Genomic DNA, 115343 nt, shown 5'->3' with positions numbered 1-115343 from the left:
ATTTTTCGTTGAATATTTACTTGTATTACTTATTTCATCCATAAGAATATTGCATTTCATGTAAATACTATTTCAAATTACAGAATAACCATTCCCATTTCAGATAGAGATAAATATTAGTTTATTCCTATTTCAAATATAGGAAATCTGTGTTTGCTGTATAAAAAACTAATGAACTTATGAGATCATTTCTAAAGGAGCTTAATAAATTACTTTATAGTTTCTTGTGTAAAAGTTCAAGGAGAAATTCATTTTATACAAATTATCGTCTCTAATTGGTATTATCGTAATGTGCATTACGATAATAGTGGACTTGATGTAAAATGATAAGGTGTATTATGAAATTCTATAGTCGAAAAAAGAATTGGCAGTTTTAAAGAATATAGCAGAACAGTCTCAAGAAGAATCGTAAATGACGGTTTTAGGCGTATCGATAAGACCTCACTTTTATTGAAGCCAACGGATGGAAGACCGGCATTGTATTTTTTCATTTTACGAATTGGTAAAAATTGAACACAATAATGAACGGATAGATTGGGGAATATTGAAGAAAAAAGGAGAATATTTTCTCACAATCAACAAAGAATGGGAAAACTGCTCTGTTTCTTATAAAGGGCTTTTTTTGGAAGATATGTAATCTTGAAATAACACTTCCCCTGAAGTCTTTTGTAGGATTAAGAGAAGAAAAGCCACCCATTTCACAATGAGTGGCTTCTCAAAAACACTTTATTATGAAATTCCGGTATGTTCAACCGGATGAATCATCATAGTTGTCGCATTATTATTGTTGGGGTAATGCAGCTTGATTAGTCTGCACAGATAGCGCTTCTGTGTTATTTTTCCGTATAACATGTCCTTTGAGGTATTAATTCTGGTCGCTCGGAGAAAGCTGAGAATTATTCTCTATTTCAGAGAGAGGTAATTGGTAAAGGAACGGCCTGTCTTCTTGGTTATAACGGAACTTACCGGCAGAGAAGTGATTATTATTTTCTGCGCCCCAAGTTTCATCTGTACGATCTACAGGAATATTCAAACGACGATTATCAATATATTCCAAACCTTCACCCCAGAACTCTACACGTTTCTGATAAATGATTTCCTCTATCAGGTCAGCCTTATTCGTGAAAGTGTAATTATAATCGGGCTGGCGAGTCTTCATAAAGCTATTCAGTTCAGTCACTGCTTCTGCAGAACCCTTGTGAGCCAAAGCTTCCATTTTTATCATGTAAGCTTCTTCTGAACGCAGGTAAATATAATCTCCCAGTTCCCATCCGCTGAACACACCGGCCTTGATGTTATCACGACCTGTACCGATAAATTTTACAGCTTGGTATTCCACGGCAACTGGAGACTGAGTGTCACGAATCAATGTTATACGATTACCGGAAGCATCTGTTACACCTGTAGAACGGTCGCAGCAGAACCATTGCAGACGGATATCAGTATCCGCGATACGGTCTACTAATGGCTTAAAGGCAGCGCGCCATACACCGATGCCGGCATACCCATCACCATAAGTATCCATCTGCGAGAAGAAAGACATATAAGTCGTACTATTGTCTGCTGTAATATCACATCCGAATACTACATCCGGTAAGCTGATATTACTGAATCCCTGGAGTATCTGGTCTTCACTCTGCAATATGGGGAAATTATCAATCACCACTTGCGCATACTTTATCGCCTCATCCCATTCATGGATAACCATATTTGCACGAGCCAAATGCATAGCTACCACGCAGCCATCCATATCAGTGGGTGAGGAAGTACGCGTCATATCCAAATTCTTGAACAAATCGAAAGCAGTAGTAAGGTCACTCTTGATTTGTTCATAGATTTGGGCTACAGTAGCACGTGGCTGGTCACCTTCCGTATCCTCTGTAATAAGCGGTACACACGGAGACTGGGAGAAGTCATATTTCTCTCCACGGCCCCATTTCGTTCCATCCGCACCGGTATAGTAGGAATGCTGATATAAGTAAGTCAGTTGTAAGTAGGCATAGCCACGGAAACCAAGGGCAATGGCACGATATTTCAAATTGGCGGGATCTTCACTGCTGGGGTCAATCAGCTTGAGGATATTGTTGGCATTGGCTATGACGCGATAGTACTCTTTCCAACGGTTGTTGGTCGGAGTATAGTTCTGTTGCCAGTAATCCAGCAAATAATGATACATACTCATGGCGAAACGTCCGGTCATAATCATATCGTTGCCCATCAGCGATGTTAAGTAATCAAAACTCTTTTGACCGAAATAGTTGTGACTCATATTGACGTCAACATACTGTTGCATATCAGTATACATACCTGCCACAGCAGCTGAAAAAGCCTTATCAGGATCTTCCTGAGCCACATTGCCCAGTTGGTCTTCAGTCAAATAAGCGGTAACATCAGCATCTTCAATGCAAGATGTAAGCAGGCCCCCAGCAAGAAGCACCTGCATCATATATTTCATTATCTTCATATACAATTTTATTTTTTAGTTTAGAATGTAAGGTTGATACCTCCGGAAATCACACGCATCGGAGAATAGCCTCCATATTCATCATCAGAACCAGCCATTGCCACACGAGGGTCAAATCCCTGACGTTTGGACCACAAGCCGAGATTATCTGCCGTAGCATAGATACGCAGTTTCTCAACACCCAATTTCTGCGTCAGGTTCTTCGGCAATGTGTAGCCCAAAGTGATGTTACGGATGCTGAAGTAGCTGGCCTTTATCAGATTGAGGTCTGATTGCTGAGTGAAAGAGTTGGAAGCATTGTCAGCATTCCAAATAGGAAGTGAACCTTGACCGGTCTCAGGGTTGAATGTTTTCCACATATCCTTATTATGACCTACGTAGAATGAGGAGCTCATGCCGGACAGATAAGAATAGTCATAAGCATAGCCACCAATTTGGAAAGCCGTTGCTATAGAAAGGTCAATTCCCTTGTAAGAGAAAGTAGTGCTCAAACCACCGTTGAAATCGGGCAGTGCAGATTTTCCAATGAAGTAGCGGGTTGCGTCTGCATAAGTGGTGGTGGTAGTACGGCCTGTCACTTCCCCTTTCTCGTTTGTCTCATCCATGTACCACATGGCATTTCCTTTTTCGTCCATGCCGGCATACATATAAGTATAGTATTCAAAGCGGCTCTTACCTTCGCGCAGGTTGAACGGACCGGAAGTGATACCATTTTCACGGTTTTCTTCGGGCAGTGTCACGATGCGGTTCTTGTAGTGAGATCCCACGAGCGATACCGTCCACTTTAGGTCGGGCTGATTGAAAATATCCACATTCACTTCAAACTCTATACCAGTGTTTTTCATCGCACCCAGGTTTTCCCAATTATACGGACGTCCGGCTGTAGAGTAAGCTACAGGGCGCTTGAAGAGCATATCGTCTGTACGACGATAAAAATATTCGAATGAACCGTATACTCTGTCGAATAGACGGAAATCTACTCCCACGTCAAAAGTCTTCTGCTTTTCCCAAGTCAAGTCCGGATTACCGTAGAATTCCGGTGAATAACCCAACTCTGAACCATTCCAAGTAACTGTGTATTGGTCTTGATAAGGCGTGTACACATAGGCATAGTCATACTCCGAAAGGATGCTTTCATTACCTTGGGTACCATAAGACGCACGCAGTTTCAAGTCGTTCAACCAAGAGTTTGTACCCTCCATGAATGCTTCGTTGGAAATACGCCAAGCGGCACCTACCGACCAGAAATTACCCCAGCGGTCCAAGAAGCGGGAAGTACCGTCGCGACGGAAGGCTGCAGAAAGATAATATTTGTTGCTATAGTCGTAGTCTGCCATACCGAAATACCCCTCGATGTTATGGTTTGCCGTGTAGCTGTTAATGTATTGCATTTGTCCACCGTTGTCCAGTTCCGGATTGTTCGGATTAAAGAAATTGGTCTTCTGTCCTGCTAAATACTGATATTCATACTTATAGTACTCGTGACCTATCTTGGCCGACAAGTGGTGGTTATCGCCAAAAACATTGCTGTAGGCCAGAATCTGGTTGAAGTTGGTAGTCGTAGTGTTGTAGCTTCCTTTTGTACCACGACCACCGAAAGACTGTCCGTCACCGATGAGCGGAGTGTAGAATACTGTCTGGCTACTGTTCGTGAAATCATAACTGTAGTTTGCTGTAAACTTGAAATTCTTCAAGAACGAGATTTCCAGATACGAGCGTGAAGTCAGATTATTGTACACAGTTTCACGAATATCCTCTTTCATATTGGCTATCACATTCTGGTTAGTAGCCGTAGGACGTTTAGATGTACCGTCTGTCTCACCGTTTCCGGCATCATACATAGGACTTCCGTCCTCATAATATTTCATATTACCTTCTGCATCATAGGCATGAACCGGGAAGATGGGAGCCCAAGAACGTGCCACCTCAAAAGGATTGGAGGCAGCTCCGGCATTCTCTTGTACACCATTCTGAGTTGCTTTGGAATAGCCTACATTGGTACCTACCTTCAACCAGGATTTCAACTGAGAGTTAACGTTGGCACGAGCCGTAAAGCGCTCATAAGAAGAACCTAGCACATAAGAGTCATTGTCCAGAAAGCCCATAGATACATAGTAATCTGTGCGGTCATTACCACCCGATGCAGATACATTATACTCTTGACGGAAGGCATTGTCGAACAAGGCATCGGCAAACGAATCATTATAACGCAGACGTGCATTGGGGTTAAGTTTTCCATCTGGTGTTACCAGATACTCTCCTTGCGGGATGATATAAGCATTGTAATTACCCAGTTCGCCCAGCAAATCCTGACTGGCTGCTAAATTAGAGTCTTCAATGGATTTTCCAGCCGCCCAATAGGTGTTACGAAGACCATACCAAGACAAACGGTAGAACTCTCCCGGATCAGTAGCCATATCATAGTCCTTGTACGCACGCTGTGCCACACCCCAGGAGCCGTTAAAGTTGATGGCCACCTTGTCTTTGCGTCCGGTCTTGGTAGTAATCATGACCACACCACCTGCTGCACGGGAACCATACAAAGAGTTGGATACAGCATCTTTCGACACGTTCACTGAAGCAATGTCTGTAGGGTTGATGTCCGACAACTTGCCGTTGAAGGGCACACCATCTACTACAATCAGTGCATTGTTGCTGGCCGAAATAGAACCGATACCGCGTAATACGATATTGGCATCTTGTCCCGGCTGGCCGGAAGAACTTACAACTTGCAAACCAGCCACAGCTCCTTCTAATGCATTGGACACGGATGTAGCTTGTGAATTACTGATAATCTCATTCTTTACACTGCTGATAGAACCCACCAAATCTTGTTTACGTTTAGTGCCATAAGCCACTACTGTTACTTCATCAAGTATCTCTGTATCAGGCATCATAACCACTTTTACGCTCGGTTTGATTACCACTTCTTGAGTCTTCATACCGATGTACGAAATCACCAGAGTTTTCGCGGAACTACAATATGTGTATCTTGTTGGTAATAAAGGAGGTACAATAATTCAAGAAAGTTTCAAAAGGAAGTGTTCCCCTTTGGGAGATACTCTATACATGTTCACTATACATGACAATCTACTTATATGATACTATTTGTAATAGTAATGTGCTGATTTATAATAGTCTGATTCTGTACTAATATGTTATAATCATAACGTTAGGATTTCTTTTTTTTAAGAATGAATGCTTATGTCAACATCTATCGTTTAGTTGTTTTTTGTCAATTATTTACTTGTATTGTTTGTTACATCCATGAAAACGTAAAGCATTATATAAAATATTATTGAAATTATAAAGGTTACATAGATACCATCTTACCCATTTATCCATTTTATGCATAGAACACTATGCAATTGTCCTTATTTTAAATGGAGATATCCGTTTGTTTATTCCAAATACAAAAGTAATTGAAGTAAAGAACTCTGTAACTGCGAAAAACTACTATTGGAAGTATGTCAAAAATGTAAACCTGCCCTTTTCGGATGGAAAAACGATTGTTCAGTCAAGGTTTAGTTCTTTAATTCCCCAAAGATTTATGTAGTAAACAATGTTTTTGGTTTCTTGTTTGGGATTATATTTTTCTGATGAGGAATACCTATTATGAGAAAATATAGTCTACATGAAATTACGTCGCTTGGGTGGAGATATTTTTATCATAATCAGGAAATGCAGAATATGCTTTTGTGACCCACTCTAGCTCTCATATCGTGCGGGCAATCCAGGTTTGCTGCTTATTGAAGAAAGGATACTCCTATTGTTTCAGTTCTTCTCCATAAAGTTTACGCAGCATGATACGTGCAGGTACACTTTTAATTTCTCCATTGGGCAAGCCTTGTATAATGCATTCATTGCGCAATGCTTTTTCTTCAAGCATACGGCGTTCGGCTAATGCCAAACCGAAATGTAACTTTTCGCTCAGTTCTTTTCTTTCATTCTCTGACATAACTTTGTATTTTATTAAATCGTTCAATATGATGTATATGCATCTCCATCCCCCGTCCGCCTTCAGCAACAATAATACGGGGTGTCTCGCTATTATCTGCCAATAGCCAATAGTCCACACAGGGCATATAAATATTGAAAAAGTTATTGATACCTGCTTGATAACGCCGAATCACAACCTCTTTGGGAATGTCGTGCCCACCATTACGTACACGTTGGGCTACACGCTGAATAGCCAAGTCGGGCGAACTCAACCAGAAATATATTAAATTGACTTTATATCCTTGCTCTTGCGCACGATGGACAAGGCGGGTGTAAGTTCTTGTGGCAAGTGTGGTTTCTATAGAAAAGTTTTGTTGATTTCTCAGCAATTCATTAATCCTTTGTAACATCAACCGTCCGGCTTCAATAGCCATACTTTCGGGATTGAAAGGAGATAATCCACGAGCTATTTCATCTGCATTAACAAACTCCTTGCATTCCAGAACATCCGGTAGCACAGTGTAAGATGCCGTAGTCTTACCAGCACCATTACAACCACTAATGATGTAGAGCTGTTTTTTAGAATCCATATTCATGCATTTATCTAATTGCAAACATACGACATTTTTATAAGATTATGGATAATTGATAGTTATTGTTTTTTAAAAGTTGATTGTTCCGCAGGTATGAGAAGTACAGGACTCTTTTGAGAACTCCACATTTCTCACATATCATCTATCCTTATTTTCTTCTTGATGAAATATCTGTTTACCAAAGTACGTTTTACGAATTGAGGTGGAGCAAAGTACTTGCCTTTCCCACTTGCGCTATATAGATAGCCCTCCCCTCTAGTGATCATTGATGAATACCAAATGGCAGGCAAATATCCTGAGAATAGTGTGGAAACGCTTTTATTGTTCTCCTCTAATAACAGAGGGAATGCTTTATAGCATCCCCTCTCTCAAAAAACACTTTATTTATAGAATAATTCCGGTAGAATTATTTTCCTCCAAGATTCAACTCATCGTTGTAATCAGTTTCATTCAAAGGTACATCCCATGTCCATTTGTTGACACCGGAGGCAGGAATGGTTTTTGCAACGGAAATGTGAGCATTACCACCTTCGGCAAAACTGTGACGGACTATGTCGCGGTTCCATCTCTTGTAGTCGCTCCATGCAAAACCTTCACCCCAGAGTTCCAATTCGCGATAGTCCATAATTTCATTCCAAAGAGCTTCGCCACTCTTGTCGCAAGTGTATTCAGGATTACGTCCGGAAGTGGCATTCAGTTCTACCAGTGCGGCACGAGCAGCAGTCTCGTCATTCAAGAAATAATTAGCCTCTGCCTCTACCAATACCATTTCCGATGAACGGATGAAAGGCAGGTAGCTGACGCCCGGAGTGTCGAATACATAAAACTTCAGTTGTCCCCCCAGATACATATAACCAGCCTGATAAGGAGCTTCCAGGCCACTGACCGCCATTTTCTGGCAATAGGCAGCTGCTTCTTCCCAAAGAGCATCTGCTTTTTTCTCATCATCTCCCATTCCAAGAATGCCGTAGCCTAAATCCATGGCTGAACCGTCATTGAAGTTATAGCCGGGGAATTTGTCTTCGGTTAGGAACAGTGCCTTACGAGCATCGTTGTTGGGAATGCGATTAATCAGTTCACGACCGATAGAGCCTGCACCGTTTGCCGCCCCTGCCGCATTGGCATAATATCCGTTGCATGCATACTGAGTACCATAACTCCAATACCAGTTATTCTCTTGTGCACTACCAAAGCTTCCGAAAATCCATTCACTGGTTGGATTACAGAACCCTGCATGATATTCTGCATTGCTCATGAGTGGGTAGTTCTGGCGAGCCAGCTTAGCTTCAGTCAATGCTTTGGTATAATCTTGCTTGGTAAGAGCGGCACGGGCGTAGATGGCATGTGCCACATTGATGTTCGGCATCCATACTTGTGAGGCATTACGGTCCATACCGCTTTGCTCAAACAGCATGATGGCTTCGTCCAAATCTTTATAAATCTGTGCATACGTTTCAGCTAATGTGGCATAACCTTGTCCATCGGTAGATTCGTCCAAACGAAGTACTATCCCCTGCGAAGCGCCATTGTTGGAATCTTGCCAGCGCCAGCAATAGTAGTGTATCAGTTTCTCGAAAGCGTATGCACGGAAAGTCAGTGCAGATGCCTTGACAAAATTCCTTTCCGCTTCCGTACCTTCGGCATTGTCTATATTGGCAAGAATGGTGTTAGCATTACCTGCTATGGTATAATAGTAATACCATGCGTAAGCATCGTAAATGGAGTTGGTACGCGTATGGAACTCTTGATTGAAGATAGGAGACCATCCGGATGCATAATAATTGTAATTGTAATTTTCACTTGGGTAGCTTTCGTACTGAATCATTATGTTGTTCTCACCAGCAAATCCACCTCCAAAATAGGAGTGTTGTGTCGTCATGATTTTGGCGATACCGTTCAATGCCTTCATGGCATTGGCCGTGGTACCTACGGCATCGGTTGCTCCGGTTGAGTCAGTAGGTGCTGTATCCAGATAGTCACCGGCGCAAGAAGACACCAGCATCATACCTGCCAATAGGCTTCCTGCGAACAATTTATTGATAATCTTTTTCATTTCTAATACAAATTATATGGTTATACCTTTAGAATTTCACAGTCAGTCCGAAGTTATAAACACGGGCTGTCACATACGTATCGTCCGAACCTCCGTTGAAGGAATACTGCGGATTCAATCCTTTGCGTGAAGTCAATGTAAAAAGGTTCTCTACACCGGCAGTCAGCGAAAGGCCTTCTATACCTACACTTTTTAGCCAACGCTTGGGCAAGCTGTAGGAGAGATTCAGGTTCTTGAATACGAAGTAAGAAGAGCTTGTCAGCCAGCGGTCACTGGTGGCATTCAGGTCGGACGATTTGTAAAAGTCGGTGCGCGGAGTTCCATTCGGATCAATGCGATTGGCAGAAGTTTCTGTCATTCCCGCAGGAACTTCTTTCCAAGAATTCAGGATGTCCTTGTGGTAAGCGCTACCGGCAGCACCGGATTCAGACACCCCCATCAAGCTGGCATAGCTACCATCGTATGTTTTACCGCCTAAAGAATAAGTAAACAGCATGTTCAAATCCCAGTTTTTCCAAGAAAGAGCTGAGCTGATAGAACCGTAAACCGTAGGAAGTGCGCTGCCGGCCCAGTCACGTTTGGCGTATGAAGTCGCGGTAGCATAGTCCGTACCGTTGATGGTAGTCAATGCACCGGCTTCTTGGGCGGCGGCTTTCTTGTCCGGATCCAGTGTATAGAGAGAAGTACCGGTCATCTGGTCCACACCTTCGAAGTGGTAAGTGTACCATTCGTAGATGGAGTGTCCTTCGGAGTAGTTTTGCATACCATGCAAGATGTCCTTTCCATCGGGCAGTTTCACGATTTTATTCTTCAGGAAAGTAGCGTCTACGCCGATGTTCCATTTCCAGTCATTGTTGTTGATGACATCGGCATTCAAAGAGATTTCCCAGCCACGGTTGGACACGGTACCGATATTCTTGTATTGCGTCAGGTTCATCGGGGCAGTATCGGCAACCCAAGGATAAGAACCGGCAGAAAGCGGTAGGCGTACCTCAAACAGTAGGTCTTTGGAACGTTTGTCGAAATAGCCTATTTGGAAGTTCAGACGGTTGAACAGACGCCCCTCTACGGCAACATCCACCGTCTGTGTAGTTTCCCACTTGATGTCCGGTGCTGAAAGTGATTGTTTTACCAAAGCGGCTTCACCACCGTTCTTGTCAATGGTATAAAGAGCCATGTGACCATAAAGGCTTACGCCCATATTGTTACCGACTTCACCATAGGACGCGCGCAACTTCAAGGCATCCACCCAATCTACATCTTGCAAGAAAGCTTCTTGTTTCATGTTCCAGCTGGCACCAACAGAATAGAAGTTACCCCAGCGATTGTCCTTGTGGAAGCGTGAGGAACCGTCACGACGGAACGAACCTTCTACGAAATAACGGTTGTCATAATTATACTTTACGCGTGCCAGATAAGACTCCGTCTTGTCCTCATCATCACTTCCGGAAAAATAAGAGTTGTTAAGGAAATTGCCCATAGTAAGGTTTCCGTCTACAGCCATACCGGTGTTCATTCCGGAAGTGTACTTGCGCTCCCAACTATAGTTCTCGTGAGCCACCATAGCTTCCACGTTGTGTACCTGATTAAATTGATAGTTCCAGCTCAGAATTTCCTGCAAGGTTACAGTCTTGTATTGGTAGGCATAACTTGTCAAACGACCGCCATTCGTAGCACCGTCTCCAATTTCGGGATTGTCATATTTCTTATTGTTCGAAGTGCTGTTGTTCAGGTCACCTTTTACAGTTAATGAAAGTCCATACGGCAACGAGATGGTGGCAAAAGCTTGTCCGCCCAATACGTTGCGCACACTTTCCTGCTTATTATACAACATTTCGTAAGCGATGTTGCGGTTACTCAGATAAGATGAGGTGGTGTCATAAATTTTGTTACCATCGGCATCCAGTTGGTATGTACCGTCGGCATTGTGCATAAACAACGGATAGACCGGAGCCATATAACGAGTAATATAGAACGGATTGGCGTAATAGTTGCCACTGGCATTACTGTTATAGTCACGCTTGGTCCACGAGCCAGTCAGGTTCACGCCACCCTTGAACCACTTGTTAGGTGTATAAGTAGTGTTGATACGCCCGGAGAAACGTTCGTAACCTGTGGCTTTTACATATCCTTTCTCATTCAAGTAGCCTATGGAAGAATACACGTTGTATTTCTCTCCCGAAGTGGCGGCAGAAAGATTGTATTCCTGACGGTGTCCCGTGCGTTCGATGGCATTCTGCCAGTCCAAGTCGTCATAGCCAGCCAGGCGAGTGGCAATCAGTTTACCGTTATTGTCAAACAACTTATCACCAGCGGCATTGTAGATATTACGACCGATAGATTCACTAACCACGTGTCCCGTGGCATATGCGGCAGCATCGCTTGCCGACATGCCGGCATTGCTCATCATGGCATTCTTCTTGGCCATCCAGGTAGCTTCCATCCAGCGGTCTGCATCCAGACGGTCGTACTCGGGAATACCTCTGTTATACATACCTTGATTCATTTGCAGCGTAATACTCGGTTTGTGAGTGTTTCGTCCGCTCTTGGTTGTAATGATGACAACACCGTTGGCAGCACGGTTACCGTATAATGCAGCCGAAGCAGCATCTTTCAAGATGGACATGCTTTCAATATCATTAGAGTTTAGTTCGGCCATGTTTCCATCGAAAGGGACTCCGTCCACTACATACAGAGGATCTGAAGCACCTGAAACCAATGTACCAAAACCACGGATACGGATGCTGGGGGCAGAACCGGGTTCACCATATGTATTGTTCACTTGTACACCCGGTGCGGCACCTTCAAGTGCACCGGTTACGCTGGTTGTGATGCGCTTCTCTATTTTCTTATTGTCAACCACCGAGATAGAACCGGTCAACGATTCTTTTTTAGCAGTACCGTATGCCACTACCACAACCTCATCCAAAGCTTCTGCATTGCTTCTCATTGTCACTTTTACACTCGGCTTAATCGCCACTTCCTGCGTCTGCATACCAATATAAGAAATCACCAAAGTTTTCGCGGAACTACAATATATGTATATTGCTGAAAATTAATAATTTACAATCATTATAAAACAAGGCTTACTCTATTATATATTCTATATAAAGGTATATGGCGAAGGGAGGTAAGTGGTTTGAAGTACCCATTTCATACCATTTTGAATAATTAAAAGCTGATAATAAGCACGTTATTATTAAATTTCATTCTACCCTTTTAATTTGTGATGTACTAATTAACCCAACAAATGTTTTTTATTCAAGAATAACGATAAATTATATAGAGGAATTTATCTTGAAATATAGATTTTATCCATAAAAGTCCCAAAATTCTTTTTTGTTGAGAAATATTTAGTTTACATATATTATTTATAATGTATGAATGTGGAATATACATAGAAATATTCAATTATAATTGAAATATTTTATATCTTTGCATATAAACTAAATCATGTTTGAATATGAAAAATTATATCTCCCGTCCTTTATACATAAAGAGAATTGAACCGTTTATTGATAAAAGTATAATAAAAGTAATAACCGGCCAACGTAGGATAGGTAAAAGCTACATTCTTTTACAGATATCAGATATCATAAAGAAAAACATACCGGAAGCCAATATCATTTTTGTAGATAAAGAGCAACTTGCCTTCACGGAAATTAGGAACTACATGGATCTTTATCAATATGTTTTAAAGAAGGTTACTGGGTATAATCATAACTATCTTTTTGTAGATGAAATCCAAGAGATTGAAGAATTCCAATTGTGTCTGCGGAGTTTATTGAACGAAAATAAATGTGATATCTATTGCACCGGAAGTAATGCTAAAATGCTGTCCAGTGAACTTGCTACTCAATTGGCAGGAAGATATATAGAATTTCCCATTCACTCACTTAGCTATGGGGAATTCTTAACTTTCAATCAACGCCAAGACTCCACCGAAAGTCTAAAACTCTATCTTACATTCGGAGGTATGCCATACATTCATAATCTAACAATGGACAAGAATGTCATATTCGAGTATTTGAGAAACGTTTATTCTACTATCCTACTAAAAGATGTGGTTGCACGTGAATCAATCCGGAATGTATCTTTTTTGGAGAATCTCGTAGCTTATCTGATAGATAATACCGGCTCTCTTTTTTCTGCCCAGAATATTAGTAAATATTTAAAGTCGCAACACGTCAACATTCCCACGCAGACAATTCTGAACTATCTAAAGGCACTGTGCAATAGTTTCTTTATTTACAAAATTCAACGAGCTGAAATCCGAGGGATGAAAATCTTTGAGATTGGTGAGAAATATTATTTTGAAGATTTGGGATTACATAATTCCATACAGCATTTTGATTTTCGAAAAGACATCAACAAGTTAATGGAAAATGTTGTATGCATTGATTTATTAAGATATGGATATGAAGTATATGTCGGAAAGAGTGGCAATAAGGAAATTGATTTCATTGCTTCCAAGGACGACCATAAAGTCTATATCCAAGTAGCATATATGCTTCCCGATGATGCAACTGTTAGGCGAGAATTTGGCAATCTTTTGGAAATAGCAGACAATTACCCCAAATATGTAGTTACAATGGATGAAATGCAAAGCGGGGGAAATTACAAAGGAATTAAACAGATTTCACTGCGAAACTTTTTGTTGGCAGAGGATAAAGAAAGATTGTAAATCTATAATTTAATTTCCAATATGAGAAGAGTAAATCAACAGATTTCCTCTGACAGATTATATGAAACAAAGTTGGAGAATCGATACAAAAGCATTGTGATATTTGCATTATAATAAGATTATAATTTTTTTTGTATAAAGCATTCACTTTATGGAGAAGAATACCCTTTCATAACCAATGGATATATATCCGCTGAATATTTTTGTGACCGTGTAGCTGAAACCGGAACATTAACCCGTTATATCACAAATGGTAACAATGTAGCTTTAATATCTTCTCGTCGTTTAGGAAAGACGGGCTTAATAGAACATTGTTTTCATCAAAAAACATATCGAAAAGGAATATTATATTTTCTTGATTGATATATATGCGACTAAGAATCTTCAAGAGTTTGTTTTTGAGCTTGGCAAAGGAATTATGAATGGTCTGAAACCACGAGGTAGAAAAGCGTGGGATTTGTTTTTAAGTTGCTTGTCATCGCTTCGGGCGGGAATTTCATTTGATTTTGCAGGAAATCCCGGTTGGAATTTGGAGATGGGAGATATAAAAACTCCTTCTATTACTTTGGATGAAATTTTTTATTATTTGGAGAAGGCCGACAAGCCCTGCCTGGTGGCTATTGACGAATTTCAAGCTATTGCCAAATATCCGGAAAAAATATTGAAGCTGTATTGCGTACCCATATTCAGCATTGCGCAAATGCAAGATTTATTTATGCAGGTTCCCAACGGCATATGATGGGCGAAATATTCACAAGTCCAGCACGCCCTTTCTATCAAAGTACAGCCATCATGGAATTACATCCAATAGACATAGGAACTTACACAAAGTTTATTAGGAAACATTTCCTCATAGCCAATAAAGACATTACAGAAGAAACTGTTCAGAACGTATATGAACGTTTTGAGGGCATTACATGGTATATTCAATTCATCTCCAACTCATTGTATGCAATGACAGCTACAGGTGAAATTTGTACGGCAGACAAAGTGAGCATAGCGATCGAAAACATTTAGTCTCAGTTGAATTTTACTTATTCCTCTCTTCTTTATCAACTTCCTCCCAAACAAAAGGAGGTATTGTTTGCCATTTGCAAAGAAGGAAAAGCAAGGGAAATAACTTCTTCCAGATTCTTGAAAACCTATAAATTGACAGCCAGCTCAGTACAAGGAGCTATAAAAGGATTGTTGGACAAGGATTTTGTTACTTGTGAACTTGGAGAATACAAGGTTTACGATAAATTCTTTGAAATATGGTTATTGAAGCAGTCTAAATAAGATTGATATGTCAGTGCATCTGCAATGATTTGTGTTGCCCTCTTTATACAACAAGAACCAGATTTCGTTATATTAAAAAAGGAGAGTATTCTAAATTTAGATACTCTCCCTCTTTTATTCATCTGATTTGCACAATCTAATGTGGCACTTTATCATTTCTGCAAATTGGGATTATTCGTTACTTCACGCTCTGGAATTTCAAAGATCAATCTGGAGTCATCGTATGAGATTGTTTCACCAGTCAATGCGTAGTTGTTGTCACCACGTACCATTGATTTGTGGAAACGTTTCAAGGTAAGTAAACCTCGTCCTTCGGCCCACATTTCTACACGCCAGTTGTAGTATATGTTTTCCAGTAATTGATCAGCATTCATATTGTCCACTTCTGCAGCCGTGGCCTGATCCCGCTGTTCTAATAGAGCCTTCAATGCTGCTTTTGCCTCGGGCAGATGATTTGCCCGTGCATTGGCTTCAGCATTTATCAGGTACATCTCTTCAACTCGCATGTAAACAATATCATTTGTCCATGTACGGTCTCCCATTGCTTTTCTTCCGGCATCATAAAATTTATACCAGCTAATCAATACAGACGGATGAAACCACTGTTTACGAGTATCTGTTTCAGGTATTTCATTATACAGATTATGGTCTATCATTTTATAATCACCTGCAGAACAGTAGCTATAAGTGAAATAATCTACCTGTCCCCAGAATGTGGGCAAACCTCCGGTGTTATCTTTGGTAATATCAAATGCCCACATCCATGAACCGATATTGATACTCCGGAATCCAGATTCGATAATTTCAGTTTCACTCATCAAAGGATATCCTGAGTTATTGATAATATCGGAAGTTAATGCAGCAGCATTCTCATATTCACCTTTGGTCAAATAAACATAGGCAAGTATTCCTTTAGCTGTCCATTGGTCGATTTGGTCCTTAGTGCCGTTGGGACGACCAATACCTGCTGATTCCAACTCTTCCAAAATATTTATTGATTCCTTCAAGTCGATAATAACCCGTTCATACACTTCCTCCACTGTGGAGAGTCCTAATGTCTCTGCTGTGGTTTGAGAACGGTAAAGAGGTATGGCCTTAGCATTTTTATCAATATCGTAAGGTTTTGCATATAAATTCACCAAATTGAAATACGAATGAGCCCTCAAAGCTTTTGCTTGTGCATAATAATTTTGGTTATCCTCATTAGCCGGTACACTTTCATCTCCTCCTACAGTGTCAAATATTTCATTGCAGGCCTTGATGATGCGGTAATAATACCTCCACAGCATGTAGGTTCTATTTTTTGTGGTAGTATTACACTGCAATCTAGCTGCATCGCTAAACCAGCCGTAGGTTTCTCCGCTCATTGCCAGATCCCCACTCATTAAATCTGTGGCAATATCAATGGATTTTTGTCCGAAATCGTCGTGATTCGTCGTACCGCCTGTCTGCCAGGCAAATGTTGTGGAATACGTACCTAATGCCTGACCTAACATGATATTAGGATTCCACACTGCATTTTCTTTTATCTGGTCAGATGAAATATATCCATTTGGATCTTCCTCCAGAAAAGATTCTTTACAGCCAGAAAGCACCAAGGCTACTAATGCAGAACAAGCTGCTATTTTATATATTACATTTCTCATATTCAAATGATTTTATTGTTAGAACTGAATCTTAATACCTCCCATAATAGTACTCAATGGAGCATACTGACTTCTGTCAGAGCCTCCGGAATCCTCATTAGGATCTGTACTGACGGTATTTCCTGCCATTGAGACAAATCCCTTACGAGCCGAAATGAACATCAGGTTGTCACCGGAAACATAAACCGACAAGGAACCAATGTTCATTCTATTCATCCATTTTTTAGGGAATGTGTAGGATAATCTTACATTGGATAAATTCAAATAAGAACGACTGGTAATGAACCGAGTAGAAGATGCATTTGTATATTCGTCATATCCGGAAGTTAAACGTGGCACGTCTGTTATATCACCCGGCTTTTGCCAACGATTTTCAATGTCATTATGCCAGTTTCCACTACCAGGTGTATTGTTAGACATTAATGTAGCATATACACCGTCGTAAGCATATCCTCCTAAGCTATAGGAGAAAGTCGTATTTAATTCGAAACCTTTAACAGCTAAATCAAAACCGAATCCCCCTTGTAAAGTCGGAATACCTGATTTCCCGACATATTTCTTAGTTGCGTTGTTATAATCGGAGGTCTTTTCTACTTCCAAACGCTCTATCTTATTGTTTTGCTGGTAAGTTACCATATCTGTAATCAAGTCCTTGCTTCCATCGGCTTTTACATTATAGTATGAGTTGTATAATGCCATACCGGTTTCTGGATCTACACCGGCATATTCTCTTATATAGAAATCATACAGAGAATGTCCTTTCGACCATCCGTAAGCACCTTGTATCTCCAATGGCTTTTCTTTTCCTGTGGTATCATCCATAGGCATCTGGGTCATTTTATTCTTATAATGTCCACCATTAACACGTAAATCAAGACTTATATCATTCGTTTTCACAAGATGTGCCACCAAAGAAAATTCGAGACCCTTATTGACCATTTTACCGTCATTGACGGGGTATTGTGCATATCCCAGCGATGGAGATACTTGCTTTAGGAACAACATATCTTTGGTAGTCTTATTGTAGTATTCCACTTCACCTTCCAAAATATCGGCTATATTAAACTCGATACCAGTATTCCATGTTTCGCTGCGTTCCCATGTCAAATCAGGATTACCTTTATATTTAAAGCTAAAACTGATTTCATCATTCAGGTTACCGATCGTATACAAATCATTGTAAGGATAATAACCTGCAATGGTAGGATTGGTGATAAAGTCTTGGTTACCCAACACACCCCAACTTAACTTGTATTTCAAATTCTTCAACCAGCTCACGTCTTTCATGAAATTTTCGTTAGTGATGGCCCAGGCGGCGCCGATAGAACCGAATGTTCCCCATTTCTGCCCTTTGGCAAAACGTGATGAACCATCACGTCTTAATGTTCCATGAAAGAAATATTTATCGTTATAATCATATCTAATTTGTCCGAAGTAGCTTTCCATGTCAAACCCGTAGGTTTGAGAATCCATATAGTCCATAATTACAGCATTAGACCATTCTGTATTGTTAGGACGAACAATCTTTGATTTCTGGCCATAGTTGTCAGATGACTTGTAGAATGTAGATTCATGCGCAACGAATGCATCGAGATTGTGCACACCAAAACTTTTCTTCCATGACAATATCTGGTTTGACGTGAAGCTGAAGAATGTACTCATGTTTTTGAAAATACGTCCTAACCCCTCTGCATCACCATAATATGGATTTGTCAATTCATTGTTTTTTGTACCAAGATATTGCAATCCAAAGTTTACCGTTCCTTTGAAGTCTTTCAAGAAAGTTGCTTCAAACATGGCATTTCCGTTGAATGAATGAGACTGGTACTCATTCTTGTCCAATTGAATCGCTCCGGCTGGATTTACGCCTGAAGCGTAAGGACGTCCATAACCTTCAGCCATACCATAATCATACAGATATCCTCCGACCACATTATCCTTTATTTTATTGCCATCTGCATCACGTTGGAATACCGGAAATATGGAAGGCATAAAATTAATGAATTGGAAACCATTGTTCATGTTGTCACCTTGACCGGGCTTATTCAGTTCCATATAGCTATAAGCCATATTAACATTTGATTTCAACCATGAGGTGATGTCTTGAGACAGATTGGAACGGGCATTAAAACGTTCAAAATCCGAACCTATATAGTATCCTTCATCTTTCAAGTAACCGAAAGAGGTATAATGTGATAACTTGTCGCTACCTCCTGATATCTTAACATTGGCTTCTACTTTTTCTCCTGTACGGAAAATATAATCTTCCCATTTCTCCGGAGTAAATTTGCGGACTACACCTGCCTTCATTCTTCCAGTAACAGGATCTATCAGATTTTTACCTTCAGCCTTCCACATATTATATACGGGGGCAATACCGTAATCTGCATCAAAAAGGTCTTCGCTTGCATATTGTTTGGCAGTAGCTTCATCCTTAGGATTGTTCGCGCGGTACATATATTTGTTTTTAATACCTTCCCATGTCAGTTCAAGAAACCTTTCAGGATTTTCCATCGTGTCATAAAGAGGAATTATACGGGTGTTGATACCATATTTTACATTTGCCTCAACCTGCGTTTTTCCTTTTTTACCTCTTTTGGTGGTCAGCAAAATTACTCCATTGGCAGCTCTTGAACCATATAGAGCTGTTGCTGTTGCGTCCTTCAATACGGTAGTTGACTCTATGTCTGAAGGATCAATTCCACTTAAATCTGAACCAAAGGGGATTCCATCCACTACATACAGCGGAGCACGGCTTGAATTTACAGAACCTAAACCGCGAATTCTGATGCTTGCATTTGAGCCGGGTTGTCCACTAGTTGAAATAACTTGTACACCTGCTACTTCACCGGTTAGCGCTTTAGATAATTCGGACGGATTTTTGTTAGCAATACGGTCTCCTTTAATTTCAGTAGCGGAACCTGTGAAGGATCTTTTTGTAGCAGTACCATAGGCAACAACTACAACTTCATCCAAAAGTTCAGTATCACTCTGCATGACAACCCGTACATGCGGCTTAATTGTAACCTCTTGAGTCTGCATGCCGATGTACGAAATTACCAAAGTTTTCGCGGAACTACATTATGTCTATATTGTTGATAATAAGCAATATAAAATAAATAAAAAGAGCTCCTGAAATAAAGTATTCCTCTAGAGAAGATACTCTATACATATCCACTGTAAATGACAATCTACTTATATAATACTATTTGTAATGGTAATATCCTGATTTGAAGGTGTTTAATTCTGTACTGATGTGCTATAATCATAACGTCAGGATCTTTTTTCTCAAAAACTAGAAGGGCTTTGTCAATATCTATCATTTAGTTGCTTTTTGTCAATTATTTACTCGTGTTGTTTATTCCATCTATGAGAATGTAAACCCTTATGTAAAATACTATTGAATTTATAATGGTTACATAAACACTATCCTACCTATTTATCCATTTTATGCATAGAACACCATGTAATTGTCTCTATCTTATAAATGGAGATTATTCCAAATACAAAGTAATTGGAGTAAAGAATTCTATAGCTATGAAAAACTACTGTTTGGAGCATGTCAAAAACGTAATGAGGAGATTTTCTTGTAAGAGAATATAGTCTACATAGAATAACGAAGACTGAGTGGATATATTTTTTATTATAATTCAGGGGAATAAAGAATGTACTTTGTAATCCGCGCTGACTCTCGTGTCATGCAGACAATTCAGGTTTGCTGTTTATTGAAGAGAGGATATTTCTATCGTTTCAGCTCCTCTCCATAAAGTTTACGCAGTATGATACGTGCCGGTACACTTTTAATCTCTCCATTGGGCAAGCCTTGTATAATGCATTCATTGCGCAATGCTTTTTCTTCAAGCATACGACGTTCGGCTAATGCCAAACCGAAATGTAACTTTTCGCTTAGTTCTTTTCGTTCATTCTCTGACATAACTTTGTATTTTATTAAATCGTTCAATGTGATGTATATGCATTTTCATTCCTCGTCCACCTTCAGCAACAATTATACGGGGTGTTTCGCTATTATCTGCCAATAGCCAATAGTCCACACAAGGCATATAAATATTGAAAAAGTTATCAATACCTGCTTGATAACGCCGGAGCACAACCTCTTTTGGAATGTCGTGTCCACCATTACGTACACGTTGAGCTACACGCTGAATAGCCAAGTCGGGCGAACTTAGCCAGAAATATATTAAATTGACTTTATATCCTTGTTCTTGTGCACGATGGACAAGGCGAGTGTAAGATCTTGTGGCAAGTGTGGTTTCTATAGAAAAGTTTTGTTGATTTTTCAGCAATTCATTGATTCTTTGCAACATCAACCGTCCGGCTTCAATGGCCATACTTTCGGGATTAAAAGGAGATAATCCACGAGCTATTTCATCCGCATTGACAAACTCCTTGCATTCCAGAACATCCGGCAACACAGTATAAGATGCCGTAGTCTTACCAGCACCATTACAACCGCTAATGATGTAGAGTTGTTTTTTAGAATCCATATTCATGCATTTATCTAATTGCAAACATACAATATTTTTATAAGATTATGGATAATTGATAGTTATTGTTTTTTAAAAGTTGATTGTTGTTGCGAGAGTCTAGAATAAAAAATGAGGTTGTGCAGTTCACATTTTGACAACCTCTATCAAAAACACTTTATTTTCCAAACAACTCCGGTGGAATTATTCCCTTCCAAGGTTTAACTCATCGTTGTAATCTGTTTCATTCAGATGCTGTTCATAATTTAATTTGCAATTCCATATAAAAAATAGGTTCCTTTGTTACAAAACTTTCTATTGGCAATCGAAAGTTTCTCTATTTATATCATATTTTTTTGTATATTAGCAATATATATAAAGAGAGGAAGATTGTGTGGATAAAAGTCTATTACGCTAAGTTATTTATGAGCAGAGAAACGAGCAAGGTGTTTGTTGCCGGCAGTAATGCCAATCTACTTAGTAAAGAGTTGGGCACTTTTCTTACTGGCAGATATGTCACTATGGAACTTTATCCTTCTTCTTTCCATGAATTCCTGAAACTAGAGCAAGTAGCAATAAAACAAGATACATTTTATGCTGCAGAAGGCAAGGTGCTACTCCTTAGTGAAATACAAAAATACCTAGGAATAGGAAACTTTCCTCAATACATTCAGTCAGATAATGATAACTACTTGCTTTCACTCTATACCGACATCATTTATAAGGATGTAGTGGTGCGAAACAAGATAAGCAATGAAAGGCAGCTTGGAGAGATGATGTATTATTTGGCAAGTAACGCTACTCATCGCTTTGCGTACAATTCTGTAACTAAGGCTGTCGATGTTAAAAGTCCGGACACGATAAAATCATATATAGGATTTGTGGAAGATACTTACTTGGTACGACAACTATCAATTATCTAAAGGCATAATTATTACTTTGGAAGACGAGGAAGAAATAACCGTTAATCCCCGGCAGCAGATTTCTATACGTCCTATTTGGAAATGATTGTTGCAGAAATAAAGTGGAAAAGATAGAATAACAAAAGCCGCTTACTTCACAGTGAACGGCTTTTAAAACACTTTATTTAGAAAACACCCTATCAAATAGAGATGTTTTGAAAGTTCAGAAATCAGATATACTCCTTCTTACAGACTTATTTATAAGCAGGATTCTGATCATTATTTGTCAGTTCTCCATTAGCATCAATCTCTGCTTGCGGAATAGGTAATTCAAATCTATCAGAACCAGCAGGAAGGTCTAATTGACTGGTCCACAAATCGTGTCCGTCAACTCCAGTTCTTGTCAATGCTAAACCTCTACGTTTCATGTCGAATAGGCGATGTCCCTCTGCAAATAATTCACGCCTTCTTTCTTGTTGTATCTCATCTGCTAAACCGGCATCCGTTCCACTATATTTATCCAATCCACGAGCTATCCGAACAACATTTAATGCTTCTTTAGCCACATCATAATGCTGTTTGTCAGCAGCTAATTCAGCAATAATAAGATACATCTCAGAACCACGCAGCATATTGAAAGAGCCTTGTCCCATTTCATTATTACGACTATGAATCTTTGTTGTCAAGTATCCTGTTTCACTGATATAATCGTTTATTTCAGAATCTTTCGGGAACTGAGTTTTGCGTATATCTTTATCTTCCATTAGATTAATCAAAGCCTTTGAAACTCGTAATGAGCTATAACCAATAACAGCATCTTCATAATCATCTCCACACAAATACCAGAAAGAGGGTAATGAAAGATAGAATTGATTATCATCAGTTGGACATTCGAAAGCCCAAAGTGTTTCTGAGTTAACTTCACAGAAATCAGCTGTGTAAACTGCCGTATTCATCAAATTAACACCTTTCAATGCAGCATTGGCATGTTTGATACCATTTGTTTCATCACCTAAATCCAAATACAAACGTGCAAGAATTCCATGAGCAGCATTCGCACCGATATATGCCTTGGATGAAGAAGAATGTTGGTCCAACAATCCACATGCTTTTTCCATGTCAACGACAAGCTGATTATAAACATCTTTTACTGTAGCACGAGGAAGGTCTTCTGTTCCAGAAGAAATACGTAAAATTATGCTCGGATTATCCGGGTACTTGTTTACAGGTTTGGCATACATTCTTACTAAGAAATGATAAGTATAAGCTCTTAGAGATAGCGCTTCACCTTCAATTCTGTTACGCTCTGCACTTTCTGCCAGGTTTCCGATATTATCCAAAATGGCATTCGTATTATCTATGATACTGTAACATCCCTTCCACGGGTCATCAGTATAGGTACTTCCTGGAGAAACTGTATATTGATAAGGAGACACAAAACGTCCATAATTGTAGTTGGGGTCAGGTGTCACCAATGCGTCATCTCCCATAATGTCAGGCAAGAAGAAAATATATTGGTTGGTCATATGAGCCAACCAGCCATTGGTCAACCAGTCATAAGCACCGGTCAACACTTGCTGCGCACCGTCTATCGTAGTAAAGGTGTTAGAATCGGACATTTGGTCCGAAGAAGTAGTATCCAAAAAATCATCACCGCAATTTGCCAAGCTAAGACCTATTGCAAGTGCTATTATAGTTTGCTTTATTCTATTCATCGTAATCTCAATTTTAAATTAGAAACCAACATTTATACCAAATAAGATTGTACGAGGCAATGGAACCGTACCTGCACCGTCCAATACTCCGGTTACACCTCCCAATTCCACATCGTAACCTTTGAAACTACCATCCAAGTTCCATACACAGATATTCTCCAGACTTCCAAAGAAACGTACTGTCTCCAACTGTATCTTCTGTGTCCATTTTTTTGGTAGAGTATAACCTAAGTTGATATTTTTAAATTTAATGAAATCTGCATCGTGCAAATAGCGGCTTGATGTAGAATGAGAACTTGAAGTGTTATTGGGCAAGAATGCAGGATTCGGAGCGTTTGGATTCTCTTTTGTCCAATAATTCGCTTGATCTTTGATGGCTTGATAACCGTTGTTGTTACCATCATTCAGCAAATTGGCTTCGTACGCATCATATATCTTTCCTCCAAAACTATAAGTAAAGAGGAATGAAAGGTCTAATCCTTTAAATGTAAATGTATTATTCAAACCTCCAAATACATTGGGAAGTGCAGAACCAAGTTTGTATTTGTCTGCAGTAGAGTAAGTTGAAGTGGTAGTTCTTTCACCTGTCGGATTACCTTTATCATCTTTTACGTCTTTATACCAAAGTGGAGCACCGGTTTCTTTATCTACTCCGGCCCATTCTTGCATGTAAAATTCATAAAGGCTGTAGCCTACCGTACGAACTTTTGTACCAACAACTTCCTGTTCTTCGGGATAAGAAGTGATTTCATTCTTGTTAAAAGAGATATTGAAGTCGGTTCCCCAATTAAAGTCTCCGGCTTGAATATTCAGGGAATGCAAATCTACTTCTATACCAGAGTTGCGCATACCACCCAAATTAGACATAATTATGTCCAACCCCGTAGAACCGGCTAAAGGTTTTTCCAATAACAGTTCATCAGAGTTTTTGATATAATAGTCAATGGATCCATGTAGGCGACTGTTAAGTACTGCAAAATCTAACCCCACATTGAAGTTTTTGGATTTTTCCCATGACAAATCAGGATTTGCTAATTGAGAATGTCTGAAGCCAGACTCTCCGTTATAATTGGCTCCACCTTCATAGAAGGCTTGATAACCATATAAGTAATCAGATGTTTTGTTACCTGAAGTACCATAGCTGGCACGCAGTTTCAAGTCATCGAGCCAAGTAATATCTTTCATGAAGTTTTCTTCGCTGATACGCCAATTTAATCCGACACTCCAAAATGTACCATAACGATGTCCCGGTGCAAAACGTGAAGAACCATCGGAGCGGATACTGAATGAGGCAAAATATTTATTCTGATAATCATAATTTAATCGACCAAAATAAGAAAGCATGCGCTCTTTATCTGTTACAGAACCTACTTCTTGCGGAGTAGCAGCTACATTCAGCTCTGTCAAACCACCAATCGGAAATTTTGTTCCTTGTGCATAAGTGCGCTTGTACTCTTTATTATAGATTTCATAACCAGCCAATACCGAGAAGTGATGGTCTTCCTTTATGTTGAAATTATAATTTAATGTACTGGTCAATCCAAAAGTGTTGTTCCAAATGGCATATTTGTACAAGCGTCCTTGTGCAGCTTTACCATTACCATGTTCCGCATTATACCATTGCGTTTCATCCAAATTGATATAATCATATGAAAGACTTGTTTTCCAATGAACTCCATAAAAGTTGAAATCCACGTAGGGATTTACCAAAACACGGTATGTGTTAGTTGCATATTTGTCAGTTTGTGCAAATGATATAACATTCATATCCTGAAATATGGGATTCTTGAAGTTATAAAGAGGTTTGCCATTTTCATCATATTGCATTTGGAAATTTTCATCCAAATCATATACAGGAACAGCATTGGGTAGGAAAATACCATTAGTCAAAGGACTAGCACCGCCACCTCCACCTACAGGAGTGTTTTGTTTTGCCAAAGAGAAAGTGGAATTGATACCCATACTGAACCAAGGTTTAATTTCCGTTGAGACATTTGTACGACCTGAATATCGTTCAAAATCCGAACCAATCACAATACCCTCTTGATTCATATATCCCATAGAAATGAAGTATTTTGATTTCTCGTTTCCTCCATTTACACTGATATCGTATTCTTGTGACATCCCGGTTCTGAAGACTTCATCCAACCAATCGGTATCAATCATCAATTGAGCACCAGATGTCAAGTCGCCAGAAGCATCCAGAGGGTTAGCAACATTATATGGATTTCGCCCATACATGCTTTGTGTGGATTTGTTGGCTGCAGCGGAAGCTTCTTCTGAGGACATGCCTTTAGCAATATTATTATTATAGAAGCCTCCATAATACAGAGCATAATGTTCGGAGGCATTCATCAAATCATAACCACCAGAAGGGAGTTTGGAAGATGACATTTGAGCTTTAAAACTAACCTTGGCTTGTCCTTTTTTACCCTGCTTCGTTGTGATCAGAATAACACCATTGGCCGCACGTGATCCGTACAAAGAAGCAGCAGAAGCATCTTTTAAGATGGTAATAGACTCAATATCATTCGGATTTAAGTTTGAAAGTGGATTTGCACTTGTTCCATATTTACTGGTATTTGCAACTTCACTTAAGTTTGCAGCTTCAATAGCAACTCCATCTATAACATAAAGTGGGGTACTTGAGGCAGACATAGACCCGATACCACGAATACGTACCTGTGTAGACGAACCCGGTTGACCGGAGACACTTGCGATCTGCAGTCCAGGCGACAATCCTTGTAATGCTTTCTCAAATGAAGTAACTGGAAGCTTTTCCATATCACTGGATTTGATAGTAGCAACAGAACCTGTTAGTGAGTTCTTCTTTGCAGTACCATAAGCTATGACTGTTACTTCATCAAGAATTTCACTGTCGGACTTTAAGATGACTCTTAAAGAAGGTGCGACAGCCACCTCTTGCGTTTGCATACCAACATACGAAATTAGCAGAGTTTTCGCGGAACTACAACACTCTTATTTTATTAATAATCAAGCGATTATACCATGTAATAGAAATCACTATAGCGAAATTTCCTTTCTCACAAGGTGTATGTATAGGGGTACAATGTATAAAACCTTACTGCTGTGATACTATTTGTTGGATTAATGACTTGGTTATCATATGTATATCATAAAGTTAATACGTTGCTTAAAGATTTTAAATGATTCTTCCTCTTATATGAAGAATATCTTTTGTCAACATCTATCATCCTAGCTGCTTTCAATGAAGCATTTACTCTACATTGTCATTTTATTAGCGAAAGTACTAAAGTCTATGTAAAAGAATATTTCAATAGCTTCAAAAAACAGTAAACTCAAAACTTTGTGATTAGCTAAACAATCAAGACAACTGTTGTTTCTTCATAACAGTTTTCATCATTTTTGCTTCCACACTTCCACCCGCTCCTTGTATCCCTCTATTCATCGGCATTACAGACGCTGTGGAAGCAATGCAAAAGTGTGGAAGCAAAATTTGCTTCCACACCTCCAATCAGTCTTAAATATTGATAACACACCAATGTCAATCTTCTATTTACACTATACTATACTTAATTGATTCTCAGTAGTTTCTTACTGCAAAATTTTGCAAACCTATTGCAGCGATACTGCAAAGCTGTTGCAGTGGTACTGCAAACTAATATGCAGCGCGGCTGCAAGCAATATGCAGTGATACTGCAAACAATATGCAGTGGTACTGCAAAACGTATGCAGTAAGTTTGCAGCGAGCAAACTGAAACTGAATAGTGAATGAACAGACTTTAAAGGAGAAGTATATGACTAACGATATGAAAGTGTAGTATTGGCTATGCTAAGTTCGTGTTTTTTTAGGCAAAGGCATGAGTGCATGGTTCTTTTCTAAATCATGCACTATAGTCATATCCATTACATTTGTATACACTTGTGTGGTTTTAACACTTTTATGCCCCAATAATTTTTGCACCGTTGTAATGTTTACTCCATTATAAATCAATAGAGTTGCATTAGTATGGCGAGCAGTGTGAAATGAAATTTTTTTTGATAAACCAGCTAGGCGGGAAATCACAATTAAATCCTTGTTCACATTAGAGTTATCCCTTAAATGAAAGAAGCTTTGTAAGTCATCCCGATATTTGTCCAGAATAACAAGCCCTTTTCCTTCGAATAAGAGATAAAGAGGTAATCTGACTTCTGTACTCGTCTTTATGGATTTATAAATTAGCCAGGTTTCTTGACGAATCTCCACGATGTTATCGGGTGATAAACTGATAAAATCAGAATATCTCATTCCTGCATAGCAACAAAACAAGAATGCATCTAAAGTCTTTTGCAATTTAGTATATCTGCCAGCCAAGCTTAATTTCTCCAACTTCTCCAACTCTTCAGGAGATAAGTGCGTATGCTTGTTTTCTATAGTTTTAATCTTGTACTTTCGAAAAGCGTATTTTTGTATCTCCATATAATCCTTGTTGATGGCGACATTTATATGTCGCTTCAGATGCTTCATATGTTTGGCTATCGTATTTGTGTGATAACCTCTTGATTGCAAGAAATATTCAAAGGAGGATATGAATTCGAATGTTAAATCAGAAAAGGTTACATCCTTTTTGAACTGTTGTAATAATGAAAGAGTGGAGAGATGATTTCGTTTTGTACTTTCTTTTAGAGTAGAGTTTGCTATCTCTTGCCTAAAAAAAGGAATAAAAGAGGTTTTGTTTTCGCTTGTGCTCAAAACATCCTTTAGTAACTCTAATGAAATACGCCTTCCTTGCTGCCACAATTCCAACTCTTTTTTTTCTATCATAGCCATGAACTCATATATCAATCTATTCAGCGCATCTGCATTAGGATGATTCTTCACAATAAGCTTTTTATTGTCCCACTGTTCTGGCTTTAAATAAACTTTGGTTGAAAAATACTTTTTCTTTCTGTCCAAATAGGCTTCTACTTGTACCAATGCCATTCCTTTTTTATTCAGGCTTCTTTTTCTGTTGTACACTAGATTGTAAATAATCTTACTCATTTTACTTGATTTTAATTAATACCAATAACAAATAAGACGATATTCTGTGCTCGATGGGATTAGAATAAGAATTAATATCTCTAAAAAGTGTCTTTTTGTGTTTAGCTATTAATCGGTATTTAGCCTCCGGGAACTCTCAATTTGTTTCAAAATCAGGTCCGTTCTCTGTTTTAGCGGCTTATTTATTAACCATTTTGTTTTAAAATATGTGTATTTCTTGGAAAAATCATCCTAAAAGAGGGAATCATAGTGATAGTAAACATAAGCCAGTTTAGGTTTTTTAAGTGTGAAAAATCTGTTATTAAGCATAAAGTGGCATGTTTAATTAACAAATTGATAGATTTACAAGGTTTTTTCAATAAAATAGTTGTTCGTTTCAGTTTTATTAATATATTTGCACTTTGTTAGAGTAAAGAAACAATTAATGTAAAGTTAAACTTTAAGAGAGAATTTATGAAAAGAAAATTAATGCTGTTATTGGCCTGTCTTTTTGTCGGAATAGGCCTAGTAACTGCCCAAACCCAGAAGGTTACAGGTGTTGTAATTTCTGAAGAAGACGGGCAGCCAGTTATTGGAGCCTCTGTATTGGTAAAAGGTACACAAATTGGTGCTATTACCGGTGTAGATGGTGATTTTACATTACCAAACGTACCAAGTTCCGCGAAAACTCTGGTAATTTCGTATATTGGTATGCAGACCCAGGAGGTGGCAATAAAATCCAGCGTAAAAGTGGTGATGAAGTCTGATACTGAGATGCTTGATGAGGTAATGGTGGTTGCTTTCGGTACAGCAAAGAAGTCTGCATTTACGGGTTCGGCTAAGGTGGTTGGTACCGAAAAGCTGGAGCAGTCGCAAGTGACGAATGTTACCGATGCTTTGGCAGGTGCTGTGCCGGGTGTGACATTGACTTCCAATGACGGTGCTCCAGGTGCAAAATCATCCATCAAGATTCGTGGTTTTAGTTCTATCAATGCAAAGAATGACCCTCTGATTATTGTGGACGGCGCTCCTTATAGCGGTGATATTAATAATATCAATCCTAACGACGTTGAGTCAATGACAGTATTGAAGGATGCAGCTTCGAATGCACTTTACGGTGCTCGTGGTGCTAATGGTGTAATTATCATCACTACCAAAAGAGCCAATATGTCGGGAGAGGCTAAGGTGACTTTTGATGCTAAGTGGGGTGCTAACACTCGAGCGTTGCAGAAATATGAAGTGATTGACAATCCTGGCATGTACTACGAGATGCATTATCGTGCCATGAACAATTATTATAAGTCAACGGGAATGAATGACCAAGCTGCATGGCTTGAGGCAAACAAGAATCTGTTTGGCTCCAACGGTGGATTGGGATACAATGTATATACAGTTCCCGATGGGCAATTCCTCATCGGTCAGAACGGTAAACTTAATCCCAACGCCACATTGGGTAGAGTTGTGAATTATAAAGGACGTGACTATCTGCTGACTCCGGATGATTGGGAAGATGTGGGAATGCGTACCGGTCTGCGTCAGGAATACAACTTCTCGGTGAGCGCAGCCAATGAAAAGTCCTCTTTCTATGTTTCTTTAGGTTATCTTGGAAATGAGGGTATCACTGAAGGCTCTGACCTGAAACGTTTGACAGGCCGTTTGAAAGCCGACTATCAGGCAAAGAAGTGGTTGAAGATTGGTGGTAATATGGGATATGCACGTTTTGATTCTAACTCGTTGAGTAACAATGGTACCAGTTCGTCTACCGGTAATATATGGGCGTTTGTTACCCAAATGGCTCCCATCTATCCCGCCTACGTGCGCAATGCTGACGGCAGCATCATGGTGGATAATAATGGTATTGGAATGATGGACTACGGTAGTGGTATCAATGCAGGTATGCAGCGTCCTTTCATTGCTGATGCCAACCCTATTCTAGACAATAAACTAAATACCAGAAACTCTGAAGGAAATGCCATTAACGGCAACGCCTTTGTAGATATAACTCCTATAGAAGGCCTAAAGGTGACATTCAATGGTGCTTTCAACTTGGATGAGACACGTCATAGTTACGTTTACAATCCTTACTACGGGCAGTTCGACTCCACTGGCGGTACAGTGAGTAAGTATCATACACGTACTTACGATTACAACCTGCAACAACTTGTTTCTTATGCCCGTTCGTTTGGCGACAATAACTTCGATATTCTTTTAGGTCACGAATATTATGATTATCGCTACTATGAACTTGGGGCCAGCAAGTCGCAGATGTTCTCTCAAGGCAATAAGGAATTGGATGGTGCCATTATCGACGGACAAGGTGCTTCTTCCTATAAAGAGCGTCGTAACAATGAAGGTTTCTTCGGCCGTTTGCAATACAATTATGACGAACGCATCTTCGGCTCGGCTTCTTTGCGTCGTGATGCTTCCAGCCGTTTCCATCCGGACCATCGCTGGGGTACATTCTGGTCGGTAGGCGGTGCGTGGCTTATCAACAAAGAAAGCTGGTTTGATGCTTCATGGGTGCAGGAACTGAAGCTGAAGGCTTCTATTGGTTCACAAGGTAATGACAATATCGGTGACTTCCTCTATACGGATAGATTTAACATTATCAACTCTAACAACAGCCTTGGTACTTCATTTAAATCTAAGGGCACTAAAGACATCACTTGGGAAACCAACACTAACTTCAATATCGGTGCAGAGTTCCAGTTGTGGAACCGTGTAACCGGTAGCATCGAGTACTACAGACGTAAGACTTCGGATATGTTGTTCTCATTTACCGTGGCTCCATCATTGGGTTATGCTTCCTATATGGACAACGTTGGTAACATGGTCAATAGTGGTGTGGAAATGGACTTCAATGTGAATATCTTCGATACACGTAACTTTACGTGGGATGTGAATGTGAACATTTCAACCTTGAAGAACCGTATTACGATGCTTGATCCTGATAAGTTGATTACTACTGAGTATACAGCTGATGGAAAAGGATATAAGGGCTATTCTAACGGAAGCTTCTTCATTGGTGAGGATTTGTCTATGTTTACATGGCGCTTGAAGGAGTATGCCGGAGTGAATGAAAAGGGTGAGTCTTTGTTCTATAAGAATGTCAAGGACGAGGCCGGCAATATCACCGGACGTGAAACGACTACGAATCATGCTCAGGCTGACTATTACATCACAGAGGAAAGCTCAATACCTAAGGTGTATGGTGGTTTCGGTACCAAACTGAAAGTATATGGCGTGGACTTCGGCATAAACTTCACTTACCAGATTGGTGGTAAGCAATATGATGGTACGTATGCTTACTTTATGTCGTCACCTTATGGTACGGCTGGTTACAACTACCATAAGGATTTGCTGAACTCATGGACTCCTGAGAACACAAATACTAATATCCCTCGTTTCCAGATGAACGACCAATATTCAGGGGCAATGTCTACGCGCTTCTTGACAAATGCAAGCTTCTTGAATATCCAGAATATTAATGTGGGCTACACGTTACCTTCCAAGTGGACAAGAAAGTTGGCCATCAACTCATTGCGCGTGTATATGTCGGCAGAAAATGTTTTCTATTGGTCTAAACGTAAAGGGTTCGACCCACGTCAGTCATACGACGAGACAACCAATGCTACTTTCTATTCACCGATGCGTACCATCTCCGGTGGTGTGTCATTTGAGTTCTAAACCTAATATATAGATTACAATGATTATGAAGAAGAATATATTCAAACTATTTTCGGTTATGGTCGTATCGGCCACGGTATTGACCGGCTGTATAGAAGAGGTTTTTCCCGAAGATTCTACAGCGACCTCCGATCAGATTGGTGCATCGGCAACAGCGATTGAGGCTTCGCTTAATGGCTTGCCATCGCAAATGGTACAAGGCTATCTAGTGTACGGTAAGCAAACACATGAGACCGACCTTGCTTATCCCTCATTGATGTTGGCCCAGACAGAACTGCTGGGTGATGTCGTGGCTACGGATTACGGATATGACTGGTGGTGGCGCTTCAATGCCAATAATGGTATGAACGACACCGGCTATTATTCATATTTGCCTTACTTCACCCTATATAAGTTCGTTAAATCGGCCAATGACGTGATTGCGGCCGTTGATGTGACTGATCCCACAATTACCGATGAAATGCGTGGGCTTGGAAGTATAGCCCATGCTTTCCGTGCATTGGACTATTATACGCTGATGGTACTTTTCGAACCGGTAGAAAACATCTATACCGATTGTAGCAAGGTACTGGGGCTGACGGTGCCCATCGTGACTGAGGCAACAACTAACGACATTGCGAAGAGCAATCCGCGTGCAACCCACGAAGAATTGGTGAATTTCATTCTTGCCGACCTTGACAAGGCAGAGATAGGTCTGGAGTCTTATACACCTGTCAGTAAGAACTTCCCTGACTTGGCGGTCGTATATGGTCTGAAGGCCAAAGTATATATGTGGGATGGTCAGTTTGCTAAAGCTGCCGAGTATGCCCGCAAGGCTATTGATAAGTCGGGAGCAACACCTATGAGCGAATCACAGTGGCATAATCCCACTACCGGTTTCAATACGGCTACTTCTGCATGGATGTGGTACCTTCACCCCACGGCTTCCAATATGGGTAATCTTGCTAATTTCATTGGTCACATTTCCAATGAAGCGGATTGGGGATATGCTTCTTTGTCTAAGCTCCAGATGGCACGTTCACTTTATGACGCGATTCCTGCTACCGATTTCCGCAAATATTCTTACCTTGACCCGGACAGAAGTACTTACGCTTACCAGTCAGTGAGAGGCAATGCATGGCTGGATGAACAACCGGATTATATGTCATTGAAGTTCCGCCCCGTGGGTGGTGACTATAACACTTATTCTGTGGGTGCGGCTGCAGATATTCCCGTGATGCGTGTGGAAGAGATGTATCTCATAGAGGCTGAAGCAGTAGGTGCCAGCCAGAATGTGGCAGCAGGCGTACAGTTGTTGAATAACTTTATGAAGCAGTACCGCCAGAGCAATTACAATTTCAGTACGGGTGATTTGCGTAATTTCCAACTTGAGGTGTTGAAACAGATGCGTATCGAGTTCTGGGGTGAGGGAATCGCATTCCCCACGGCTAAACGTCTGAAACCGGATGTCATTCAGAATTATGAGGGTACCAACTTTATAGAAGATATCTTCAAGATAAACTGTAAAGGTGTGAAGCCCAACTGGACATTGATGATTCCTAAGACCGAGGTCGATTCAAATACTGCCCTTCAGGGAATGAACAATCCGGACCCGTCCGGTGCTATTGCTAAACGTCCTACTCCGATAGGGGAGTTTGCACCGGGTAACAATTAACCAATGAACTAACTTTTAATAGAATTTGTATATGAATAAGATATTCAATAAATTGTTTTTGGGCTTGGCCGTATGCGGTTTGGCTATGACGGCTTGTTCAGACGGTGTGGAGTGGGAGCCTTCTCCGGTTCCTACCGAGGGTGTACAAGCTTATATTTATGCTGATAACACTGATTTGACTTATTATCCGAATGATGAACAGGTTTTTGTGGTCAAAATCGGCCGTCAGAAAACGGATGCGGCTGCATCTATTCACTTGACTACAGATGCGGAGAGCGTAACAGTGCCGACAACGGTTGATTTTGCTGCCGGTGAAGCACTCAAAGAAGTAAAGATTGCGTTTGACATAGCTGTGGGTACTACTGCATCTTATACTATTGCCATTCCTGAAGAAGATTCCTATGTTTATGGTTCACCCAAGGTGACGGTCAATATAAAGCGTGACTATACTTGGCTCAATATAGGTACAGGCTACTATACATCTCAATTATTTGGAGAGGGTTGGGATCAACCTGTGCTGAAGGCTAAAGAGGCTAATATCTATAAGCTGGAAGATTGCATTACGAAAGGATATCCCATCATGTTTACGCTAAGCGATGACAATCAAGAACTGATAGGTTGGGATCCTCAACCTACTGGTTATGACAAGACGGACTATGGTATGCTATACTTTGCAGCAGCAGGTATGGAGCGTAAAGGAAACGTGTTGTCTTTCCCGATGCAGGGCTTGGTAGTACTTGACAGTGGTAAATGGGGAGTACTGTATCAGGGATTCACGGAAACGTTGGAGATGCCGGAAGGGTTCTGATTATTCTGGCAATTAGATAACATGTAATTTGAAATGGCATGTAAGATGAAGTTCGACTTCATTTTACATGCCATTTTTCTATTGTGTCTGTTTTTATTTTATTCCCCTTTTTAAGGCGCTTCCGCCAAAATTATTTATATTTGCTGCCCGAACCAACAATACGTATATATAATAAGGTATAGAAACTATGAAAGAATTTGTAATCTCCGAAGCGCAGGCAGAAACAGCGGTATTGGTAGGTCTTGTCACGAAGACTCAGGATGAGCGTAAGACCAATGAATACCTGGACGAGCTTGCATTCTTGGCTGAGACAGCCGGGGCGGAAGTAGTGAAGCGGTTTACCCAGAAGCTGGATGCAGCGCATTCCGTGACTTATGTCGGCAAGGGCAAGCTGGAAGAAATTAAAGAGTATATCCGGAATGAAGAAGAAGCCGAACGCGAAATCGGCATGGTGATTTTTGATGATGAACTCTCCGCCAAGCAGATACGCAATATAGAAGCTGAACTCAAAATCAAGATACTGGACCGTACGTCCCTGATTCTCGATATCTTTGCCATGCGTGCCCAGACTGCCAATGCAAAAACGCAGGTGGAGCTGGCGCAATACAAGTATATGCTTCCTCGTCTGCAACGTTTGTGGACCCACTTGGAACGCCAGGGTGGTGGCTCCGGTGCCGGTGGAGGTAAAGGTTCCGTGGGACTTCGCGGCCCGGGTGAAACGCAGCTGGAAATGGACCGCCGTATCATCTTGAACCGTATGTCATTGTTGAAGGAGCGCTTGGCTGAGATTGACAAGCAGAAGTCTACCCAGCGGAAGAACCGCGGACGCTTGATTCGTGTGGCATTGGTGGGATATACCAATGTAGGAAAATCCACATTGATGACTTTGCTTTCGAAAAGTGAAGTCTTTGCAGAGAATAAGCTGTTTGCCACGTTGGATACTACGGTGCGTAAGGTGATTATTGAGAACCTGCCGTTCCTGCTATCCGATACGGTGGGCTTTATCCGTAAATTGCCGACGGATTTGGTAGACTCCTTCAAGTCTACTCTGGATGAGGTACGCGAGGCGGACTTGCTGTTGCATATCGTAGACATCTCTCATCCGGATTTTGAAGAACAGATAGAAGTTGTGAACAAGACGTTGGCAGATATCGGTGCCGCCGGTAAGCCCATGATTCTTGTATTCAATAAGATAGACGCTTATACTTATATAGAGAAAGCGGCTGACGACCTTACCCCCAGAACCAAGGAAAACTTGACACTCGAAGAACTGATGAAGACGTGGATGGCTAAGATGGAGGATAACTGCCTCTTTATTTCTGCCCGCGAAAAAATCAATATGGAGGAACTGAAGAGTGTAGTTTATCAGCGTGTGAAGGAATTGCACGTGCAGAAGTACCCCTATAATGACTTTCTTTATCAGACCTACGAAGAAGAAGTTTAATTTTAGTTATGAGTTATAAGTTATGAGTTATTTGCTGGCAGCGGTTTGAATCGGTAGTGCCGGCAAAGGCAATAACTTATAACTCATAACTCATAACTCGTTATAAGGATGAATTACAGAAGACTGACCGAAGATGAAATTCTCCGGTTGAAGAGCCAGTCATGTCTGGCTGATGATTGGGGGAAAGTAACCGTTGCAGAAGAGTTCTCAACGGAATTTGTGCATCATACCCGTTTTTCGGGTGAGGTGTGTTTGGGAGTGTTCCATTCAGAATTTATGTTGCCGGGAGGAATCAGGAAGCATTCCGGTTTGCGGCATGTGACGCTGCATAATGTAACGGTGGGAGATAACTGTTGCATTGAGAATATCCAGAACTACATTGCCAATTATGAAATAGGGCATGACACCTTCATTGAGAATGTGGATATTATTCTGGTAGACGGTGTGTCGAAGTTCGGTAACGGGGTAGAAGTGTCTGTCCTGAATGAGACGGGAGGCCGTGAGGTGCTGATTAATGATAAACTCTCCGCACACCAAGCCTATATTCTGGCGCTTTACCGCCATCGCCCGGAGCTGATTGCACGGATGAAGGAAATCACGGATTTTTATTCCAACAAACATGCTTCTGCTGTAGGAAGCATCGGGAACCATGTAATGATATTGAACACCGGTTCCATAAAGAATGTGCGCATCGGTGATTATTGCCGCATCTGTGGTACATGCCGTCTGTATAACGGAAGCATCAACAGCAACGAGGTGGCGCCGGTACACATCGGGCATGGGGTGATTTGTGATGATTTCATCATCTCTACCGGGTCTCATGTAGATGACGGAGCTATGCTGAGCCGCTGCTTCGTGGGGCAGGCATGCAAGTTGGGACACAACTACTCTGCTTCGGATTCTTTGTTTTTCAGCAACTGCCAGGGAGAGAACGGGGAGGCGTGCGCTATTTTTGCCGGACCTTATACGGTGACACACCATAAATCCACGTTGCTGATTGCCGGTATGTTTTCCTTTATGAATGCCGGTTCGGGGTCCAATCAGAGCAACCATATGTATAAGTTAGGGCCTATCCATCAAGGCACTTTGGAGCGTGGTGCCAAGACGACTTCCGATTCGTACATCTTGTGGCCTGCAAGGGTGGGAGCGTTTTCCTTGGTAATGGGGCGCCATGTCAACCATTCTGATACTTCGAACCTGCCGTTCTCTTACTTGATAGAGCAGAATAATACCACCTACCTTGTACCCGGTGTCAACCTGCGTAGTGTGGGTACCATCCGTGATGCCCAGAAGTGGCCGAAACGTGACGGGCGTACCGACCCGAACAAACTGGATTACATCAACTATAATCTTCTCAGCCCCTACACGGTGCAGAAAATGTTCAAGGGACGGGAAACGTTGCAGAATCTGCGTCATGCCAGTGGCGAGCTTTCGGATATCTATTCTTTCCATAGTGCGAAGATACGTAACTCGGCTTTGGTGAAAGGTATCCGCTTCTATGAAATAGCCATTCATAAGTTCCTCGGAAACTCTGTCATCAAGCGCTTGGAAGGCATTGACTTCCGGAGCAATGAAGAAATACGTGCCCGTTTGAAGCCCGATACTGCCATTGGCAGCGGCGAATGGGTGGATATTTCCGGATTGATAGCCCCAAAGAGTGAGATAGATGCGCTGATAGACGGTATTGAGTCCAGCAAAGTCAATCGCTTGAAGTCTATCAATGCCGAGTTTGAGAAGATGCACAGCAACTACTATACCTACGAATGGACCTGGGCGTATGAGAAGTTGGAAGAGTTCTATGGTATCAAGCCGGAAGGTATGACGGCAGAAGACGTCATACATATTGTCGAAAAATGGAAAGAAGCAGTAGTTGGCCTCGACCGCATGGTGTATGAGGATGCTAAGAAAGAATTTTCACTGGCTTCCATGACGGGCTTTGGAGCTGATGGCTCACGCTTGGAAAAGGAACTCGATTTTGAGCAGGTACGCGGCGACTTTGAAAGCAATCCGTTTGTAATGGCTGTGCTGAAACACATTGAGGTGAAGACGGCGCTGGGCGATGAACTGATAGGGCGGATGCAGCGGGTGTCAGAAAATTAATTATGATTTGTTGCGTTTTTACTCTAATTAAAGAATTATTTCAATAATAGTTTTTACCTTTGCTCGGTAAAGGCGGTTTTGTGCTGCCTTTGCTACCCGAATCACTTTTAAACATTAAATATACGAGTAATTATGGCAACAACACCTCCGTTCAAGTATCAGCCCATGTTCGAGAAGGGGAAAGATACTACTGAGTATTATCTGCTTACAAAAGATTACGTGTCAGTAAGCGAGTTTGAAGGAAAACCTATCCTGAAGATTGAAAAAGAAGGTTTGACGGCAATGGCCAATGCGGCTTTCCGTGATGTATCGTTCATGTTGCGTCGTTCGCACAACGAGCAGGTTGCTAAGATTCTGAGTGACCCCGAAGCAAGCGATAACGATAAATACGTGGCACTCACCTTCCTGCGCAATGCAGAGGTAGCATCCAAGGGGGTACTTCCTTTCTGCCAGGATACGGGTACGGCAATCATCCACGGCGAAAAGGGACAACAAGTATGGACCGGCTACTGTGATGAAGAAGCTCTCTCACTGGGTGTTTACAAGACTTATACCGAAGAGAACCTGCGCTATTCGCAGAATGCTCCCCTCACCATGTACGATGAGGTGAATACGAAGTGCAACCTTCCCGCACAGATTGACATCGAAGCTACGGAAGGTATGGAGTACGAGTTCCTCTGCGTAACCAAGGGTGGTGGCTCTGCCAACAAGACTTATCTCTACCAGGAGACAAAGGCTATCCTCAACCCCGAAACATTGGTTCCCTTCCTTATCTCAAAAATCAAGACTTTGGGTACGGCAGCTTGTCCTCCCTATCACATCGCATTCGTTATCGGCGGTACCTCTGCCGAAAAGAACTTGCTGACTGTGAAACTGGCTTCCACCCACTTCTACGATAACCTACCCACTACCGGCAATGAGTTCGGCCGCGCTTTCCGCGATGTGGAACTGGAGAAGCTGGTACTGGAAGAAGCTCATAAGATTGGCCTCGGTGCCCAGTTCGGCGGCAAGTATCTGGCTCACGACATCCGCATCATCCGCCTGCCGCGTCACGGTGCGTCCTGTCCCGTGGGTCTGGGTGTTTCCTGCTCTGCCGACCGTAACATCAAGTGTAAAATCAATAAAGAAGGTATCTGGATTGAAAAGCTCGACAGCAATCCGGGTGAACTGATTCCCGAAGAACTCCGTAAGGCCGGTGAAGGCGACGTGGTGAAGATTGACTTGAACCAGCCGATGGCCGATATTCTGAAGGAACTGACCAAGTATCCGGTTTCCACCCGTTTGTCTCTGAATGGAACCATTATCGTAGGCCGTGACATCGCACACGCCAAGCTGAAAGAACGTCTGGACCGTGGCGAAGACCTGCCGCAGTACATCAAAGACCATCCCATCTACTACGCCGGTCCTGCCAAGACTCCTCAAGGCATGGCTTGCGGCTCCATGGGCCCGACTACTGCCGGACGTATGGACCCGTATGTAGACCTCTTCCAAAGCCACGGCGGCAGCATGATTATGCTTGCCAAAGGTAACCGCAGCCAGCAAGTGACAGATGCCTGCCAAAAGTATGGCGGTTTCTACTTGGGCTCTATCGGTGGTCCTGCCGCTATCTTGGCACAGAACAACATCAAGAGCATTGAGTGCGTGGAATATCCCGAACTCGGTATGGAAGCTATCTGGAAGATTGAGGTGGAGAACTTCCCTGCATTCATCTTGGTGGACGATAAGGGCAACGACTTCTTCAAGCAACTGAAGCCCTGGAATTGCAGCAAGTAAAACAGAAGCCTTTTAGAAAGGCATAATATAAGGAAAGCCGTAACGGAGAAAATCTTGTTACGGCTTTTTTGTTTTGTAGAGGAAAACAAAGTGTTTCGCGGCATAGAACACTCTGTTTCATCAAGCAAAACAAACTGTTCCTTTATGTTGAAACAAACTGTTCTTTCATGTTGGAACAAAGTGTTCTTCCCTATTGGAACACTCTGTTCCGCCTTGATAAAACAGATTGTTCTCTATAGGAGAATAAAACTGAAACTCGTTTGTTGTCGTATTTTTGTTACATTCTCCTTTTCATTTCTCGGTTAACTTCTTTATCTTTAGCCCTCCAAACAACCAATTTAATAAAACATGGAACTGACTCTTACACGACAAACTCCGGCACAACACATCGTATGGCTGGATGTGGTACGCCTTGTTGCAATGTTTACAGTAGTTTGCTGCCATTGCACAGACCCTTTTAACTTCTATCCGGGCACATCGCCCGACATTGTTGACATCAAGTTCTGGGGAGCTGTCTACGGTGCGGCGCTCCGTCCTTGCGTACCGCTTTTTGTAATGATTACCGGTGCATTGCTGTTGCCGGTACGGGGTGACGCCTCGGCATTCTACAAGAAACGTATCCCCCGCGTATTCTTTCCTTTCCTCATCTGGTCTGTGATTTACAATCTGTTCCCCTGGATAACGGGACTGCTGGGAGTGGAGCCGAAAGTGATTCTGGATTTCTTCCCTTATTCGGGTGAGGAAGTGATGCGCCAGTCTCTGGCAGTGAGCCTGGGATATATTGCAGAAATGCCTTTTAATTTCTCTCTATTGGATGTACACATGTGGTATATCTATCTGCTGATAGGGCTTTATCTCTATCTTCCGATATTCTCGGCATGGGTGGAGAAGGCCTCGGAACGTGCCAAACTATGGTTTCTTGCAGCATGGGGAGTGACACTGCTGCTGCCTTATTATACCGAGTTTGCCGCTCCGTACCTTTGGGGGACTTGCTCGTGGAACTCGTTCGGTATGCTGTATTACTTTGCCGGTTTTAACGGCTACCTATTGTTGGGCCATTATCTGAGGAACCATAACTGGACGGGCCGGCAACTCTGTGGCATCGGCATTCCCATGTTTGCCATTGGCTATGCCGTAACATTCCTTGGTTTCCGTCGTATGACCTCCTTGCCGGATTTTACGGATGAGATGCTCGAACTCTTCTTCACCTACTGTTCGCTGAATGTAGTAATGATGACCATCCCCGTGTTTATGCTTTGCAAGCGGGCCAATTTCCGTTCGGAGCGCATCAAGAAAGCATTGGCAAACTTGACGCTCTGTGGTTTTGGAGTCTATATGATACACTATTTCTTTACCGGACCGAGCGTAGTCCTGATGCGTGCTATCCATGTTCCTATCTATCTTCAGATACCTTGTGCCGCAGTCGTCGCTTTCTGTACTTCCTGGTTTCTGGTGGCAATGGCATACCGTTGTTTCGGGAAGCGGACCAAGTGGGTGCTGGGGTAGTTTGGATGAAAGATTGTTTATCTTTAAAGGAGGAGATTTAGGGCTTATTATCTTCTCCAGATTCTCCACATATAGTAAGCGCAGTGCGTGAATGCGAAAACAAACGAGATAATCAGCAGCACTTTGCTTTCTCCCCATCCCACAGTCTGTTGGTGCCACAGTCCGGTGATGACACAAAGAACGGCAAGGATAAGTCCAATCATGTTCAAGGTCACCTGCCCGTGGCGGGTGTCGCCTCCATGCTCCAGCTTACTGTGCTTCATGCCGTAGCCCACGTAGATGTCCAGACCGATGAGCATCCACAGCACCAGGCGTATCCATGTATCGGCAGGAAGGAACAACATCATGCAAAGGCAAGTAAGAATACCCAGTATGGGGATAAGTGGAACAAGTGGGGTTTTAAAGGAACGGGGCACGTCAGGCATGGTTCTGCGTACTACCAGTACAGCGGCACAGACCAGCGTGAAGGCCATCAGCGTGCCGATGCTTGTCATCTCTCCGGCCAGCCGTGCGGGTACAAAAGCTGCCAGCAGGCCCACAAGTACCATGAAGAGCAGGTTGCTGCGTGCCGGAGTACGGAACTTTTCGTTGATATGCGAGAAGAAAGGAGGCAGCAGCCCGTCGTGGCTCATGCTCAGGAATACGCGGCTCTGTCCCAGCAGCGTCACCATGATGACGGAGCAATATCCGAACAGAATGGACAGCACGATGGCACGGTTCAGCCAGGGATAGTCCGGCTGGATGATACCTGCCGCATCAGCCTGCCCCATGTGCTCTATGGCTATGGCAACGGGAGCAATGCCTTGCTGTCCGCTGAAGGCGGTGTAGTGTGCCACTCCCGTCATGACGTGGGCAAAAACCATATAGAGCACGGTGCATACCAGCAGGGAGACCAGAATGCCGATAGGCATGTTCCGCTTCGGGTTCTTCGTCTCTTGGGCAGCTGTGCTCACGGCGTCGAACCCGAGGAAGGCGAAGAATACGATGGCCGCCCCTCGCAGGATGCCGGAGAAGCCATATTCGCCCAGCACGCCCGTATTGGCAGGGATGTAAGGTGTATAGTTGTCGGTATTGATGTATTTCCAGCCGAGTATGACAAAAATCAGTATGACGGAAACCTTCAGGAATACAATGAAGCCGTTGAAGATGGAGCTGCCTTCCGTACCCCGTATCAGGAAGAGGCTCATCAGCACGACGATAAGGAAGGCGGGGATATTTACGACTCCGCCATCCCAGGGACAGGCGGTGAGGGCTTGCGGTAGATGTATGTCCAGTCCCTCGAGAAAGACGACCAGATAGCGGCTCCAACTGATGCTTACCGTGGTTGCGGCTACGGTGTATTCCAGTACCAGGTCCCACCCGATAATCCAGGCGATGAGTTCGCCCATCGTGGCATACGAGTAGGTGTATGCGCTGCCGGCTACGGGTATCATGGACGCAAATTCCGCATAACACAGTCCGGCGAAGCAGCATCCCAGTGCGGCAATGGCAAAGGACAGTGTGATGGCCGGTCCCGTATAGCCTGCCGCCACCGTTCCGGTGATGGAGAATAGACCCGCTCCGATGATGACTCCCACGCCCAGGGCAACAAGGCTCCACGGACCAAGTACACGTTTCAATGTTTTCTTTCCGGAGGCATTAGCCTCCGCTTGCAGTGCCTCGAATGGCTTTCTGATGAATAATCCCATTATGCTTCAATTCTGATAAATCGGGCGCAAAGGTACGGATTATATTGCTTATTCCATATAGCGCGCTACTTTTCCACTGATTTGCAGTAGGGAGATTTCACATAATTTGGTATCATATTCTGCGGAGAGAATACGTTCTTCTGCATCCAGCAGACTCTTTTGGGCTTCGCGCATCTCGATTCCCGAGAGGTTGCCCAGCATATATCGTTCCATGGCAATCTCGTGGTTCTCCTTGGCAGCCACAAGGTTCTGGCGTTCCAGGTTCAGCATTTGCAGGTTGTTTTGGTAGGCCTGCCATAGGTTGCTGAGGTCGGCGCGCAGGGCTTGCTCCAGTTGCTCCCGTTCCAGGCGAGCGTTCTGCACGGCAATGCGGGCATTCTTGCGTTCGCGGCGCCGGTTGCCGTCGAACAGATTGAAGCCGACCGTGACGCCGAAGTTCAGACCGAGGTTGCTGCGGCGGCTGTTGGCAGAGATGTCATACTTGTTGAGGGTGTAGCCGTATCCGCCGTTCATCTTCACGTATGGGTAGTCGCGCGAGCAGACTTTCTTGTAGTCCAGACGGGCCAGGGTATTGTTCTGTTCGGCACGTAGCAGTGAGGCGTTGATGGTGAGGGTGGCGTTCCACAGCTCCTCGAAGTTCAGGGAGGCGGTCACGTTGATGAGGCTGTCTTGTATGATAAACGGCTGGTCTACATCTTTGTTTGCCATGAGTTCGTTCAGCTGGATACGTGAGGTGTGCAGCAGTTCCTGCTGTTTCATGTATTGGGCACTGTCGGCATTGAAGTCCACTTTGGCCTGCTGGTAGTCCAGGCGCGAGAAGTTACCGATGTGGTAACGCTCTTCCACAATGCGCAGGCGCTCTTTGGATAGCGATACGGCATAACGGAAGTTCTTCAAGCGGATTTTTTGCTGAACATAGTTATAGTATTCGGCGGCTATGTTGGCTATCAGGTCCTCGATGGCGATGCGCGTATTGGTCTCGCCTTGGCGTTCCAGCTCCTTGAGCCGTTGGTAGTTGGCGGTAATGTTGAAACCGTCGAAGATGGTCCAGTTCAGGTTGATGCCTGCATCGAGAGTTTGGTCAAATACTCCGTTGTCCTTGGTTGTCTCTCCGGTGGCTCGGGCTTTGGTCTCGGTATTGTCTATGGTTCCCTTGTAGCCGGCGGAGAGGTCCAGTGTGGGCAGGTAGCCCGCATTGCCCAATGTGGCGTTGTTCTTGCTGACCTGCTCTTCATTGCGGACAATGCGCAGGGAGTAGTTGTTCAGCAATCCCTGCTCCAGGCAGGACTTCAAGGTGTAGGTAGGCGCAGGCTGTGCATAAAGGCCCAGCGCTGTGCAGGCAGTGGCTATGAAAATTAAAACAATGCGTTTCATTCGGTCTTCAGTTTACTTCGGTTCGTTGATACATAACTATATATGGCAGGCACGATGTACATCGTCAGCAGTGTGGAGATGAGCATGCCGCCTACGACGGCAGTACCCATGGCGATGCGCTGGTTGCAGCCTTCGCCGGTGGCGTAGGCAAGCGGTATCAATCCCAGGATGGTGGAGGCACTCGTCATCAGGATGGGGCGCAGACGTTGCAGGGAGGCGTCCTTGATGGCTCGCATCTTGTCTTCACCCGCTTCCTGCTTCTGATTGGCGAACTCCACAATCAGGATACCGTTCTTTGCTACCAGACCAATCAGCATGATGATGCCAATCTGGCTGAATATATTCATCGTGATGTCTCCGAAATACATGAATACCAGCGCGCCGGCAATGGCGAGAGGCACCGTCAGCATGATAATCAGCGGGTCTTTGAAGCTCTCGAACTGGGCGGCCAGAATCAGGTAAATCAGCACGATGGCAAGGATGAAGGCGAACATCAGACTGGAGGAGCTTTCGCGATACTCCTTGGAGTCTCCGGTCAGTGCGGTACGGAAGGTCTCGTCCAGTGTCTCCTTGGCAATCTTGTCCATTTCGTCCAGTCCTTGCCCGATGGTCTTCCCGTCGGCAAGCCCCGCGGAGATGGTGGCGGACACGAAACGGTTGTAACGGTACAGTTTCGGAGGGGCGATACCGCCGGTCAGCTCTATCAGGTTGTCCAGCTGCACCATGTTCCCGTTGTCGCTTCGGATATAGATACCTTTCAGGTCGGCGGGCTTGTTGCGTTGCTGGCGGTTGATTTCGCCCAATATCTCGTATTGCTTTCCGTTCATGTAGAAGTAGCCCATACGCTGTCCGCTCAAGCCGTATTGCAGAGTTTGGGCAATGTTCTTGGTGCTTACGCCCATGATACTCGCCTTGTCACGGTTGATGTTGATGCGCGCTTCAGGCTTGCTGAACTTCAGGTTTACGTCTGCCATCTGGAATACCGGATTTTCGTAGACCTTCGTCATGAACTTGGGGAGCACCTCCTGCAATTTCTCGATATTAGTTGCCTGCAATACATACTGCACGGGCATACCGCCGCGCCGTCCTCCGAATGAGGAGGACTGCTGTACGAAAGAGCGTGCCATGGTCTTTTTCTGCACTGCCTTCGACAACTTTTCGGCAACCTCCATCTGGGTATAGTCACGGTCTTTCATGTCTTTCAGTGTGATACGTACGTTACCGCTACCACTGGATACACGCGCTGTTACCGCTTCTGCATCCGGGATAATGGAGTCCACCAGATGATTGATGTCTTCGGTATAGTCGCGGATATATTCGTAAGTCACTCCTTCGGCACCCATTGTATTGATACTGATTTGCGAACGGTCCTCCAATGGCGCCATTTCAGCCGGGATAGTATTCCAAAGGACTCCGATAAGCAGGATGGTGACGATGGTGAAGGGCAGGGCAATCCAGCGCCGTTTCAGGAAGGCGGCCAGTGACTGGCTGTATACCCGGTTCATCCCTTCGAAGAAAGGTTCGGTCTTGCGATAGAACCAGCTCTGCTGTTCCCTTTTGATTAAAAGTTTGGTGGCAAGCATCGGCGTAAAAGTCAATGCGGCGAAGGAGGAGATAATCACCGAACCGGAGACCACGATACTGAATTCGCGGAACAGTCGTCCTGTCGTACCGTCCATGAATACAATAGGGAAGAATACCGCCACCAGCGTAATGGTAGTGGAGATGACGGCAAAGAAAATCTCCTTGGCTCCTTCTATGCCGGCTTCTTTCGGTGGCATCCCTTTCTCGATGCGGACATAAATGTTCTCCGTCATCACGATGGCGTCGTCCACCACCAAGCCCACGGCAAGCACCACGGCAAGCATGGAGAGCACATTGATGGAGAAACCGGCCAGATACATGACGAAGAAAGCTCCAATCAGCGAAACGGGGATTACAATACATGGCACAAGCGTCACACGCCAATCGCGCAAGAAGAGGAAAATGATGATGATAACCAGTACAAAGGCCTCATACACCGTCTGCTTCACCTCGTCGATAGAAGCGCGGATAAACTTGGTATTGTCAAAACCGTAGTTGTAATGAACATCTTCGGGAAGGTCTTTCTTCATCTTCTCCATGCGGTCATATACGGCGTTGGCTATTTCAATGTGGTTGGCACCCGGCTGCGGAATTACTACGACACCTACCATGGGCACACCGTTCATCTTCATATAACTTTTGATGTCGGCTGGTCCCAGTTCGGCACGTCCAATGTCGCTGAAGCGGACAATACGGTTACCGTCTTCCTTCAGGATAAGATTGTTGAACTCTTCGGCTGTATGCATCAGACCCAACGTACGGATGGTGAGCTCGGTAGTGTTTCCTTCGATACTTCCGGAAGGGAGCTCTACGTTTTCGTTGTCCACCGCATTCTTTACATCCAGAGGAGTGATTCCATAGCCGGACATCTTGATGGGGTCCAGCCAAAGCCGCATGGAATAGCGCTTTTCTCCCCAGATGCTTACACTACTTACATCTGAAATAGTCTGAAGCTGCTCCTTGACAGTCAGGTCGGCTATTTCACTGAGCTCCAGTAGGGAACGTTTGTCGCTTTGGAGGGCAACCATTAGGATAGGGGTGGCGTCCGCATCGGCTTTTGATACGGTAGGAGGGTCACAGTCACGAGGCAGATAGCGTTGTGCACGCGACACTTTATCACGTACGTCGTTGGCGGCGGTTTCCAGGTCAACGGAAAGCTCAAACTCTACTGTAATGCGTGATGAGCCTTGCTGGCTGACACTGGAGAGGGAGCGTATGCCGGGAATACCGTTGATGTTCTGCTCCAGAGGCTCCGTTATCTGGTTCTCGATGACATCGGCGTTGGCACCCGGATAGGAGCAGGATACTGATATGATGGGATTGTCTACAGATGGGTACTCGCGTACACCCAGATAATTGTAGCCGATGAAGCCAAACAGCAGGATTATCAGGGTAAGTACTGTCGAGAGTACCGGTCGCCGTATACTTAATTCGGATATATTCATTCTTTACAATTGATAATTAACGGTTGATAATTGACAGTTGTCAATTGATATTGTCCAGTGTTACCGGTAGTCCGGTACGGAGTTGCAGGGTTCCCGAGGTGATGATGGTATCTCCTGCCTGCAAGCCTTGCAATACTTGTACTTCCGCTTCCGTACGGATTCCCGTAGTAATCTCTACCGGCTGGGCTTTTCCCGACTTATAGAGGAATATCTTGTCTTTTCCCATTTCCGGTACAATGGCTTCGGACGGTACGGCAAGGGCGTCCTGAATTTCATCCTTGTTCAGCTTGATGCTGGCATAGCGGCCCGGAAGCACAGCTCCGTTGGCATTGGGATAAAGTGCACGGATTGTCAGGGTATGGGTAGTAGGGTCTATCTTTGATTCGCGTGCATAAACCGTGGCGTGGAAGGTTTTTAGCTTTCCTTCGAGAGTGAAGTCCAGTCCGGCGCCGGTCTTTACGTCATTGGCATACCGCTCGGGTACGGCAAATTCCACCTTCAACGGCGAAATCTTGGTGAGTTTGGCTACAATGGTTGTAGGGGAAGCGTAAGTACCCACACTGACTTGGCGCAGACCGATGACACCGTCGAAAGGAGCACGCAGCTCAGTTTGTGCGATGTTCGATTCTATCAGGTCAATGTCGGCATTCAGGGTGGCCAGCTCGGTCTTTACTTGTTCGTAGGCTTCTTTACTGACCGCATCTCTTTCCAGCAGGGCGTTCTGGCGAAACACGCGGTCTTCTGCCAACTTTAATTGGGAGACGAGGCGTTGCAATTGTGCTTGCAGCGGCCGGTCATTAACTTTGGCAAGTAATTGTCCTTTCTTGACGAAGCTGCCTTCTTCAAAATTTATCTCTATGATTTTGCCGGATGTCTCGAAAGAAAGATCCACTTCCTCATCCGGCAGCAGGCTGCCGCTGATTTGTATTTCATCCTTCAGCAGTTGCGGTTTGATTATTTTTGCGTTTACGTTTAGAATTTTCTTACCGCTACGTTGACCGGTCATCACCTTGTCTGCAGCGGCTAATTCTTCATTCTCTTTAGGTAATTGGGAGTAGATTCCTCCTCCAATCAGTCCGGCACCAATCACGATAATGATGCCCCATTTAACTCTCTTATTCATGTTGTAGTATTAGTAGTAATAAAATCAGCCTTAGATTAGACTACGGGAAAAGAGAATAGTTTAAAAGATAAAGAGTTAAAAAGTGTAAGAATATGGATTGGAAAGGTGATAAAATGACAAATCAGTAAGCAGCCCGGTATTTTCCCTCCTCCTTGTCCTCCAGCATGTTCAGATAAGAAGCGTAACGGGATTCGCTGATATAGTGCTTCTCGACAGCCTCGCGTACAGCGCATCCGGGTTCGTGGCGGTGGGTACAGTTGCCGTAACGGCAGTCGGCAGATACCTTGAATATTTCCGGGAAGTAGTGGCCTATCTCTTCTTCTTCCATATCGAATGTTCCGAAACCTTTGATGCCCGGAGTGTCAATGATATATCCGTTGCCCGGAACCGGGAACATTTCTGAGAAGGTAGTGGTGTGCATACCTTTATTATGATAGGTGGATATCTCTCCGGTTTTAATCTCTATATCGGGCAGTATTGCCTTGATGAGTGTCGATTTCCCTACTCCGGAATGTCCGGAAAAGAGGGTTATGCGTCCTTTGAGTTCTTTCTCGATAGTGTCGATGCCTTCCCCTTTTCTGGCAGAAACCTTGAAACAAGGATAGCCGATGGTGGTGTAAAGGTTGATCAGGCTGTCCAGATAGTGCAGTTCCTCTTCATCGTAGGCATCCACTTTGTTGAATATAATCTTGACGGGAACACGGTATGCCTCGGCAGAGGCGAGAAAACGGTCTATAAAGGTAGTGGAGGTCTCGGGATAGTTCACCGTCACTATGAGCATGCACTGGTCGAGGTTGGCAGCAAGAATGTGCGATTGCTTGGAAAGGTTGGAGGCGCGGCGGATGATGTAATTCTTCCGGTCCTCTATCTCGCTGATAAAGGCCGTACCTTCTTGGTTCAGTATGATGTTCACATAATCGCCTACAGCCACGGGATTAGTGCTTCGTATGCCTTTCAGCCGGAAGTTCCCTTTGATTTTACATTCAATCTCCCTTCCGTCGTCAGTCCGTACCAAGTACCAACTTCCGGTGTTTTTTATAACGAGTCCCCTCAAAATAATTGAAAGTTGAAAGTTGAAAGTTGAAAATGGAAGGTTGAAAGGCTTCTATACTTGGTATATCGGTTTATTTTCAACTTTCCATTTTCCGTTTTCAACTTAATTAAACGGTCATGATTTCTTTATCCTTTGCAGCCAGCATGTCATCAATCTGCTTGATGAACTTGTCGTGAATCTTCTGCAGCTTTTCTTCACCGCCTTTCTGGGCGTCTTCGGCCAGTCCGTCCTTTACGGATTTCTTCAAGGCGTCGATGGCATCACGGCGTGCATTACGTACACTTACCTTGGCAGTTTCTCCTTCTCCCTTACACTGTTTGGCAAGTTGTTTACGGCGTTCTTCCGTCAGTGGCGGGATGCCGATACGGATAATCTCACCATTGTTTTCGGGCATGATGCCGAGACTGGAGTCAATGATGGCCTTTTCAATGACGCGGAACATGCTCTTATCCCATGGCTTGATGGCAATGCTGCGTGCGTCCGGAGTGGTTACGGCTGCCACATTGTTGATAGGAACCATACTTCCATAAGAATCCACACGGATACCGTCCAGCAAACGGATATCGGCTTTTCCGGCGCGGATATGAGCCAGTGCCTCGTCCAGATACATGATGGCCATGTCCATACTTTCTTGCGCTTCGTCTAAGATGTCTTTTACGTCTCTCATATTATTTTCGTTTTGAAATAGCTTTGATTTGAAACTTTGCAAATATAATTATTAAATTGAAAATTGAGAATTAAGAATTAAATAACATTCATTTTTTATTCTCCATTTTCCATTCAATTGTGCACCAGTGTACCGATTTCTTCTCCTTGCATCACTTTTTTCAGATTACCCACTGTGTCCATGTCAAAAACGATGATGGGCAGGTTATTCTCTTTGCACATGCAGGTGGCAGTGAGGTCCATCACTTTCAGACCGCGCTTCAGCACTTCGTCGTAGGTGATGTCGTGGAACTTCGTGGCTGTCGGGTCCTTCTCCGGGTCGGCGGTGTAGATGCCGTCCACACGGGTACCTTTCAGCATGACATCCGCCTCAATCTCGATGCCGCGCAGACTGGAACCGGTATCGGTAGTGAAGAACGGATTGCCTGTACCGGCGGACATGATGACTACTTCGCCTGCTTCCATACATTCGATGGCACGCCATTTATTGTAGAATTCACCGATGGGTTCCATACGTACGGCAGTCAGCACGCGGGCCTTCACGCCGGCAGCTACCAGAGCCGAACTGAGTGCAAGGCTGTTGATGACGGTTGCCAGCATTCCCATCTGGTCGCCTTTCACACGGTCGAACCCTTTGTTGGCACCGCTCAATCCGCGGAAAATGTTTCCACCGCCTATCACGATGCCTATTTGTACTCCCAATTCGTGGATTTCTTTGATTTGAGCTGCGTACTCGGCAAGGCGTTTCTCGTCGATGCCGTATTGCTTTTCACCCATCAGGCTCTCGCCGCTGAGTTTCAATAAGATTCTTTTATAGGTTGCCATAATATATAGTTTTGTTACATTGCTTTGCAGCAAAGATAAAGAATTAAACTGAAAAGTGCAGCAGAATGTGGTAGGATAGTTGCCTAACGCACAGTCTTTAGGAACTCGTCCATGCTGTGATATAACGGAACGCCATAGCGGTTGCAAGTAATCCGCACATTGTCGTAGCGGTAGAAACCGGGTTCACAGATAACGTGCAGTTTACCCGAACGCATGTGCAGTCCCATCTCCAGCAGGGTGATGGGGGACTTGCTGCTTGCCAGGATATTCATGATTATCAGGTCGGCTTTTTCCAGATGTTCCAGTTCCCAGTTCACTTGATGTTCAAAGTCGGACATTTCGCCGCTGAGTCCCTTGTCCCTTCGGGGATTGTATAGGATGTATTTACCTTGGGGGCGTGCGCGGAACCAGTCGCAGGTTGCCTTTTGCCAGTCTATGCTTTTGCCCATGTCGATGGTGCCTGCCAGGAAAATTCTGGTGTATTCGGCTTCGTTCACTTCGGCTTTGCCTTCATCCGGGTGGAGTACTATAACCTCGGACTGAGCCTGCAGCCCGATAGGAAACAACAGCAGTAAAAGCAGGTAGAGACTTTTCTTCATGGTTGATGATGGTTTTATAGGATTAGTTTCTTTTTTTGCTTCTTATCGGGAGTCTTGGGAACAGTTTCCTGAAGCGGACCAGTTGGCTTGTAATATTGCCTCCTGCGATGACGAACGTTACGGCTACGATAATCATCACCAGTCCGAAGCTTTCTCTGACTGTCAGGCTTTCTCCAAAGACGGCTATTCCGAAGAAGATGGCTGTCACGGGCTCCAATGCGCCGAGAATGGCGGTCGGGGTGGAGCCGATATATTGGATGGCACCGGTAGTGCAGAGGAAGGATATGGCGGTGGGGAAGACAGCCAATGCAAGCAGATTGGCCCACAGATACCACTGGTCCGGTGTGTTCAGTACGCCGGAATAGAGCAGGCGTGCCACAAAAAGCGATAGGCCGAAGAGAAGGACATAGAAGGTGACTTTAAGCGTAGCCACATTTTTCAACGATGTCTGGTTGATGCCCACGATGTATATGGCATAGGAAAGGGAAGACGCGAAAACCAGCAGTGTCCCTATCAGGCTCAGTGTGCTGCCGTCCTCGCTCTTGTAGAGCAGTCCGATACCTCCCAGTGCAAGCAGCATGCAGACGATGGTTTGCAGTGCCAGCTTCTCTTTGAAAACCATGGCCATAATAAGCGCCACCATGATGGGATAGACGAACAGCAGTGTAGACGCTATGCCGGCGGCCATGTAGTTATAGCTCAGGAAAAGCGTCAGTGAGGAGAGGGCCACGAGCAATCCCATGATGATGAGCGGAAATGTTTCTTTCCGCTGTATCTTGAATGACCGCCCTCTCGCCTTTATCATAATGCCCAGCAACGGGATGGCGAAGAGGTATCTGAAAAAAAGTACCGAGTCCGGGTCCATGCCGGCCTTGTACAACGGGAGGGCAAACAGTGGATTCATGCCGTAGGAGGCTGCGGCGATGGAACCTAAAATATATCCTTTGGCTTTTGCGTTCATATCTTTATCTGTAAATTAGCGCGCAAAGGTAGATATTTACTTTGATTTCCTCCTTCTTTTCTGTATGAAAACCGTATGAATTCTACACTTATGCCTTCAGTGTGTAGTCGCCGGCTTCTTTCGTCACTACTTTCTGCAGTTCTTCGAGCGTCTTTTCACCGTCCGAAAACTCTACGGTGGCTACCGGAGGGTTCAGGGTTACGGTGGCGTGTATGCCTTCCATACTGTTCAATGCTTTCTCTACATGCATGCGGCAATGGTTGCACATCATGCCTTCTACTTTGAATTCTTTCTTCATGATTGTTTCTGTTGGCGGTTCAACTTCTTTGTTTTCTTCTCCTTCATGTATTCTTTTCCGTTTCAGCAGCAGGCTGTTGCTCACCACACTGACACTGCTGAATGCCATGGCCGCACCGGCTATCATCGGATTCAGCAGGAAGCCGTTGATGGGATAGAGTATTCCGGCCGCAATGGGTACACCTATTATATTATATATAAATGCCCAGAAGAGATTCTGCCGGATGGTCCGGACGGTGAGACGCGACAGACAGAGAGCTTCCGGTATCTTGGTCAGGTCGGAAGAGATGATGGTCATTTTGGCTACATCCATGGCGATGTCGCTGCCTCCACCCATGGCGATGCTTAAGTCGGCTTGGGCAAGGGCGGCGCTGTCGTTGATGCCGTCGCCCACCATGGCAACCTTCCGGCCTTCTGCCTGCAACCGGCTGACGAAGGCAGCCTTGTCCTGCGGCAATACACTGGCCTGGTAGTGGGCGATGCCTGCTTTGCGGGCAATCTCACGGGCGGTGGCCTCATTGTCTCCGGTCAGCATGTGGACTTCGATGCCGGCGGCGTGCAGCTCGCTGACGGCACGGATGGAAGTTTCCTTTATCCGGTCTGTAATTCCGGCTATTGCCAGCACGTTTTCTTCATCGGCAAACCAGATGACGGTCTGTGCTTCCGATGTCAGTCGGGTTGCCTCTTCCTGCAGGGAGGGGGGGATGGCGATATGGTTTTCTTCCAGCAGTTTCCGGTTCCCGGCGAGGTAGGTCCGGCCTTGTGCCCGTCCTTTCACGCCTTTTCCGGTGATGCTTTCAAAGTCTTGAATGTCTATGGAGGCCGACTCCTTGAGGTGGTTCACCACGGCTTCTGCCAACGGATGTTCCGAGAGCTTCTCCAGACTATAGAAAATGTCCGACAGCGCATTGCCTGCAGTGGCGCCAGTACCGGGCGTCATTGCCTGCGTATTCCATATCAGCTTGCTGACTACCGGTTTTCCTTCAGTCACCGTTCCGGTCTTGTCGAGTACCACGGTGTCTATCTTCTTGGCAATCTCCAGGCTTTCGGCATCTTTTATCAGAATGCCCCTTTCGGCGCCCTTGCCGATGCCTACCATGATGGCGGTAGGAGTAGCCAGTCCCAGTGCACACGGGCAGGCGATGATGACCACCGTGACAAATGCCAGCAATCCGTGGGTGAATCCGCCGGTTCCGTCCAGTAGCATCCATGCGATGAAGGCAAGCACTGCGATGCCTATAATGGTAGGCACGAATATCCCGGCTATCTTGTCCACCAGCTGCTGCACCGGTGCCTTGCTTCCTTGCGCGTCCTGCACCATGTGTATAATCTTCGCCAGCAGTGTATCCGTGCCGATTTTCTCTGCCCGGAAGCGGAAACTTCCCTTCTGATTGATGGTACCTGCAAAGACCTTGGCGTCTTTGTGCTTGGATACTGCTACCGGTTCGCCGCTCAGCATACTTTCGTCTACGTAGGAGCTACCTTCCGTCACGATGCCATCCACGGCAATCCGTTCTCCGGGCTTCACCAGGACGATGTCTCCGGGGCGAATCTGCTCGATAGGGATAACGCGCTCAAAGGAAGAGTGAGGGACAGCGTGTCCTTCATCCACAATGATGGTCACAGTCTTGGGTTGGAGCCCCATCAGTTTCTTGATGGCGGTTGAGGTGTTTCCTTTCGCTTTTTCTTCCAGCAGGCGGCCCAGCAGGATAAAGGCTATGATGACACTTGCCGCCTCAAAATATACATGCGGATGGATGCCTCTGGATAGCCAGAAGTCCGGAAATAGCATGTTGAACAGGCTGAACAGATAGGCGGTCCCCGTACTGATGGCTACCAGTGTGTCCATATTGGCGCTGCCATGCTGCAATTGTTTCCAGGCGCTGGTGAAGAATCCCCGCCCCAGCCAGAATACGACGGGAGTGGACAACGCCCACATGATGGGATTGGCATGGGGCATATCCATGAAGAACATGCCTATGATGACAACGGGCATAGACAAGATGATGGCCCAGGTTGTGCGGAATTTCAATGCGCTGAATTTCTTGTTGTGGGCCTCTTCCGCCTCTTCGAGCGTGTTGCCGTCCTGGTTTATCAACAAGTCATATCCGGCCGCCTGCACAGCCTGCTGCAAAGTCTCGGAAGAACAGCTCGTAGGGTCATATTCCACGGTTGCCGTTGCCGAAGCGTAGTTTACGACCGCTTTCTTGACACCTGACTGATGGTTCAGCGTCTTTTCTACCCGTGCGGAGCATGAGGCGCAACTCATTCCCAATACGGGAAATGTCTCTTGAACTATATTCTTTTCTGCCATAACAATTTTGTATAAGTCATTACTCTTGCTATGAGTGACTTGGTTCCAAATGCAAATACCGTCAGTCTCATTCCGAGATACCGTTGGTTTCACTACTTGAAACCGTCGGTTTCTCGCATTGAAACCGATGGTGCCAAAAGTTGAAACTTGTTTGGCACCGTATACTGGCTACCTGACGCCTTGTTCTGGAGGGTGGAATCCATATTTTATATCAGTCATAGCGATACAAAGATAATGCTTTTTCCCTTGAAATTGTTCATAGCCTACCCCTCACGCCAAGCAGGTTCCTTCTTGCTGGGAAATGCCCGTCGGATGACTTCCCGGCTCAAGCCTGTCTGCACCACTCCCCGCATCAGCAGGTAAGTGAGGAAAGCAAGCCATAGGGCATGGTTTGCCAGGACGGGATGCAGCCCATAATATAAGATAAAAAAGCTGACAGCTGCCGCTGCCATGGAGAGGAGCATTCCTCGCGTGGCGGTGGCGCCGATGAAGATGCCGTCCCAGATGAAGGCGGCTATCCCGACGGCGGGCACGGCAAGCGCCCAATAAAAATAGGTGTCGGCAACAGCTATCACTTCTTTGTCATCCGTCAATAGTCCGAGGAAGGCATTGCCTCCCAGCGCATAAACCAATGTAAAGAGAACCGCTATCACCGCTCCCCATCCGAAGAGGTGCCGGACGGTGTCTGTAAAGGCTTCCCGGTTGCGTGCGCCTATGTATCTGCCGCTTAAGGCTTCGCCAGCGTAGGCAAAGCCGTCCATTACATACGAGAATAAGGTGAAGAGCTGCATCAGCAGCGTGTTGACCGCCAGAATAATCTCTCCCTGCGAAGCTCCCGCCGAAGTGAAGAACAACGTGACTGCCACCAGGCAAAGAGTACGCAGAAAAATATCCCTATTCACTTGGAAGAACCGGAACATCGCCCCTTTCTCCCAGATACCTGCCCCTTCTCCCCCTTTAATTTTTAATTTATAATTTTTAATTTCCCAGAATCTTTTCAGCCTGCCGTAGTTGTGCATCCAAAGGACAATGCCCATCAGGAAGCCAGCATACTGGGCAATCAACGTCCCCAAAGCTACTCCTTCTACTTTCATCCCACACAGATAAACCAGTCCGAGGCTGGCAATGATATTGACCACATTCTGTGTGATGGCTATATACATGGGGATACGCGAATTCTGCATGCCGATGAACCATCCCGTCAGTCCGTATAGCCCCAGCATGGCAGGTGCCCCCCAAATGCAGATATGGAAATAGCACGTTGCCATTTCTTTGACTTCATCCGTAGGATGGATGAGAAGGAAGGCTCCCTGCCTGATAGGCGTTTGCAGCAGGATGAGGCAGAACGCGACTGCCAGGCCTATGCTCACGGAACGCAACAGCAGGCGGACCACCTCCGGTAAATCCCGCTTGCCGAATGCTTGCGAGGTCATTCCGCTGGTATCCATCCTCAGAAAACCGAATATCCAGTAGATAATGTTGAACAGCATGCCACCTACGGCAATGGCGCCTATGTAGGCGGGCGAACCCAGATGGCCGACGATGGCTACATCAATCAGGCCGAGCAGCGGCACGGTGATGTTCGATACGATGGAAGGTAAGGCTATTTGCAGTATTTGTCTGTCTCTGGGCTTCATTTATATTATTTAATTCATTAAGGTCGGCAAAGTTAACTATTTTTCTACTTTCAACTATTGATGGTTACCGTAAAAATGCGTAGTTTTGTAGGTAGATTTCTATGAGACTGATTGGGCTGTTAAACTATATATATACACTAAAAATGAAAACCTTAACGTTGCTTTTCTCCTTGTTCTTGATGTGTCCGCTGTCTGTCTGGGGACAGTCGGCAGATGAGTTGCTTTCGAAAGTGTCCGATGCACTTTCCGAGGGTAAAGATGACTATGCGGTGAGTTTGTTTCGCCAGGCGGCAAATGCCGGTGAGGATAGGACGGAAATGTTCTACTGGACCAATGTGGACAAGAGCAGTGAGGTGGCTCCCCGTCTTGCGGATGTGCTGGCTGTGCACTACAAGGAAATGCGGAATTACGATAAAGCCTACCTCTTCTATAAGGAGTTCTTGCAGCGTCATCCCGAAGACGTACCTGCACTTGTCTCTTGTGCCGAAATGGAGATGATGCGGGGAAAGGAGAAAGATGCCTTGAAAACCTATGAAAAGGTATTGATGCTGGATGCCGACAATCTCCAAGCCAATATTTTCTTAGGAAATTATTATTATCTCCAAGCCGAGAAGGATAAGAAGAAGCTCGAAGAAGACTATAAAAAGATAACTTCCCCCACAAGGATGCAGTATGCACGCTATCGCAACGGATTGTCAGACGTGTTCACCAATAGCTACGGCAAGGCTAAGGCATACCTGCAACGCGTGCTTCAGGTATTCCCCTCCATGGAAGCAGGCAATACGCTGGAAAAGATAAAGAAGATGGAGCTGGAGCTGAAATAGCTGTCCGCATTCCGACTAATAGGAAGGGGCTGTTTGTCTCTTATTTCTCTCCGGTCTCTTTTAATCTCTTCAGATATTCCGAAGGTATGCAGCCGAATTCTTCCTTGAAGCATTGCCGGAAGTAGAACAGATTGTTTATACCTACCTTGAATGCTATTTCCGAAATGTTGTATTTGCCTTCCAGCAGGTATTGCTCGGCGTGTTTCATCCTTATCTTGCGGACATATTCGTTGGTGGAAAGTCCGGTAAGCGCTTTCATCTTGCGGTAGAGGGTGGAATTGCTCATGCACATTTTATCCGAAAGATAGCTGATGTCTATTTTGTCTGAAGAAAGCCGTTCCTCTATCAGCTGGTTTATCTTGTGGATAAACTCGTTGTCCAGCTTGTTGAGCGATTCTGTAATGACAGCCGCTTTATTGCTTATGGCGGCATTGGCGCTGAAATGGTTTGCCAGGTTGCGCCGCGACTGGAGCAGGTTTTCTATACGGCTATGCAGCAGGCTGGCGCTGAACGGTTTGGTGAGGTAGGAGTCGGCACCTACCTGGTAGCCTTCCTCTTTGTCGCGCAGCGAGTCTTTGGCTGTCAGCAGTATAATGGGTATGTGGCTGGTGCGCACGTCTTTTTTCAGCTCACGGCACATCTCGTTTCCGTCCATTACCGGCATCATAATGTCACTGACGATGATGTCAGGTATTTCTTTCAGGGCGCTTTCCTTGCCCAGCTTTCCGTTGGCGGCAGTCTTTACTTCAAAGTGGTCGGAGAAGGATTCGGCTATATAGTCGCAGATGTCCGGATTGTCTTCCACTACCAGCAATATGGGTTTGTCGCTGGATGAAACTTGATTTACTTGTGCCTCTTCTATATGCTGGACGTTGCTTTCCTTTTCCTGCGAATCGGCATGCAGTGCCTGCGGGTAACTGTTGTCGGTAAGCAGGCTGACGTAGAAGGTACTACCTTGATTGGGAGCACTCTCTACGCGGATTTCCCCTTCGTGTAGGGCTACGAGGTTTTTCACCAGAGAAAGTCCGATACCGGTACCCGAAGCCTGGTGTTTGCCGCCTTCCTGGTAATAACGGTCGAATATGTGGGGTAGTGCCTCCGGCTTGATACCGTATCCCGTGTCGCTGACCCGGATTTCCGTATAGTTCACTTCGGCACGTTCCACCTGTCGGATACCGATGCTGATGCTACCCTTTTCCGTGTACTTTAGGGCATTGGATATCAGATTGTCCAGGATGGTCTGGATAATTTCCTTGTCGAAGTATATAGGCATATGCTCTTTCTCCACCACCAGCCGGATATCGACGGCTGGCTTCCGGTTCAGTTCCTTGTACTTCAGGCCTATCTCGCGGATAAGGGGTACGAGGTTGTCCCGGCTCACGCAGAGTTTCTTGTTCTGGGTCTCGGTCTTTCTGAACTCCAATATCTGGTTGATGAGGTTCAGTAGCCGGATGGCACTTTGGTGAATGACGGATATCTTCTGTGCGTCTTTGGTGGATAGTGTATCACTTTTCTGTATGTCTTCCAGCGGACCCAGTATCAGCGTAAGCGGGGTGCGCAGTTCATGGGTGATGTTGGTGTAGAAGCGCAGGCGTTCGTTGTTCAGTTCCTGCTCGTGTTCGTGGCTCTGCTTCTCCAGTTGGTACAGTGCTTCAGCATCCAGTCTTTTCTTGTAGGCATAGAGTATAGAGAAAAGGATGATAAGGGACAGCAGGATATAGAATGACTTTGCCCACCAAGTAAGCCAAAGGGGTGGGGCGATGCGGATGTTCAATGAGGTGGTTGCGTCCGACCATGCTTGGTTGCGCATGCGCGTTTTCACTTGGAACTGGTATTTCCCGGGAGGAAGATTACGAAAGGTGACATTATTGGGGTCTGTAAGCGTATACCAGGAGTTCTCGAGTCCTTTCAGCATATAGGCATATTCCACTTGGTTGACCAGGGCATAGTTCTGGATGTTGAACCGGATACTGAAACTATTCTGTGTATATTTCAGTTGCACGTTCTTCTGTCCGTTTAAGGCAATGGTGCTCTGTCCGTTTTCCGGTTTGTTCAGCGGGTCGGTAATTTCAATGTTGGTGATGAATGCGGGTGGTGATTTGCGTTCCTGCAATACAACTTCCGGGTTGAAGTAGCACAGACCGTTTATAGAGCCGAAGTAAAAGTTACCGTCTTGTCCGTAGGCTACACTGCCCCGACTGAAGCTTCCCATGGGGAGGTTGTCGTGATAGTCGTAGTTATAGAAAATGTCTTTACTGTCCACAAGACAGCTGATACCTTTGTTGGTGCTCACCCAAATATTTCCTGCCTTGTCCTCACCGATGGCTTGTATGTGGGTGTTAGCCAGTCCGCTTTCACGTTGGTATACTTTGTAGTTTCTGTCTGTCAGGGAGGGGAAGCATACCAAACCTTCACCCGTGGCCACCCACAACCGCTTTCTGCTGTCTTCGTAGAGAGCATTGATGGTATTGGAGGGGAATTTGGCCAGGACGTTGAAGAGCTGGATGCTTTGGAGTTGAGGGTCATAGAGGCCCAGGCCTCCTCCGAAGAATCCTACCCATACTTGGTCTTCGGAATCCTTCAGCACACAGCGGGCCAGATTGTTCTCCAGATTGTAGTGTGCCTTGATTGTCTTGCTGTCACAATCTATAAGATAGACGCCTTCGCTGGTTCCGACCCAAATGTTTCCCTGCTTGTCTTCATGAAAGGAACGTACGTCAGTGCGTGACTTGTCTTCGGAGAAAATCTGCCGGAAGCTTTGGCTCTTGGGGTTGTAGTAGGCTATTCCTCCATAAAAAAGTCCGAACCATAATCCTCCCTTCGAGTCGCACAAGGCTGCCTGCACCGTATTGCTTCTGAATTTCTTGTTGTCAGCATTGTATATGGCTATTCGTCTTCCCTTGTTGAATACGTTGATTCCTCCTCCATCGGTTCCTATCCAGAGGTTACCGGCTTTGTCCATACAGACACCGGAGGCTATTTTACTGTTCAGGCTGTTGTTGGTGGATGGAAAAGGAGAATATTTATAAGTGCTGAAGAGTGACGGCTCGCGTTTTATGAAGTTGATGCCGCCTCCCCAGGAACCTGCCCATACATTACCGAAGGAATCTTGGAGCAGGCAACGGATACTGGAGTTGGACAAGCCGTATTCATCGTCTCCCTCCCGGATAGAAAGCGCATGAATCTGGTCCGACGAACGGAAAAGCTGTTGGGACAAATCCACTACGGCAATGCCGCCGAATTCCATGGCTATCCAAAGTCTGTTGTCATCCAGTTGGTGTATATCATATACACGGTGCGATATGCAGTTGGTTTTGTCGTCGAAGGGGATGAAACTTTCCGCTTCCGGGTTAAACAGTACCACTCCTCTATCGGTTCCTATCCATATGTTTCCGCTTTTGTCTTTGTAGACACATGTCACTTCGTTGCCGGGCAGGCTGTTGGGGTTTTGCGGCTCGTGTGTGAAGTTCTTGACTGTCTTGTCTTTTATGGAAAGTATACTGAATCCCCGGTCCACATGCCCGATATAGAGTAGTCCGTTACCACCGTCTATGGCAGACCAGATATGGTTGCTTGCAAAACCCGGTACGGTTTCGGTATTGTAATGGGTGAATTGCCCGGTTTGCTTGTCAAAATAGTCCACGCCTTTCCAATAGGTGCAAATCCATAGGTTACCGTCGGAGGCGGCAATGATTTTGGTAATGTCGTCCGTAACCAGGCTTTTAGGGTTGTTTTCGTTGTGTCTGTAAGTGATGAATGAATCGTTGGCATAATTGTATGCATTGATTCCGGCACGCTGGGTTCCTATCCATAAGATGGAGTCGACGGGATCGTCCAGCAGACAGTTCAGTTCGTTGCCGGTGATGCTTTGCTTGCCGGTTGTTTCTTCTTTATAATAGGTAAGGAAGCGTATTCCGTCGAATTTATTTAAACCCTCTTCTGTGGCAAACCATAGAGAGCCCCGTTTGTCTTGGGCTATGCTTACCACATGGTTGTTGGACAGCCCTTCACGGATACTCAGATGTTTTATGGTATATGGCTGCGCGGATAGCAGGAATGGCAGGCATAGGAAAATGGAAAGTAGAATCTTCTTCATAACGGGTCGTTTTTCATTGCATGAGTCAAAAGTACAAATAAAATCTTTAGATGATGTGCACAAATCGTGCATTGACAGATTTATATGCCTTCTCTGCAAGATTTATACAGCTGTTGAATCGAAAATTGGCATATGTTTGCATTGCCGATTATTATAAATCGGAACAAAATGTACTTTTTTGTTTAACTTTAATAATAATATTTATGAAGAAGCATTTCTTTAACGCCACTTTCTGGGCGTTGTTATCGCTGGCTTTATGGACTACTGGATGTAGTGACGATGACGGATACTCTGATGTAGACGGGCAGATTCCGACAATGACATTGGTGACGGATCATATTGAATCCGGTGCCGGCCATCGTTTTACCATTGAGGGTTCGTTGGCTGACCAGGATGGAATTGTATCCGTCAATCTGCAATGTGCCGATCTTTATCTGAACAAGACCATTGATTTGGTCGAAATCTATGGAGCTCCCCAAACGGAGTATGAGTTGAGCTATTCTTATGACCTCAAGCGTGATGAAATCGGTGAACGCTTCACCGTGAAAGTGACCGTAACAGATGCGGGCGGGCGTGAAGTGTCGCAGGATGTGTTGATAACGATGGATGGGGACTTTGAGAATCCTACATTTACAATTGCCCCTGGTAAGGAGGTTACCGTACTGATAAAGGATGAAACAAAGTTCAACCTGAATTTCACGGTGAAAGATGACCGCATACTGGATTATGTACTCATTGAGATTCCTGGGGTAGAAGGTTTTGAAAGCCGCCGTATAGAGGCTGGCGGGCAATCTACTTTGAGCTTTACGGAGAAGATTATTCTGCCTAATGAGGTGAAAAGTTACGATGTGACTTTGACGGCTGTGGATGCCAGAGGCAATCAGACAGTGACCAATAGTACCATCAGTGTATCTGAAATGCCTGACTTCCCCAAAATGTATCTGGCCGATGTGGCAACCGTAGAGGAATTGAACAGTGATATTTTCGGTGTACCGATGGTGATTAACCATACGGGCGAGTACCAATATCGTGCACGTTATTATAATAAAGCTGCCGGTACGGAAATTTTCTTCTTACCGCAAAAGACAGACTTTACTCCTATCTGTTTTGGCCTTGATCCGGAGGATAATACAAAACTGACGGATGACCCGGAAACGGCTAAACCTATTGTCTTGGATGAGGCTGGTGTTTATTATGAAATAGACATCAATGTGAAAGAGTCTACTTATAGTATGCGCACGTACTCGGTGACAGAGGCTACAAATCCGATGAAATATGAATATGGAAAGCCTTGTTTTGACCGTTGGGAGAATGGGGAATCGTTCATTGATTTCTATATCGGTTGGGGAGGTTCTCCTCAGGATGCGGGAAATCAGTTGTTTGCCCAGGATAAAAATAATCCTCATCTTTTCTATTATCCGGAAAATGGAACTTGGACGCTGGAAGCCGGTGAAGAAATGAACTTCATCATATCCAATTATCATCCCGACGGATGGTGGGATCATGTGGAATGGCGGTGTGACGACTCTCAGAATGTAGAGAAGTTTGGTTACTTCAGTAAGAAAGGGGATGTGAATCCTAATTGGGAAGGCACCAATCAGCGTTGGGAAGACGGCTCGATGGTAGGTGACAACTGGATGAAGCCTACGGTTACGGTGACCGGCAACTACCGCTTTGAGTTTGACGCGCATTTGGGTCGCGGCAAGATTGTGCCTGCTAATTAAAAAGTAACATTAGATTTAAGATATGAAAAAGCAAATTCTATTATTATGTCTTGCGCTGATAAGCCTTTGCGGTTATGCGCAGCAGATAACGGTTAAGGGTGTGGTGACTTCGGCCACCGACCAGCAGCCGTTGATTGGAACTACAGTTCAAGTGAAAGGTACCGGTACGGGTACAATTACCGGTATCGACGGTGATTATACATTACCCAATGTAGACAAGAATGCAGTGTTGGTATTCTCTTCTATTGGTTTTGAGTCTCAGGAAATAGCTGTAGGTGGACGTACTACGATTAACGTGGTACTGAAGGAGGCTGCGGAATTACTGGATGAAGTGGTGGTTATCGGTTATGGTGCTGTGAAAAAGAGCGATTTGACCAGTTCTATTGCTACAGTAAAAGGCGATGAAATCACTGAAACCGTGACCGGTAATGCTATGGATGCTTTGCAGGGTAAGGTAAATGGTGTACAAGTCACCAGTGGTGGTGGCCCTGGAGCTACTCCGAAGGTGCTGATTCGTGGTGTAACTACCGTAAACGGTACGAATCCGTTGTATGTAGTGGATGGTATGCCGGTAGGTGACAATATCAACTTTCTGAATAGTAACGATATTGCTTCCATGGAAGTATTGAAAGATGCTTCGGCTGCCGCTATCTATGGTACACGTGCATCAAACGGTGTCATCCTGATTACTACAAAGAAAGGTAAGACTGGTAAAGCCCGCATCAATTGGAATTCTTCTGTTGGTTTCCAGACCGTGGCCAAACCTAATATTGCCGGTGCGGCTGAATATAAAGAAGTGTTCAATACTCGTTATACGAATGATGGCCTTTCTTCTATCTGGAACGATACGGGTGCTACGACCAATCCCGGTGGTACAGACTGGTGGGATACTGTAGTCAATAAAACAGCTTTGGTGCAGAACCATTCACTTAGTGTTGCCGGTGGCTCAGAACAGTTTGTTTATAACTTTAGCGTGGGCTATTATCGTAACAACTCACAGTTTGATGTAGGTTATTGGGATAAGATAAATATCCGTCTGAATACTGAATATACATTTAATAAGTATGTAAAATTGGGAGTTGATATTGCTCCACGTGTCGAATCATGGGATGATACCCCAAACCAGTTCTCGGCAGCCATGGCTATGGACCCGACAACTCCGGTATTCCGTCCGCAGGACCAATGGGAGGATAATGAGTACAACAACTATCAACGCTCTTACAACAACCAGGAGTGGAATCCCGCCGGTTCAATTGCCCGTAGCAATGCTCATTCTCGCGAGTTGGGTGCCATTCTGAATACCTATCTGCAGGTAAACCCGATAGAAAAGCTGACGTTGCGCACCCAGTTCGGTGCCAATGCACACTATCGCCGTTCTGATTCATTCGTTCCGAAGTTCAATATGGATCCGTTGGAGAAACAAGACTTGAACGAAATCACCCGCCGCAATCAGGAGTGGTTTGACTGGAACTGGACGAATACAGCCACTTACATGGACACTTTCGCTGAAAAGCACAACTTGAATGTAATGGCTGGCTTTACTGCCGAACGTTTTGCATGGTACAATACTCAGGCACGGCGTGATAATGTTCCCAATAATCTGGACCAGATGCAGGAAGTGAATGCCGGACAGCAGGGTACGGACGAGGCCAACGGTGAAACCACTTACAATACACTGGTTTCTTTCCTGGGCCGTGTCATGTACAACTACGATAACCGTTACTACATTTCGGCATCTCTCCGTGCCGACGGTTCCTCCCGTTTCCCGAAGGGCAGCAAGTATGCCCTCTTCCCGTCTGTTTCCGCTTCCTGGCGTGTCATCAGTGAGGCATTTATGCAGGACCAGGACATCTTCAGTGACCTGAAGTTTCGTGGAGGCTGGGGCCGTGTAGGTAATCAGAATATCAACAATAATGCTACCCTTACTTTGTTGAGCGAAACCCAATACTATTATGGCAATACGTTGGCAAATGGTTACTTCGTGTCTACAGTAGGTAACAACCAGTTGAAGTGGGAGACTGTGGAAGATTGGAACGTAGGCGTGGATATGTCATTCCTTGATTCACGTTTGGGTGTAACATTCGAATATTTCCAGAAAAAGTCCATTGACATGCTCTACCAGAAACAGAACATCCTCTCTTTGGGATATGATAACTGGAACAGCCAGATTTGGATGAACATCGGTAGTATGCAGGCCCGCGGTTGGGAAGTGGGACTTACCTGGCGCGATGAAATCGGCAAGGATTTCTCTTACGATCTTGGTCTGAACCTTTCTGCCGTGCGCAACAAGGCCATCAAGTTCTCGGGCGACGGTCCTATCAATGTCGGTGGATTCAATAGCGACCAGATTATCCGTAACGAAGATGGTGGTTTTATCTCCCGTTTCTACGGTTACGTGGCCGATGGCTTGTTCCAGAATTGGGAAGAGGTGTATGCGCACACTGACGAACACGGAACACTGATTCAGCCCAATGCAAAACCGGGAGACATCCGCTTCAAGGACCGGGACCATAACGGAGTGCTCGATGCCAATGACAAAGATTATATCGGTAATCCTTATCCTGATTTAATGATGGGTCTGAATATTGGTATGCGTTATAAGAACATTGATTTTGCAGCCAATTTCTATGGTACGTTCGGTAATGATATTTACAATGTCACCAAAGGACGGTACTCCGGTTCAGGCGGACAGAATGTTTGGGCAGGTACACTGGAGAAAGCATGGCATGGAGAGGGTACCGGCAATGATATTCCCCGTTTGTCGAGCAATGACTTGAACCTGAACTATAACCGTGTTTCCAGTTTCTATGTGGAAGATGGTTCCTACTTGCGTTGCAAGCTGTTACAGATAGGCTATACGCTTCCTAAGAAATGGGTTGGAGGTGCTGACTTGCGTCTTTCCTTCTCTGCACAGAATCCGTTTACCATTACCGGTTATTCGGGAATGGACCCCGAACGCCCGATGGTTGACGGTACTACCGACAGCTCTGGCAGTGCCATCAATACCGGTATTGACAACGTGGCTTATCCTAATCCGAGAACATTCTTGTTTGGCATTGACTTCAAATTTTAATTCTTGATTATCCATGAAACGAATATTTACAATAGTAGTTCTGATTGCTTCGCTGGTGTTTACCTCTTGCGAGGACTTCCTGACCGAAGACGTACGCGGGCAATTGAACGTGGACACTTATTATAAGTCCATAGAAGAGTGTGAATCCGCAGTCACGAGCTGTTATCAGGCCATGACATATGGAGGATGGTGGCAAATCAACACCGTGTGGTTACTTTCCGAAATGTGTGGAGATGATGCCTGGATGGGGAATACCTCTCAGTCTCAGAGTGATTATATCTCATTGGCACATTATCAGGGAAACGGTGCCAGCAATGGTCCTATCTCCAATTTTTGGCAGTACCGTTACAAAGGTATTTTACGTTGTAACATAGCCATAGATCGCATTGCGGCTCTCGAAACCCAAGAGACAGAAACCAGAGACCGTCTGGTGGCAGAAGCCCGTTTCCTGCGTGGCTACTATTACTTCGAACTGGTGAGAAATTTTGGCGGGGTGCCCTTGATGACCAGTTTCCAAATGCCGGAAGAAGTGGAGGGAACAGAACGTGCTACGGCAGAAGCCGTGTACAAATTCATAGAGGATGACCTGATGGCAGCTGCCGAAATACTGCCGCAACGCAGTACTGCGCAAGTAGGGCATGCTACCCGTGGCGCCGCTTTAGGATTATTGGGTAAAGTGTACCTCTATCAGGAGAAATGGCAGGCTGCCCATGATGTGTTGAAGACTGTGATAGATGAAGGCGAATACCAATTGCTTCCCGATTTCGGGCAGGTATGGAATGTCGACTATGACAACAGTGCGGAGAGCCTTCTGGAAATCCAGTATGAATATCATCCCACTTTGGGCTTAGGAGGGGCGCTTGCTACGGTAACCGGTGCCCGTAATGGTCCTGGTGATGGTTGGAGCTGGTGTCAGCCTACGGCAAATTTGGAGCAAGCTTATATTGAGGCCGGTGATACGGAACGTTTGAAATGGACAATAATCAAGTCGGGCTGTACAGAAATTGCCGGCGAAGACCAATTCGAAGATTTCATTGACGCAAGCAAAGCGTTGAATAAGTATCAGGAATATCTTGATAAATATGGTTGGGACCCCAATTGCTATATTATCAATCCCGCTGACCATAAGTCTGCGCGTATCATCCGCAAGTATTTCCTGCCGATGAAATATCGTGCTCAAGGCGATGCAACGGCTTACGCCACGGACAAGAGTCCTTTGAATCACCGTATTCTGCGTTATGCCGATGTCCTTTTAATGTATGCTGAGGCTTGCAATGAACTGGGTGATGACGCTTCTGCCCGTGATGCTCTCAATCAGGTGCGCAGACGTGCCAAGTTGGATGACGTTACGGCAAGTGGAAAGGCATTGCAAAGTGCCATTCGCCTGGAGCGCCGTTTGGAATTGGCTTTCGAGCAGAACCGTCTGTATGATATCCGCCGCTGGACTGATACAAATGGTAAAAAGGTGATTAGCAATATCCTGGGACCGAACGGTTCCTTTGTGAAGTGGAACACTGAAGAGGCTACCCGTGACGCTCTTGAGTGGGAAAATCAAGGTGAAGCAAGTGACAAAGGCATCACTTTCAATGAAAACCGCGACATGGTGTTCCCCATTCCTTTGTACGAAATCACGATGTCCAACGGTTCCATTACCCAGAATCCGGGTTGGAATTAAACACATTCTGATGAAAGCAGATTGTTGCAGGAACTGATTATTCAATAGGTCTTTATATTCTGTCGCGGATAGTTTGCAATGGATTATCCGCGGCAGTTTTTTAATCCAAAATAATATCATGAATTTGAGACACATTTTTATTCTTCCGGCACTGCTTACCGCAATGGCTTGCAGCGATGATTCTCCCGTTACACCGGATACTCCCGACACTCCTGAGGGTCCGGACATTACGAACAGCGTAGAGAAACTGGTGAGCATCGATGCCGGACAGACTTTCCAGACAATAGCCGGCTTCGGCGCTTCGGACTGTTGGACGCCAGCCTTTGTGGGCAACTCATGGACTTCGCACCGTGCGGGGATTACGGAACTGCTTTTTTCCTCAGAGATTGTGGGCGGCAAGCCGAAAGGAATCGGCCTTTCCCAATGGCGGGTGAATCTTGGTGGCGGCAGTGCCGCGCAAGGTGAAGCCTGCGGCATCGAGGACAAATCCCGTCATGCGGAATCCTATCTTACCGATGACTTGACGTACGACTGGACCCGTTGCGAGGGACAACGTTACTTCATGGACCGTGCCAAGGAGCTGGGATGTAACAATTTCGTTCTTTTCAGCAATACACCTCCCGTGCAGTACACCTATAATGGAAAAGGATTTTCCGCCAGAGGGGGACTTTCTAATCTGAAACCGGAACATTATGGTGACTTTGCAGGATATATGGCCGATGTAGCGGCCCGTTATACCGCTGAAGGCTATCACATAAGCCATATCTCGCCCGTCAACGAGCTGCAGTACAACTGGGACAGCGGACAGGAGGGCAGTGGCTGGACCAATGACGAAGTGGCTGCACTGGCACGCGAGTTGGATATGTCGTTGGATGACCGGGGGCTTTCCACAGACATTCTCTTGGGCGAATCCGGTGATTGGGAGTATCTGTATAAAGTGAAAGGCGATGCCAACCGCAGTAATGTATTCTCAGCTTTCTTTACACCCGGCTCTTCCGCCTACGTGGGTGACTTGGCACACGTGAAGAATCTCATTTGCGGACACAGCTATTGGACTGACGGCACATGGGACGGTATGCGCAACGTGCGCAAGCAAGTGGCCCAGGCTGCCGGTCAGTATAATCTGGATGTTTGGCAGAGTGAATGGAGTATGCTGGGCGATAATTACAGCAGTTCCGAATTCGTGGGCTACGAGCAGGCTTCTGAGATGGATATCGCTTTCTACATGTCGAAGGTCATCCACAATGACCTCACTGTGGCTGGGGTGTCTTCCTGGAGTTACTGGACATCGATGGATGTTTCCCGTTGGGGGCATAAGAACCGTTTTCTCTTGATTTCGCTGGTACCTGCCGGTGGCGAGTATGGTGATATAGAGCAGGAGGGAAGCTATCAGGCTACTGCCACTCTTTGGGTACTGGGCAATTACAGCCGCTTTATCCGTCCGGGATACCGCCGTATTGCCCTCGACTTGAACGAATCGCGTACTTTTTTCGGTTCCGCCTGGCTTTCTCCCGAGGGGGATAAGGTAGTGGCCGTCTATACAAACATGTCTGATAAGGCGGTTCGCTTAGGTGAAACGCATGTGGGATGGAGCAATGAAGCGAAGTCAATAGCTACTTATACAACTACCGGTAGCAAGAATCTGGTGGAAGGAACGGTGGCGGCAGGCAAGCAGGTGATTCTGGAAGCCAAGAGTGTGACAACCGTGGTGTATAGCCTGAAGTAAGGAATTAGTTTAACTTCAAAGAAAATCTATATGAAAATGTATTTTAAGAATAACAGGACTGCTCTTGTCTTCTTGCTGGCAATGCTGGCCGTTGCTCCGATAAAGGCGCAGGTGGCATTTGGCGATGCCGCAAAATTCAATGACGGATGGCTGTTCCGGCTGACGGACGACTCGGCTATTGTCCGGACTGACTATGACGACAGCGAATGGCGGAAGCTTTCTTTGCCACACGATTGGTCCATAGAGGGGCAATTGTCGCCCACACTGGCCAGTTGCACCGGGTACCTGCCGGGTGGGATAGGCTGGTATCGCAAACACTTCAGGGTTGAAGACAACGCAACACGTCATTATATCTATTTCGAAGGGGTATATAACCGGAGCGAGGTTTACCTGAACGGGCATCTGCTTGGCAGGCGCCCCAACGGCTATGTATCGTTTCTTTACGACATGACCCCTTACCTGAAGGAAGGCGACAATGTGCTGGCTGTCCGTGTAGACCATAGCCGTTATACCGATTCACGTTGGTATACGGGGTCGGGCATCTATCGCGATGTATGGCTGGTGGCTGCTCCCGATACACATATTGCGCAATGGGGTGTGGGCTGGCATGCCGCTTCGCTGACAGACAAGCAAGCCGTCGTTGCGGTCGATGTAGAGGTGGAGAAGCACAAGGCAACTTCCGACAAACTGGAACTGAAGGCTTCACTGTACGATACTGCCGGAAAGCAGGTGGCACAACGCCGTGTGCGTGTTGCCGATGGAAAAGAGGGCATTGCCAAGCAAAGTCTTGACTTGAAAGTGTCCAAACCCCATCGTTGGAATCTGGATAATCCGTATCTGTATACATTGAAAACCGAATTGCTTGCCAATGGCAAACGCATTGACGGCAGTGAGACCAAAGTGGGACTGCGTACGCTGGAATTTGATGCCAACAAAGGTTTTGCCCTCAACGGCAACTGGATGAAGGTAAAAGGTGTATGCCTGCATCATGATGCAGGAGTGCTGGGTGCAGTAGTGCCGCCGGAGGTATGGGAACGCCGCCTGAATAACTTGAAAGGGATTGGCGTAAATGCCATCCGCATGAGCCATAACCCACAAGCCCCCGTTCTTTATGAACTGTGTGACCGCCTGGGATTTCTTGTAATGGATGAAGTCTCTGACGAATGGGAGTTTCCGAAACGCAAATGGGTACAAGGCTGGAATGTGGGTACTCCGAGTTATGACGGTACTTTCGACTTCTTCGAGGAGTGGATAGAACGGGACGTAACCGATATGGTACGTCGTGACCGCAATCATACCTGTATTTTCTTGTGGAGTATCGGCAATGAAGTGGATTATCCGAACGACCCTTATTCGCATCCCGTTCTTGATGGAGCTAAAATCAACCAGCCTATGTTCGGGGGCTATAAGCCGGATGCTCCCGATGCCATGCGCATCGGAACCATAGCAAAGCGTCTGGCTGCCTGTGTACGTGCCGTGGACACTTCCCGTCCCGTGACCGGAGCTTTGGCGGGTGTCGTGATGTCGAACGAGACGGAGTATCCCGATGCTGTGGATGTGGTGGGGTATAACTATACGGAAAACCGCTACGACCAAGACCATGCCACTTATCCGGACCGCATTATCTATGGAAGCGAGACGGGTTCGGGGCTTGATGCCTGGTATGCCGTCCGCGACAAGGATTTCATCTTCGGGCAGTTCATCTGGACCGGTACGGATTATCTGGGTGAATCGGGCAGATGGCCGTCCCGCGGTTTGTACACGGGTTTGCTCGATTTCGGAAGTTTCCCCAAGCCACGCGGACATTTCCGGGCTTCGTTGTGGTGCGAGAATCCGGTCACGTATGCAGGAACATATCCGGTATATGTCCATCCCAAGCATCCCGAGCATGTATTCCTTTCGCCTGATGCATGGGACATCTGGAACTATGACGAGGGGCAGAACATACGTGTGGTGTGTTATACCAATGCTCCGCAGGCGCGTTTGCTGCTCAACGGCAGGGTGGTAGGCGAGATGAAACCTTATGATGAAAAGACCGGCATCATCTACTGGGATATTCCTTTCCGGGCTGGTGAGCTTCGTGCTGAGGGCTGCGATAAGGAAGGAAATGCCTTGTCGAGCTATTCCATCCGGACATCCGGACGTCCTTATGCCATCCGTGCCACGGCGGATCGCACTATTTTGTCCGGCGACCGCGCCACTGCGCACATAACCGTAGAGGTGGTTGACGAAGAAGGTACTGTTGTGAAACTTGGCGACAATGAAATTACGTGTACAGTTGAAGGAGCGGCGCGTCTGCTTGGGCTCGAAGGCTCTGACAACAGTGACATGAGTGATTATACCGATAACCGTCACCGCGTATACCACGGGCGTTTGCTGGCCTATATACAGACTACCGGAGGAGAGGGACCGGTTAAAGTAAAGTTTGCTTCCCCCCTTCTGAAAGGAACTGAAGTAAAGTTTGAAGTAGGGCAGTAGTACACTACTATGGACTTATGTTTGTGCCATCGTATTGGCACAGTCGTGCCAGTACGATGGCAAGGCTGTGCCAGTATGGTGGCACAACTTTGCCAATGCGATGGCACGGGTTGTGCATTTCTTACAGAATGTATTGCACTTCCTTGAACAGATATTCCCGTTCACTTCCTCCTTCATCCTCCAGCACGAACCGTCCGTCTTGCTCTACACGCAGCAACCGGGCAAGGAACTTGCCGTTGGCATCTTCATAAGGGTGCAATCCCCGGCGACGGAAAAGGGAGCGGGCATACCGTGTGGATATCTCGTCGGAGTAGACGGCGAAGTCCTCCATTTGGAGGCTGTTGTAGTAGATTTGTACACGTCTTAGGATATGGGCAAGGATTTCATAACGGTCGTGCTCCTTTCCGGTGATTTGTTTCAGTGAGACGGGGTTGGGAGCATCACTGTTGAAGACTTCCTGGTTGATGTTGATACCGATTCCGGCAATGCTGCGCCTGATATGATGTCCGGAAAGGTCGTTCTCTATCAGTATGCCGCAGATTTTCTTGTCTTTCCAATAAATGTCGTTCGGCCATTTGATGGTGATTTCATCAGACCATCTGCTCAGCTCTTCCTTAATGGCGAGGGAAACGATTTGTGAAAGGATGAACTGCCGGCGGGCTTCCAGAAAAGAAGGGTAGAGTACAAAGCTGAAAAGCAGGTTCTTGCCTTCTTCAGCTTCCCAGGTATTGCCGCGCTGGCCTTTACCGGCAGTTTGGAACTCGGCAGTCACGGTTGTTAGTTCGGCAACGGATTCTTGCAACTGGTTGCAAAGCTGGCTGAGGTATTGGTTGGTCGATGCCGTCTCGTCCAATGCCACCAGTGGGAACGGGAATGTGTCAGGGCAGGGCTTCATATTCGGTACGCATTTTTTTGGTGAACTTCTTCAATACTTCTTCCACGGAGTGGTCTATCAGTTGCTTCAACAGTTTGTCGTCGACGTCACCGTCAAGGAACACCTGGTTCCAGTACTTTTTGTTGAAGTGATAGGCACCTTCGATGGCAACATAGTGCTCCCGCAGTTCGAGTGCATATTCGGGGTCGCATTTCAGACAAATCTTGTTGGCGCTTTCCAGGTCGATAAGTGCAAACATTTTATTCATGACTTTCATCACGAGCGAGTATTCGTCAAACGGAAAGCATTCCGTGACGGCTTTTTTGCTGAGGCAATATTCGCGGGCGGTTTCGATGTCCATGATGGTATTTACGGTTTTACGGTTTACAATTTACGATTGAAATAACTCTTGCTTGTCAATTTTCAACTCTCAGAACATCGGCGGATAGAAGGCTTCTTTGAGATGCTCTATCTTGAATGCACCCGGTTCGCCTACAGCCGTTATGATGTCGAAGCGGACGGGTGCATCCAAGCAGAAGTGCTTGATATAGGCATCGGCCGCTACGACAATACGTCGTATTTTCTGCCAGTTCACGGCATCCTGCGGCTCAATGTAATCCGTATTGCTACGGGTTTTCACTTCCACAATAATCAGTTCCTTATCTTTGTCGGCTACAATATCCAGCTCAAGGTGATTCTTTCGCCAGTTACGGTCACGTATGGTGTAACCGTTCTGTTCCAAGTATTTGGCAGCGGCGTCTTCACCGGCTTTTCCAAGAATATTGTGTGCACTCATTATTCTGCGTGTCTGGCAGGCATCAGCATACCGTCGTGTCCAGGACGGAAGATAGCGGGCAACTTATAAGTTTTACCATCCAATGTATTGACCACTGCACTGCGCGTTTGGGGGGCTGGATTTGTACCGGTAATCAGTTCAATGGCCTTGGCATACAGAGGTTCTTCATTGTTTCCATAATCTTTATGAATATAGAATACACCTTGTTCGTTATAAGGATTGGTTTCATCCATCAATATATCGGGTTCAAATCCTTTTTCATACTCCCCGAATCCTTTGGCGTTATAGCTTTGGAAGGTGATAGGAACAACACGATATGTGTTATTCCGGACAGTGTACTCCTCATATTCCATACCTACGTTCTTACCAGTGGTCTTTTCACCTATAAGTATTACGTCCAAATCTATTCCTTCTAAGGAATTAATGACGAGTTCACTGGCAGAGGCCGTTCCATTTCCGACAAGGCAGTAGACGCGGGGAAGGTTGAGGCTTCCGGCTGATAAGGAAGTACCCAAGTTGGGATAACTGGAGTATGCAAATAATTCATCTTCCCGTTTGTTATTGAGTTTTGCCATTCTTTCATCATTGTATCGTAAACTGCTGAATACTTTACCTTGAGAGGCAGTACCGGCAATACAAGTTGCTATCAGATTAGCCGACATGGTATGCCCACCACCATTGTACCGCAAGTCCAGAATCAAATCTGTGACGTTCTTGTTTTTAAAATCTTTGAAAACATTGAATAATTCTTGGTCAAAGCCTGCCTCGAACCCAGAATAAACGAGGTAACCGATTCTATGTCCTTCTATATCTTCCTTGACATTACTGAAGATGACGGGGTTGTTGTATGTGGCTTTGGAAGTTATGGTGTATTCCTTTTGCCCGGTAATGGTGCCTCCTTCTACGACATCTTCTGTCAAAGTATAGTTGATAGTTGCATCTGGTGACAATATGTCGTAATAGAAGTTATTAATATTGTTATTATTTATCTTCTTTCCATTTATCAGGCTTATCATTGCTCCTCGTTTGAGTCCAGCTTCGGAGGCCGGTGAATCGGGATATACACCTTGGAGGCAGAAATAAATGGTATTTTCTGCTTGTGTGCCAATGCTTATGGGGGTTATACCGGTGATACCGAAACTATATGCCAGTTCCTTGTTTACAATTTTGGTGGTACGGGTTGAACTAATATTGGGCAATAGCTGGATATAAGAGAAAAGATTATAATATGTCTTGCCGTCGCTACCGACATATGTTTTTTTATCCAATGTATTGGTAGTCATACTTCCCAATGCATCATAGAAGAAGTCTTCATAGCCTTTGTTATGGTCAAGATTCAACGTTTTGTATTCATCGTTCCAGAGATACATTTCCCTCAGATATTCATCAACTTTTGCGTTAATCTCCATATCTTCAGTGGTTTGGGGAACACTGGTCCCCTTTTGTGTAACTTCAAAACTTGCAGGAGAATAGCCGTCTATATTAATGGAAATTCTGGCTGTCCGGTCGGTGGTGGAACTTGTACTTACAGATAATTTCAAGGTGCTTTGTCCTTTTGTACCCGAGGTCGTATTCAGTTTGCACCAATCCGCTCCTGAGGTGACGGAAGCTACCCATTTGGCTGCAGCATTGAAGCTTACAGACAACTCATTATCCTGGCTGATCTCCAGGGATTTTCCCTCTGTCCAACTCTGATTGGTTATGCCGGTATTAAGTTTATTATCGTCATCGTCACTACATGAGATAAAACTTATACTGAACAATGTGAGTAGAAAGAAACTAAGATAATTTACATGTTTCATACCTTTTAAATTTAGAACTCTCCAAAAATACGTTTTTAATTACTAAATTAAAATGTTTTTAAGAAATACTTTAAGTTTACCGGTCAAAAAAATATTTCAGTGCTATTTAAGTGTTTCCGATATAAAAATTACGTAGGTTCGTTTTGTTTTTACAGAAGTAAAAGTAATTTTGCAGGAAATATGAGAAAGAGAGATAAAACGTGTGCGAAAGCAACGCCCGAAGAACCGAAACGCGAGCAGCGCATGGTATGCCTGATGAGCGAGGAAGAGCAGCGGATTGTGGACCGTTATCTGGAGAAATACAAGATAACGAACAAGTCGCGTTGGCTGCGGGAGACTATTCTCATGTTTATCCATAAGAATATGGAAGAGGATTATCCTACTTTGTTCGGTGAGCACGACATGAGGAGGTGAAAATTAAAAATTAAAGGGGGTGGCGTTGGACGATAGCTATTATATGAAGCAGGCGCTTTTGGAAGCCCATAAGGCCGGTGAACGGGGAGAAGTTCCCGTAGGTGCAGTTGTGGTGTGCAAGGACCGTATCATAGCTCGTGCCCATAATTTGACGGAGACTTTGACGGATGTCACCGCCCATGCCGAGATGCAAGCCATTACCGCTGCCGCTGCAACTCTTGGCGGCAAATATCTGAATGAATGTACTCTCTATGTCACAGTGGAACCCTGCGTGATGTGTGCTGGTGCCATTGCCTGGGCGCAGATGGGACGTCTGGTGTTTGGTGCTGAAGATGAGAAAAGAGGGTATCAGCGCTATGCCTCGCAGGCATTGCATCCCAAAACACAAGTAGTAAAAGGAATTCTGGCAGATGAATGTGCCGCCCTGATGAAAGAGTTCTTTGCCGCCAAGCGCAAATAATCTCTAATCCTTTATCCCTAATCTCTACTCTTTGATTTCTTCAAAATCCACATACTCTCCCTCGTCTTTGGAGAACAGTTTCTTGTGGCGGGGGCGTATTTCACCTTCTTCAGTTTGTGCCTCCTCAGACGATTGTCTATTATCATTGTAGGAATACCCTCCCGGCTGGTAATTACCATTTCCTTTTTGGTAGGGACCGGAGTTGGAGGAAGTACGGCGTCCGCCCAATCCGAATATGTTCCGGATGACAGTACCGATAATGCTGAGGCCAATGAGCAGAATGGCAATTATGATGATGAATAAAAATCCTAAAATATGAAACATGGGCTAATGTCTTTTTATGTGTTCGTTTTCTGCGAACTTCAATACAACAACCGTGCCAAAGATTTGTTTATTTACTTTTCCTTGTAATAAGCGAAAGCAGTATATACCAGACGATGATTGCAGAAAAGCTGCAGATTCCCAAGAAGATGAGGAACGGAATGCAGACAAGCAGGAAAATGAAGCTTGTTTTATTGTCTTTCCATGACAGATTCTTGAATTTGAGTGAGAACATTGGAATCTCCGATACAAGCAGCCATGAGAAAAGGCAGACCAGCAGCAACAGATAAACCGGATGGAAATTGCTGCTCACCAGCCAGTCGTGAGCGCCCGTCACCAATGAAGCCCAGAACAAGGCGTTTGCCGGGACGGGAAGTCCTACGAAAGAGCTCGTCTGGCGGGTATCGTTGTTGAACTTGGCAAGCCGCAGTGCAGAGAATACGGACAAAAGAAATGCGAGATAGGGGAAAACGCCGGCCAAGCTTTCCATTGCGCCCGAATAGTCCATTTCCTTGAACAAGGAAAATACAATCAGGGAAGGGGCCACTCCGAAACTGACATCATCTGCCAGAGAATCCAAATCCTTGCCGATAATGGAGTGTGCGTCCAGTGCACGTGCCATCATGCCATCGAAGAAATCGAATACGGCACTGAAGATAATGAAAGCGAGTGCCCATTCATATCTGGCTTCGAATGCCATGACACAAGCAATACACCCGGAGAATAGGTTCAGGCAGGTCAGAGTATTTGGAATATGGCGGGTAATGCAGTTTGCCATTGTTGTTCTTTTATTATTTAAGTTTGGCTATCACAGTCTGATTGCCGGTAGTCAGTTGTCCTAGTTTAACGAATACTTCGGTGCCCAACGGTAGAAAGACATCCACGCGGGAGCCGAATTTGATGAAACCCATATGTTCGTCAATATAGCATTCCTCGCCCGGTTCGGCATAGGTCACGATGCGGCGCGCCATGGCTCCGGCTATCTGTCGTGCCATAATCTCCACGCCTTCCGGAGTTTCTATTACTACGGTGGAACGCTCGTTGTCGGTGCTGGCTTTGGGCAGCCACGCTTTCATGAACTTTCCGTTTTGGTGCCATACCTTCTTTACCGTGCCGTCTACCGGATACCAGTTGGCGTGTACATTGACCAGACTCATGAATATAGATACCATGATACGGCGGTCGTGGAAGTATTCGTTTTCCTCCACTTCTTCCACCACTACGATTTTACCGTCGGCAGGAGCTACCACGACTTTCTCCGTTTCTTGTCCGAACAAACGGATGGGGCAGCGGAAGAAGTTCACGAGTATGCCATATACTATGAGGCTGATGACCGCTACTACGTAAAAAGGAACTTTGCATTCCAATCCGAAGTAAAGGGCAGTGTTGACAGCCAGAATCAGAACCAGGCTGCCTGCCAATGTATGTGTTCCTTCACGGTGTATGCGTATCTTTTTTAATCTTTTTAATCGACCCATGTATATCGTATTTGCTAATTTAGATAGAAATTATCTGCAAAAATAGGCTTATTTTGAAAATCTAACAAGGATTTGGAGAGAGAAATGTGCATGTTGATAACTTTTTGGGAAATATTTTTGTTAGCTGTGATAGAGGTTGTAATTTTAGGCTCTCAATAGAAAGGATATATATGCAAGATTTTGTTCATTTACATGTCCATACCCAATACTCTCTTCTGGATGGTCAGGCAAGTGTCAGCAGGCTGGTTGACAAGGCCATGAAGGATGGTATGAAAGGCATTGCCGTGACCGACCATGGAAATATGTTCGGTATCAAGGAGTTCACCAACTATGTCAACAAGAAGAACAGCGGGCCAAAGGGGGAGATAAAGGACCTCAAGAAAAGGATTGCCGGTATTGAAAGCGGTGAGATAGAGTGTGAAGACAAGGAAGCGGAGATTGCCGATTGTCGTGCCAAGATGGCAGAAGCGGAAAGCAAGCTGTTCAAGCCGATTGTAGGCTGTGAAATGTATGTGGCCCGCCGAACCATGGATAAGAAGGAGGGGAAGCCGGACCAGAGTGGCTATCACCTGATTGTGCTGGCAAAGAATGAGAAGGGGTATCACAATCTGATAAAACTTGTATCGCATGCCTGGACAAGGGGATACTATATGCGTCCGCGTACAGACCGCAGTGAACTGGAAAAGTACCATGAGGGGCTGATTGTCTGCTCGGCTTGTATCGGTGGCGAGGTTCCTAAGAAGATTATCAATGACCAGCTGGAAGAGGCAGAAGAAGCTGTACGCTGGTATAAGAATCTGTTTGGCGATGATTACTATCTGGAGCTTCAGCGCCATAAAGCCACTGTTCCCCGTGCCAACCACGAAGCCTATCCGCTTCAGCAGAAGGCGAATGCCAAGTTGCTGGAGCTTGCCCGGAAATATGACATTAAGGTTATCTGCTCTAATGACGTCCACTTTGTGGATGAAGAGAATGCGGAAGCGCACGACCGCCTGATTTGTCTGAGCACGGGTAAAGATCTGGATGACCCTACCCGAATGCTTTATACCAAGCAGGAATGGATGAAGACAAAGGCTGAGATGAACGCCTTGTTTGAGGATGTTCCCGAAGCCTTGTCCAATACCTTGGAGATTTTGGACAAGGTGGAATATTATTCCATCGACCACGCTCCTATTATGCCTACGTTTGCTATTCCGGAAGATTTCGGAACGGAAGAGGGCTATCGGCAGAAATATACCGAAAAGGACTTATTTGATGAGTTTACCCAGGATGAAAACGGCAAGGTGGTGCTGGATGAGGATGCCGCCAATGCCAAGATAAAGCGTCTGGGGGGCTACGACAAACTGTACCGTATCAAGCTGGAAGCCGACTATCTGGCAAAGTTGGCATTCGACGGTGCTAAAAAGCTGTACGGTGATCCCTTGTCCGACGAGGTGAAGGAGCGTCTGGTCTTTGAGCTGTACATCATGAAGACGATGGGTTTCCCGGGATACTTCTTGATTGTGCAGGACTTTATCAATGCCGCCCGCACACAGCTGGGCGTTTCGGTAGGACCGGGACGTGGTTCGGCTGCCGGCTCGGCGGTGGCCTATTGCCTGGGCATCACGAAAATAGACCCGATTCAATACGACCTTCTGTTCGAGCGTTTCTTGAATCCCGACCGTATCTCTTTGCCTGATATCGATGTGGACTTCGATGATGACGGGCGTGGAGAAGTGCTCCGCTGGGTGACGGAGAAGTACGGGCAAGAGAAGGTGGCGCACATCATTACATACGGCACGATGGCGACCAAGATGGCTATCAAGGACGTGGCGCGCGTACAGAAACTGCCTTTGAGCGAATCGGATCGTCTGTGCAAGCTCGTGCCGGATAAGATTCCCGACAAAAAACTCAACCTGCCGAATGCTATCGCGTACGTACCCGAATTGCAGGCTGCGGAGGCTTCGCCCGATCCGCTGGTGCGCGATACGATGAAATATGCCAAGATGCTGGAAGGTAATGTACGCGGTACGGGTGTGCATGCCTGCGGTACTATTATTTGCCGTGACGACATCACGGATTGGGTACCCGTCAGCACGGCGGATGATAAGGAGACGGGCGAGAAGATGCTCGTAACCCAATACGAAGGTTCCGTCATCGAAGATACGGGACTTATCAAGATGGACTTCCTCGGACTGAAAACCTTGTCCATCATTAAGGAAGCCGTTGCCAATGTACGTCTGCACCGCGGCTTGGAACTCGACATCGACAAGATATCCATTTCCGACCCTGCTACCTATAAACTCTATTGCGACGGCCGCACCATCGGTACGTTCCAGTTTGAATCGGCCGGTATGCAGAAATATCTGCGTGAGTTGCAACCGAGCACTTTCGAGGACTTGATTGCCATGAACGCCCTCTACCGTCCGGGACCTATGGATTATATCCCCGACTTCATCGACCGTAAGTGGGGACGCAAGCCCATCGAGTATGACATCCCCATCATGGAGAAGTATCTGAAGGATACCTACGGTATTACGGTCTACCAGGAGCAGGTCATGCTTCTGTCGCGTTTGCTGGCGGACTTCACCCGTGGTGAGTCCGATGCCTTGCGTAAGGCGATGGGTAAGAAACTGCGTGACAAGCTGGACCACATGAAGCCGAAATTCATTTCGGGCGGACAAAAGAACGGCCACGACCCGAAAGTGCTTGAGAAAATCTGGGCCGACTGGGAAAAGTTTGCATCCTATGCCTTCAACAAGTCACATGCCACTTGCTATTCGTGGGTGGCCTATCAGACGGCTTTCCTCAAGGCCAACTATCCGGCCGAATACATGGCGGCGGTCATGAGCCGAAGTTTGGCGAATATTACCGATATAACCAAACTGATGGACGAATGCAAGGCAATGGGCATCAATACATTGGGGCCGGATGTGAATGAAAGTAACCTGAAGTTCACCGTGAACAAGGAAGGCAATATCCGTTTTGGTCTTGGCGCGGTGAAAGGGGTAGGCGAGGGTGCTGTGCAGAGCATCATGGAGGAACGCGAGAAGAATGGTCCTTTCAAGGGTATATTTGATTTTGTGCAGCGTGTCAATCTGACAGCCTGCAACAAGAAGAATCTGGAATGTCTTGCTTTGGCGGGCGGGTTCGACAGCTTCCCGGAGCTGAAGCGAGAGCAGTATTTTGCCGTAAATTCCAAGAACGAGGTCTTCCTCGAAACCTTGGTGCGGTATGGTAACCGTTACCAGGCCGACCAGGCTGCGGCTGCAAACTCCTTGTTCGGCGGTGAGAATGTGGTGGATATCGCCACTCCGGAAATACCGGTAGCGGAACGTTGGAGCGACCTCGACCGTTTGAACCGGGAGCGCGATTTGGTAGGTATCTATCTGTCCGCACACCCGTTGGATGAGTATTCCGTAGTTCTGGAGCATGTTTGCAACACTCACATGGCAGAGCTGGAAGATAAGACGGCACTTGTGGGACGCGAAATAACAATGGGTGGCATCGTGACCGCCGTGCGTCGCGGTATCAGCAAAAATGGAAATCCTTACGGCATAGCCAAGATTGAAGACTATTCCGGTTCGGCAGAGCTTCCTTTCTTCGGAAATGATTGGGTGACCTATCAGGGGTATCTGGGTGAACGTACCTTCTTGTTCATCAAAGCCCGTTGCCAGCCCAAGCAATGGCGGCAGGATGAGTTGGAGCTGAAGATAACCTCCATGGAACTGTTGCCTGACGTCAAGGAGAAACTGATTGAGAAGATAACCATTCTCATTCCGCTGAGTGTGCTGAACAAGGCTTTGATAACTGAACTGGCGGAACTGACCAAGGAACGTCCGGGCAGTACGGAGCTTTATTTCAAAGTCAGAGATGAGGATAGCAAGATGACGGTCGATTTGATTTCCCGTCCCGTGAAGCTTTCCGTGGGGCGTGAACTGATTACTTATTTAAAAGAGCGTTCGGATCTTGAGTTCAGGATTAATTAGTTATCTTTGTTGGAAAACGAAGATAGGCTGCATCTCAGCATAAAAAATGAACTAGTTCATTTTGTTTTGCATTCGGTTTGCACTATCTTTGCTTCGAAAGCGAAGGTTGATAAAACGCAATTGACAGTAAATTAATAATTATAGTTGACATTTAATATTAAAAGAAATGGCTTTAGAAATTACAGACAGCAATTTTCAAGAAATCCTGGCAGAGGGAAAACCGGTAGTTATGGATTTCTGGGCACCTTGGTGCGGCCCTTGTAAGATGGTGGGACCAATCATCGATGAATTGGCTACTGAATATGAAGGAAAGGTAATCATTGGCAAATGTGACGTGGATGAGAACGGCGACGTGGCTGCCGAATATGGTATACGCAACATCCCTACAGTCTTGTTCTTCAAGAATGGAGAGCTGGTGGACAAGCAAGTAGGTTCTGCTCCGAAATCTGCTTACGTGGCCAAGATAGAAGCGATATTATAAGGTACTATTTGACGATTTACTATTTACGATTTACCCTTTCGGCATCATAGCGCAGCCAAATAGTAAATCGTAAATCGTCAAATAGTCAATAACATTAACCCTTTAAGCAATAGTAAGTATGGGAATGGAAGACGATTTTTTGCAGAATGATGTCGATGATGAAAAGACCATCGAGTACATCAAGAATTATTTGCCGCAGGAGTTGAAAGAGAAGTTCTCTGACGACGAGTTCTATTATTTTCTCGATTTGATTGACGAGTACTATTCCGAGAGCGGCATCCTTGATGCGCAGCCGGATGCGGATGGGTACATCGAGATTGATTTGGGGAAAATCGTGGACTATATTGTCAAGGAAGCCCATAAGGATGAGATGGGTGACTATGATCCGGAAGAAATCCTTTTCATCGTACAAGGTGAGATGGAATATACGGAATCTTTGGACGAAGAATAGTCTGTATCAAAAGTATAGGAAAATCGCGGATGAGCATGGCTTCATCCGCGATTTTTTGTTTTTATGTAGCCGGTGGCGTATTCAGAAAAAAGAAGATGGACGTGCCGATGAGGATGACACCCAATACGCCGTAGAACAGGCGGGCTTGTCGCCGCCCTACATTTTGTACGATAAACTGGGTGTTTCGGGCAGTAAAGAACCAGTTCCAGTCCAATATGGCTGCCAGCAAGGCGATGATGCCTGCGACGGCAAAAATCCCTTGAACGATGTATTGGCTCATGGAGAACTAAAAATTATAAATTAAAAATTAAAAAGAGGGGGGAGGGGTTATTCAAAGTCTTCCAGGGTGACTTTCCGCTCTCCGTTCTCTATTTCCTCAATGGTCACTTTGATGGTATTACCCGGCAGAAGCTCCTCTACCAGCTCCGGCCATTCTATGAAGCAGAGGGCGCCGCTGTAGAAGTAATCTTCGTACCCCATGTCATACACTTCTTCCAGCTTCTTGATGCGGTAGAAGTCAAAATGGTAAATCAGTTCGCCGGCAGTGTCGGAACGGTATTCGTTAACAATGGCGAAGGTAGGGGAGGTGATGACGTCGGAAACGCCCAATTCCTCGCAAACGGCTTTGATGAAAGTCGTCTTGCCCGCCCCCATTTTTCCATAGAGGGCGAAGACGGTATTGTCACCCATTTCAGCGATGAACTGGCGGGCGGCTTCGTGAATCTGGTCTAATGACTGAATTTTGATTTCCATTGTGTCTTTTGATTTAGCGTTGCAAATATAGCCAAAAACTTTTTCCCGTCTTGCAAATGGCATAGATAATGATGGAAAAGAATATAATGGATGCACCCGAGGGGACATTCAAGTAGAAAGAAATCATCAGCCCGCCCAGGCAACTGAGGTAACCGATGCCGATGGAAAGCCAGATGATGCGGTGGAACCGGTGCGAGAACAAGTTGGCGGTCATCTGCGGAACGGTGAGCAGTGAAATAACCAGCACGATGCCCACCATGCGCAGGCATGCCACGATGGTCAGCGCAATGAACATCATCAGTACATATTCGAATACCTGCACCGGAATACCTTGCGAGCGAGCAAACTCCCGGTCGAAAGCCACGTAGATGATGGGATGGAGATACAGCGCGAAAAACAGTATCAGCAGGACGGCGAGCCCTCCCAATAGAGCGATGTCGCTCCAGGTAATCGTGAGAATGTTGCCGAAGAGATAGGCGGACAAGTCGGGGGCGAATCCCGGCGAGAGGAAAGTGAACATGATGCCCAGTGCCATGCCCAATGTCCAGAATACGGCAATGGCAGAGTCTTCCCGCATATCCTTCCGTTTGCTGAGCCACTCTACACCGAAAGCGGACAAGACTGCAAACAAGGCTGCCGACAGAATGGGGGAAATGCCGGTATACAATCCCAGACCGATACCGCCAAAAGATGCATGCGTCAATCCGCCGCTGATGAACACTAGTCTCCGGGTAACGATGTACGTGCCTATCAGCCCGCAAGCAATGCTTGCCAGCAGACTGCCGATGAGGGCATGTTGGAAAAAAGTGTATTGCAGTAGCTCCATTTATTCAATTAAAAATTAAGAATTAAAAATTAAAAGTTGGATGTGGAGTGTTAGGAATGGGGGGTGAGACGGCGTTCGCCGATGATGAGGAACACTTCATCCTTGATGTTGTCCGGCAAGGCTATGCCACGCAGTTGCAGGCTGCGTACCCATCCGGCTACGTCCGTGTCTTGCATGGTGTAGAACACGTCGCGGAACTCGTCTTCCTGCTCGGGAGTATAGGCATCGGGAGCGGTGCCGATGTATTTGTCCAGTTCCTCGTCATCGTAATATTCAATTTGTTTGCTGACGGCTGCCAGTAAGCTGTCACGTTCGCAGATTTCATGCTGTCCGCAGCATTCGGAATTCACTTCCTGCACTTCGGGCATGGCGTCCAGTTCGCCGCGGTCTATCTTCTTCTGCAGTTTCCGATTGCGTATAATTCCGGCTGTGGCTGCCACGAGGGCAAGGACAATCAGGCTAATAATCAATATCCACATGGGCTTCCTTTTCTTGAAAAACATGTTCCATTAATAGAACGGACAAAGATACACATTGTTTTGTACACGACAAAATAATGAGTCAGATTGCAGGTAGGCAGATTACTTCCACCCGACGCAGGCATTACTTGCCTGGAACGCAGTATAAAACTACTTTGGATGCATCCTAATCTTAGAATGTATCCTTTATTCCTAAGAATAAAGGTTATATTCTTAAGAATAAAGGCTGTATTTCTAAGAATAAAAGCTTTATTCTAAGATTGCATTGCATCTTGGCAGACTTTAAATCCCGCCTTTTGCAAGTCTTCCCAGTAAGCAGGGTAAGATTTGGTAACGACCTGTGGTTCATTTATCCGTATTTGGGGCAGTACAAGGCAGGCGGGGGCAAATGCCATGGCCATACGGTGGTCTTCGTAGGTGGCGATGACGGGGTCAGCGTCTGCCGGGCAGCGTTCGCCATCCCACAACAAGATGCTGTCTTGCTCGGAGCGCACGACGTAACCCAGTTTGCGCAGTTCCGTAATGAGGGCGGTGATACGGTCGGTCTCCTTTATTTTGAGGCTTTGCAGTCCGGTGAAGCGGAAAGGGATGTCCATCAAGCAGCAGGTGACGACAAAGGTCTGCGCCAGGTCCGGGATGTCCACCATGTCTTCGTCGAGACGGGTGGCGGGAGTACCCTTCCGGGTCAGTTTTACTCCCCGGTCTGTATATTCGGTATGGACGCCGAGGCGGGTAAAGACTTCCGCGCCGCGGCTGTCGCCTTGATAGCTGTGGGCGAAGAGACCGAGCAGTTCGATTTCTGCCGTGTGCGCTTCTTCCTTCGTGCTGTCTTCACTTTCTTTTGCGCTACTTCTGTCTCCCCCTTTTATTTTTTCATTTTTAATTCCTTCTATTGCCATCATCTGATACCAGTAAGAGGCGGCGCTCCAATCGCTTTCTACGGTGAAAGGGGTATCCGTGTATCCGCCGGGGCTGACGGTGATGCAATCTTCGGAGACCCAGTCGGCTTGGGCGCCGAAGTCGCGCATCAGTTGCAGGGTCAGGTTGATGTAGGGGCGGGAGATGATGTCACCCGTCAAGTGCAGGCGCAGGCCTTTGGGAAGGACGGTACCAATCATCAGCAGGGCGGATATGTATTGTGAGCTGACATTGCCGGCGAGGGATATTTCGCTGCCGGTCAGTTCTGTTCCGGTGATGCGCAAGGGAGGGAACCCTTCGTTTCCGACGTATTCTATGCGGGCGCCGAGCTCTCGCAGGGCGTCTACCAGTATGCGGATGGGGCGTTGCTGCATGCGTTGCGTACCGGTGATGATTCGGGTGCCAGGAGTTACGCTGAGGTAGGCGGTGAGGAAACGCATGGCGGTGCCGGCGGCAAGGATATCTATATGTCCGGGATTTCCGTCGAGGGCGCGAGTCATCACTATGGTGTCGTCACAATCGCTCAGATTGCAGGGCAGGATATTGCCGTGGGCAAGGGAGTGGAGGATGAGTGCCCGGTTACTGATGCTTTTGGATGCCGGGAGCTGTATGGCTGCGTGCAGTGAGGCAGGAGCGGAAACGGTATATCGCATGGTCGTATTTGTTAAGTTACGGTGGTAAGGCGTTTTTTATTGTCACTGCAAAAGTAGGATAAATCTTTGGGAAATGGAAAAAAGGAAACTTGTTTCTGTGGTTTCAATCTTTCGTTTATCTTTGCGGAAGTAAGTCCTGCTATCGGGACGGATAGATATAATTAAGCATCATTCTTATGGAAATAGATTTAACCACCCCCGCTTTGCTGTTTTCGGCCATATCGCTGATTATGCTGGCCTATACTAACCGTTTCTTGTCCTATGCCCAACTGGTGCGCACCTTAAAGGAACAGTACATGGAGAACCCGTCTTCGGTGAAGGCGGCGCAGATTGCCAACCTGAGGAAGCGGCTCTACCTGACGCGTGCCATGCAGGTGGCGGGCATCGGAAGCCTGCTGCTGTGCGTGGTCAGCATGTTCTTTGTCTATATCCGTCTCCATCTGCTTTCGGCCTATATTTTCGGTTTGGCGCTGATATTGCTGATTGTTTCGCTGGCCATATCGGTGTACGAAATATATATATCGGTGAAGTCGTTGGAGATACATCTCAACGATATGCACGAGTAGCGGCTCTATGGGATGATGTTCCGTACGGGGAGCTCCAGTTCTCCCCAGTCAATCATGGCATTGAATAGTCTGACGGTAGAGAATGAAGGCAAGTCTTCCGGTCTGATGTCTTTTTCCTGCAAGATTCCTTCTTCCAGCAAGGCTGCCCGTTTGGTTCCTTTCAGCAGGGGATGTGCCGGCGTGTACCAGTGGGTGCCGTCGGAAAGGGCGATGTTGGCGATGGAGGTGTCTGTCAGCAGGCCTTGTTTCACAATCAGAATGTCGTCGCATGCGCCGCGCAGGGCAAAGAGGCGGTTCAGCGGTTCGCGTCCGGCGCTTTTGTAGGTGTAGTCGATGGTATCGGCCTGCATCAGTGCCAGCGAATGCACGTGCCGCACGGTGTAGGGGGAGTAGCTGACATCTTCAATACCTTTCTCACCATACACTACGCGTGCCTTGACGATGCCCGCCCCGGTGATGCCTGCTCCACAGCCGGGAGACGACAGATAATCGGACAGTTGCAGCGGTGTGCTTTCCGGCCAGAAGTGGGCGCGGGTATCGTTCAGCCTCCGGTTGTGGCGGGAAAGGTTGCAGACCCTTCCGTGGTCGATGCGTATGGTTTCAATAAATAGGCACATATATTTTCTGTATTACTTCGTTGTATTCGCTTTCCCACCGGCTTTTGGCGGTGATGCCGCCTCCTGCCTTGAAGTGGAGCTGGCCGTTTTCCTGCTCGATGAAGCGTATCATGACAGCGCTGTCCAGCTGTCCGTCGGCATAATGCCCCATGATGCCGGTGTAGAAGCCCCGGCGGTAGTCTTCGGCCTGGGCGATGATTTCTACGGTTTTGGGCTTGGGGGCGCCGGTGATGGAGCCGGCAGGAAGCAGGCGGAAGATGATGTCGCCCAGGTGTGCGGTGTAGTCTTCGGGCAGGGTGCCGCATATCTCGGAGCTGGTCTGGAGGATGGGGCCCTTATTGGTTTGCAGGCGGTCTATATATCGGTAGGAGGTCACTTCGACGTGTTCCGAAACCATGCTGAGGTCGTTGCGTATCAGGTCGACGATGGTGGCGTGCTCGGCTGCCTCTTTGGTGTCCTGCATCAAGAGCTGTTCCGCATCGGGCAGGGTAGCGTCGATGGTGCCTTTCATGGGGAAGGACTTTATCTTGCCCTTCTCTATGCGGACAAAGATTTCGGGGGAGAAGCAGACGAACCGGTCTTTCAGCCACAGCTTGTACAAGGCTTCGGAGTGGAGGAATATTTCTTCCAGTGTCAGATTGGTGGTGACGGGTACCCGGCAAGTGAGGTTCGTCAGGTAGCTGTTGCCTGCCAGCAGGTTTTGCTTCACGAGGTCGAACGAATGTCTGTATGCGGCGGGGGAAGGGGGAGTGATGTCCCACTGGATAGGGCCGGCGCATCGGGCGGCTGTGCTTCTGGCAAGGGCTGTTGCAGCCGTCTCCGTGTTGCCTGCCTTCGGGAATTGGAAAAGGCAGGTGGCGGGGTCTATCCGGTCGAGGGGCTCAATGTGCGACTGCTCTTGCGCGTAGTCTACGATGAAGAGGAAGGGCACATTGGCTCCGGCCAGTGCGTTCATGCGGGCGATGGTTTCTGTCCGGCTGTACGTCTTCATGCGTCAATAGACTGCGGAGGCTATCACCTGGATTATCAGAATGAGGAACACCATGGCAATGGGATATACCGTGGCATAGGCCACGCTCGGTATGTTGCTGTCCGTCATGGAGTCGGCGGCGGCAAGGCCGGGCGTACTGGTCATGCCGCCGGTGATGGTGCCCAGCAGGTCGAGAATGTTTATCTTGAACACGAACAGGCCTACGCATACTGCCACCAGCATGGGCACCAGCGTGATGGCGGCGCCTACGCCGAACAAGAGCCAGCCGCTTTCCTGGAACGTGGCCATCAGATTCCGTCCTGCCGATGTCCCTACTTCGGCAAGGAAGAGCAGCAGTCCCAGCTGGCGCAGCAGTTGGTTGGCAGGGCCGGACATGGACCACAGAATGGGGCCGGTCTTTCCGATGGCGCTCAGGAACAAGGCGACCATCAGGATGCCTCCCGTCAGTCCCGGAGAGAACGACAGACTGTCCGAGAAGGAGATGTTGAGCTTGCCGAAGAGCACGCCCAGCACGATGCCCAGGGCGATGGGGAAGAAGTCGGTGTCGGACAGTTGCTTGGTGTCGTTGCCCAGCAGGCGTGCCACTCCCTTGATGCCGTCCTTCTCGCCCACCACCATCAGCTTGTCGCCGAATTTCAGGGCGAGGTCGGGCGAGGGGGAGAGGTCGATGCCGCTTCGGCGGATGCGGGTGACGGTGCAGCCGAAGTTCTTCATCAGGTTGAGGTCGCCCAGCTGCTTGTTTATCATATCCTTCTTGGTGAGCAGCAGGGATTCAATCTCCTGCATGTCTACGAGTGGCAGTTCGCCTTCTTCGCGTTCGCCCACGAGGACGGCGAGCTGGTTTAAGGCCTCTTCGCTACCCACGGCTTGTATGTAGTCTCCCTCGTGCAGGATGGTCTGGGCGGTGGGGATGGCTATCTGCTCGTTGTGCTTGTGGCGTGAGATGACGGCTCCGGTCATGGCGCGCGCATTGATTTGCATCAGGCTCCGGTCGAAGACGGCGGGGTTGGTTACGCGGAACAGACAGGTTGTCAGTTCCGGGAACTGGCTGCGGCGTTCCTTCTCCAACCGGCGCGCCTCCTTGTCGAGGTCGATGCGCATGATACGGGGCAGCAGCTTAACGAAGAGAATCACGCCGATAACGCCGAAAGGATAGGCAATACCGTAAGCGATGGATGCCAGTGGGGAATGGGTGCTGTCAATGGCAACGGCGAGTCCCGGCGTACTGGTCAGGGCACCGGCTATCAGTCCCACGACACTGGGAGTATCGATGTCGAAGGCATATTTCAGTCCTACTGCCGTCAGGGCGGCGGAGCAGATGATGAGCAGGGTGATGATGATAAGCGTCTTGCCCTTGCTCCGGAAGGAGTCGAAAAATCCGGGACCGGCCTGGATGCCGATGGTGAAGATGAAGAGCACCAGTCCGAAGTTTCCTAATTCTTTGGGGATGATGACACCGAAGTGTCCGAACAGCAGGGCAATGAAGATGACGGCGGAGACGTCGAGCGAAAGCCCTTTAATCTTGATTCTTCCCAACATGAAGCCTAAAGCCACAATGAGAAAGAGCGCGAAATAGGAGGAGTTTAACAAGTCAGCAAACATAATCAGTTAAAGAGTTAGGAATTTATGTCACAAAGATAGTGCAAAAAAGTGAGATAGAAAAAGTCTTGCTTCCTTGTGGCATATAAAAAAAGATGATGTGCCATCAACCGTTTTGACACATCATCTTAATATATATATCGGCCTATATGACCGGTATTCCTGCGTGGGGCAGGGCGGTACTTATTTTTCGAGTTCCTTCAGCAGTTCCTCTACGGCAGCTTTCAGCTGTGTGTCTTCTCCCTTCACGATGGTCTCGGGTGAATTGGCTACTTTGATGTCCGGCTCCAGCTGCGAGTTCTCCAGATAGCTGCCGTCCGGTAGGCGGTAGCCCACGACGGGGATGCCGAATACCAATGACGGGTCTTGCAGGCGTTCCCACGACACGCTGGTCATGGTTCCCGGCACGGGCATGCCTACCAGCTTGCCCAGTCCGCGGTGGCTGTAAACCCACGGCGTGCCGTGCGCATTGGAGTAGTTGGCCTCGCACATCACCATGATGGAGGGTTTGTTCCAGCGGCGGCTGGGCATGTCGCACGTCTCGCGACCGCGCACCACTTGGGTGAAGTATTTTTGTCCACTGAAAAGTATTTCTATATCCTCGTGCAAGCGTCCACCGCCATTGAAACGGGTGTCGATGACGATGCCTTCGCGGTTGTTGTATTTTCCCAGGATGTCCGAGTAGACGGAACGGAAACTGTCGTCTCCCATAGACTCGATGTGCACGTAACCCAATCGGCCACCCGACCATCGGTCAACGTCTGCCGCACGCTGTTTCACCCAGCGGCTGTAGAGTAAATCGCTGAACGCACCGTTCGTAATGGGGATAATGACCTCTTCCCAGTGCTCCTTGGTCTGCGGGTCGAAGAGAGAAACAAGTGTTTTCTTCCGTGCCTTGTTGTTGAGCAGCGTGTAATAGTCCGCATCGGGGGTGATTTCCACGCCGTCTATCTTTTCGATGACTGTGCCGGCTTTCACCCGGGTGTTGGCTGTGTCGAAGGGGCCTTTCTCCACTACTTCGGCAATGAGCATGCCCTTGCCCGTGTAGTTCCAGTCGAAGAACAGTCCCAGGCTGGCAGTAGGTTCGGATTGCCCTTTGGGATAGAAACGGCCGCCGGTGTGAGATACGTTCAGCTCGCCCAGCCATTCGCTCAGCAGTTCGGCAAAGTCATAATTGTTGTCGATATGGGGCAGGAAGCGGCGATAGGCGGCGGTCATCTTGTCCCAGTCCACTCCGTGCATATTGGTATTGTAGAATCGCTTCTGCTGTTGGCGGTACACGTGGTCGAACATGTATTCGCGCTCCGCAGCCAGGTCCATCTTGGCATCTACCTGGAAGGTGATGGGGGTCAGCGCGTCGGATGAAGTGTCCATTTTCTGCATCTTGTGGCTACCCAGCAGGAAGAGGCTCTTGCCGTCCTTGTCCAGCTGCATGTCCGCCCATCCGGCATCCATCTTGTGCAGCAGGCGGGTCTCTTTCTTGCGCAGATTCATCTTCCAGAGGTCGTAGCCGCCTTCGAAGGCTGCCAGGTAGTAGAGTGTCTCGCCATCCTTGGAGATGATGGTGCTGCCCATGTCGGAAGAATTCGGGGTGAGGCGCACCACACGGTCTTCGATGCCTTTCAGCTCTACGACGATGTCTTTCGGCTGGTCATCTTTTTCGTCAGCATTGCTGTCTTTCTTGTCGTCTTTCTTCTTTTTATCCTTGTTTTTGTCTTGGGGGGTGTCTTTTCCGGCAGACTTCTTTTGTTCCTTCTCCAGCTCCTTGCGCAGTTCGTAGTCTTCTTTGCTCAGGCAGTATTTGTCGTAGGCGTCTTGGTTGAGGAAGACGAGCATGGCGTCGTTCAGCGAGCCCCATGAGGCATGGGCACGCATGCCGTAGCGTTCGGTGGTGAAAAGGATGGCGTTGCCGTCCAGCGCAAAGTGGGGATAGCCGCTCATGTAGCCGCTATTGGTGAGGTTGATGATGTCTTTGCCTCCCTCTGCGCTGACCAGGCCGATGTCGGAGTAGGGGTCGTGCTTGTTACCCGTGAACTCAAGTGTAAACCATTTACCGTCCGGCGACCATGCGTAGTCAAATCCTCCGCCGGTGCTGTACCAGGTGGAGCCGTCCGTAATCTGGCGCACCTTCTTCGTCTCCAGATTGAGCACCATCAGCCGGATGCGGTCTTCGATGAAGGCGAGTTCCTTGCCGTCGGGCGAGAATTGCGGATAGGCACGTTCCACGGTGGTGGAGGGCAGCAGCACTTCTTCTTCAATCAGCGTGGCGTTCGGGAAGTTAGGGTCTTCCTTGCGGGCTATCTTGGCAAGGTAGAGCTGCCAGTTGCCGCCTCGCTCGCTGGCGTAGGCCAGGGTGCGGTTGTCCGTCGCAAAGGAGAGGCCCGCTTCGCGTGCCGGTGTGTGCGTCACCTGCTTGGTAGTGGCATAGTCTGCCGAAGTGACAAAGACTTCTCCGCGCAGCGTGAAGGCAATCTGTTTTCCGTCCGGGGACACAACGGCAGAGGTGGCTCCGTCGGAAGACTGCAGGTTGGCGAATTGCGGCCGGTCATCGCGCACCAGTTCTATGGCGACTTTCTTCGGGGTGGCATCCGGCTGCTGGGTATAGATTTCGCCGTCGTAACTGTAGCACAACGTCTCGCCGTCACTCATGGAGAGGAAGCGCACGGGATGTGTCTTGAAGCTGGTGATGGGCTTCACCTCTCGGGGCTGTGCCAGCGGGAAGGCATACACGTTGAATGAGCCGCCGTTTCTCTCACTCAAAAAGTAAACCGTTCTTCCATCGGGTGACAACACCGGGTTGCGGTCTTCGCCCGCGCGGTCGGTGAGGTTGGTATGGATACCCGTCTTTGCATCATACAGCCAGATGTCGCGGGTGATGGAGGAGGTGTGGTGCTTTCTCCATTCATCTTCAAATCCCTTGCGGTCTTGGTAGAGGAACTGATGGCCCGCCTTGTCGAAGCAGACCGCTTCGGCAGGGGTGCCCAGCACTTGCTCCGTACGCCCTCCCGTTGCAGGTACTTTGTAAAGCTCGGTCATGGCCGAAGTGGGGAAAAGAGCGCTGCTTGCCGGGTCCTGGATGGATGCGGAAAACAAGATATACTTTCCGTCCGGAGTGAATGTGGAGGGTATCTCACCGGTGGAGTGGGTAGTGAGCCGTTGGGCGGTTCCGCCGTCTGCCGGCATCACGAATACGTCGAAGTTGCCGTATCTGTCGCTGGCAAAGGCTATTTGTTTGCCGTCCGGCGACCATATGGGGGTACATTCGTAGCTCTCTTGGGTAGTAAGCTGTGTGGCGGTTCCACCTTTGGCCGGCACCTTGTAGATGTCTCCTTTGTAGCAGAATGCGATTTCCGTACCGTCGGGAGAGATTTGCACATCGCGCATCCAGAGCGGCGTGGCGGCATGTCCGGCAATGGCAGTAAGGCCTAGTGCAAGGATTGCAAGGGTTTTCTTCATAAGTGTGTGGGTTGATGTTAATATAGAATGTTTATAAACGTCATGATGCTGTCCACAAGGCAAGGAGCGAGGTACGTCATTTCATACCTCGTGCCTTGTATATCTGTTCTTTGGCATTGTTGATGCTTTGGAACTTCTCTTCTGCGGCTTTCTTGATGTCTTCGCCCAGCGTTGCCACCCGGTCGGGATGGTGTTTCAAGGCTAGGCGGCGGTAAGCGGCACGCACTTCGTCATTGGTGGCAGTGGGTTCAATTTCAAGTACTTTGTAGGCCTCGTTCAGTGAGCTACCGCCTAGGTTAAGCATGGATTCCACTTCCTTGACCGATAGTCCCATGTACATGGCCACTTCTTTCAAGGCTTCTATCTCCTCGTTGCAGACGTGTCCGTCGCTTTTGGCAATTTCTACCAAGAATACCAGCAGTTGCAAGCGTTCCTCGTATGTCAGGTTGGCGGCAATCTGCGTTCCACAGTCACGGATGGTGTTTTTAAATGCCAGTGGGTTTTGTCTGTCCATCTGCTTGCGCTGTTCGAAGAGGTTGAGCAGTATCCGTTCTCCCTCGCCCACGGCAGCCTCACCGAATGTGCTTCTCAGAAAGCGGCGGACGAATTCCATTTCACTATGCATGATGCGCCCGTCTGCACGGATAATGTACGAAGCCATCACGAGCATGGAGAAGAGGAAACTGTTCCGTTGCCCGGTATAGGTAGTGCCGTGCGTTGGTTCTTCTCCATAATAACTGCCTGCGTCACTTGAATCGGTGTCGAACAGTGAACCGAATACAAAACCTGCCAAGGCTCCCAGCGGTCCTCCGGCCATGAAGCCGATGATGCCGCCTATCCATTTAGCTGCTCCCATAATTTTTCTTGTTTAAAGTGCAAAAATAGAGATTTCTTACGAGAATTCCAGTAATTTGATGAGCTATTCCCGCTGAAGCGAATAGGCACCGTCTTCTTTTTGTACATATTCAGCATATTTATGGCAGCAAGTCTGTCATTAAGAAATACTATAAAAATTAAGGAGTTAAGTCTTAGACTTAACTCCTTAATGCTCAACAGTCGGGATGACAAGATTCGAACTTGCGACCACACGCCCCCCAGACTTCGCGAGAGATAAACTGATAACGGCTGATTATCAATTGTATATACTCTATTGCATCTCTTTCGGTTTACACTATGGTTTACCTATAGTATAATGCTGCTTGTTAATACTAAATCTTTATTTGGAATTATTGCTAATTAGTTAATTCCTATATGTCTAATTCTCATTTGCAAAAATAATACTTTTATTATTAATCTGTGCCTTCTATCGAGTAATTTTTATAGTCAGTTTTCCTTTTCAAATCCCCTCAAACTCTTATATATGATAAGATAGCTTGGAGCATTATTCAGCACTGCAATGAAGAGTGCGTACGGCTTCAAGCATTAATGATAAAAACAATTACCGGGTCACACTTATTTTCAGAAGATGGATAAGCATGTAGATTCGATGATGCGTAGCAATTTCAGTATGTGGACAAGACATAAAGTTCCCCACGAAAGAATGTATGCCGCATGATAGGCCAAGTAAATGCGAGGAGCTATTTACAACGGTTCAACTATCACAACCAGTCGAAAGATTGGTCTATTTTTTTCTTCTCCCCTTCCTTGATTTCCCTTCAAAGCCTTATATATGAGAAAAGTATATAAGAGAAATAGAGAATAGAAACATAATTACTAACAATTTAAAACTAAGAGACATGGGAAATTTAATTAAAGGATTGAAGGTCGCAGCTTATGTGGCCGAGATTATCGTGGCAGGTTCCGTAGTAATCGAGCTTGCAGAAAAGTATTGTGGCAAATTCGGAAAAAAGAAGATTGCCACGGGTGAAGTCAAGGCCGTTGATGCTGCGACTGAAAACTGATAGTACGTCTGATGAATGGATTATGACAAGAAAGCGGACGTAATAATAACCGTATTGGAGGTAGCAACTTCAATACTCAAAGGAATAAAGAAGCTAAGAGGTATATTCATAAAAGCAAAGAAATGACACCTCTTGGCTTTTTGTTTTTTCATCGCATTTTATTAACCGACTAAAAAATAACAAGAGTATGGAAACAATGACTAATGAACTTACTGTCATTCCAAGAACAATCGGAATGGTAACAAGAATGATGGATGCAGTTAATATCGAAGATGCTGTAATCGTATCTGAAGAAGAACAGAAAGAGCATCCTAATTTTATTGAGAGTAACACTTCGGGTATTACACTTGAAGAACTTGAAAGGAACTGTATTGTCCCTAGTTTTGGGGATAACCAGCTTACAATCAGCCACCAGAAATTTATCCACCAGGTAGAGGATGCCGCGAAAGTATATTTTACCGGAGAGAACTTTGGTAACACGGAAATCAGAGTATCACATAAAATCCTGGGCAGGGTTCCGGGAGCATTGACAAAAAGGAAAGAAGAGCTTAGACCGGAGGACGAGACCATCTATTATCAACGTATGGCTTTCTGTTTTCATATCCGTTCCATGAGCAGAATGATGAACGGCGAGGAAGTACATTTATGTATCGGAGGTGTAAGAAGCCTGAACGAGGAAAACTTATACGCCCGAAAATCACCCGAGAAATTCAAGATCTTTATCGGGTGGAGGGTTCGTGTGTGTTCAAATCTGGATAGTCACCTCATCCGGCTTCAGACTGTTTTGCCCGATTATCCTTATGATCGACTTGACCTCATTGAGAAATATGCAGGCTTCACGGGAACAGACTATATTTCCATCCACTATTTTCCTTTCAAAATATCCGTCCCTTCTGTAACGTTGTATCAGTTCCCCACACAGTTTCTCCGCAGTCTCACCGTTCCTCATCTGCCTCTCCTTCAATGTCGGCTCCACAATCACATCAGGATCCCATTCCAGTTTATAGTAGGGAATGTTGGCGAATTGAGGTATGTAGTCAAGGTAGATGTCAGGGACAGGTGTAGCGGACAAGTAACAGATACGTTTCACTTCACTGTCAAGCCGGATGAGAAAATTCATGTCCGTACTGCCCTTGAACGTCGCATCGCCCATAAGACATTGGAACTCATCGACCACAAAGAGGCATGAATCCAGCATATTATTTCCTCTAAGGACACCAAGAACCTTGTCCGATGAATCCAGTGTAACCAGTATCTTGGCAGGTCTCATTGGCAAGGGGGTAAATGGTGTGCTTCCATGATGACAGTCCAGGTACGAATCAAGATCACGCATCATTTGGATTATTGCTTGTCCTCTATTACCACTGAATGGGACATGGAAGTGAAAACTGTCGGGATATTGTCTGTGCTTCTCTTTCAACACCTGAAGTCGTGGCGAAATTATTACCACAGGAAAGTTCGAATCGAGAAACAGGGATGTACCACCACAACCGGTTACAGTCTTGTTCAGGATAAACTTACCATCCAATGGCAATTCCCCATTCAAGAGATTTTCATAATCACTCATATACCTGCAACCTTTCGGCATACTAATTGATATCATATTATTTATATTATTATCCATAATTGTTTTATTTTTGTTTATACTCATTTCATATATAAAGGTTTGCAATGTTTTTATATACCCTTTTTACACTTCGATGAGTAAACGGAACGCATCAATATTTTTCCTTATGCAATCTATTTCTTTTAAGTAAAATCTCTCATTTTGACAAAAAAAGTTGCATGAAACTATTGTATATCTTTCTTCTTTCGTTTGTTGTAGGCTCACGCCGCCTGAGTGGGTATTATAATAAAATATGCAGTATATGTATAATAAACTTGCCTCCGGTTAACTCACAAGGTGTTATTTTGCAATATTTTTCACCTGTATCCTTGACATATGGATTCTTTATTGGCTTTGACGAAATTTTAAAGGAGAGCTTATGCAGCATCTCCTTTATCTTTCCAATCAGTCAGTACATTCTCAAGTCCAGCACTTGGCATTGGATTTGACTACCACTTTGGTAAATTTCTGAAGTTCGGTTATCAATGCCTGCACTTCATTCCTTGTCGGTTCGGGAAGGGTAATGTCCTGTCGTGAGTTCCTGCCGATATTGACTTGTACAGGAGAACACATGCTGACAAGTTCAACCATTTCGGGCAAGTCGAATTTTATCAGAGGTTCACAGGTCACATAGGTTCTCATTCCAAGGCTCGCCAGTTTTTGCATGGCTTTGGCACGTTTCCGGGTACCTGGAGCATTCCTTACGATGTCCGGATAAAAGACATTGGTTTCAATGGTCGTGCACAAAACCGATTTCTTCATTACCGGATGCCCTATGAACTCCAAGAAACGTATGGGGTCCTTGGATTGGAAAAGATAGTTATTATCAAACTTGTCACAATAATCCAGAACCCGGGCAATCCAGTCCGAAGGTACGTCGAAAGCCCATGCGTCCGTTCCGCTACCAACGAAAATAAAATTGCCGTTACCCAGGTTTACTTCCAGTTCCTTGGGGTCAAACCGTATAGGAAGCAGACCATCGAATTTTTTCATGTAACAATAGGGGCAGTCATGAAAACATATTCCTTTTATTGCATTCCACGTGTGGGTAACAAAAGGATACATGTTACCCCGGCTTTTTGTCAGTGCCATAATTGTTTTTTTAAAGGGGTGATTAAATCAGTGTATTGTAAATATCAATGTTCCGAAGTTCTTCTCTTCGGTCTTATAGGCGTTGCCCACATGGCTTCTGATTTCCTTTTCATCCATTGTGTCATCTTCCCAGCCATCAATGAAATACTCAGTAGCCAATTCCTCGTCAACACCCCATTTGCACATCCAGCAGGCTAACCTGAAGATGCAGTTTCCCCTGTTGCCTTTTTTCCAATATTCAGGATTGTTCCTTTTCCAGTGGGAGTTCATGATGCTGATGATGCTTTTGTCCGACACTGTTCTTGTCCCGGATGATTGTGGCATCTGTACCTGTGGCTTTATGGTGGGGACATAAGGGTACGGTTCAGGATTTGGATTGGTCCAGATGTCAGGATCGTAACTCAGATAATTTCTGCGTGCCAGGTCTTTACAGCTTGCATCATTTCTGTTTGCCACATAGAATTTATCCAGTAGCTGTCCATACAAATCTTCATGTCTGGCCGGATCTGTATTGTCATGCAAAACCAGAGCCTTCAGTCCATTTCCACTGGGTGTAACAAAAACACTCAGGACACATTCGGTTATCATCAGCTTGTTCCGTAACCGGATCATTTCATCCGGTGTTGCTATATGGTCAAAATCCAATGCCGTCACACGCGAGTATTCAATCAGCCCCGCACCGTTAAGTTCCCTGAATGTACCGTTATAGGCAACAGCGGGCAGGAGTCTGGCTTTCCATTTCCGCATGTCACCTGGAGCTACACTTCTGATATGCTCTATTGCCTGCTTCAATGTATAGTCTCCAAACTCATTGTCATGCAATTGCATGTCTCCCGTGCGAATCATCTGTATAACATCTCCTAACTCAGGATAAGCCAGGTTGTACTTTGTCCAATTAATCTTTTCTGTCAATGTCGTTTTCATATTCTTTACCATAGACTTTATTGCTTTTTTATCCATCTGAGATTATCAGCCGCATTGTTGGACATGTCGCCGTCAATATGCTCCACTTCCGTATAGGCCTTCGGATCAGGATTGACCAGGAATGTCTCAGCAACGAGGAGATCGACATAAGCCTTCTCCCCGCCGATGATGATGTACTGTCTGCCGTTTGCCTCCCCGAATACCGGTACATTGCCTCCATTTGCGGATGATGGCATTGCCAGACCGGTACGGGAACCTCCTTTTTCAAGGCTTTTTCTGACATCCGACCATAACCTGTATTTCCTGATGTCCCTCATGCCCCGTGAATACAGACCTTCATACAGGTCACAGAGGAAGTCCACACTGTCATATATCCCCAGTTCATAGGCCTTCTCGAACCATCCTGTCGCTTCCTTGTACATTACGGGAGTCCCAAACAGCCCTTTGAGGCGTATATGCCCCATTGTGAAAGCCGACAGTCCGTCACCTGAATCCGCAGCCTGTCCGAGTAACCCGATACCTTTCCCTATATCCTGCGGACATCCCTGCCCTTCCAGGTATATATGGCCCAGATTGGCTTTGGCTGTGGGGAATTTATCTGCAATACTCTCTAGAAGAGCGATTGCCTTGCCGGTATCATGCTTTACAGCCATCCCTTTCAGGTAATATATGGCAACGGCGTTGATTCCATATACGAATCCCTGTGTAGCCGAACGGTCATACCATAGGAAAGCCTCGTCGGCATTTCCCTTATCCTCATAATACAGACCGGTTAGATACTGAGCCTCTGCATCACCTGCCTGGGCCTTTTCCAAAATTCTTTTTGTTTCTGTTTTCATGTTTCTTTCATTTTTGAAATTGAACATTTTTTTAAAATCACACATGTAAGGATTTCGGGGTTTTGTCAGACGGCAGTTTTTTATGTGTGTAAGTTGAAGTGGGAGAATATGCGGATGATGGTCCGATGGATTTGTCCGGCAATCGTTTCGGTATGTCAAGACTTTCCGGTAAAGTTATCAGATGAAGATGATAGCCAGAACCGAGGGAGTGAGTGTTAGTACGGTCTAGAGATTGAAAAAGATGTTCGGGCTGTAGAAATAATGATGAGGACTATATATGTTTTAAAAACAGCTGATTTTTTTTACTGACGTTTCCGCGGCCGAATAGTTTCTTTGCGGTGCCAAACGAAAAATGTACCAGGCTGATCTAACGGAGACCGAATGGCGTATATAACAAAAGTGTTAAATTTGCAGGAAGAGTAAAATATGATTTGTAATGCTGTATTTTTTAGTTAAGACTAGTTGTCAATGGCATATGCCTCTTTTCGAATTCCCAAAGTGACAGTTGTTTTATCACCACTATCGTAAATGAGGTTCTTTGTCGGAGTTGGGCTTATTGTTAGAGAAATTACGTGAAGATATACGTGTGAAACATAGCATGGGACCAATTGTAAATAGTATCGTGGACAATCAAAATGTCAAAGGGGAACAATGCTTCCTTGAACGGTGTTGACGGGAATAAAAAGCAAAAGGCATAAAACGTAATATCATAGTAGATAAAAATCTTTTTCTTTTAACTATTAGAATACGTACTTTTGATAGTGTAGTTGTCTTAATATAAGATATTGCTAACAATCATTACTAAATAATACTAAATATGAAACACTTATTCTTTGCTCTTCTGTACTTTTTCGCAACAGTGGCAACGGCCCAAACACTGAGCGAGTATCCTGATTTTGAAAGATATCAAAAGGATAATGAACGCATCATTCAAAACAAAACTTATCCGAAAGTGATTTTTATCGGAAATTCCATTACCGACGGATGGGCTAGCAAACGCCCCGTTTTTTTTACAGGTCATCAATTTTTAGGTCGTGGCATCAGCGGTCAAACCAGTCCGCAACTCCTGCTCCGCTTCCAAAAAGATGTGATTGACCTTAAACCAAAAGCTGTTGTCATCAACATCGGTACGAACGACATAGCCGAAAATACTGGTAAGTACAGCATCGAATATACGGTGAGTAACATCAAATCAATGGTAGAGTTAGCCAAATCACATAAAATCAAAGTGTATCTTTCTTCGGTTCTTCCGGTTGATGTGTATCCTTGGAGAAAAGACATTACGGATGCAGTGAAACAGATTTATGAGCTGAATGTGCGGATCCGGCAACTTGCCAAAGCAAAACATGTACACTACATTGATTACTTCAGTGAAATGAGCAAAGAGAACGGAGGCATGATTGATGAATATACGTATGATGGTGTCCACCCTACAGATAAAGGATATGAGGTTATGGAAAAAATCGTATTGTCTGCCATCAAATAGCCACAGATACAAACCGTTATTATGGACTCTCAATATTCAAATGGAATGCAAGAAAAGGGGGGGGATTCTATCAGTCATTTTAGACAAGTTTATGATGAACTGTATCCTAAATTGATGGTTCATGCATGTAAATTTGTTGATGAAGAGGTTGCTGAAGATATAGTACATGATGTATTTGTCGCTTACTGGGAACAACATCATATGATTGTTTCCAGTAGGCTGGCCGCCTTTCTATTCAAAGCCACGCAAAACAGTTGTCTAAACTATCTGAAGCACCAAAAGGTAGTGGAGAACTACCGGGAACAGTGGCAACTGGCCATTGATCGTTGTGAATATTACAACCAGAAAATTGAATCGACTGTTTCGATGTCTGAAACGAATGAGGAGTTGAACTATAAGTTGCTGGAAAATGCAATCAGGCAATTGCCTCCCAGACGTGCGGAAGCTTTAAACTTATTCTACTTCGAAGGGAAGTCACAAAAGGACATAGCCAATCAGATGCATGTGTCCTTACGTACGGTACAGACACACCTTGCCCAAGCCATCGCGGAATTGCGCAAGTCCTTGAGGCATGTCGGAATTTGGATTGCTCTAATGTTGAATTATATATTACTGTAATATGGATTTAAATGTATTAAAGCGTTTTTTAAATCATTCCGCTTCGGAGGAGGATTACAAAAAGATCAACAAATGGAGAAGGGAAGAACCTGCTAACTCGACTTTTTTGTTCTCGTTGGAGGAAATCTGGTCGAAAAAAGAAGAAGCCAACTATGCAACAAAGATACATCTGAATGCATCTTACCAAAAGATGATAGAGAAGATGATGAGTAGATCTGAATCCAAAATTAAGGAACAGGAGACATACAATACAACACAAAAAAACGATATCCATAAACCTAAATCATCACTCTTCCTAAAAATAACTGCATCAATAGCAATTGTATTGTCAGTAGGGTTGGGAACGTTATATTACATGGAGGTTACACGACCGGTTGGATTTAATACGGTAATTGTCCCCAACTCGCAGACAGCCAATTTGGTATTGGAGGATGGTACACACATCTGGTTGAACTCAGGTAGCCGGTTTACTTATCCCACCAAATTTGCTAGGGGTTACCGTACGGTCAAACTGGCAGGTGAGGCTTTGTTTCAAGTGAACCGTGATGAACACAAGCCGTTTTTGGTGGAAACGGAGAGGTTGAAAGTACGTGTACTGGGTACTACATTTAATGTGAAATCGTATTCCGGTGAGGATCCAACAGTTCTCTTAAAAGAAGGGCAGGTGGAAGTGTATACTGATAAGAATAAAAATATACGGATAAAGCCCAATCAAATGCTGACAGTCTCTCTCGAAACGGGTCTGAGTTCGATTCGTGAAATGGATGCTTCTACGGCTGGTACGTGGCGGACGGGGGAACTGATGTTCCCCGGGGAAACACTGAAGACCATTGTGTTGGAATTGAAACGGAAATTCGACAGGGAAATTGTCATTGAAGATCCTTCGCTTGAAAAAAAACGGTTCTTCTGCCACGTGCATAGGGAATCGACCTTGACGGAGGTCTTGGACCTGTTGCAGGAAAGTGGGCAATTGACGTATCTGGAAAAAGAACATATATTTATAATAAGAAAGGAGGACAATTAACAGAAAAAGAAGAAAAAGAAAAAGGATTGCAAATTGTTGCAGCAATTCACAATCCTTGTCGTCGAATAAATTAATTAAAGATTAAATCAATTACTCAGTTACAAATTTATGAAAAATCCAACCAGTTATTTCTATCTAAAAGAATGCGTAACTTTTTTTAGTAGATGGAATAGGAACTCTTGCAGTTTTGTGCTTTTGTTAACATTTTTATTCCTATTTAACGGAGTACTTGCATTGCATGCTCAAAATGTTACCATTTCACTGGATGTGAAAAACAAAAGCATCACGGAGGTGCTATCAATCATTGAAAAAAAGAACAATCTGTTTTTTACTTATGATTACAATCTGTTCAATCCCAAGCGAAAGATTTCGGTGTCTTTAAAAAATAAAAAGATTGAGGAAATCTTGAAGGTGGTTTTCAAAGGGGAAAATATCGGCTATAAAATTAAGGGAAAGAATGTGGTGTTGTATAAAATTGATTCCAAAGTGTCGAAAGGACAGCAGAGGAGTGCCAAAAGGATTTCGGGGATTATCCGAGACCTCTCTGGTGTTCCTATCATCGGCGCTTCCATTGCTGTGGAAAACGGTGCCGGTGGTACCATTTCTGATTTGAATGGTAAATTCTCTTTGAATGCGCACGAAAACGACTTGCTGACGATTTCGTACATCGGTTTCGGCAAGAAGGAACTGAGAGTGAAGAAGGATTATTACGAAATTACGCTGGAAGAGGATGCCAATCTAGTTGATGAAGTGGTAGTTGTGGGGTATGGTACGCAGAAGAGAGGTAACTTGACGGGAAGTATTGCTTCGTTAAAGACCAAGGAGATCAATACGACTGTGAGCTCCAGCCTGGCGCAATCTTTACAGGGTAAGATGCCGGGATTGCAGATAAGACAGCAGAATGGTGAGCCGGGTACTTTTAATTCTATGATTAACATCCGCGGCTATGGAGAACCTTTGTATGTCATCGATGGTATTGTACGCGATGGTAGCGTTGAATTCCAACAATTGAATCCTAGTGACATCGAAAGTGTTTCGGTGTTGAAGGACGCTTCCGCTGCAGTATATGGCATGAATGCCAGTAATGGTGTGATTGTGGTGACTACGAAGAGAGGGGAATCCCACCGTCCTCAGTTTACGTATTCGGGTAATGTGGGCTGGCAGAAGGTTACTGACCGTCCCCTCATGGCCAATGCGGCCCAATATCTGGAAATGTACGATGATGCGATTTTTTATAGAGACGGGGTGCATAGTATTACCAATGAAGAACTAAATAAGTGGAGAGCTGGCGGACCGGGTTATGAAAGCACGGACTGGTACAATGAAACCATGAAAAAAGCCAGTTTGAGACATAATCATAACTTGTCTATTGAGGGTGGCAATAAGATTATGAAATACTTCCTCAGTTTCAGCTACTATGATGAAGACGGTATTTTCAAGAGTGGGGATATGGGTTATGACCGCTATACGTTCAGAAGCAATGTTTCTGCCAAATTGAACCGTTATCTGACAACGGATGTGATGGTTTCGGGCCGTTATGGCATGAGGGATTTCCCGGGTGGTGATGGCTTTATATGGATGTACAAAGGTACCATCATCAGTCATCCGAACGAACGTCCGTATATTAACGATGACCCGGCTTATCCGGCGAATATCTACAATCAGGAAAATCCGGTGGTGATGTCACAGAAAAAGCATGCAGGGTATACGGTGGACAAGAACAAATCGCTTCAGTCGGCTGTTTCGCTGACTTATGATGCGCCTTTCTTGAAGGGACTGCAGGCGAAAGGCACCATTGCCTATGACAGCTATAGTGTATTCAATAAAAATTTATGGAAGAGTTATCGCATTTATTCGTCCGATTTGAATTATCAGTTGAAAAACAAGCCGCGTATTGCCAATAATGTGGAAGATGCAGACCGCATTGTGTTGCAGGCGCAGGTGACATTCGACAGAACCTTCCTGGACAAACATCATGTTTCGGCATTAGTTGCTTACGAACAGAAGAAATATGAGAAGAAACACTCTTACTTGAAACGTGAATATGATTTTTACACGACAGATGTGATGGATTATGCATCGGGGGTACAGACGAATAGCGGTACGGAACATGAAGAGACAACTATGGCATACATCGGTAAATTTAACTATGACTACATGGGTAAGTATTTATTTGAATATGCTTGCCGTTATGACGGCTCTTACCGTTATGCACCCGGCAAAAGATGGGCGTTCTCTCCTTCTTTATCAGCCGGCTGGAGAATCTCTGAAGAAAGCTTTATCAAAGATAATTTTTCGTTTATTGATAATTTGAAAATCCGTGGTTCTTATGGCGTCATTGGTGAAAATGTAGGAGAGCCATTCCAACACGTGATGGGTTTCACACCTAATGTGAATATTGGTTATGAGTTTGAAGATGGCAAGTTCCTGGGTACGATGGCAGCTCCGGGTGTGATCAATCGGGACTTTACGTGGGTGCGTTCGGAGATGTATAATGTGGGGGTCGAGTTTTCTGTGCTAAGAAACAAACTGAATTTTGAACTTGACTTCTATAAGAAACACAAGAGCGGAAAGTTGAAAATCAGAGAAGGCAACTTGCCGAATACGTTTGGTGGATCAATGCCGGTGGAGAATGTGGAAAGTGAACGTACACAGGGTTTTGACTTGACCATTTCTCACAAAAATCGCATCAATGATTTCTCTTACAGCGCTTCTTTCAACATGAATATTGCCAGAACCATGCATCGCACAGTGGATAAACCGGCTGCACGAAGCAGTTACGACCGTTGGAAGAATGGATATACAAACCGTTGGAATGACTTGGTTTGGGGATTCGACAAAGTCGGACAGTTCCAAAATTATGAAGAGATTTTACATGGGGCTATTCATTGCGACAATAGAGGAAATACGCAGTTGTTGCCGGGTGATTATATCTATGATGATTATAACGGTGATGGTGTGATCAATGGTTATGATACCAAACCGATATTCAGAAACAAGACACCGAAACTCTTTTATGGTTTTACGTTGAATGCACAATGGAAAAATATGGATTTGACAATGGTGTTCCAAGGTGCTGGTATGTACAACATCCGTTTCAATGAGGTATTCAGCCAAATGTTCTTCAACAATGGTAATTTACCTGCTTATTTCTTTGACAGATGGCATTTGGAGGATTCCTATGATCCTGACAACACCAATTGGGTGCCTGGTAAATGGCCTGCTAATCGTTTCTCTCAGGAAATGGGTTCTTCTTACCGCGATAGTCAGGCATGGAACATGAAAGCGTCTTATTTACGCCTGAAGAGCTTTGAAGTGGGTTATATATTGCCTAGAACATTTACTAAAAAATATGGTGTTGAAAATTTGAGACTCTATTTCAATGCATACAATCTCTTTACATTCACCGACTCGTTCTTGAAACAGTTTGACCCTGAAAAGACGGAGGGTGACTATGGTGCCGGATACAACTATCCTTTGACAAAGAGTTTTAATGTAGGCTTAAGTGTTTCATTCTAAATATTATACGTATGAAAAAGATGTTAAATTTTAAATATGTAATTGTGGGGTTCTTGCTCGTGTTATGTGGAGCTTGTTCTGATTTTCTGGATTTAGAACCAAAAAATAAAATACCGGGTGAAAGTGTCTTGTCGGATCCCAATGGTATCAAGTCGTTTCTAGCTGATCTCTATTATGGTTCACCGATTGAAGATTTTGTATATATGCCTGCTGCCGGATTTAACGCCAGAGGGAATACTGGTTCTTTGACGTTGGCGCAATATGCGCTGGAAGCCATCCATTCGGAATGGCCCAACTGGAACCAATTTGCCAATGACTGGTGGAATAAGGGGTATTTTTTGAACAGAAATATCAATCTGCTGATGACGTATATTCCCAATTTGGATATTTCGGTAGAGGAAAAGGATGCGTTGATGGGGGAAGCCCATTTCTTAAGGGCGTATACTTATTTTGGTTTGGCGAAGCGTTATGGGGGGGTATCCATCATTACGAAGTATCAGGAGTTTGAGCCGAATACGGATAACTTGAAGGTACCTCGTAGCACAGAAAAAGAAACGTGGGATTTTGTGATGGAGGAATGTGACAGGGCGATTCGTCTGTTGCCGGAAACCAGAAACAATCCGAGTGAAGAGAAGCGCAGGGCGACGAAGTGGACGGCGTATGCTCTGAAGTCAAGGGCAGCATTACATGCAGCTTCTGTAGCTAAATATTGGGACAAGGCTCCGTTGGAAGGGGAAGCGGTGGATAAGAATTTTGTTGGTTTGGACAAGTCAGATGCCAGCCGTTATTATCAGGCTTGCATAGATGCTTCTAAAGCTATCATCGCTTCCAATAGGTTTGGGTTGTATAAGGCGCATCCAGGTAGTGTGCAAGAAGCGATTGCTAACTACAGAGCGCTTTTCACAGATCCGAATGTGGCTGGTGAAGAGGCTATTTTTATCAAAGGCTATGGAGCTCCGGGTACTCGGATTGCACATGATTATGATGCCTGGAACAATCCGAATCAGAATGCGGAAGGATTCCCTCACAGAGGTAGAACCAATCCAATTCTTGAGTTGATTGACTTGTATGAGGATTATACCAATCCGGGGCATGCTGCTCCGATCATCACTACGGAAGATGGAAAGGTGAGCGATAATGAAGGCTATCGTCCGTATGTTGCTTATCGCCATTTTGATTCGCCGGAGGAAATCTTCAAGCATAAGGATGCCCGCTTTTTTGCTTGCATCACGTATCCGAACAGTGTGTGGAAAGGGAAGAAGATTGTAATCCAGGGGGGGGTGATTAAACCGAATGGTGACTTGATGAGTTCACCGGGTGCTTGTGAACATAATGGTAAGACGTATTATACATTCGGTGCTCAATTCTCGAAGGATTATTCGGGTTTTGACGGTACACCGAACTGTACGCGTACGGGGTTCTTGATGCGCAAATTCTTAAATGAGAACCTGACCGTGACCAAGGAGTTGCAGTCGACTACCGACTTTATGGATTTCAGATACGCCGAAATCTTGCTGAACTTTGCGGAAGCGGTTGTTGAAAAGGGTGAAACGGATGGTAATTTGCTGGATATGGCCAAGAAGGGACTGAATGACTTGCGTAAGAGAGCAGCTCATACTACAGAGGTTGACTTGACTCTTGATAATGTGTTGCGCGAAAGGAGAATTGAGTTGGCTTTTGAAAATAAGGGTTACTGGGATTTGATTAGACGCAGGGATTTCCATTCGGAATTCGATAACCGCCGTAAAATGGCGTTGGTGCCTATGATTGATTTACGAGGGGAAAAGCCTCAGTATATTTTTGTGCGTAAGTTTGTACCGGGTGCAAACTCTTGTACTTTCCAAACGCATCATTATTACAGACATATTCCTGGAACTTCTACCAATGGTTTAACTCAGAATCCAAAACACTAATTTAACAATAGCAACTATGAAACGTAACATTAAAAATATGGCTTTCGCTTTGCTGACATTGTTTGCAGTCACTTCCTGCGACTTGTTGGAAATAGACAACTATGATGGTCCGAATGCTACCATTGAAGGCAAAATCTTAGACATTGAAACTGGCGAACTGGTTGAACAGGATATTATTGACGGGGCACAAATCGAATTTATCGAACATGGGTTTGAGAATCCTGAAACGCAATACATGGTAATTAAGAACAATGGTACGTATCGAAACAACGTGATGTTTGCAGGTTCGTATACGATGAGTCTGATGCGTGGTAACTTTGTGTCTGTCAAAGATCAAGAAGTTGTGGTGAAAGGTAATACGGTATATGACTTCAGAGTGCAGCCTTACATCCGTATTAAAAATGCTTCCATTCAAAAAAATGGTAGCAAGGTTGTGGCTAAGTTCCGTCTAGAAAAGACGGTTGACCAAGAGGTGGCGGAAGTGGCTCTTTACGGTCACCGTGAACCGAATGTTGGCGAACCACTCAAGGAGTTTGTGGTAAAGCAAGGTGTGGATAACTCGTACCTTGGCAATGAGTTTACATTGGAATTGGACTTAAAACATGAAAATATAAAATCCGGCACGCAATATTACTTTAGAATTGGCGCAAGAATTAACATTGGCGGTGCGAAATTCAATTACGTTCCTGCAGTAAGACTAGCTTTGTAAGATGAAGAGACAATTACTCACTATAGGCTCTTTATGGGTCTGTTCTCTACTTTTTGCACATCCTTGTTCTTCGGGACAAGAAATGCAATGGATCGATCATGTTGAAATGTATACGTCTAAACGTCCACCGGTGGAAAAAAGACTTTTCCGGTCAGAAGTCGTCGAACGGGTTATTGAGGAGACGGTCACTCTACTGAAAAATGAGAAGCTCAAATGGATGTTTGCCAACTGTTTTCCCAACACATTGGACACGACGGTGTTTTATGAATCGGAACCGGAGGACGACACTTTTGTGGTAACGGGGGATATTCCGGCAATGTGGCTTAGGGATTCTTCCGCCCAGGTGTGGCCTTATCTGATGTACGCCAATGAGGACGAGCGGTTGAGGAAAATGATTCGGGGGGTGATTCTACGACAGTTCAGATTAGTTCTGCTGGATCCGTATGCGAATGCGTTCTACCGTGATCTCTCTGGAAAAGGGGAGTGGCAAAATGACAGGACACCAATGAGAGGGGGAATTCACGAAAGAAAGTGGGAAATCGACTCGCTGTGTTATGTTGTTCGTCTGGCTTATCATTATTGGAAAGTAACCGGTGATGACAGCGTTTTTACAGCGGAATGGATGCAGGTGGTTGAATCTATCCTGACAGTTTTCAAAGACCAGCAACGGAAGGAGAATCGGGGTAATTATTCGTTTTTACGTGTGACGGACCGGCAGTATGACACGTTATCCAACGATGGATATGGAAATCCGGTCCGTGCCAACGGACTGATTGCCTCTTCTTTTCGCCCTTCGGATGACGCGACTGTTTATCCGTTCCTGATTCCTTCCAACTTTTTTGCTGTGACCAGCTTGCGTCAGATGGAGGAGATCCTATTGAAGGTGAACAAAAACAAAGCAATGGCTCGTGCGTGCAATGTGTTGTATATGGAAGTGGGCGAAGCGTTGAAAAAACATGCCATACACAAGCATCCTACCTATGGAAAGATTTATGCTTTTGAAGTGGACGGATACGGCAATCAGCTCTGCATGGATGATGCTAATATTCCCAGTCTGCTGGCTTTGCCCTACATCTGCGATGTGAAGCCCTCGGATAGGATTTATCAGAATACGCGAAAATATCTGTTGAGTCTGGACAATCCGTATTTTTTCAAGGGCAAATATGCCGAAGGCATCGGTGGCCCTCACATAGGAATGGACATGGTGTGGCCCATGAGCATAATCATACGTGCCATGACGTCGGAGAACGATGAGGAAATCAAATTGTGCGTTGCCATGCTGTTGGCTACGGATGCTAATACAGGCTTTATGCATGAGTCTTTTCACAAAGATCAGCCTGAAAAGTTCACACGTTCGTGGTTTGCCTGGCAAAATTCCTTGTTTGGTGAATTGGTTCTTAAGATTATTAGAGACGGAAAGTTACATCTTTTAAATGAATTATGATGAAAAGGATTTATATTATAATACTACTCCTATACTGCTGGGTCTCGTTTTTACCGGCACAGGATATATGTTCTCCGGTACGAGAAGGTTATTTATCAATGTCTGATGAGAAGAAGAAGCTGACCGTTCTCTTGTCAGGCGCTTCTTTTGCATCCGTGGATAACGGTTGGTTTGAGTTGGGGTGTGAGGCGTTGCGTGCGAAGGGAATCAACCGGGCCATCGGAGGAGAAGCCATTGCGGATGTGGCGAACCGAATGTCACGTGGCGATTTGTATTCCCGTGAGGAATTGGACGAGGTGGATGTCTTCGTGATTATGCAGGTACACAACCGGGATGTGTATGCCCCGAATGAGCTGAAAAAGGACTATCACGAATATGCCTTGCCTTTTACCCGTGGGAACTATGCGGCCGCTTTTGATTATGTAATCAAGAAATACATATCCGATTGTTATCAACTTCAATTTGACAAAGGTTCGAAGTATTACGGTGTGAAAGGGGGGAAGCCGGCTGTGATTCTGCTTTGTACCCATTGGCACGATGCACGCGTGGTGTATAATGAATCTATCAGGAAACTCTCCGACAAATGGGGCTTTCCACTGGTAAAATTTGATGAACAGATTGGCTTTTCAAAGACCGTTGAGCATCCAGAAACACACCGACAAACGAGCACTCTCTTTGCCGATGACACAGAGTGTATTGATGGGGTTGAGTATGGATGGCATCCCAACCGGGGTAAAGACTGTTATATTCAAAACCGTATGGCTACTGTTTTTGTAGCCCAAATACAATCCTTAGTTCTGTAAGAAAATGAAACATTTATACTTTTTGTGTGTTGTGTTTGTTTTTTTATTCGCAGGGTACGCCCTCTCTCAGGGATCGAATAAAGAACATAACTTGACTCCCGTTGACTATGTCAACCCTTATATGGGCAACATCAGCCATTTACTAGTACCCACTTATCCTACGATTCATTTGCCCAACAGCATGTTGCGTGTATATCCCGAACGGAGTGATTATACAGGTAGTCAATTACATGGATTGCCGCTCATCATTACCAGCCATCGGGGCACTTCGGCCTTTAACCTTAGTCCTTGCCAAGGAGAGCCGTTACAGCCGGTCGTAAACTATAGCTATGACCATGAGAACGTCAAGCCCTACTATTACGAAGTGTTTTTGGATGAAGAACAAATTGAGGTCAAGTATGCGCCTTCACGTCAATCGGCTTTATACCAACTCCGCTTTACCCAAACGGACAAACCGGCTTATCTCATTGTGAATTCCCGGCACGGAAAAGTTCAGGTAGCGGAAAACCATATCAGTGGTTACCAGCATTTGGATAACAACACTCGAGTCTATCTGTATTTGGAAACTGAGCAGATGCCAGTACAATCAGACATGCTGGTGGATGGGAAATTGAGCCGTACGACGACTGCAGAAGGTCACAATGCGTGTGCGGTGTTGGCCTTTGCAAAACAAACTGAGTATGTGCGTGTAAGATACGGTATTTCATTTATCAGTGAAGAACAAGCTCGCAAAAACATGGAACGTGAATTGTCCGGTTATGATGTGGTGGCACTGGCTGATAAAGGGCGGAATATCTGGAATGCTTCCTTGGGCAAGATAGACGTTAAGGGAGGAGATACTGACAGTAAGCGGGTATTTTATACTTCTTTGTACAGGGTATTTGAACGCCCAGTCTGTATCAGCGAAGACGGGCGCTATTTCAGCGCGTTCGATCATCGGGTACATAATGATTATGGTTTGCCTTTCTATACAGATGATTGGATATGGGACACATATCGTGCAGCCCATCCATTACGTGTACTTATCGATCAAAATACGGAGTTGGACATCATTCGGTCCTATTTGCGTATGGCAGAACAGATGGGAACGATGTGGATGCCTACTTTCCCGGAAATTACAGGAGATTCTCGACGAATGAATTCTAATCATGGAGTGGCTACGATTGCAGATGCGGCTGCCAAAGGAATCAAGTTTGATTTAACCAAAGCATACAATGTGTGCAAACGTGCTATTGAAGAGAAGACATTGGCTCCTTGGTCAGCAGCAACCTGTGGCTGGATTGATCTGTTTTATAAAGAAAAGGGGTATATCCCTGCTTTGCAGCCTGATGAAAAGGAAACTGATCCGAATGTACATTCCTTCGAAAAACGTCAATCTGTAGCCGTGACACTCGGAACGGCGTATGACGAATGGTGTCTGTCACGCATCGCTGAAATGCTAAATAAGGATGAAGAAGCTGCCTACTATCGTTGTCGTTCGTTTAATTATCGCCATATTTACAACAAGGAAACGTGCTTTTTCCATCCAAAGGATAAAAATGGCAAGTGGATTAGCCCATTTGATTACCGCTTTTCTGGTGGTCAGGGTGCCCGTGAGTATTATGGAGAAAATAATGGTTGGGTGTATCGTTGGGATGTGCCGCATAATATTGCCGACCTTATTGAACTGATGAATGGCAAGGAACAGTTTGTTGCCAATTTGGATCAGATGTTCAATGAGTCTTTGGGAAAAAGTAAATTTGATTTCTATTCTCAATTACCCGATCATACTGGCAATGTGGGACAATTCTCCATGGCGAATGAGCCGTCTCTGCATATTCCTTATCTTTATTGTTATGCTGGTCAGCCTTGGAAAACTCAGAAGCGTATCCGCCAGTTGTTAAAGATGTGGTTTCGCAATGATTTGATGGGCATTCCTGGGGATGAAGATGGAGGGGGCATGTCAGCCTTTGTTGTCTTTTCTTCTCTCGGTTTTTATCCTGTCACTCCGGGACTGCCTATTTATACCATTGGCAGTCCGATGTTCAGTGAGGTCCGTATCAAGTTACATAACAACAAGTTTTTCACAATTATAGCAGAGGGGGTGTCAGATGAAAATAAATACATCCAGTCGGCCACTCTCAATGGCAAAGAATTGAATCATGCCTGGTTTGCACATGAGGATTTGATAAATGAAGGTGTATTGATCTTGAAAATGGGAAACAGACAAAATAAGATGTGGGGTATCGATTGTCCACCACCCTCTCATGGGCTGAAATAAAGAAGTTGTAAATTATATCAACGACTATCCCAGTTCTGATTTTAATTTTACTATTGGTCAAGGTTGGGTTTATGTTTATTTATGACTGATTCCAATCAAGATTTATACATAGTGGTATGAGTTTGGGTTAAGAATATATGGGTATAAGCCAATAAAATTTTGGTAACCATGTCATATTACGGATATTCCCAAACTTTTCATTACTCTTTTTTTGCTCTCTGTAATACGTAACATGAGAGGGTGCTCTCCGTTTGATAACACTTTACTCTTAAAACAAATCACTGAAACCTTGATACTCATTGCTTTAAAGGTTGTGCAGCGGTTTACACTATGGTTTACACTAACCTTGATTTTGTCCCATTTCTAGGGTCAATGTAAAAACCTGAGGGGTAAATTTATAAATTATTATCTTTGTCTCCAAATTC

77 protein-coding genes and 2 pseudogenes are annotated in these 115343 nt (G+C 45.5%); 33 read left to right on the top strand and 46 right to left on the bottom strand.

Going from position 1 to position 115343, the window contains the following annotated elements; all coding sequences use genetic code 11:
- Positions 1 to 865: 865 nt before the first annotated feature.
- The 6 genes from DWY55_RS01950 to DWY55_RS01925 form a co-directional block, all read right to left on the bottom strand.
- A complete protein-coding gene (locus DWY55_RS01950) occupies positions 866 to 2464 on the bottom strand; it encodes a RagB/SusD family nutrient uptake outer membrane protein (RefSeq protein ID WP_034533057.1) in 1599 nt (532 codons plus the stop codon).
- Between the two features lie 20 nt (positions 2465 to 2484).
- A complete protein-coding gene (locus tag DWY55_RS01945; protein WP_080597311.1) occupies positions 2485 to 5427 on the bottom strand; it encodes a SusC/RagA family TonB-linked outer membrane protein in 2943 nt (980 codons plus the stop codon).
- 803 nt (positions 5428 to 6230) lie between these two features.
- Entirely contained in the window at positions 6231 to 6422 is a 192-nt protein-coding gene (locus DWY55_RS01940) for a hypothetical protein (RefSeq protein WP_005835040.1), read from the bottom strand.
- Positions 6409 to 6993: a zeta toxin family protein gene (locus tag DWY55_RS01935; protein ID WP_034523328.1), complete on the bottom strand. Its 585-nt coding sequence runs from the start codon at positions 6991 to 6993 to the stop codon at positions 6409 to 6411. The genes DWY55_RS01940 and DWY55_RS01935 overlap by 14 nt, the downstream gene beginning before the upstream one ends.
- A gap of 409 nt (positions 6994 to 7402) precedes the next feature.
- Positions 7403 to 9049 carry a RagB/SusD family nutrient uptake outer membrane protein gene (locus tag DWY55_RS01930; RefSeq protein ID WP_119979549.1) on the bottom strand — a complete coding sequence of 549 codons (1647 nt, stop codon included), beginning with the start codon at positions 9047 to 9049 and terminating at the stop codon, positions 7403 to 7405.
- A gap of 28 nt (positions 9050 to 9077) precedes the next feature.
- Complete coding sequence (locus tag DWY55_RS01925) at positions 9078 to 12089, bottom strand: SusC/RagA family TonB-linked outer membrane protein (RefSeq protein WP_279387219.1); 3012 nt, start codon at positions 12087 to 12089, stop codon at positions 9078 to 9080.
- Positions 12090 to 12512: 423 nt separating this feature from the next.
- Here DWY55_RS01925 and DWY55_RS01920 point away from each other — a divergent pair, with 423 nt between their 5' ends.
- Complete coding sequence (locus tag DWY55_RS01920; RefSeq protein WP_005828427.1) at positions 12513 to 13733, top strand: ATP-binding protein; 1221 nt, start codon at positions 12513 to 12515, stop codon at positions 13731 to 13733.
- A 135-nt stretch (positions 13734 to 13868) separates the two neighbouring features.
- Positions 13869 to 15011, top strand: a pseudogene (locus DWY55_RS01915) (AAA family ATPase).
- A 152-nt stretch (positions 15012 to 15163) separates the two neighbouring features.
- Here the strand turns inward: DWY55_RS01915 and DWY55_RS01910 are convergent.
- The 4 genes from DWY55_RS01910 to DWY55_RS01895 all read right to left on the bottom strand — a co-directional run bounded on the left by DWY55_RS01910 (position 15164) and on the right by DWY55_RS01895 (position 21162).
- Complete coding sequence (locus tag DWY55_RS01910; RefSeq protein WP_005828414.1) at positions 15164 to 16657, bottom strand: RagB/SusD family nutrient uptake outer membrane protein; 1494 nt, start codon at positions 16655 to 16657, stop codon at positions 15164 to 15166.
- A gap of 18 nt (positions 16658 to 16675) precedes the next feature.
- The gene (locus tag DWY55_RS01905; protein ID WP_080597346.1) at positions 16676 to 19720 is read right to left on the bottom strand and encodes a SusC/RagA family TonB-linked outer membrane protein; all 3045 of its coding nucleotides are present in this window, start codon (positions 19718 to 19720) and stop codon (positions 16676 to 16678) included.
- 679 nt (positions 19721 to 20399) lie between these two features.
- Complete coding sequence (locus DWY55_RS01900) at positions 20400 to 20591, bottom strand: hypothetical protein (protein WP_005824336.1); 192 nt, start codon at positions 20589 to 20591, stop codon at positions 20400 to 20402.
- A complete protein-coding gene (locus DWY55_RS01895; RefSeq protein ID WP_005824335.1) occupies positions 20578 to 21162 on the bottom strand; it encodes a zeta toxin family protein in 585 nt (194 codons plus the stop codon). Before DWY55_RS01895 ends, DWY55_RS01900 begins: the two co-directional genes overlap by 14 nt.
- Before the next feature lie 404 nt (positions 21163 to 21566).
- Here DWY55_RS01895 and DWY55_RS01890 point away from each other — a divergent pair, with 404 nt between their 5' ends.
- Entirely contained in the window at positions 21567 to 22064 is a 498-nt protein-coding gene (locus DWY55_RS01890) for an AAA family ATPase (protein WP_243633628.1), read from the top strand.
- 233 nt (positions 22065 to 22297) lie between these two features.
- Here DWY55_RS01890 and DWY55_RS01885 read toward each other — a convergent pair whose 3' ends face one another.
- The 3 genes from DWY55_RS01885 to DWY55_RS01875 all read right to left on the bottom strand — a co-directional run bounded on the left by DWY55_RS01885 (position 22298) and on the right by DWY55_RS01875 (position 28763).
- Positions 22298 to 23758 (bottom strand): RagB/SusD family nutrient uptake outer membrane protein, encoded by a 1461-nt coding sequence (locus DWY55_RS01885; RefSeq protein ID WP_005824584.1) that lies wholly within the window; start codon positions 23756 to 23758, stop codon positions 22298 to 22300.
- An 18-nt stretch (positions 23759 to 23776) separates the two neighbouring features.
- Positions 23777 to 26713 carry a SusC/RagA family TonB-linked outer membrane protein gene (locus DWY55_RS01880; RefSeq protein ID WP_074668627.1) on the bottom strand — a complete coding sequence of 979 codons (2937 nt, stop codon included), beginning with the start codon at positions 26711 to 26713 and terminating at the stop codon, positions 23777 to 23779.
- 859 nt (positions 26714 to 27572) lie between these two features.
- The gene (locus DWY55_RS01875; protein WP_005824324.1) at positions 27573 to 28763 is read right to left on the bottom strand and encodes a site-specific integrase; all 1191 of its coding nucleotides are present in this window, start codon (positions 28761 to 28763) and stop codon (positions 27573 to 27575) included.
- A 453-nt stretch (positions 28764 to 29216) separates the two neighbouring features.
- Between DWY55_RS01875 and DWY55_RS01870 the strand changes: the two genes are divergently transcribed.
- The 7 genes from DWY55_RS01870 (at position 29217) to DWY55_RS01840 (ending at position 41714) form a co-directional block, all read left to right on the top strand.
- Positions 29217 to 32429 carry a SusC/RagA family TonB-linked outer membrane protein gene (locus DWY55_RS01870; RefSeq protein WP_005835064.1) on the top strand — a complete coding sequence of 1071 codons (3213 nt, stop codon included), beginning with the start codon at positions 29217 to 29219 and terminating at the stop codon, positions 32427 to 32429.
- Between the two features lie 25 nt (positions 32430 to 32454).
- Positions 32455 to 34083, top strand: coding sequence for a RagB/SusD family nutrient uptake outer membrane protein (locus tag DWY55_RS01865; protein ID WP_225982625.1), 1629 nt, complete (start codon positions 32455 to 32457; stop codon positions 34081 to 34083).
- Positions 34084 to 34114: 31 nt separating this feature from the next.
- On the top strand, positions 34115 to 34891 hold the full coding sequence (locus tag DWY55_RS01860) for a hypothetical protein (RefSeq protein ID WP_022402281.1): 777 nt from the start codon (positions 34115 to 34117) through the stop codon (positions 34889 to 34891).
- 187 nt (positions 34892 to 35078) lie between these two features.
- Positions 35079 to 36335 (top strand): GTPase HflX, encoded by a 1257-nt coding sequence (hflX, locus tag DWY55_RS01855; RefSeq protein ID WP_005824258.1) that lies wholly within the window; start codon positions 35079 to 35081, stop codon positions 36333 to 36335.
- Positions 36336 to 36443: 108 nt separating this feature from the next.
- Entirely contained in the window at positions 36444 to 38435 is a 1992-nt protein-coding gene (locus DWY55_RS01850) for a DUF4954 family protein (protein WP_022402282.1), read from the top strand.
- 132 nt (positions 38436 to 38567) lie between these two features.
- Complete coding sequence (locus DWY55_RS01845; protein ID WP_005824254.1) at positions 38568 to 40208, top strand: fumarate hydratase; 1641 nt, start codon at positions 38568 to 38570, stop codon at positions 40206 to 40208.
- Between the two features lie 348 nt (positions 40209 to 40556).
- The gene (locus DWY55_RS01840) at positions 40557 to 41714 is read left to right on the top strand and encodes an acyltransferase (RefSeq protein WP_016274176.1); all 1158 of its coding nucleotides are present in this window, start codon (positions 40557 to 40559) and stop codon (positions 41712 to 41714) included.
- A gap of 47 nt (positions 41715 to 41761) precedes the next feature.
- Here the strand turns inward: DWY55_RS01840 and DWY55_RS01835 are convergent, their stop codons facing one another.
- From DWY55_RS01835 to DWY55_RS01785, 11 genes are all read right to left on the bottom strand, one after another.
- Complete coding sequence (locus DWY55_RS01835) at positions 41762 to 43402, bottom strand: amino acid permease (RefSeq protein ID WP_005835078.1); 1641 nt, start codon at positions 43400 to 43402, stop codon at positions 41762 to 41764.
- A 48-nt stretch (positions 43403 to 43450) separates the two neighbouring features.
- Positions 43451 to 44776: a TolC family protein gene (locus tag DWY55_RS01830; protein WP_005824250.1), complete on the bottom strand. Its 1326-nt coding sequence runs from the start codon at positions 44774 to 44776 to the stop codon at positions 43451 to 43453.
- Complete coding sequence (locus tag DWY55_RS01825) at positions 44773 to 47805, bottom strand: efflux RND transporter permease subunit (protein WP_016274175.1); 3033 nt, start codon at positions 47803 to 47805, stop codon at positions 44773 to 44775. Before DWY55_RS01825 ends, DWY55_RS01830 begins: the two co-directional genes overlap by 4 nt.
- Before the next feature lie 40 nt (positions 47806 to 47845).
- Positions 47846 to 48928: an efflux RND transporter periplasmic adaptor subunit gene (locus DWY55_RS01820; RefSeq protein WP_022402286.1), complete on the bottom strand. Its 1083-nt coding sequence runs from the start codon at positions 48926 to 48928 to the stop codon at positions 47846 to 47848.
- Positions 48929 to 49049: 121 nt separating this feature from the next.
- Positions 49050 to 49982, bottom strand: coding sequence for a ribosome small subunit-dependent GTPase A (rsgA, locus tag DWY55_RS01815; protein ID WP_034523089.1), 933 nt, complete (start codon positions 49980 to 49982; stop codon positions 49050 to 49052).
- A 106-nt stretch (positions 49983 to 50088) separates the two neighbouring features.
- Positions 50089 to 50649 carry a ribosome recycling factor gene (gene frr, locus DWY55_RS01810; RefSeq protein WP_005824243.1) on the bottom strand — a complete coding sequence of 187 codons (561 nt, stop codon included), beginning with the start codon at positions 50647 to 50649 and terminating at the stop codon, positions 50089 to 50091.
- A 113-nt stretch (positions 50650 to 50762) separates the two neighbouring features.
- Positions 50763 to 51473 carry a UMP kinase gene (gene pyrH, locus DWY55_RS01805; protein WP_005835090.1) on the bottom strand — a complete coding sequence of 237 codons (711 nt, stop codon included), beginning with the start codon at positions 51471 to 51473 and terminating at the stop codon, positions 50763 to 50765.
- An 83-nt stretch (positions 51474 to 51556) separates the two neighbouring features.
- The gene (locus DWY55_RS01800) at positions 51557 to 52072 is read right to left on the bottom strand and encodes a nucleoside 2-deoxyribosyltransferase domain-containing protein (protein ID WP_005824239.1); all 516 of its coding nucleotides are present in this window, start codon (positions 52070 to 52072) and stop codon (positions 51557 to 51559) included.
- 22 nt (positions 52073 to 52094) lie between these two features.
- Entirely contained in the window at positions 52095 to 53033 is a 939-nt protein-coding gene (locus DWY55_RS01795; protein WP_005824237.1) for a DMT family transporter, read from the bottom strand.
- Positions 53034 to 53121: 88 nt separating this feature from the next.
- Positions 53122 to 55644 (bottom strand): heavy metal translocating P-type ATPase, encoded by a 2523-nt coding sequence (locus DWY55_RS01790; RefSeq protein ID WP_005824234.1) that lies wholly within the window; start codon positions 55642 to 55644, stop codon positions 53122 to 53124.
- 263 nt (positions 55645 to 55907) lie between these two features.
- On the bottom strand, positions 55908 to 57281 hold the full coding sequence (locus tag DWY55_RS01785; protein WP_120177986.1) for an MATE family efflux transporter: 1374 nt from the start codon (positions 57279 to 57281) through the stop codon (positions 55908 to 55910).
- Positions 57282 to 57424: 143 nt separating this feature from the next.
- Here DWY55_RS01785 and DWY55_RS01780 point away from each other — a divergent pair, with 143 nt between their 5' ends.
- Complete coding sequence (locus tag DWY55_RS01780; protein ID WP_034523335.1) at positions 57425 to 58105, top strand: tetratricopeptide repeat protein; 681 nt, start codon at positions 57425 to 57427, stop codon at positions 58103 to 58105.
- A 40-nt stretch (positions 58106 to 58145) separates the two neighbouring features.
- On the opposite strand, the gene DWY55_RS01775 is transcribed toward DWY55_RS01780, so the two are convergent.
- Complete coding sequence (locus tag DWY55_RS01775; protein ID WP_055288499.1) at positions 58146 to 62201, bottom strand: hybrid sensor histidine kinase/response regulator transcription factor; 4056 nt, start codon at positions 62199 to 62201, stop codon at positions 58146 to 58148.
- 203 nt (positions 62202 to 62404) lie between these two features.
- Here DWY55_RS01775 and DWY55_RS01770 point away from each other — a divergent pair, with 203 nt between their 5' ends.
- The 5 genes from DWY55_RS01770 (at position 62405) to DWY55_RS01750 (ending at position 72877) form a co-directional block, all read left to right on the top strand.
- Positions 62405 to 63925 carry a hypothetical protein gene (locus DWY55_RS01770; protein ID WP_008665740.1) on the top strand — a complete coding sequence of 507 codons (1521 nt, stop codon included), beginning with the start codon at positions 62405 to 62407 and terminating at the stop codon, positions 63923 to 63925.
- Positions 63926 to 63947: 22 nt separating this feature from the next.
- Entirely contained in the window at positions 63948 to 66998 is a 3051-nt protein-coding gene (locus DWY55_RS01765) for a SusC/RagA family TonB-linked outer membrane protein (RefSeq protein ID WP_057253199.1), read from the top strand.
- Positions 66999 to 67011: 13 nt separating this feature from the next.
- Complete coding sequence (locus DWY55_RS01760) at positions 67012 to 68673, top strand: RagB/SusD family nutrient uptake outer membrane protein (RefSeq protein ID WP_005824219.1); 1662 nt, start codon at positions 67012 to 67014, stop codon at positions 68671 to 68673.
- Between the two features lie 118 nt (positions 68674 to 68791).
- On the top strand, positions 68792 to 70399 hold the full coding sequence (locus tag DWY55_RS01755; protein ID WP_120177985.1) for a glycoside hydrolase: 1608 nt from the start codon (positions 68792 to 68794) through the stop codon (positions 70397 to 70399).
- 36 nt (positions 70400 to 70435) lie between these two features.
- On the top strand, positions 70436 to 72877 hold the full coding sequence (locus DWY55_RS01750; protein WP_117703513.1) for a sugar-binding domain-containing protein: 2442 nt from the start codon (positions 70436 to 70438) through the stop codon (positions 72875 to 72877).
- 121 nt (positions 72878 to 72998) lie between these two features.
- Here DWY55_RS01750 and DWY55_RS01745 read toward each other — a convergent pair whose 3' ends face one another.
- From DWY55_RS01745 to DWY55_RS01730, 4 genes are all read right to left on the bottom strand, one after another.
- A complete protein-coding gene (locus DWY55_RS01745; protein ID WP_005835105.1) occupies positions 72999 to 73772 on the bottom strand; it encodes a biotin--[acetyl-CoA-carboxylase] ligase in 774 nt (257 codons plus the stop codon).
- A complete protein-coding gene (locus DWY55_RS01740) occupies positions 73756 to 74112 on the bottom strand; it encodes an MmcQ/YjbR family DNA-binding protein (protein ID WP_005824210.1) in 357 nt (118 codons plus the stop codon). Before DWY55_RS01740 ends, DWY55_RS01745 begins: the two co-directional genes overlap by 17 nt.
- 69 nt (positions 74113 to 74181) lie before the next feature.
- On the bottom strand, positions 74182 to 74547 hold the full coding sequence (locus DWY55_RS01735; RefSeq protein ID WP_117681224.1) for a YraN family protein: 366 nt from the start codon (positions 74545 to 74547) through the stop codon (positions 74182 to 74184).
- The gene (locus tag DWY55_RS01730) at positions 74547 to 76349 is read right to left on the bottom strand and encodes a S41 family peptidase (RefSeq protein ID WP_008665734.1); all 1803 of its coding nucleotides are present in this window, start codon (positions 76347 to 76349) and stop codon (positions 74547 to 74549) included. The genes DWY55_RS01735 and DWY55_RS01730 overlap by 1 nt, the downstream gene beginning before the upstream one ends.
- A 180-nt stretch (positions 76350 to 76529) precedes the next feature.
- Here DWY55_RS01730 and DWY55_RS01725 point away from each other — a divergent pair, with 180 nt between their 5' ends.
- Positions 76530 to 76763 (top strand): hypothetical protein, encoded by a 234-nt coding sequence (locus DWY55_RS01725; RefSeq protein ID WP_005824205.1) that lies wholly within the window; start codon positions 76530 to 76532, stop codon positions 76761 to 76763.
- 25 nt (positions 76764 to 76788) lie between these two features.
- The gene (locus tag DWY55_RS01720) at positions 76789 to 77223 is read left to right on the top strand and encodes a nucleoside deaminase (protein ID WP_009037193.1); all 435 of its coding nucleotides are present in this window, start codon (positions 76789 to 76791) and stop codon (positions 77221 to 77223) included.
- A gap of 24 nt (positions 77224 to 77247) precedes the next feature.
- On the opposite strand, the gene DWY55_RS01715 is transcribed toward DWY55_RS01720, so the two are convergent.
- From DWY55_RS01715 to DWY55_RS01705, 3 genes are all read right to left on the bottom strand, one after another.
- A complete protein-coding gene (locus DWY55_RS01715) occupies positions 77248 to 77547 on the bottom strand; it encodes a DUF4834 family protein (protein WP_005824202.1) in 300 nt (99 codons plus the stop codon).
- Positions 77548 to 77614: 67 nt separating this feature from the next.
- Positions 77615 to 78322 carry a CDP-diacylglycerol--serine O-phosphatidyltransferase gene (gene pssA / locus DWY55_RS01710; protein WP_005835110.1) on the bottom strand — a complete coding sequence of 236 codons (708 nt, stop codon included), beginning with the start codon at positions 78320 to 78322 and terminating at the stop codon, positions 77615 to 77617.
- Between the two features lie 13 nt (positions 78323 to 78335).
- Positions 78336 to 79022: a phosphatidylserine decarboxylase family protein gene (locus DWY55_RS01705; protein WP_005835112.1), complete on the bottom strand. Its 687-nt coding sequence runs from the start codon at positions 79020 to 79022 to the stop codon at positions 78336 to 78338.
- Between the two features lie 170 nt (positions 79023 to 79192).
- Between DWY55_RS01705 and dnaE the strand changes: the two genes are divergently transcribed.
- The 3 genes from dnaE (at position 79193) to DWY55_RS01685 (ending at position 83922) form a co-directional block, all read left to right on the top strand.
- Positions 79193 to 82990: a DNA polymerase III subunit alpha gene (gene dnaE / locus DWY55_RS01700; RefSeq protein WP_009037192.1), complete on the top strand. Its 3798-nt coding sequence runs from the start codon at positions 79193 to 79195 to the stop codon at positions 82988 to 82990.
- Positions 82991 to 83156: 166 nt separating this feature from the next.
- Positions 83157 to 83471 carry a thioredoxin gene (gene trxA / locus DWY55_RS01690; RefSeq protein ID WP_005824191.1) on the top strand — a complete coding sequence of 105 codons (315 nt, stop codon included), beginning with the start codon at positions 83157 to 83159 and terminating at the stop codon, positions 83469 to 83471.
- Between the two features lie 118 nt (positions 83472 to 83589).
- Positions 83590 to 83922 carry a hypothetical protein gene (locus DWY55_RS01685; protein WP_005824189.1) on the top strand — a complete coding sequence of 111 codons (333 nt, stop codon included), beginning with the start codon at positions 83590 to 83592 and terminating at the stop codon, positions 83920 to 83922.
- 61 nt (positions 83923 to 83983) lie between these two features.
- On the opposite strand, the gene DWY55_RS01680 is transcribed toward DWY55_RS01685, so the two are convergent.
- The 5 genes from DWY55_RS01680 to DWY55_RS01660 all read right to left on the bottom strand — a co-directional run bounded on the left by DWY55_RS01680 (position 83984) and on the right by DWY55_RS01660 (position 87551).
- Positions 83984 to 84202: an immunity 17 family protein gene (locus tag DWY55_RS01680; RefSeq protein ID WP_008665728.1), complete on the bottom strand. Its 219-nt coding sequence runs from the start codon at positions 84200 to 84202 to the stop codon at positions 83984 to 83986.
- 47 nt (positions 84203 to 84249) lie between these two features.
- The gene (tsaE, locus tag DWY55_RS01675; protein ID WP_005824185.1) at positions 84250 to 84675 is read right to left on the bottom strand and encodes a tRNA (adenosine(37)-N6)-threonylcarbamoyltransferase complex ATPase subunit type 1 TsaE; all 426 of its coding nucleotides are present in this window, start codon (positions 84673 to 84675) and stop codon (positions 84250 to 84252) included.
- 13 nt (positions 84676 to 84688) lie between these two features.
- Positions 84689 to 85501 carry a metal ABC transporter permease gene (locus tag DWY55_RS01670; RefSeq protein ID WP_005824182.1) on the bottom strand — a complete coding sequence of 271 codons (813 nt, stop codon included), beginning with the start codon at positions 85499 to 85501 and terminating at the stop codon, positions 84689 to 84691.
- Positions 85502 to 85551: 50 nt separating this feature from the next.
- Positions 85552 to 85980, bottom strand: a complete 429-nt coding sequence (locus DWY55_RS01665) for a hypothetical protein (RefSeq protein ID WP_008665724.1) — start codon at positions 85978 to 85980, stop codon at positions 85552 to 85554.
- Between the two features lie 254 nt (positions 85981 to 86234).
- Positions 86235 to 87551, bottom strand: coding sequence for a 3-phosphoshikimate 1-carboxyvinyltransferase (locus DWY55_RS01660; protein WP_117877836.1), 1317 nt, complete (start codon positions 87549 to 87551; stop codon positions 86235 to 86237).
- A gap of 176 nt (positions 87552 to 87727) precedes the next feature.
- Between DWY55_RS01660 and DWY55_RS01655 the strand changes: the two genes are divergently transcribed.
- Positions 87728 to 88117, top strand: coding sequence for a DUF2721 domain-containing protein (locus DWY55_RS01655; RefSeq protein WP_057097244.1), 390 nt, complete (start codon positions 87728 to 87730; stop codon positions 88115 to 88117).
- Positions 88118 to 88122: 5 nt separating this feature from the next.
- Here DWY55_RS01655 and DWY55_RS01650 read toward each other — a convergent pair whose 3' ends face one another.
- From DWY55_RS01650 to DWY55_RS01630, 5 genes are all read right to left on the bottom strand, one after another.
- Positions 88123 to 88734: an aminotransferase class IV family protein gene (locus DWY55_RS01650; RefSeq protein ID WP_117877838.1), complete on the bottom strand. Its 612-nt coding sequence runs from the start codon at positions 88732 to 88734 to the stop codon at positions 88123 to 88125.
- Positions 88718 to 89725 (bottom strand): aminodeoxychorismate synthase component I, encoded by a 1008-nt coding sequence (locus DWY55_RS01645; RefSeq protein ID WP_005824166.1) that lies wholly within the window; start codon positions 89723 to 89725, stop codon positions 88718 to 88720. Before DWY55_RS01645 ends, DWY55_RS01650 begins: the two co-directional genes overlap by 17 nt.
- A gap of 3 nt (positions 89726 to 89728) precedes the next feature.
- Positions 89729 to 91327 (bottom strand): aspartate:alanine exchanger family transporter, encoded by a 1599-nt coding sequence (locus DWY55_RS01640; RefSeq protein WP_005824164.1) that lies wholly within the window; start codon positions 91325 to 91327, stop codon positions 89729 to 89731.
- A gap of 180 nt (positions 91328 to 91507) precedes the next feature.
- Entirely contained in the window at positions 91508 to 94780 is a 3273-nt protein-coding gene (locus DWY55_RS01635) for a S41 family peptidase (RefSeq protein WP_120177984.1), read from the bottom strand.
- 76 nt (positions 94781 to 94856) lie between these two features.
- Positions 94857 to 95636 (bottom strand): DnaJ domain-containing protein, encoded by a 780-nt coding sequence (locus DWY55_RS01630; protein ID WP_005824158.1) that lies wholly within the window; start codon positions 95634 to 95636, stop codon positions 94857 to 94859.
- 880 nt (positions 95637 to 96516) lie between these two features.
- On the opposite strand from DWY55_RS01630, the gene DWY55_RS21930 reads away from it, so the two are divergent.
- A complete protein-coding gene (locus DWY55_RS21930; protein WP_005824152.1) occupies positions 96517 to 96681 on the top strand; it encodes a hypothetical protein in 165 nt (54 codons plus the stop codon).
- A 187-nt stretch (positions 96682 to 96868) separates the two neighbouring features.
- The gene (locus DWY55_RS22250; protein WP_005824146.1) at positions 96869 to 97870 is read left to right on the top strand and encodes a DUF3871 family protein; all 1002 of its coding nucleotides are present in this window, start codon (positions 96869 to 96871) and stop codon (positions 97868 to 97870) included.
- An 837-nt stretch (positions 97871 to 98707) separates the two neighbouring features.
- Here the strand turns inward: DWY55_RS22250 and DWY55_RS01610 are convergent.
- From DWY55_RS01610 to DWY55_RS01600, 3 genes are read right to left on the bottom strand one after another with little or no spacing between them, the layout of a single operon-like run.
- Complete coding sequence (locus tag DWY55_RS01610) at positions 98708 to 99379, bottom strand: hypothetical protein (RefSeq protein WP_008665713.1); 672 nt, start codon at positions 99377 to 99379, stop codon at positions 98708 to 98710.
- Between the two features lie 27 nt (positions 99380 to 99406).
- A complete protein-coding gene (locus tag DWY55_RS01605) occupies positions 99407 to 100303 on the bottom strand; it encodes a BT4734/BF3469 family protein (protein WP_227238988.1) in 897 nt (298 codons plus the stop codon).
- 17 nt (positions 100304 to 100320) lie between these two features.
- On the bottom strand, positions 100321 to 101142 hold the full coding sequence (locus DWY55_RS01600) for an SEL1-like repeat protein (protein ID WP_016274150.1): 822 nt from the start codon (positions 101140 to 101142) through the stop codon (positions 100321 to 100323).
- Positions 101143 to 101959: 817 nt separating this feature from the next.
- Here DWY55_RS01600 and DWY55_RS01595 point away from each other — a divergent pair.
- The 9 genes from DWY55_RS01595 to DWY55_RS01555 all read left to right on the top strand — a co-directional run bounded on the left by DWY55_RS01595 (position 101960) and on the right by DWY55_RS01555 (position 114918).
- Entirely contained in the window at positions 101960 to 102628 is a 669-nt protein-coding gene (locus tag DWY55_RS01595) for a GDSL-type esterase/lipase family protein (protein WP_005824132.1), read from the top strand.
- A 21-nt stretch (positions 102629 to 102649) separates the two neighbouring features.
- Positions 102650 to 103246, top strand: a complete 597-nt coding sequence (locus DWY55_RS01590) for an RNA polymerase sigma-70 factor (RefSeq protein WP_005824130.1) — start codon at positions 102650 to 102652, stop codon at positions 103244 to 103246.
- 355 nt (positions 103247 to 103601) lie between these two features.
- On the top strand, positions 103602 to 104270 hold the full coding sequence (locus DWY55_RS01585) for a FecR family protein (RefSeq protein WP_229031936.1): 669 nt from the start codon (positions 103602 to 103604) through the stop codon (positions 104268 to 104270).
- Between the two features lie 267 nt (positions 104271 to 104537).
- On the top strand, positions 104538 to 107789 hold the full coding sequence (locus tag DWY55_RS01580) for a TonB-dependent receptor (protein ID WP_227238993.1): 3252 nt from the start codon (positions 104538 to 104540) through the stop codon (positions 107787 to 107789).
- Positions 107790 to 107800: 11 nt separating this feature from the next.
- Positions 107801 to 109702: a RagB/SusD family nutrient uptake outer membrane protein gene (locus DWY55_RS01575; RefSeq protein WP_005824124.1), complete on the top strand. Its 1902-nt coding sequence runs from the start codon at positions 107801 to 107803 to the stop codon at positions 109700 to 109702.
- Positions 109703 to 109718: 16 nt separating this feature from the next.
- Complete coding sequence (locus tag DWY55_RS01570; protein ID WP_005824122.1) at positions 109719 to 110411, top strand: DUF3823 domain-containing protein; 693 nt, start codon at positions 109719 to 109721, stop codon at positions 110409 to 110411.
- Between the two features lies 1 nt (position 110412).
- Positions 110413 to 111855, top strand: coding sequence for a glycoside hydrolase family 125 protein (locus tag DWY55_RS01565; RefSeq protein ID WP_008665704.1), 1443 nt, complete (start codon positions 110413 to 110415; stop codon positions 111853 to 111855).
- Positions 111852 to 112658 (top strand): DUF5040 domain-containing protein, encoded by an 807-nt coding sequence (locus DWY55_RS01560; protein WP_120177983.1) that lies wholly within the window; start codon positions 111852 to 111854, stop codon positions 112656 to 112658. Before DWY55_RS01565 ends, DWY55_RS01560 begins: the two co-directional genes overlap by 4 nt.
- Positions 112659 to 112662: 4 nt before the next feature.
- A complete protein-coding gene (locus DWY55_RS01555) occupies positions 112663 to 114918 on the top strand; it encodes a GH92 family glycosyl hydrolase (RefSeq protein WP_005824115.1) in 2256 nt (751 codons plus the stop codon).
- A gap of 177 nt (positions 114919 to 115095) precedes the next feature.
- Here the strand turns inward: DWY55_RS01555 and DWY55_RS01550 are convergent.
- Positions 115096 to 115218: pseudogene (locus DWY55_RS01550) on the bottom strand (Arm DNA-binding domain-containing protein); the annotation flags it as partial.
- Positions 115219 to 115343: the final 125 nt, after the last annotated feature.

Origin of the sequence: Bacteroides sp. AF25-38AC (genome assembly GCF_003602995.1) — a bacterium.
GTDB lineage: Bacteria > Bacteroidota > Bacteroidia > Bacteroidales > Bacteroidaceae > Bacteroides > Bacteroides uniformis.
Note: the sequence above shows the minus strand (reverse complement) of the source record. Positions and strands in the feature narration are given on the sequence as shown.

Excerpts from the sequence above, each read along its gene's own strand:
- DWY55_RS01950 (WP_034533057.1), bottom strand. The coding sequence starts at position 2,464 with ATGAAGATAATGAAATATATGATGCAGGTGCTTCTTGCTGGGGGCCTG.
- DWY55_RS01940 (WP_005835040.1), bottom strand. The coding sequence starts at position 6,422 with ATGTCAGAGAATGAAAGAAAAGAACTGAGCGAAAAGTTACATTTCGGT.
- DWY55_RS01935 (WP_034523328.1), bottom strand. The coding sequence starts at position 6,993 with ATGGATTCTAAAAAACAGCTCTACATCATTAGTGGTTGTAATGGTGCT.
- DWY55_RS01930 (WP_119979549.1), bottom strand. The coding sequence starts at position 9,049 with ATGAAAAAGATTATCAATAAATTGTTCGCAGGAAGCCTATTGGCAGGT.
- DWY55_RS01920 (WP_005828427.1), top strand. The coding sequence starts at position 12,513 with ATGAAAAATTATATCTCCCGTCCTTTATACATAAAGAGAATTGAACCG.
- DWY55_RS01910 (WP_005828414.1), bottom strand. The coding sequence starts at position 16,657 with ATGAGAAATGTAATATATAAAATAGCAGCTTGTTCTGCATTAGTAGCC.
- DWY55_RS01900 (WP_005824336.1), bottom strand. The coding sequence starts at position 20,591 with ATGTCAGAGAATGAACGAAAAGAACTAAGCGAAAAGTTACATTTCGGT.
- DWY55_RS01895 (WP_005824335.1), bottom strand. The coding sequence starts at position 21,162 with ATGGATTCTAAAAAACAACTCTACATCATTAGCGGTTGTAATGGTGCT.
- DWY55_RS01890 (WP_243633628.1), top strand. The coding sequence starts at position 21,567 with ATGAGCAGAGAAACGAGCAAGGTGTTTGTTGCCGGCAGTAATGCCAAT.
- DWY55_RS01885 (WP_005824584.1), bottom strand. The coding sequence starts at position 23,758 with ATGAATAGAATAAAGCAAACTATAATAGCACTTGCAATAGGTCTTAGC.
- DWY55_RS01875 (WP_005824324.1), bottom strand. The coding sequence starts at position 28,763 with ATGAGTAAGATTATTTACAATCTAGTGTACAACAGAAAAAGAAGCCTG.
- DWY55_RS01870 (WP_005835064.1), top strand. The coding sequence starts at position 29,217 with ATGAAAAGAAAATTAATGCTGTTATTGGCCTGTCTTTTTGTCGGAATA.
- DWY55_RS01865 (WP_225982625.1), top strand. The coding sequence starts at position 32,455 with ATGAAGAAGAATATATTCAAACTATTTTCGGTTATGGTCGTATCGGCC.
- DWY55_RS01860 (WP_022402281.1), top strand. The coding sequence starts at position 34,115 with ATGAATAAGATATTCAATAAATTGTTTTTGGGCTTGGCCGTATGCGGT.
- hflX (WP_005824258.1), top strand. The coding sequence starts at position 35,079 with ATGAAAGAATTTGTAATCTCCGAAGCGCAGGCAGAAACAGCGGTATTG.
- DWY55_RS01850 (WP_022402282.1), top strand. The coding sequence starts at position 36,444 with ATGAATTACAGAAGACTGACCGAAGATGAAATTCTCCGGTTGAAGAGC.
- DWY55_RS01845 (WP_005824254.1), top strand. The coding sequence starts at position 38,568 with ATGGCAACAACACCTCCGTTCAAGTATCAGCCCATGTTCGAGAAGGGG.
- DWY55_RS01840 (WP_016274176.1), top strand. The coding sequence starts at position 40,557 with ATGGAACTGACTCTTACACGACAAACTCCGGCACAACACATCGTATGG.
- DWY55_RS01835 (WP_005835078.1), bottom strand. The coding sequence starts at position 43,402 with ATGGGATTATTCATCAGAAAGCCATTCGAGGCACTGCAAGCGGAGGCT.
- DWY55_RS01830 (WP_005824250.1), bottom strand. The coding sequence starts at position 44,776 with ATGAAACGCATTGTTTTAATTTTCATAGCCACTGCCTGCACAGCGCTG.
- DWY55_RS01825 (WP_016274175.1), bottom strand. The coding sequence starts at position 47,805 with ATGAATATATCCGAATTAAGTATACGGCGACCGGTACTCTCGACAGTA.
- DWY55_RS01820 (WP_022402286.1), bottom strand. The coding sequence starts at position 48,928 with ATGAATAAGAGAGTTAAATGGGGCATCATTATCGTGATTGGTGCCGGA.
- frr (WP_005824243.1), bottom strand. The coding sequence starts at position 50,649 with ATGAGAGACGTAAAAGACATCTTAGACGAAGCGCAAGAAAGTATGGAC.
- pyrH (WP_005835090.1), bottom strand. The coding sequence starts at position 51,473 with ATGGCAACCTATAAAAGAATCTTATTGAAACTCAGCGGCGAGAGCCTG.
- DWY55_RS01800 (WP_005824239.1), bottom strand. The coding sequence starts at position 52,072 with ATGAAGAAAAGTCTCTACCTGCTTTTACTGCTGTTGTTTCCTATCGGG.
- DWY55_RS01795 (WP_005824237.1), bottom strand. The coding sequence starts at position 53,033 with ATGAACGCAAAAGCCAAAGGATATATTTTAGGTTCCATCGCCGCAGCC.
- DWY55_RS01790 (WP_005824234.1), bottom strand. The coding sequence starts at position 55,644 with ATGGCAGAAAAGAATATAGTTCAAGAGACATTTCCCGTATTGGGAATG.
- DWY55_RS01785 (WP_120177986.1), bottom strand. The coding sequence starts at position 57,281 with ATGAAGCCCAGAGACAGACAAATACTGCAAATAGCCTTACCTTCCATC.
- DWY55_RS01780 (WP_034523335.1), top strand. The coding sequence starts at position 57,425 with ATGAAAACCTTAACGTTGCTTTTCTCCTTGTTCTTGATGTGTCCGCTG.
- DWY55_RS01775 (WP_055288499.1), bottom strand. The coding sequence starts at position 62,201 with ATGAAGAAGATTCTACTTTCCATTTTCCTATGCCTGCCATTCCTGCTA.
- DWY55_RS01770 (WP_008665740.1), top strand. The coding sequence starts at position 62,405 with ATGAAGAAGCATTTCTTTAACGCCACTTTCTGGGCGTTGTTATCGCTG.
- DWY55_RS01765 (WP_057253199.1), top strand. The coding sequence starts at position 63,948 with ATGAAAAAGCAAATTCTATTATTATGTCTTGCGCTGATAAGCCTTTGC.
- DWY55_RS01760 (WP_005824219.1), top strand. The coding sequence starts at position 67,012 with ATGAAACGAATATTTACAATAGTAGTTCTGATTGCTTCGCTGGTGTTT.
- DWY55_RS01755 (WP_120177985.1), top strand. The coding sequence starts at position 68,792 with ATGAATTTGAGACACATTTTTATTCTTCCGGCACTGCTTACCGCAATG.
- DWY55_RS01750 (WP_117703513.1), top strand. The coding sequence starts at position 70,436 with ATGTATTTTAAGAATAACAGGACTGCTCTTGTCTTCTTGCTGGCAATG.
- DWY55_RS01745 (WP_005835105.1), bottom strand. The coding sequence starts at position 73,772 with ATGAAGCCCTGCCCTGACACATTCCCGTTCCCACTGGTGGCATTGGAC.
- DWY55_RS01740 (WP_005824210.1), bottom strand. The coding sequence starts at position 74,112 with ATGGACATCGAAACCGCCCGCGAATATTGCCTCAGCAAAAAAGCCGTC.
- DWY55_RS01735 (WP_117681224.1), bottom strand. The coding sequence starts at position 74,547 with ATGAGTGCACACAATATTCTTGGAAAAGCCGGTGAAGACGCCGCTGCC.
- DWY55_RS01730 (WP_008665734.1), bottom strand. The coding sequence starts at position 76,349 with ATGAAACATGTAAATTATCTTAGTTTCTTTCTACTCACATTGTTCAGT.
- DWY55_RS01725 (WP_005824205.1), top strand. The coding sequence starts at position 76,530 with ATGAGAAAGAGAGATAAAACGTGTGCGAAAGCAACGCCCGAAGAACCG.
- DWY55_RS01715 (WP_005824202.1), bottom strand. The coding sequence starts at position 77,547 with ATGTTTCATATTTTAGGATTTTTATTCATCATCATAATTGCCATTCTG.
- pssA (WP_005835110.1), bottom strand. The coding sequence starts at position 78,322 with ATGGCAAACTGCATTACCCGCCATATTCCAAATACTCTGACCTGCCTG.
- DWY55_RS01705 (WP_005835112.1), bottom strand. The coding sequence starts at position 79,022 with ATGGGTCGATTAAAAAGATTAAAAAAGATACGCATACACCGTGAAGGA.
- dnaE (WP_009037192.1), top strand. The coding sequence starts at position 79,193 with ATGCAAGATTTTGTTCATTTACATGTCCATACCCAATACTCTCTTCTG.
- trxA (WP_005824191.1), top strand. The coding sequence starts at position 83,157 with ATGGCTTTAGAAATTACAGACAGCAATTTTCAAGAAATCCTGGCAGAG.
- DWY55_RS01685 (WP_005824189.1), top strand. The coding sequence starts at position 83,590 with ATGGGAATGGAAGACGATTTTTTGCAGAATGATGTCGATGATGAAAAG.
- DWY55_RS01680 (WP_008665728.1), bottom strand. The coding sequence starts at position 84,202 with ATGAGCCAATACATCGTTCAAGGGATTTTTGCCGTCGCAGGCATCATC.
- tsaE (WP_005824185.1), bottom strand. The coding sequence starts at position 84,675 with ATGGAAATCAAAATTCAGTCATTAGACCAGATTCACGAAGCCGCCCGC.
- DWY55_RS01670 (WP_005824182.1), bottom strand. The coding sequence starts at position 85,501 with ATGGAGCTACTGCAATACACTTTTTTCCAACATGCCCTCATCGGCAGT.
- DWY55_RS01665 (WP_008665724.1), bottom strand. The coding sequence starts at position 85,980 with ATGTGGATATTGATTATTAGCCTGATTGTCCTTGCCCTCGTGGCAGCC.
- DWY55_RS01660 (WP_117877836.1), bottom strand. The coding sequence starts at position 87,551 with ATGCGATATACCGTTTCCGCTCCTGCCTCACTGCACGCAGCCATACAG.
- DWY55_RS01655 (WP_057097244.1), top strand. The coding sequence starts at position 87,728 with ATGGAAATAGATTTAACCACCCCCGCTTTGCTGTTTTCGGCCATATCG.
- DWY55_RS01650 (WP_117877838.1), bottom strand. The coding sequence starts at position 88,734 with ATGTGCCTATTTATTGAAACCATACGCATCGACCACGGAAGGGTCTGC.
- DWY55_RS01645 (WP_005824166.1), bottom strand. The coding sequence starts at position 89,725 with ATGAAGACGTACAGCCGGACAGAAACCATCGCCCGCATGAACGCACTG.
- DWY55_RS01640 (WP_005824164.1), bottom strand. The coding sequence starts at position 91,327 with ATGTTTGCTGACTTGTTAAACTCCTCCTATTTCGCGCTCTTTCTCATT.
- DWY55_RS01635 (WP_120177984.1), bottom strand. The coding sequence starts at position 94,780 with ATGAAGAAAACCCTTGCAATCCTTGCACTAGGCCTTACTGCCATTGCC.
- DWY55_RS01630 (WP_005824158.1), bottom strand. The coding sequence starts at position 95,636 with ATGGGAGCAGCTAAATGGATAGGCGGCATCATCGGCTTCATGGCCGGA.
- DWY55_RS21930 (WP_005824152.1), top strand. The coding sequence starts at position 96,517 with ATGGGAAATTTAATTAAAGGATTGAAGGTCGCAGCTTATGTGGCCGAG.
- DWY55_RS22250 (WP_005824146.1), top strand. The coding sequence starts at position 96,869 with ATGGAAACAATGACTAATGAACTTACTGTCATTCCAAGAACAATCGGA.
- DWY55_RS01610 (WP_008665713.1), bottom strand. The coding sequence starts at position 99,379 with ATGGCACTGACAAAAAGCCGGGGTAACATGTATCCTTTTGTTACCCAC.
- DWY55_RS01605 (WP_227238988.1), bottom strand. The coding sequence starts at position 100,303 with ATGAAAACGACATTGACAGAAAAGATTAATTGGACAAAGTACAACCTG.
- DWY55_RS01600 (WP_016274150.1), bottom strand. The coding sequence starts at position 101,142 with ATGAAAACAGAAACAAAAAGAATTTTGGAAAAGGCCCAGGCAGGTGAT.
- DWY55_RS01595 (WP_005824132.1), top strand. The coding sequence starts at position 101,960 with ATGAAACACTTATTCTTTGCTCTTCTGTACTTTTTCGCAACAGTGGCA.
- DWY55_RS01590 (WP_005824130.1), top strand. The coding sequence starts at position 102,650 with ATGGACTCTCAATATTCAAATGGAATGCAAGAAAAGGGGGGGGATTCT.
- DWY55_RS01585 (WP_229031936.1), top strand. The coding sequence starts at position 103,602 with ATGGAGGTTACACGACCGGTTGGATTTAATACGGTAATTGTCCCCAAC.
- DWY55_RS01575 (WP_005824124.1), top strand. The coding sequence starts at position 107,801 with ATGAAAAAGATGTTAAATTTTAAATATGTAATTGTGGGGTTCTTGCTC.
- DWY55_RS01570 (WP_005824122.1), top strand. The coding sequence starts at position 109,719 with ATGAAACGTAACATTAAAAATATGGCTTTCGCTTTGCTGACATTGTTT.
- DWY55_RS01565 (WP_008665704.1), top strand. The coding sequence starts at position 110,413 with ATGAAGAGACAATTACTCACTATAGGCTCTTTATGGGTCTGTTCTCTA.
- DWY55_RS01560 (WP_120177983.1), top strand. The coding sequence starts at position 111,852 with ATGATGAAAAGGATTTATATTATAATACTACTCCTATACTGCTGGGTC.
- DWY55_RS01555 (WP_005824115.1), top strand. The coding sequence starts at position 112,663 with ATGAAACATTTATACTTTTTGTGTGTTGTGTTTGTTTTTTTATTCGCA.